Source organism: Falsiroseomonas sp. (assembly GCF_051860665.1).
GTDB lineage: Bacteria > Pseudomonadota > Alphaproteobacteria > Acetobacterales > Acetobacteraceae > Falsiroseomonas.
In genome coordinates this window covers 1-107,869 of the sequence record NZ_JBHYDM010000012.1, presented here as the reverse complement: position 1 = coordinate 107,869, position 107,869 = coordinate 1, and the positions used below count along the sequence as shown (strand labels likewise).

114 protein-coding genes and 1 tRNA gene (1 of these 115 cut by a window edge) are annotated in these 107,869 nt (G+C 70.6%); 51 read left to right on the top strand and 64 right to left on the bottom strand.

The window, feature by feature from the left end; translation table 11 throughout:
- Positions 1–522, top strand: partial view of an ABC transporter permease gene (locus ACTIF1_RS14330; protein ID WP_439597116.1) — the 3' portion only. It extends 357 nt beyond the left edge of the window; only the last 522 of its 879 coding nucleotides appear in the window; its start codon lies beyond the left edge, outside the window; it ends in the stop codon at positions 520–522.
- Positions 515–1,489 carry an ABC transporter ATP-binding protein gene (locus tag ACTIF1_RS14325; protein WP_439597115.1) on the top strand — a complete coding sequence of 325 codons (975 nt, stop codon included), beginning with the start codon at positions 515–517 and terminating at the stop codon, positions 1,487–1,489. The genes ACTIF1_RS14330 and ACTIF1_RS14325 overlap by 8 nt, the downstream gene beginning before the upstream one ends.
- Here ACTIF1_RS14325 and ACTIF1_RS14320 read toward each other — a convergent pair whose 3' ends face one another.
- Positions 1,490–2,512, bottom strand: a complete 1,023-nt coding sequence (locus tag ACTIF1_RS14320) for a zinc-binding alcohol dehydrogenase family protein (RefSeq protein WP_439597114.1) — start codon at positions 2,510–2,512, stop codon at positions 1,490–1,492.
- 60 nt (positions 2,513–2,572) lie between these two features.
- On the bottom strand, positions 2,573–3,532 hold the full coding sequence (locus tag ACTIF1_RS14315) for a Bug family tripartite tricarboxylate transporter substrate binding protein (protein WP_439597113.1): 960 nt from the start codon (positions 3,530–3,532) through the stop codon (positions 2,573–2,575).
- Positions 3,533–3,635: 103 nt separating this feature from the next.
- Between ACTIF1_RS14315 and ACTIF1_RS14310 the strand changes: the two genes are divergently transcribed.
- Genes ACTIF1_RS14310 through ACTIF1_RS14300 form a run of 3 tightly spaced genes read left to right on the top strand, consistent with a single transcriptional unit; the run spans position 3,636 to position 5,922 of the window.
- Positions 3,636–4,940 (top strand): FAD-dependent oxidoreductase, encoded by a 1,305-nt coding sequence (locus tag ACTIF1_RS14310; protein ID WP_439597112.1) that lies wholly within the window; start codon positions 3,636–3,638, stop codon positions 4,938–4,940.
- The gene (locus ACTIF1_RS14305) at positions 4,937–5,110 is read left to right on the top strand and encodes a DUF1289 domain-containing protein (protein WP_439597111.1); all 174 of its coding nucleotides are present in this window, start codon (positions 4,937–4,939) and stop codon (positions 5,108–5,110) included. Before ACTIF1_RS14310 ends, ACTIF1_RS14305 begins: the two co-directional genes overlap by 4 nt.
- A complete protein-coding gene (locus ACTIF1_RS14300; RefSeq protein WP_439597110.1) occupies positions 5,107–5,922 on the top strand; it encodes a phosphate/phosphite/phosphonate ABC transporter substrate-binding protein in 816 nt (271 codons plus the stop codon). The genes ACTIF1_RS14305 and ACTIF1_RS14300 overlap by 4 nt, the downstream gene beginning before the upstream one ends.
- A 3-nt stretch (positions 5,923–5,925) precedes the next feature.
- Here ACTIF1_RS14300 and ACTIF1_RS14295 read toward each other — a convergent pair whose 3' ends face one another.
- From ACTIF1_RS14295 to ACTIF1_RS14285, 3 genes are all read right to left on the bottom strand, one after another.
- Complete coding sequence (locus tag ACTIF1_RS14295) at positions 5,926–6,891, bottom strand: Bug family tripartite tricarboxylate transporter substrate binding protein (RefSeq protein ID WP_439597109.1); 966 nt, start codon at positions 6,889–6,891, stop codon at positions 5,926–5,928.
- Positions 6,892–6,988: 97 nt separating this feature from the next.
- Positions 6,989–8,338: an MmgE/PrpD family protein gene (locus ACTIF1_RS14290; RefSeq protein ID WP_439597108.1), complete on the bottom strand. Its 1,350-nt coding sequence runs from the start codon at positions 8,336–8,338 to the stop codon at positions 6,989–6,991.
- Between the two features lie 13 nt (positions 8,339–8,351).
- Positions 8,352–9,209 carry a peptidase gene (locus ACTIF1_RS14285; protein WP_439597107.1) on the bottom strand — a complete coding sequence of 286 codons (858 nt, stop codon included), beginning with the start codon at positions 9,207–9,209 and terminating at the stop codon, positions 8,352–8,354.
- Between the two features lie 137 nt (positions 9,210–9,346).
- Here ACTIF1_RS14285 and ACTIF1_RS14280 point away from each other — a divergent pair, with 137 nt between their 5' ends.
- Positions 9,347–10,300, top strand: a complete 954-nt coding sequence (locus tag ACTIF1_RS14280; protein WP_439597106.1) for a tripartite tricarboxylate transporter substrate binding protein — start codon at positions 9,347–9,349, stop codon at positions 10,298–10,300.
- A gap of 4 nt (positions 10,301–10,304) precedes the next feature.
- On the opposite strand, the gene ACTIF1_RS14275 is transcribed toward ACTIF1_RS14280, so the two are convergent.
- The 6 genes from ACTIF1_RS14275 to speB all read right to left on the bottom strand — a co-directional run bounded on the left by ACTIF1_RS14275 (position 10,305) and on the right by speB (position 17,819).
- Positions 10,305–11,045: a FadR/GntR family transcriptional regulator gene (locus tag ACTIF1_RS14275; protein ID WP_439597105.1), complete on the bottom strand. Its 741-nt coding sequence runs from the start codon at positions 11,043–11,045 to the stop codon at positions 10,305–10,307.
- A gap of 74 nt (positions 11,046–11,119) precedes the next feature.
- A complete protein-coding gene (locus tag ACTIF1_RS14270) occupies positions 11,120–12,004 on the bottom strand; it encodes an alpha/beta hydrolase (RefSeq protein WP_439597104.1) in 885 nt (294 codons plus the stop codon).
- Complete coding sequence (locus ACTIF1_RS14265) at positions 12,001–13,614, bottom strand: ABC transporter substrate-binding protein (RefSeq protein ID WP_439597103.1); 1,614 nt, start codon at positions 13,612–13,614, stop codon at positions 12,001–12,003. Before ACTIF1_RS14265 ends, ACTIF1_RS14270 begins: the two co-directional genes overlap by 4 nt.
- Positions 13,615–13,670: 56 nt before the next feature.
- Positions 13,671–15,089 (bottom strand): homospermidine synthase, encoded by a 1,419-nt coding sequence (locus tag ACTIF1_RS14260; protein ID WP_439597102.1) that lies wholly within the window; start codon positions 15,087–15,089, stop codon positions 13,671–13,673.
- A 60-nt stretch (positions 15,090–15,149) separates the two neighbouring features.
- A complete protein-coding gene (locus ACTIF1_RS14255; RefSeq protein ID WP_439597101.1) occupies positions 15,150–16,370 on the bottom strand; it encodes a type III PLP-dependent enzyme in 1,221 nt (406 codons plus the stop codon).
- A 564-nt stretch (positions 16,371–16,934) separates the two neighbouring features.
- Positions 16,935–17,819: an agmatinase gene (gene speB / locus ACTIF1_RS14250; protein ID WP_439597100.1), complete on the bottom strand. Its 885-nt coding sequence runs from the start codon at positions 17,817–17,819 to the stop codon at positions 16,935–16,937.
- A 53-nt stretch (positions 17,820–17,872) separates the two neighbouring features.
- Between speB and ACTIF1_RS14245 the strand changes: the two genes are divergently transcribed.
- The gene (locus ACTIF1_RS14245) at positions 17,873–18,712 is read left to right on the top strand and encodes an IclR family transcriptional regulator (protein ID WP_439597099.1); all 840 of its coding nucleotides are present in this window, start codon (positions 17,873–17,875) and stop codon (positions 18,710–18,712) included.
- On the opposite strand, the gene ACTIF1_RS14240 is transcribed toward ACTIF1_RS14245, so the two are convergent.
- The 12 genes from ACTIF1_RS14240 to ACTIF1_RS14185 form a co-directional block, all read right to left on the bottom strand.
- Positions 18,676–19,728: a dihydroorotate dehydrogenase gene (locus ACTIF1_RS14240; RefSeq protein WP_439597098.1), complete on the bottom strand. Its 1,053-nt coding sequence runs from the start codon at positions 19,726–19,728 to the stop codon at positions 18,676–18,678. The genes ACTIF1_RS14245 and ACTIF1_RS14240 overlap by 37 nt on opposite strands.
- Positions 19,721–20,056 (bottom strand): cupin domain-containing protein, encoded by a 336-nt coding sequence (locus ACTIF1_RS14235; RefSeq protein WP_439597097.1) that lies wholly within the window; start codon positions 20,054–20,056, stop codon positions 19,721–19,723. Before ACTIF1_RS14235 ends, ACTIF1_RS14240 begins: the two co-directional genes overlap by 8 nt.
- Positions 20,053–21,012: a Bug family tripartite tricarboxylate transporter substrate binding protein gene (locus ACTIF1_RS14230; RefSeq protein ID WP_439597096.1), complete on the bottom strand. Its 960-nt coding sequence runs from the start codon at positions 21,010–21,012 to the stop codon at positions 20,053–20,055. Before ACTIF1_RS14230 ends, ACTIF1_RS14235 begins: the two co-directional genes overlap by 4 nt.
- On the bottom strand, positions 21,009–21,722 hold the full coding sequence (locus tag ACTIF1_RS14225) for a class II aldolase/adducin family protein (RefSeq protein WP_439597095.1): 714 nt from the start codon (positions 21,720–21,722) through the stop codon (positions 21,009–21,011). The genes ACTIF1_RS14230 and ACTIF1_RS14225 overlap by 4 nt, the downstream gene beginning before the upstream one ends.
- Positions 21,719–22,684 carry a Bug family tripartite tricarboxylate transporter substrate binding protein gene (locus ACTIF1_RS14220; protein ID WP_439597094.1) on the bottom strand — a complete coding sequence of 322 codons (966 nt, stop codon included), beginning with the start codon at positions 22,682–22,684 and terminating at the stop codon, positions 21,719–21,721. The genes ACTIF1_RS14225 and ACTIF1_RS14220 overlap by 4 nt, the downstream gene beginning before the upstream one ends.
- A gap of 30 nt (positions 22,685–22,714) precedes the next feature.
- On the bottom strand, positions 22,715–24,274 hold the full coding sequence (locus ACTIF1_RS14215; protein ID WP_439597093.1) for a hydantoinase B/oxoprolinase family protein: 1,560 nt from the start codon (positions 24,272–24,274) through the stop codon (positions 22,715–22,717).
- Entirely contained in the window at positions 24,271–26,388 is a 2,118-nt protein-coding gene (locus tag ACTIF1_RS14210; RefSeq protein WP_439597092.1) for a hydantoinase/oxoprolinase family protein, read from the bottom strand. The genes ACTIF1_RS14215 and ACTIF1_RS14210 overlap by 4 nt, the downstream gene beginning before the upstream one ends.
- A gap of 90 nt (positions 26,389–26,478) precedes the next feature.
- A complete protein-coding gene (locus ACTIF1_RS14205; RefSeq protein ID WP_439597091.1) occupies positions 26,479–27,669 on the bottom strand; it encodes an RNA polymerase sigma factor in 1,191 nt (396 codons plus the stop codon).
- Positions 27,666–28,034, bottom strand: coding sequence for a YciI family protein (locus tag ACTIF1_RS14200; protein ID WP_439597090.1), 369 nt, complete (start codon positions 28,032–28,034; stop codon positions 27,666–27,668). Before ACTIF1_RS14200 ends, ACTIF1_RS14205 begins: the two co-directional genes overlap by 4 nt.
- 100 nt (positions 28,035–28,134) lie before the next feature.
- Positions 28,135–29,838 carry an ABC transporter permease subunit gene (locus ACTIF1_RS14195; protein WP_439597089.1) on the bottom strand — a complete coding sequence of 568 codons (1,704 nt, stop codon included), beginning with the start codon at positions 29,836–29,838 and terminating at the stop codon, positions 28,135–28,137.
- A gap of 22 nt (positions 29,839–29,860) precedes the next feature.
- Complete coding sequence (locus tag ACTIF1_RS14190) at positions 29,861–30,904, bottom strand: extracellular solute-binding protein (RefSeq protein ID WP_439597088.1); 1,044 nt, start codon at positions 30,902–30,904, stop codon at positions 29,861–29,863.
- Entirely contained in the window at positions 30,901–31,947 is a 1,047-nt protein-coding gene (locus ACTIF1_RS14185) for an ABC transporter ATP-binding protein (protein WP_439597087.1), read from the bottom strand. The genes ACTIF1_RS14190 and ACTIF1_RS14185 overlap by 4 nt, the downstream gene beginning before the upstream one ends.
- Positions 31,948–32,247: 300 nt before the next feature.
- Here ACTIF1_RS14185 and ACTIF1_RS14180 point away from each other — a divergent pair, with 300 nt between their 5' ends.
- From ACTIF1_RS14180 to ACTIF1_RS14165, 4 genes are read left to right on the top strand one after another with little or no spacing between them, the layout of a single operon-like run.
- Positions 32,248–33,267 carry an ABC transporter substrate-binding protein gene (locus ACTIF1_RS14180; protein WP_439597086.1) on the top strand — a complete coding sequence of 340 codons (1,020 nt, stop codon included), beginning with the start codon at positions 32,248–32,250 and terminating at the stop codon, positions 33,265–33,267.
- Entirely contained in the window at positions 33,260–34,054 is a 795-nt protein-coding gene (locus tag ACTIF1_RS14175; RefSeq protein WP_439597085.1) for an ABC transporter ATP-binding protein, read from the top strand. The genes ACTIF1_RS14180 and ACTIF1_RS14175 overlap by 8 nt, the downstream gene beginning before the upstream one ends.
- On the top strand, positions 34,051–34,911 hold the full coding sequence (locus tag ACTIF1_RS14170) for an ABC transporter permease (protein WP_439597084.1): 861 nt from the start codon (positions 34,051–34,053) through the stop codon (positions 34,909–34,911). Before ACTIF1_RS14175 ends, ACTIF1_RS14170 begins: the two co-directional genes overlap by 4 nt.
- Entirely contained in the window at positions 34,908–36,239 is a 1,332-nt protein-coding gene (locus ACTIF1_RS14165) for a cytosine deaminase (RefSeq protein ID WP_439597083.1), read from the top strand. Before ACTIF1_RS14170 ends, ACTIF1_RS14165 begins: the two co-directional genes overlap by 4 nt.
- 6 nt (positions 36,240–36,245) lie before the next feature.
- Here the strand turns inward: ACTIF1_RS14165 and ACTIF1_RS14160 are convergent, their stop codons facing one another.
- Both ACTIF1_RS14160 and ACTIF1_RS14155 read right to left on the bottom strand, forming a co-directional pair.
- Positions 36,246–37,307, bottom strand: coding sequence for an alpha/beta fold hydrolase (locus ACTIF1_RS14160; RefSeq protein WP_439597082.1), 1,062 nt, complete (start codon positions 37,305–37,307; stop codon positions 36,246–36,248).
- A gap of 60 nt (positions 37,308–37,367) precedes the next feature.
- A complete protein-coding gene (locus ACTIF1_RS14155; RefSeq protein ID WP_439597081.1) occupies positions 37,368–37,949 on the bottom strand; it encodes an NAD(P)H-dependent oxidoreductase in 582 nt (193 codons plus the stop codon).
- A gap of 74 nt (positions 37,950–38,023) precedes the next feature.
- Here ACTIF1_RS14155 and ACTIF1_RS14150 point away from each other — a divergent pair, with 74 nt between their 5' ends.
- From ACTIF1_RS14150 to ACTIF1_RS14120, 7 genes are all read left to right on the top strand, one after another.
- Positions 38,024–38,455 carry a cupin domain-containing protein gene (locus ACTIF1_RS14150; RefSeq protein ID WP_439597080.1) on the top strand — a complete coding sequence of 144 codons (432 nt, stop codon included), beginning with the start codon at positions 38,024–38,026 and terminating at the stop codon, positions 38,453–38,455.
- Positions 38,455–39,036, top strand: a complete 582-nt coding sequence (locus ACTIF1_RS14145; protein WP_439597079.1) for an NAD(P)H-dependent oxidoreductase — start codon at positions 38,455–38,457, stop codon at positions 39,034–39,036. Before ACTIF1_RS14150 ends, ACTIF1_RS14145 begins: the two co-directional genes overlap by 1 nt.
- A gap of 68 nt (positions 39,037–39,104) precedes the next feature.
- Positions 39,105–40,073, top strand: a complete 969-nt coding sequence (locus ACTIF1_RS14140) for a tripartite tricarboxylate transporter substrate binding protein (RefSeq protein ID WP_439597078.1) — start codon at positions 39,105–39,107, stop codon at positions 40,071–40,073.
- A complete protein-coding gene (locus tag ACTIF1_RS14135; protein WP_439597077.1) occupies positions 40,070–40,534 on the top strand; it encodes a (2Fe-2S)-binding protein in 465 nt (154 codons plus the stop codon). The genes ACTIF1_RS14140 and ACTIF1_RS14135 overlap by 4 nt, the downstream gene beginning before the upstream one ends.
- On the top strand, positions 40,531–42,666 hold the full coding sequence (locus tag ACTIF1_RS14130; RefSeq protein ID WP_439597076.1) for a molybdopterin cofactor-binding domain-containing protein: 2,136 nt from the start codon (positions 40,531–40,533) through the stop codon (positions 42,664–42,666). The genes ACTIF1_RS14135 and ACTIF1_RS14130 overlap by 4 nt, the downstream gene beginning before the upstream one ends.
- Positions 42,666–43,622 carry an ABC transporter substrate-binding protein gene (locus ACTIF1_RS14125; RefSeq protein WP_439597075.1) on the top strand — a complete coding sequence of 319 codons (957 nt, stop codon included), beginning with the start codon at positions 42,666–42,668 and terminating at the stop codon, positions 43,620–43,622. The genes ACTIF1_RS14130 and ACTIF1_RS14125 overlap by 1 nt, the downstream gene beginning before the upstream one ends.
- A gap of 59 nt (positions 43,623–43,681) precedes the next feature.
- The gene (locus ACTIF1_RS14120) at positions 43,682–44,644 is read left to right on the top strand and encodes a Bug family tripartite tricarboxylate transporter substrate binding protein (RefSeq protein ID WP_439597074.1); all 963 of its coding nucleotides are present in this window, start codon (positions 43,682–43,684) and stop codon (positions 44,642–44,644) included.
- A gap of 7 nt (positions 44,645–44,651) precedes the next feature.
- On the opposite strand, the gene ACTIF1_RS14115 is transcribed toward ACTIF1_RS14120, so the two are convergent.
- From ACTIF1_RS14115 to ACTIF1_RS14080, 8 genes are all read right to left on the bottom strand, one after another.
- Positions 44,652–45,152 carry a GNAT family N-acetyltransferase gene (locus ACTIF1_RS14115; protein WP_439597073.1) on the bottom strand — a complete coding sequence of 167 codons (501 nt, stop codon included), beginning with the start codon at positions 45,150–45,152 and terminating at the stop codon, positions 44,652–44,654.
- Positions 45,149–45,802: a type 1 glutamine amidotransferase gene (locus ACTIF1_RS14110; protein ID WP_439597072.1), complete on the bottom strand. Its 654-nt coding sequence runs from the start codon at positions 45,800–45,802 to the stop codon at positions 45,149–45,151. Before ACTIF1_RS14110 ends, ACTIF1_RS14115 begins: the two co-directional genes overlap by 4 nt.
- The gene (locus ACTIF1_RS14105) at positions 45,799–46,350 is read right to left on the bottom strand and encodes a VUT family protein (RefSeq protein ID WP_439597071.1); all 552 of its coding nucleotides are present in this window, start codon (positions 46,348–46,350) and stop codon (positions 45,799–45,801) included. Before ACTIF1_RS14105 ends, ACTIF1_RS14110 begins: the two co-directional genes overlap by 4 nt.
- Positions 46,341–47,033: a 7-cyano-7-deazaguanine synthase QueC gene (queC, locus tag ACTIF1_RS14100; RefSeq protein WP_439597070.1), complete on the bottom strand. Its 693-nt coding sequence runs from the start codon at positions 47,031–47,033 to the stop codon at positions 46,341–46,343. Before queC ends, ACTIF1_RS14105 begins: the two co-directional genes overlap by 10 nt.
- Positions 47,030–48,061, bottom strand: coding sequence for a tRNA epoxyqueuosine(34) reductase QueG (gene queG / locus ACTIF1_RS14095; RefSeq protein WP_439597069.1), 1,032 nt, complete (start codon positions 48,059–48,061; stop codon positions 47,030–47,032). The genes queC and queG overlap by 4 nt, the downstream gene beginning before the upstream one ends.
- On the bottom strand, positions 48,048–48,524 hold the full coding sequence (queF, locus tag ACTIF1_RS14090; protein ID WP_439597068.1) for a preQ(1) synthase: 477 nt from the start codon (positions 48,522–48,524) through the stop codon (positions 48,048–48,050). The genes queG and queF overlap by 14 nt, the downstream gene beginning before the upstream one ends.
- A gap of 71 nt (positions 48,525–48,595) precedes the next feature.
- Positions 48,596–49,573 (bottom strand): alpha-ketoacid dehydrogenase subunit beta, encoded by a 978-nt coding sequence (locus ACTIF1_RS14085; protein ID WP_439597067.1) that lies wholly within the window; start codon positions 49,571–49,573, stop codon positions 48,596–48,598.
- 1 nt (position 49,574) lies between these two features.
- Positions 49,575–50,564 carry a thiamine pyrophosphate-dependent dehydrogenase E1 component subunit alpha gene (locus tag ACTIF1_RS14080; protein ID WP_439597066.1) on the bottom strand — a complete coding sequence of 330 codons (990 nt, stop codon included), beginning with the start codon at positions 50,562–50,564 and terminating at the stop codon, positions 49,575–49,577.
- Between the two features lie 90 nt (positions 50,565–50,654).
- Here ACTIF1_RS14080 and ACTIF1_RS14075 point away from each other — a divergent pair, with 90 nt between their 5' ends.
- The 4 genes from ACTIF1_RS14075 (at position 50,655) to ACTIF1_RS14060 (ending at position 56,559) form a co-directional block, all read left to right on the top strand.
- Entirely contained in the window at positions 50,655–51,491 is an 837-nt protein-coding gene (locus ACTIF1_RS14075) for a hypothetical protein (protein WP_439597065.1), read from the top strand.
- 2 nt (positions 51,492–51,493) lie between these two features.
- Positions 51,494–53,224, top strand: coding sequence for a thiamine pyrophosphate-binding protein (locus ACTIF1_RS14070; RefSeq protein WP_439597172.1), 1,731 nt, complete (start codon positions 51,494–51,496; stop codon positions 53,222–53,224).
- A gap of 83 nt (positions 53,225–53,307) precedes the next feature.
- Positions 53,308–54,960, top strand: a complete 1,653-nt coding sequence (locus ACTIF1_RS14065) for an FMN-binding glutamate synthase family protein (RefSeq protein WP_439597064.1) — start codon at positions 53,308–53,310, stop codon at positions 54,958–54,960.
- A 36-nt stretch (positions 54,961–54,996) separates the two neighbouring features.
- On the top strand, positions 54,997–56,559 hold the full coding sequence (locus ACTIF1_RS14060; protein WP_439597063.1) for an acyl-CoA synthetase: 1,563 nt from the start codon (positions 54,997–54,999) through the stop codon (positions 56,557–56,559).
- A gap of 12 nt (positions 56,560–56,571) precedes the next feature.
- Here ACTIF1_RS14060 and ACTIF1_RS14055 read toward each other — a convergent pair whose 3' ends face one another.
- Together ACTIF1_RS14055 and ACTIF1_RS14050 are read right to left on the bottom strand one after the other, a co-directional pair.
- A complete protein-coding gene (locus ACTIF1_RS14055) occupies positions 56,572–56,805 on the bottom strand; it encodes a hypothetical protein (protein ID WP_439597062.1) in 234 nt (77 codons plus the stop codon).
- Positions 56,806–56,822: 17 nt separating this feature from the next.
- Positions 56,823–57,065: a hypothetical protein gene (locus tag ACTIF1_RS14050; protein WP_439597061.1), complete on the bottom strand. Its 243-nt coding sequence runs from the start codon at positions 57,063–57,065 to the stop codon at positions 56,823–56,825.
- A gap of 226 nt (positions 57,066–57,291) precedes the next feature.
- On the opposite strand from ACTIF1_RS14050, the gene ACTIF1_RS14045 reads away from it, so the two are divergent.
- From ACTIF1_RS14045 to ACTIF1_RS14030, 4 genes are read left to right on the top strand one after another with little or no spacing between them, the layout of a single operon-like run.
- On the top strand, positions 57,292–57,927 hold the full coding sequence (locus tag ACTIF1_RS14045) for a hypothetical protein (RefSeq protein WP_439597060.1): 636 nt from the start codon (positions 57,292–57,294) through the stop codon (positions 57,925–57,927).
- A 3-nt stretch (positions 57,928–57,930) separates the two neighbouring features.
- A complete protein-coding gene (locus ACTIF1_RS14040; protein ID WP_439597059.1) occupies positions 57,931–59,166 on the top strand; it encodes an amidohydrolase family protein in 1,236 nt (411 codons plus the stop codon).
- Positions 59,163–60,059, top strand: coding sequence for a polysaccharide deacetylase family protein (locus ACTIF1_RS14035; protein WP_439597058.1), 897 nt, complete (start codon positions 59,163–59,165; stop codon positions 60,057–60,059). The genes ACTIF1_RS14040 and ACTIF1_RS14035 overlap by 4 nt, the downstream gene beginning before the upstream one ends.
- A gap of 11 nt (positions 60,060–60,070) precedes the next feature.
- Positions 60,071–60,940, top strand: coding sequence for a polysaccharide deacetylase family protein (locus tag ACTIF1_RS14030; protein WP_439597057.1), 870 nt, complete (start codon positions 60,071–60,073; stop codon positions 60,938–60,940).
- On the opposite strand, the gene ACTIF1_RS14025 is transcribed toward ACTIF1_RS14030, so the two are convergent.
- Positions 60,933–61,238, bottom strand: coding sequence for a hypothetical protein (locus ACTIF1_RS14025; RefSeq protein ID WP_216839793.1), 306 nt, complete (start codon positions 61,236–61,238; stop codon positions 60,933–60,935). The two genes, ACTIF1_RS14030 and ACTIF1_RS14025, sit on opposite strands and share 8 nt — an antisense overlap.
- A 112-nt stretch (positions 61,239–61,350) precedes the next feature.
- Between ACTIF1_RS14025 and ACTIF1_RS14020 the strand changes: the two genes are divergently transcribed.
- Together ACTIF1_RS14020 and ACTIF1_RS14015 are read left to right on the top strand one after the other, a co-directional pair.
- On the top strand, positions 61,351–61,980 hold the full coding sequence (locus ACTIF1_RS14020; RefSeq protein ID WP_439597056.1) for a glutathione S-transferase family protein: 630 nt from the start codon (positions 61,351–61,353) through the stop codon (positions 61,978–61,980).
- Positions 61,981–62,071: 91 nt separating this feature from the next.
- Positions 62,072–62,160: transfer RNA gene (locus tag ACTIF1_RS14015), tRNA-Ser, on the top strand.
- 65 nt (positions 62,161–62,225) lie between these two features.
- Here ACTIF1_RS14015 and ACTIF1_RS14010 read toward each other — a convergent pair.
- The 3 genes from ACTIF1_RS14010 to ACTIF1_RS14000 form a co-directional block, all read right to left on the bottom strand.
- Positions 62,226–63,290, bottom strand: a complete 1,065-nt coding sequence (locus ACTIF1_RS14010) for an NAD/NADP octopine/nopaline dehydrogenase family protein (protein WP_439597055.1) — start codon at positions 63,288–63,290, stop codon at positions 62,226–62,228.
- Between the two features lie 2 nt (positions 63,291–63,292).
- Positions 63,293–64,261, bottom strand: a complete 969-nt coding sequence (locus ACTIF1_RS14005) for a Bug family tripartite tricarboxylate transporter substrate binding protein (protein ID WP_439597054.1) — start codon at positions 64,259–64,261, stop codon at positions 63,293–63,295.
- A gap of 114 nt (positions 64,262–64,375) precedes the next feature.
- On the bottom strand, positions 64,376–65,446 hold the full coding sequence (locus ACTIF1_RS14000) for a ketopantoate reductase family protein (RefSeq protein ID WP_439597053.1): 1,071 nt from the start codon (positions 65,444–65,446) through the stop codon (positions 64,376–64,378).
- Between the two features lie 249 nt (positions 65,447–65,695).
- Here ACTIF1_RS14000 and ACTIF1_RS13995 point away from each other — a divergent pair, with 249 nt between their 5' ends.
- The gene (locus tag ACTIF1_RS13995; RefSeq protein ID WP_439597052.1) at positions 65,696–68,344 is read left to right on the top strand and encodes a PAS domain-containing protein; all 2,649 of its coding nucleotides are present in this window, start codon (positions 65,696–65,698) and stop codon (positions 68,342–68,344) included.
- A gap of 123 nt (positions 68,345–68,467) precedes the next feature.
- Positions 68,468–68,806: a hypothetical protein gene (locus ACTIF1_RS13990; protein ID WP_439597051.1), complete on the top strand. Its 339-nt coding sequence runs from the start codon at positions 68,468–68,470 to the stop codon at positions 68,804–68,806.
- Positions 68,807–68,812: 6 nt separating this feature from the next.
- Here the strand turns inward: ACTIF1_RS13990 and ACTIF1_RS13985 are convergent, their stop codons facing one another.
- From ACTIF1_RS13985 to ACTIF1_RS13965, 5 genes are read right to left on the bottom strand one after another with little or no spacing between them, the layout of a single operon-like run.
- Positions 68,813–70,144, bottom strand: coding sequence for an LLM class flavin-dependent oxidoreductase (locus ACTIF1_RS13985; RefSeq protein WP_439597050.1), 1,332 nt, complete (start codon positions 70,142–70,144; stop codon positions 68,813–68,815).
- Positions 70,137–70,937 (bottom strand): MetQ/NlpA family ABC transporter substrate-binding protein, encoded by an 801-nt coding sequence (locus ACTIF1_RS13980; RefSeq protein WP_439597049.1) that lies wholly within the window; start codon positions 70,935–70,937, stop codon positions 70,137–70,139. The genes ACTIF1_RS13985 and ACTIF1_RS13980 overlap by 8 nt, the downstream gene beginning before the upstream one ends.
- Before the next feature lie 13 nt (positions 70,938–70,950).
- Positions 70,951–71,754, bottom strand: a complete 804-nt coding sequence (locus tag ACTIF1_RS13975) for a MetQ/NlpA family ABC transporter substrate-binding protein (protein WP_439597048.1) — start codon at positions 71,752–71,754, stop codon at positions 70,951–70,953.
- A gap of 13 nt (positions 71,755–71,767) precedes the next feature.
- The gene (locus ACTIF1_RS13970; RefSeq protein ID WP_439597047.1) at positions 71,768–72,430 is read right to left on the bottom strand and encodes a methionine ABC transporter permease; all 663 of its coding nucleotides are present in this window, start codon (positions 72,428–72,430) and stop codon (positions 71,768–71,770) included.
- Positions 72,427–73,467, bottom strand: coding sequence for a methionine ABC transporter ATP-binding protein (locus tag ACTIF1_RS13965; protein ID WP_439597046.1), 1,041 nt, complete (start codon positions 73,465–73,467; stop codon positions 72,427–72,429). The genes ACTIF1_RS13970 and ACTIF1_RS13965 overlap by 4 nt, the downstream gene beginning before the upstream one ends.
- A gap of 186 nt (positions 73,468–73,653) precedes the next feature.
- Here ACTIF1_RS13965 and ACTIF1_RS13960 point away from each other — a divergent pair, with 186 nt between their 5' ends.
- Positions 73,654–73,893, top strand: coding sequence for a hypothetical protein (locus ACTIF1_RS13960; protein WP_439597045.1), 240 nt, complete (start codon positions 73,654–73,656; stop codon positions 73,891–73,893).
- Between the two features lie 3 nt (positions 73,894–73,896).
- On the opposite strand, the gene ACTIF1_RS13955 is transcribed toward ACTIF1_RS13960, so the two are convergent.
- Both ACTIF1_RS13955 and ACTIF1_RS13950 read right to left on the bottom strand, forming a co-directional pair.
- Positions 73,897–75,108: a Coenzyme F420 hydrogenase/dehydrogenase, beta subunit C-terminal domain gene (locus tag ACTIF1_RS13955; RefSeq protein WP_439597044.1), complete on the bottom strand. Its 1,212-nt coding sequence runs from the start codon at positions 75,106–75,108 to the stop codon at positions 73,897–73,899.
- A gap of 2 nt (positions 75,109–75,110) precedes the next feature.
- Positions 75,111–75,785 (bottom strand): RraA family protein, encoded by a 675-nt coding sequence (locus tag ACTIF1_RS13950; RefSeq protein WP_439597043.1) that lies wholly within the window; start codon positions 75,783–75,785, stop codon positions 75,111–75,113.
- A gap of 136 nt (positions 75,786–75,921) precedes the next feature.
- Here ACTIF1_RS13950 and ACTIF1_RS13945 point away from each other — a divergent pair, with 136 nt between their 5' ends.
- Positions 75,922–76,356 (top strand): OsmC family protein, encoded by a 435-nt coding sequence (locus tag ACTIF1_RS13945; RefSeq protein WP_439597042.1) that lies wholly within the window; start codon positions 75,922–75,924, stop codon positions 76,354–76,356.
- 42 nt (positions 76,357–76,398) lie between these two features.
- Here ACTIF1_RS13945 and ACTIF1_RS13940 read toward each other — a convergent pair whose 3' ends face one another.
- Positions 76,399–77,346, bottom strand: a complete 948-nt coding sequence (locus ACTIF1_RS13940; protein ID WP_439597041.1) for a 2-hydroxyacid dehydrogenase — start codon at positions 77,344–77,346, stop codon at positions 76,399–76,401.
- A 48-nt stretch (positions 77,347–77,394) separates the two neighbouring features.
- Here ACTIF1_RS13940 and ACTIF1_RS13935 point away from each other — a divergent pair, with 48 nt between their 5' ends.
- The 3 genes from ACTIF1_RS13935 to ACTIF1_RS13925 are packed head-to-tail and all read left to right on the top strand — an operon-like array spanning position 77,395 to position 79,771.
- The gene (locus ACTIF1_RS13935; RefSeq protein WP_439597040.1) at positions 77,395–78,162 is read left to right on the top strand and encodes an SDR family oxidoreductase; all 768 of its coding nucleotides are present in this window, start codon (positions 77,395–77,397) and stop codon (positions 78,160–78,162) included.
- A gap of 4 nt (positions 78,163–78,166) precedes the next feature.
- Positions 78,167–78,964: a fumarylacetoacetate hydrolase family protein gene (locus ACTIF1_RS13930; protein ID WP_439597039.1), complete on the top strand. Its 798-nt coding sequence runs from the start codon at positions 78,167–78,169 to the stop codon at positions 78,962–78,964.
- Positions 78,965–78,985: 21 nt separating this feature from the next.
- The gene (locus ACTIF1_RS13925) at positions 78,986–79,771 is read left to right on the top strand and encodes a class II aldolase/adducin family protein (protein WP_439597038.1); all 786 of its coding nucleotides are present in this window, start codon (positions 78,986–78,988) and stop codon (positions 79,769–79,771) included.
- A gap of 3 nt (positions 79,772–79,774) precedes the next feature.
- Here the strand turns inward: ACTIF1_RS13925 and zigA are convergent, their stop codons facing one another.
- Both zigA and ACTIF1_RS13915 read right to left on the bottom strand, forming a co-directional pair.
- Complete coding sequence (zigA, locus tag ACTIF1_RS13920; RefSeq protein WP_439597037.1) at positions 79,775–80,971, bottom strand: zinc metallochaperone GTPase ZigA; 1,197 nt, start codon at positions 80,969–80,971, stop codon at positions 79,775–79,777.
- Positions 80,968–81,609, bottom strand: coding sequence for a DUF1826 domain-containing protein (locus ACTIF1_RS13915; protein ID WP_439597036.1), 642 nt, complete (start codon positions 81,607–81,609; stop codon positions 80,968–80,970). The genes zigA and ACTIF1_RS13915 overlap by 4 nt, the downstream gene beginning before the upstream one ends.
- A 125-nt stretch (positions 81,610–81,734) precedes the next feature.
- Here ACTIF1_RS13915 and ACTIF1_RS13910 point away from each other — a divergent pair, with 125 nt between their 5' ends.
- Positions 81,735–82,079, top strand: a complete 345-nt coding sequence (locus ACTIF1_RS13910; RefSeq protein WP_439597035.1) for an ArsR/SmtB family transcription factor — start codon at positions 81,735–81,737, stop codon at positions 82,077–82,079.
- Positions 82,069–82,548, top strand: coding sequence for an SRPBCC family protein (locus tag ACTIF1_RS13905; protein WP_439597034.1), 480 nt, complete (start codon positions 82,069–82,071; stop codon positions 82,546–82,548). Before ACTIF1_RS13910 ends, ACTIF1_RS13905 begins: the two co-directional genes overlap by 11 nt.
- A 1-nt stretch (position 82,549) precedes the next feature.
- On the opposite strand, the gene ACTIF1_RS13900 is transcribed toward ACTIF1_RS13905, so the two are convergent.
- Positions 82,550–83,554: a hypothetical protein gene (locus ACTIF1_RS13900; RefSeq protein WP_439597033.1), complete on the bottom strand. Its 1,005-nt coding sequence runs from the start codon at positions 83,552–83,554 to the stop codon at positions 82,550–82,552.
- A gap of 126 nt (positions 83,555–83,680) precedes the next feature.
- Between ACTIF1_RS13900 and ACTIF1_RS13895 the strand changes: the two genes are divergently transcribed.
- Both ACTIF1_RS13895 and recQ read left to right on the top strand, forming a co-directional pair.
- On the top strand, positions 83,681–84,085 hold the full coding sequence (locus ACTIF1_RS13895; protein ID WP_439597032.1) for an OmpA family protein: 405 nt from the start codon (positions 83,681–83,683) through the stop codon (positions 84,083–84,085).
- Positions 84,086–84,189: 104 nt separating this feature from the next.
- Entirely contained in the window at positions 84,190–86,013 is a 1,824-nt protein-coding gene (gene recQ / locus ACTIF1_RS13890; protein WP_439597031.1) for a DNA helicase RecQ, read from the top strand.
- Between the two features lie 6 nt (positions 86,014–86,019).
- On the opposite strand, the gene ACTIF1_RS13885 is transcribed toward recQ, so the two are convergent.
- Complete coding sequence (locus ACTIF1_RS13885; protein ID WP_439597030.1) at positions 86,020–86,394, bottom strand: hypothetical protein; 375 nt, start codon at positions 86,392–86,394, stop codon at positions 86,020–86,022.
- A gap of 163 nt (positions 86,395–86,557) precedes the next feature.
- On the opposite strand from ACTIF1_RS13885, the gene ACTIF1_RS13880 reads away from it, so the two are divergent.
- Positions 86,558–86,806, top strand: a complete 249-nt coding sequence (locus tag ACTIF1_RS13880) for a DUF3072 domain-containing protein (RefSeq protein WP_439597029.1) — start codon at positions 86,558–86,560, stop codon at positions 86,804–86,806.
- 16 nt (positions 86,807–86,822) lie between these two features.
- Here ACTIF1_RS13880 and ACTIF1_RS13875 read toward each other — a convergent pair whose 3' ends face one another.
- From ACTIF1_RS13875 to ACTIF1_RS13850, 6 genes are all read right to left on the bottom strand, one after another.
- Positions 86,823–87,575, bottom strand: coding sequence for a DUF1194 domain-containing protein (locus ACTIF1_RS13875; protein WP_439597028.1), 753 nt, complete (start codon positions 87,573–87,575; stop codon positions 86,823–86,825).
- A gap of 270 nt (positions 87,576–87,845) precedes the next feature.
- Positions 87,846–88,454, bottom strand: a complete 609-nt coding sequence (locus ACTIF1_RS13870; RefSeq protein ID WP_439597027.1) for a glutathione S-transferase family protein — start codon at positions 88,452–88,454, stop codon at positions 87,846–87,848.
- Positions 88,455–88,560: 106 nt separating this feature from the next.
- Positions 88,561–89,652 carry an OmpA family protein gene (locus ACTIF1_RS13865; RefSeq protein WP_439597026.1) on the bottom strand — a complete coding sequence of 364 codons (1,092 nt, stop codon included), beginning with the start codon at positions 89,650–89,652 and terminating at the stop codon, positions 88,561–88,563.
- 180 nt (positions 89,653–89,832) lie between these two features.
- Positions 89,833–90,957 carry a 5-(carboxyamino)imidazole ribonucleotide synthase gene (locus ACTIF1_RS13860; RefSeq protein WP_439597025.1) on the bottom strand — a complete coding sequence of 375 codons (1,125 nt, stop codon included), beginning with the start codon at positions 90,955–90,957 and terminating at the stop codon, positions 89,833–89,835.
- A gap of 5 nt (positions 90,958–90,962) precedes the next feature.
- Positions 90,963–91,460, bottom strand: a complete 498-nt coding sequence (gene purE / locus ACTIF1_RS13855; protein ID WP_439597024.1) for a 5-(carboxyamino)imidazole ribonucleotide mutase — start codon at positions 91,458–91,460, stop codon at positions 90,963–90,965.
- A 37-nt stretch (positions 91,461–91,497) separates the two neighbouring features.
- Positions 91,498–91,698 carry a DUF465 domain-containing protein gene (locus ACTIF1_RS13850; protein ID WP_439597023.1) on the bottom strand — a complete coding sequence of 67 codons (201 nt, stop codon included), beginning with the start codon at positions 91,696–91,698 and terminating at the stop codon, positions 91,498–91,500.
- A 202-nt stretch (positions 91,699–91,900) separates the two neighbouring features.
- Here ACTIF1_RS13850 and ACTIF1_RS13845 point away from each other — a divergent pair, with 202 nt between their 5' ends.
- A complete protein-coding gene (locus ACTIF1_RS13845) occupies positions 91,901–92,071 on the top strand; it encodes a YdcH family protein (protein WP_216840107.1) in 171 nt (56 codons plus the stop codon).
- Between the two features lie 99 nt (positions 92,072–92,170).
- On the opposite strand, the gene ACTIF1_RS13840 is transcribed toward ACTIF1_RS13845, so the two are convergent.
- Complete coding sequence (locus ACTIF1_RS13840) at positions 92,171–92,740, bottom strand: cell cycle transcriptional regulator TrcR (protein ID WP_439597022.1); 570 nt, start codon at positions 92,738–92,740, stop codon at positions 92,171–92,173.
- Between the two features lie 139 nt (positions 92,741–92,879).
- Between ACTIF1_RS13840 and ACTIF1_RS13835 the strand changes: the two genes are divergently transcribed.
- Positions 92,880–93,077, top strand: coding sequence for a DUF1192 family protein (locus ACTIF1_RS13835; protein ID WP_439597171.1), 198 nt, complete (start codon positions 92,880–92,882; stop codon positions 93,075–93,077).
- A 47-nt stretch (positions 93,078–93,124) separates the two neighbouring features.
- Here the strand turns inward: ACTIF1_RS13835 and ACTIF1_RS13830 are convergent, their stop codons facing one another.
- A complete protein-coding gene (locus ACTIF1_RS13830) occupies positions 93,125–93,607 on the bottom strand; it encodes an Hsp20 family protein (protein ID WP_439597021.1) in 483 nt (160 codons plus the stop codon).
- Between the two features lie 226 nt (positions 93,608–93,833).
- Complete coding sequence (rpmE, locus tag ACTIF1_RS13825; protein ID WP_439597020.1) at positions 93,834–94,064, bottom strand: 50S ribosomal protein L31; 231 nt, start codon at positions 94,062–94,064, stop codon at positions 93,834–93,836.
- A 248-nt stretch (positions 94,065–94,312) separates the two neighbouring features.
- On the opposite strand from rpmE, the gene ACTIF1_RS13820 reads away from it, so the two are divergent.
- The 5 genes from ACTIF1_RS13820 to ACTIF1_RS13800 all read left to right on the top strand — a co-directional run bounded on the left by ACTIF1_RS13820 (position 94,313) and on the right by ACTIF1_RS13800 (position 97,030).
- Complete coding sequence (locus ACTIF1_RS13820) at positions 94,313–94,954, top strand: cation transporter (RefSeq protein ID WP_439597019.1); 642 nt, start codon at positions 94,313–94,315, stop codon at positions 94,952–94,954.
- Between the two features lie 121 nt (positions 94,955–95,075).
- Positions 95,076–95,963 (top strand): pyridoxal kinase PdxY, encoded by an 888-nt coding sequence (gene pdxY, locus ACTIF1_RS13815; protein ID WP_439597018.1) that lies wholly within the window; start codon positions 95,076–95,078, stop codon positions 95,961–95,963.
- A gap of 58 nt (positions 95,964–96,021) precedes the next feature.
- Entirely contained in the window at positions 96,022–96,402 is a 381-nt protein-coding gene (locus ACTIF1_RS13810) for a hypothetical protein (RefSeq protein WP_439597017.1), read from the top strand.
- Positions 96,403–96,461: 59 nt separating this feature from the next.
- Complete coding sequence (locus tag ACTIF1_RS13805; RefSeq protein WP_439597016.1) at positions 96,462–96,725, top strand: hypothetical protein; 264 nt, start codon at positions 96,462–96,464, stop codon at positions 96,723–96,725.
- Positions 96,726–96,826: 101 nt separating this feature from the next.
- A complete protein-coding gene (locus ACTIF1_RS13800) occupies positions 96,827–97,030 on the top strand; it encodes a hypothetical protein (protein WP_439597015.1) in 204 nt (67 codons plus the stop codon).
- A 323-nt stretch (positions 97,031–97,353) separates the two neighbouring features.
- Here ACTIF1_RS13800 and ACTIF1_RS13795 read toward each other — a convergent pair whose 3' ends face one another.
- Genes ACTIF1_RS13795 through ACTIF1_RS13785 form a run of 3 tightly spaced genes read right to left on the bottom strand, consistent with a single transcriptional unit; the run spans position 97,354 to position 101,736 of the window.
- A complete protein-coding gene (locus ACTIF1_RS13795) occupies positions 97,354–99,075 on the bottom strand; it encodes an ABC transporter ATP-binding protein (protein WP_439597014.1) in 1,722 nt (573 codons plus the stop codon).
- A gap of 47 nt (positions 99,076–99,122) precedes the next feature.
- Entirely contained in the window at positions 99,123–100,088 is a 966-nt protein-coding gene (locus ACTIF1_RS13790) for a Bug family tripartite tricarboxylate transporter substrate binding protein (protein WP_439597013.1), read from the bottom strand.
- 49 nt (positions 100,089–100,137) lie between these two features.
- A complete protein-coding gene (locus ACTIF1_RS13785; RefSeq protein WP_439597012.1) occupies positions 100,138–101,736 on the bottom strand; it encodes an ABC transporter substrate-binding protein in 1,599 nt (532 codons plus the stop codon).
- A 129-nt stretch (positions 101,737–101,865) separates the two neighbouring features.
- Between ACTIF1_RS13785 and ACTIF1_RS13780 the strand changes: the two genes are divergently transcribed.
- The 4 genes from ACTIF1_RS13780 to ACTIF1_RS13765 all read left to right on the top strand — a co-directional run bounded on the left by ACTIF1_RS13780 (position 101,866) and on the right by ACTIF1_RS13765 (position 106,297).
- A complete protein-coding gene (locus tag ACTIF1_RS13780) occupies positions 101,866–102,231 on the top strand; it encodes a hypothetical protein (protein WP_439597011.1) in 366 nt (121 codons plus the stop codon).
- A gap of 103 nt (positions 102,232–102,334) precedes the next feature.
- A complete protein-coding gene (locus ACTIF1_RS13775) occupies positions 102,335–103,330 on the top strand; it encodes a TAXI family TRAP transporter solute-binding subunit (protein WP_439597010.1) in 996 nt (331 codons plus the stop codon).
- A 25-nt stretch (positions 103,331–103,355) separates the two neighbouring features.
- Entirely contained in the window at positions 103,356–105,269 is a 1,914-nt protein-coding gene (locus ACTIF1_RS13770) for a TRAP transporter permease (RefSeq protein WP_439597009.1), read from the top strand.
- Positions 105,266–106,297 (top strand): amino acid ABC transporter substrate-binding protein, encoded by a 1,032-nt coding sequence (locus ACTIF1_RS13765; RefSeq protein ID WP_439597008.1) that lies wholly within the window; start codon positions 105,266–105,268, stop codon positions 106,295–106,297. The genes ACTIF1_RS13770 and ACTIF1_RS13765 overlap by 4 nt, the downstream gene beginning before the upstream one ends.
- On the opposite strand, the gene ACTIF1_RS13760 is transcribed toward ACTIF1_RS13765, so the two are convergent.
- On the bottom strand, positions 106,294–107,718 hold the full coding sequence (locus ACTIF1_RS13760) for an alkaline phosphatase family protein (protein ID WP_439597007.1): 1,425 nt from the start codon (positions 107,716–107,718) through the stop codon (positions 106,294–106,296). The two genes, ACTIF1_RS13765 and ACTIF1_RS13760, sit on opposite strands and share 4 nt — an antisense overlap.
- Positions 107,719–107,869 lie beyond the last annotated feature (151 nt).

Sequence of the window (107,869 nt, the reverse complement as noted above, 5' to 3'; positions counted from 1 at the left end):
AAGTTCGACCTCTTCGTGATGCAGGTGATGGACGTGCTGCTGTCCTTCCCCTCGCTGATCCTTGGATTGATCGTCGTGGCGCTGCTGGGGCCGGAGCTGATCAACCTCGTGGTGGCCATCGCGCTGACGGCGGTCGCGCCCTTCGCCCGCGTCGCCCGCGCGCCGACCATGGCGCTGAAGGAACGCGCCTTTGTCGAGGCCGGCCGGGCGCTGGGCTTCAGCCATTCGCGCGTGCTGTTCCGCCACATCCTGCCGAACATTCTGTCGGAGGTGATGGTGATGGGCACGCTGTGGCTCGCCACCGCCGTGCGTGTCGAGGCCTCGCTCTCCTTCATCGGCCTCGGCGTGAAGCCGCCGACGGCGACCTGGGGCGGCATGACCCGCGACGGCTTCGAGAACATCCTGGATGCGCCCTGGCTCGCCGTGTTTCCGGGCCTCGCCATCCTGCTATTGGTATTGGGGCTGAACATGGTGGGCGACGGCCTGCGCGACGCGACCGACCCGAAGCTGCGCAATGAGTGAGCCCGTCCTCGTTGTTGATGGGCTGCGAAAACACTTCGTGGCGAAGAAGGGTTTCCCGAAGCCGCGCACGGTGCGCGTGCGCGCGGTGGAGGACATCTCCTTCACCATCAGGGCCGGCGAGGCTTTCGGCCTGGTCGGCGAATCCGGCTGCGGCAAGTCCACGGCGGCGCGCGCGCTGCTGCGGCTGATCGAGCCGGATGCCGGCACCGTCACCTGGAAGGGGGAGAATGTCCTCGCCGCCAAGGGTGCAGCGCTCAAGGCGCTGCGGCGGCGCATGCAGATCGTCTTCCAGGACCCCTATTCCTCGCTCGATCCGCGCCAGTCCATCGGCGATGCGCTGATGGAGCCGATGCGCGTGCATGGCCTGGCCGAGGGCCGGGAGGCGCGCCGTCGCGCCGCCGCGCTTCTGGAGGAGGTGGGCCTGCCGCCCGCGGCGCTGGATCGCTTCCCGCATGAATTCAGCGGCGGCCAGCGCCAGCGCATCGGCATCGCGCGTGCGCTGACGGTGGAGCCGGAGCTGATCGTGGCGGATGAGCCCGTCTCCGCGCTCGATGTCTCCGTGCAGGCGCAGGTGCTTCTGCTGATGCAGGACCTGCGCAAGCGCCGCGGCCTGTCCTTCCTCTTCGTCAGCCATGATCTTTCCGTCGTGCGCTGGTTCTGCGACCGCGTCGCCGTGATGTATCTCGGCCGCATCGTCGAGGAGGGGCCGGCCGGCCGCGTTCTGGCCGAGCCGCTGCACCCCTATGCGCAGATGCTGCGCGACGCCTCGCCGATTCCGGATCCGTCACGCCGCGGCGTGCTGCCGCGCATCATCGGCGAAATCCCCTCCGCCGCGAATCCGCCGCCCGGCTGCCCCTTCCACCCGCGCTGCATCCACGCCATGCCGCAATGCTCCACGCAGATGCCGGCCTGGACGCCGGCGGCAGGCGACAACCAGGGCGGTGTCGCCTGCCACCTGCACGGCTGATCAGGCCTCCAGAAAACCCTCCAGCACGATCTTGCCGCGAGAGGTCGTGCTCTCGATCGCCGCATGGGCGCGGCGCAGGTTGGCGGCGGTGATCGCCCCAAAGTGCTCGCCGAGGGTGGTGCGCAGCGTGCCGGCCTCCAGCATGCGGCTGACCTCCACCAGCAGGTCGTGCTGGGCCTGCATGTCCGGCGTCTTGTGCATCGGGCGGGCGAACATCAGCTCCCAGTGCAGCGAGGCCGCCTTGGTCTTCAGCATGCGGATATCGGGCGGCGACTTCGGGTCGTCGATCAGGCAGATGGCGCCCTGCGGCGCGATGATCTCGCAGATCGCGGCCCAATGCGCCTCGGTATGCGTGGTGACGAAGATGGCGGAGACGGGCACGCCCAGCGCCTTGGCCTGCGCCACCAGGTCGCCCGAATGGTCCAGCACGTCCTGCGCGCCCATCTGCCGCGCCCAGTCCATTGTCTCCTTCCGGCTGGCGGTGGCGACCACGCGCAGGCCCGTCAGCTGGCGTGCGAGCTGCACGGCGATGGAGCCGACGCCACCGGCGCCGCCGATGATCAGCACCGCCTCCTCCCGCGGCGTGGTGCCGCGCGGGATGCGCAGGCGGTCGAACAGCGCCTCCCAGGCCGTGATGGCCGTCAGCGGCACGGCGGCGGCCTCAGCGAAAGAGAGTTTTCCCGGTTTTGGGCCGACGATGCGCTCGTCCACCAGATGCAGTTCCGCGTTGGTGCCGGGGCGGGTGATGTCGCCGGCGTAGAAGACCGCGTCGCCGGGGCGGAACAGCGTGACGTCGGGCCCCACGGCGCGCACCACGCCGGCGGCGTCGTAGCCCAGCAGCTTGGGCGTGCCGCCGGGGTCGGCGCGCATCCGCACCTTCGCATCCACCGGATTCACGGAGATGGCGCGCACCTCCACCAGCAGGTCACGGCCGGTGGGCGGCGCCGGGTCGGGCAGGGTGACGTCGACCAGGCAGTCCGGGTCGCTGGAGGGCAGGCTTTTCGTATAGGCCACGGCGCGCATCTTGAGGTCTCCTGTGCTGGCGCGGGAGATGGCGCCGATGGCCGCCTCTGACGAGTCCCCTCAGTCCACGCTGGCGCCGGAAAGCTGCACCGCGCGCTGCCACTTGCGCAGCTCCGCCGCATGGAAGGCCGTGGTCGCTGCCGCATCCGTGCCGATGACGGTGGCGCCCAGCTCCTGCAGCCGCTCCCGCACCTGCGGCCGGGCGAGGGAGGTCTGCATCTCCGCCGACAGCTTCTGCACAATGGGCGCCGGCGTGCCGGTGGGGGCGAAGACGATCACCCAGGCCGCGGCATCGAAGCCCGGCACCGTCTCCGCCACCGAGGGCACGTCGGGCAGCTTCGCCGCCCGTTCGCCGGAGGTCACGGCGATGGCGCGCAGCTGGCCGGCGGAGAGGAAGCCGGGCAGGGAGGGCAGGCCCTCGATCGCCACCTGCACCTCGCCCTGCATCACCGCCTGGATGGCGGGCGAGCCGCCGCGGAAGGGGATATGCGTCATCTCGATGCCGGTCGCCGCGCGCACCAGCTCGAAGGCCAGGTGGCTGGTCGATCCGGCGCCGGAGGTCGCGTAGTTCAGCGCGCCGGGCCGCGCCTTCGCCGCCTGCACCAGGTCCGCCAGGCTGCGGATCGGGCTGGCGGGGTTCACCACCATCACCTGGGGGAAGGAGACGAGGTGGCTGACCGCCACGAAGTCCTCGACCTTGTAGGGCAGGGTGCGGAACAGGAAGGGGTTGATGCCCATGGTGCCGGGCGAGCCGACCAGCAGCGTATAGCCATCGGCGCGGGACCGGGCGACGACCTCCGTGCCGATATTGCCGGAGGCGCCGGTGCGGTTCTCGACGATGAACTGGGTGCCGATCCGCTCCGACAGATCCTGCGCCACCAGGCGGATCACCACATCCACGGCGGAGCCGGCGGCGAAGGGGTTCACGCAGCGCACCGGGCGGTCCGGATAGGTCTGCGCCCGCGCGGAGAGCGCCGGCAGGGCGAGACCGGCGGCGAGCAGGCTGCGGCGTGCGAGCATCGAGAGCACCTTTTGTGACCACTGGGATACAACGACAAGCCGAGTGGACCCTCCTGTCAAGCCGCGGATTGGCAGGCGGCGCCCTGCGCGCCATACCGATGGCATGCAAAGCTTCGATGTGGTGGTGGCCGGCGCCGGGGCGGCCGGCATGGTGGCGGCGCTGGCGGCGGCGAATCAGGGCGCGCGCGTGGCGCTGCTGGAACGCGATCTGGCGGCGCCGACCACACTCTCCGTCTCCGGCGGGTTGATCTCGGCGGCGGGCACGCGCTGGCAGGCGGAAGCGGGGGAGCAGGATTCGCCGCAACAATTCGCCGCCGATGTACGGGCGAAAAGCGGCTCGGCGGTGGATGCGGTGCTGCTGGCCGCGGTGACTCAGGGCGCGGCGGAGGCGGTGGATTTCCTGGCCGATGTGGCGGGGCTGCCGATCCATCTGCACACGGCGTCGCGCTGGCCCGGCCATTCGGCGACGCGGCTGCATGCGACGCCGGCCGAGAGCGGCGCGGAATTGCAGGCGCTGCTGCGTCAGGCCGTCGCACGCCAGCCCCGCATTCTTGTTCGTGACGGCGTGGTGGTGACGGGGCTGCGGGCGGCGGGCGTTTCGACCAGCGCGGGCGAGATCGGCGCCGGCGCCATCGTGCTGGCCACCGGCGGCTTCGGCGGGGCGCCGGAGCTGGTGGCGCGCCATTGCCCCGAAGCGGCGCGCGCGGTGCATGTCGGCGGCAGCCATGCCGATGGCGCCGGCATCGGCTGGGCGGCGGCGCTGGGGGCGGAGCTGCTCTGCATGGATGCCTATCAGGGCCAGCCGCATGTCTCGCCGCATGTGATCGCGGGCGTGCGGCCGCGCTTCGGCGCCGCGCTGCCCGCGCTGGGGGCCGTGCTGGTGAACCGGCTGGGGCAGCGTTTCGTGGCGGAGGATATCGGCCCCTCCGAACTCACGGCGCATCTGCTGGCACAGTCCGAGGGAAGGGCGGTGGAGATCTGGGGGGAGGCGGCGCAGCAGGCGGCGCTGGCGGGCGGCCCCTTCCGGCGCGCGGTGGAACTCGGCGCTGTCGCGCGCTGCGCCGATCTTGCCGAACTTGCCGCGCGCTTCGGCCTGCCGGAGGTGGCGCTGGCCGCAAGCCTGGCGGGGCCGGATGGCTTCGGCCGGCGCCGCTGGGACCCGCTGGTCGCCCCCTTCTACGCGGCCGAGGTCACCGGTGCCCTGGCGCATACCCAGGGCGGCGTGCGGGTGGATGCGGATGCGCGGGTGCTGCGCGCCGATGGCAGCGCGATTCCAAACCTTTTTGCCGCCGGCGGCGTGGCCTGCGGCATTTCGGGCCGGGGTGCGGCCGGCTATGTGCCGGGCAATGGGCTGGCGCAGTCCTTCGCGCTCGGCCTGCGCGCCGGCCGCGCGGCGGCGCGCGGATGATCGAGAGCCCCTGCAACAAGGTCTGCGAGATCGACACGGCCACCGGCCTGTGCCGCGGCTGCGGCCGCACGACGCTCGAGATCGCCGTCTGGACGCAGCTTTCCCCTGCCGCCCGCCGCGCCCTGATGCAGCAGCTGCCGGTGCGCCTCAAGCTGCTGGACAAGGCATGACGCGCTTCATCGCCAATGCCCGCATGTATGCCGTGGCGCCGGAGGCCGAGGCCGCCTGGCAGGCGCTGATCGCCCATGTGGCGGCGGAAGCCGAGGTGCCGCTGGACTACGAGCCCTATCCCGCGCCGCAGCCGCTGGAGGTGCTGTGGCGCCGCCCGGACCTCGGCCTGGTGCAGATGTGCGGCTATCCGATCGCGCTGCGGATCGCCGATGTGGTGCCGATCGCGGCCCCCATCCCGGCGCTGGACTGGGCGCAGGGCCGCGCCGCCTATCGCTCCGACCTGATCGTGCGGGCCGACAGCCCCTTCACCTGCCTGGCCGATACCTTCGGGCACCGCATCGGCTGGACCGTGGCGCATTCCCATTCCGGCTTCAACGCGCTGCGCCACCACCTGCTGCCGCATCGCCGGGCGGATGGCGCGCCGCTGTATCGCGAAAGTGTCGGCGAGCTGGTTACGGCGCGCGCCGTGCTGGATGCGGTGCTGGCGGGGCGGATTGAGGTGGGACCGCTCGATGCCTATTGGCACGCGCTGATCGCGCGCTACCGGCCGGAGATGACCGCCGGCATCCGGGTGCTGGAGAGCACGGCGCTGGCGCCCATGCCGGCCTTCGTCGCCGCCCCCGCCCTGCCGGCCGAGGCCGTGGCGCGGCTGCGGCAGGCTTTCGCCACCGCGGCCACGCGCCCCTGGTTCGCGGAACACGCGGCGGCGTTGCGCCTCGCCGGCTTCGCGCCGGTGACGCAGGCGGATTTTGCCAGGACGCTGGAATGGGACCGGGCGGCGGTGGCCGCGGGCTATCCCATCCCGGGGTGAGGCTCAGGCGGCGCTGATGTTGAAGCGGCGGATGATCTCGGCGTAGCGCGCCGCATCCTCCCGGATCGCGGCCTGCAGCACCTCCGGCGCCTCATCCGTCGGCTCGACGCCGAGGGCGGCCAGGCGGGCGGCCAGGTCCGGCCGCTTCACCGCCTCCCGGCTTGCGGCATTCAGCCGGGCGATGATCGCGGGATCCGTGCCCGCGGGGGCGAGCAGCCCGTGCCAGCCCACGGCGGTCAACTCGGGAAAGCCCAGTTCGCGCAGCGTGGGCACATCGGGCAGGGCGGCGGCGCGGGCCTCGGGGCTGACCATCAGGGCCTTCAGGCGGCCGCCGCGCACATGGTCCGTCACCGCGCCGATATTGATCATCACGCCCTGCAACTGGCCGGCCATCAGGTCGTTCACCGCCAGCGCGCCGCCGCGATAGGGCACATGGGTCCAGGCGCCGCCGGAGGCCCGTGACAGCTGCTCCACCAGCAGATGCGCCAGCTGGCCGTGGCCCGGCGTGCCGATGGCGGGCGGCCGGCGCCGGCTGGCGGCGAACCAGGTGGCGAAATCCGGCGCCGGGTCATCCGCCCGCACCACCAGGATCTGCGGCACGCGCACCGTGCGGTGGATGGCCGCGAAATCCAGTGGATCGAAGCCCAGCCGCGGCGTCAGCGCGCCGGTGATGGACAGGGTATCGGCGCCGGCCAGCAAGGTGTTGCCATCCGCCGCCGCGCGTGCCGCCGCCGCATAGCCGATATTGGACCCGCCACCGGCCAGGTTCTCCACCTGCACCGGCTGGCCAAGGATTTCGGTCAGGGCGCGGGCGGAATGGCGGGCGACGATGTCCTGGCTGCCGCCGGGCGCGACCGGGACGATCAGCCGGATCGGCCGGTCCGGCCAGGCGCTGGCGCGGGCGAGGCGGGGCGCGGCGAGCAGGCCGGCGGCGAGTGCGAGAAGCGGACGGCGCGCGATCTGCGGCATGACGGGATCCCCAGCCGGCAACCCACGCCGGCTGGCGGTAAATACGTGGTGGAATTGCGGATTGCAACATCTCACAATTCACGATTGTATTTCGTGTTTAATTCACTAGGAGCGGCACCGTCCCCGGCAGCGCCCGGCCCTGCCGCAGCTGCGCCAGCAGCGCCGAAGCCGCGTCGGGGCCCACCATGGGCTGGGCTAGCTCCTGGAACTTCGCATCCAGCTCCGCCTCGCTCAGCGGCGCGTCGGGGTCTCCCTTGCGGGTCGGCTGGTGGTGTCGCAGCAGGCGGCCATCCGTCAGCCTCACCTCCAGGTTGGCGGCGCGGCGGGCGGGGTAATCCGCGGCGAGTGCCGGGTCGAGGCTGACGGTGACCTTCGGCATCACGGCGCGGATGCGTGGATTGGTCAGGTTCTCCTGCGTGAAGGCCGCGATCCGCACGCCGCCGAGCACCAGCAGCGCGGCCAGGCAGTATTGCGCGGAGAAGCGCGCCTGCTGCTCTGTCTCCACCACCGGCCGGTCGCAGACATCCTTGGTCGCCGAGTAGCCGCCGAGATGGATGGCCGCCACATCCTCGGCCGTGAAGCCATGGGCCGCCTGCAGGGTGGCGAGACCATCGAGCCCGGCAAAGATATGGCCGCAGCAGCCATGGTTCTTGAAGGTCATGGCGGTGATGGCGAAGGTCTCGTCCAGCCCCGCCAGCGCCTTGTCCCATTTGCCGCTGTCCTCGCTGGTGGCCGCGGCGAATCCGACCGGCCCGTGCAGCACGTCCAGCGCGCCGGTGACGCCGGCGGAGGCCGCGAGAGCCGCCAGCGCGCCGGCCTCCGCCGCATGGCCCGGATGCAGCGGCTTGCTCATGCCCTCGCCGCGAAAAGCCTGTTGCAGGCCGCCGGCCATGGTGGCGGCGGTGGCCAGCGCATGCGCCATGCGCGTCTCATCCAGGCCCAGCACCACGCCCACCGCGGCGGCCGCGCCAAAGGTGCCGACAGTGCCGGTGGTGTGCCAGTAGCGGTAATGGCTCGGCTGCACCGCGACGCCGATGCGGCAGCCCACCTCGTAGCCCGCGGTGATGGCGCGCAGCAGCAGGTCCATGTCGCCGCCCCTGGCCTGCGCCGCGGCCAGTGCGGCGGGAATGGTCGGGCAGGCCGGGTGGTAGCCGGCATCCCGAAAGATGTCGTCGAATTCGACGGTGTGGCTGGCCGTCGCGTTCAGCAGCGCCGCGTGGCGCAGCGCGCCCGGCTGGCCGTCCACGTAGCAGATCGCGCGGCCGGTGCCGCGCTGGTCCGCCAGCACGCCGGCCAGCAGAGTCGCCGGCGGCTGGGCGCAGCCGGGCAGCAGGGCGGCGAACCAGTCGACCAGGGCGCGGCGGGCATGGTGTTCGACCTCCGCCGTCAGGGGGCGGTCGCGCCAGCTTGCGGCATGCGCGGCCAGGCGGATCAGCGGATTGTCCATGAGCGGTCCCAATTCAGCGCGGCTGCAGCCGCGTCACCCAGTTCTCGGCGATTTCCGCCAGCAGGATGCATCCCCCCGCGCCCAGCGCCAGCCCATGCCCGCCATTCAGCACCGGGCGGCAGCGGCCGATCAGGCGCCCCTCGGGCGAGAAGAGGGACAGGCGCGGAATCTGGTCCGTCACCAGGATGCGGCCCTCGGCATCCACGGCGATGCCCATGGGGTGGTAGAGGTCGCCGGCCTGCCAGAGGAATCGGCCCTCGGTGTCGAAGGCCTGGATGCGGTTGTTCTCCCGGTCGCAGACGATGACCTCGCCCTGGCGGCCGAAGGCGAGGTCGTGCGGCGTGGTGAACTGGCCGGGCCCTTCGCCCGGCTCGCCCCAGCGCAGCAGCGGCCTTCCCTCGGCACTGAAGCGATGCACCAGGGAATGGCCGTAGCCATCGGCCACGAAGATGTCGCCGGATGGGTGGATGGCGGCGCCGGCCGGGTGGCTGAAGGGCTCGCCCGGCCCGTTGCGGCGGCCGAGGCAGAGCAGGGTGCGGCCCGCGGCGTCCAGGACGCGGATCTCGTGCCGGTCGCGGTCGGTCACCAGGATCTCGTCGCGCGGACCGATGGCGATGCCATGGCCGTCGCTCACCTCCGGCAGCGGCATCTCGCGCAGCAGCGCGCCATCGGGGGCGATGACGACGATGCCCGGCGTCGCGTCCTGCCGCGCATAGGGCTCGTAGCGCAGCAGCACATGGGCGTTGCCCTGGCTGTCCACCGCCACGTCGCTGACTACGGCGCCCGCGAAACGCGTGCCGCGGACGCCCCAGGGGCGCTCCACGTCATAGGTCGTGCCGGCAAGGGCGACGACGAGTTTTTCCTGGGTCATGGATGCGGGTCCCTTCGGCGATGGGCAGAATGAAATGCAAGTGGTATGCGGCCACGGCGCCCAGCACACCTGCCACAGAGCGGGAGGCGGCGCGAGGAAGACCCGCACGGCTGGACCCGATGAGACAGGACCGCCGCATGATCCTCACCCGTCGCCTTGCCCTGGGCGCCAGCCTGCTGGCCATGCCGCGCCTGGCGCGCGCCGCCTGGCCCGACCGGCCGCTGACCGTCATCGTGCCCTTCGCCGCCGGCGGCGGCACGGATATCTCCGCCCGCGTCATGGCCCAGTACCTGGAGACGGAGATGGGCCAGCCCGTGGTGGTGCAGAACCGGGGCGGGGCGGGCGGCGAGATCGGGCTGAACGCCATCGCCGATGCGCGGCCGGATGGCTATACGCTCGGCATCATCAATACGCCCGGCATCGTCACCATCCCGATCGAGCGCCGCCCGCGCTGGTCGCTGGACAGTTTCACCTTCATCGCCGGCGTGGTGGACGACCCGGCGACCATCGCCGTGCATCCCGAGAGCCCGATCCGCAGCATCGCGGAGCTGGTGGAGGCGGCGCGGCGCGAGCCCGGGCGGATCACGGTCGGCGACCAGGGGCCGGGCTCCGCCGGCAGCATCAGTGTCATGCTGCTGGAACAGGCGGCCGGGGTGCGGTTCGAGCCGGTGGCCTATGCCGGCACGGCGCCCGGCGCGCAGGCGCTGATGACGCGGGAGATCACGGCGGCCACCGCCAATCTCGGCGAGAGCCTGACCTTCGCGCAGCGCCAGCCCTGGCGGACGCTCGGCGTGATGTCGGATGCGCGCCACCCGATGGCACCCGATGTGCCCACCTTCAAGGAAGCCGGCTACGACATCCGCGGCGGGTCGCTGCGCGGCCTGGGTGGGCCGAAGGGCATCCCGGCCGAGGTGGTGGCGCGGATTTCCGTGGCCCTCGACAAGGTGCTGGCCAACCCGGCCTTCCGCGCCAGCAGCGAGCGCGCCTTCCAGCCGCTGCGCTATCTGAACTCGGCCGAATATGTCGCCTTCCTGCAGCAGGCGGATGCGACGCATCGCGCGCTGTGGCGGGAGCGGCCCTGGGGGCGGTGAGGCGCTACCCCGCCGCCTGCGCCGCCAGCTTCCGATACCGCTCCCGCGCCGCCTCCAGGTGCCGGCGCATGGCGGCGCGGGCGGCTTCCGGGTCGCTGGCGGCGATCGCCTCGGCCACCGCGCGGTGCTCGCCGCGCACCTGCGCCAGGTACTGCTTCCGCTCCGCCTCGCTGCGCTCCACCAGGCCGAGCGCGCGACGCGGAATGGCGTGGCGGCCGAGCACTTCCAGGAAGCGCAGGAAATGGGGGTTTCCCGTGGCGAGGAAGATGGCGCGGTGCAGGGCGAAATCCGCCTCCGCCGCATCGCCGCCGGCGGCCACCGCGGCGTCGAAGGTGGCCTCGGCCTCATCGATCAGGGCCAGCGCGGCCGGGCTGCGGCGCTCGGCGGCGAGGCCGGCGGCCTCCACCTCCAGCGCCAGGCGCAGCTCCAGCACCTGGATGACCTGTTGCAGCCCCTCGGCCTCGCTCGGCGTCAGCCGGAAGATGCCCTCGCCGGGGCGTTCGGTGACGAAGGCGCCGACGCCCTGACGGGTCACCACCAGCCCCTCCGCCCGCAGCGCCGCCACCGCCTCCCGCACCACCGTGCGGCTGACGCCGGCCTCCCGCATCAGATCCTGCTCGGTGGGCAGGCGGGCACCGGGGGCGAGGCGGCCGGAGCGGATCTCCTCCGCCAGGCGATGCACCAGCGCGCCGGTAAGATTGGCGGCAGGGCGCAGCGGCGCCATGCCGATGTCGCGGCGCATCATGGGTGAAGGGTCCGGCGGGGCAAGGTCATCGTATGATATGACAAGCTGCGCCGCCGGACGTCAACGTGACCGGATCAGGCCACCTTCTCCGACGAGACCCCGGCTTCCGCCGCCGAGATCAGCCGCCCCTCGAACCACAGTGCGGCGCAGACGGCGGACATCGCCCGCCCGTCATGGCCGACGCCGGCCACCGGCACCAGCTTCCAGTTGCAGGCCACGCCGCGCCGCGCCGCCTCCGCCTGGCCGGCCGCCAGGTAGGTGTGCGCGCGCGCAAAACGATGCGGCCCCTGGGCCAGCGCCGCGGGCTGCGAGGGGAGGGAGGCGCCGTCGGTCTCGATATCCTGGTCGCCGGCCAGGATGGTCATGGGGAAGGCGAGCAGCGCCTCCACCTCCGCGTCCCCCAGCCCGATGCCGCCCATCCCTTCGGGAAAGGGCTTTTCCAGAGTCGGCAGGGTGTACCAGCCGGGATTGCCGATGGTCGCTTCCTCCAGCCAGTCATGCGGCTGCGTCGACATCAGGCGGTGGCCGAACTGGCCGCCGGCGGAATGGCCGAACAAATGCGCCTTGTCCCGCGTCGTGACGCCGGCCGCGCGCAGGGCCGCGAAGACGCGCTGCGGAATGGCGTAGCCCCAGCTTTCGCGCGGTCGCGGCTGGCCGAGATCGTCCAGCACCAGGCCGTTATTGTAGTGCTCGGCCTCCGGCCAGGCCTGCTTGCCGTAGGTGGGGGCGACGATCAGCAGGCCGTGCCTGTCGGCCGCGGGGATCCAGAAATCCCGGTAGTCGTCGCCGTTCCGCATCATGCCGTGCTGCACGATCACCACCGGGTTTTCCGGGCGATGATTGGCGGGGCGATAGCCATGCAGGGTCAGCGGCCGGGCCAGGTCGCATTCCGCATCGGCCCAGGGAATGGCGCTGCGGCCGGTGGCGGCAAACGCCCGGGCAAGTGGCGAAAGAGTCATTCGGGGTGGACCTCCTGGGCCAGGGTCTGCTGGTCCATCCGCCCGGCATAGGTCAGGCCGCGGCGAAAGGCCCAGACGGCGCTTTCGAAGTGGATCGGCAGGATCGGCACTTCCTCCAGCGCGATGCGGCTGGCCTCCCGCAGCAGCCGGCCGCGCTCGGCATCCTCCATGGTGGTCACGGCGGTGACGGCGGCGGCGTCGAAGGCGGCGTTGGACCAGTTGCCGTAGTTGCTGCCGCCGAGGCCGCGGTCCCGGTCCGTGGTGGTCATCCAGGTGCGGAAGAACAGCAGCGTCTCCTCCGCGCTCGCGGCCCAGCCGCCCATGGGGACGGAGAATTCGCGTCGCGCGCGGCGGCCGAAGAAGACGTTCGATGGCATGGCATCCACCTCCGCCCGCACGCCGATCCGGGTCAGGTACTGGCCGATCGCCTGGATGACGCGCGCATCGTTGACGTAGCGGTTGTTGGTGGCGTGCAGCGTCAGGGCGAAGCCGTTGGCGTAGCCGGCCTCCGCCAGCAGGGCGCGGGCGCGGGTGGGGTCGTAGGGCAGCACGGGCAGGCCGGGGATAGTGCCGAACATGCCCTCCGGCAGGAATTGCGCGGCGGGCACGGCGAGGCCGTCCATCACCCGGCTGGCGATGGCATTCCGGTCGATGGCGAGCGACAGCGCCTGGCGCACCCGCGCATCCCGCAGCGGATTGGGCGGCGTGCCGCCATTCACGAAGGGCGCCGGCTCGCGCTGGTCGAACTGCAGGAAGATCAGCCGCGTTGTGGGCGCGATGGCCAGGCGCATGGCGGCATTGGCGCGCAGGCGCGGCAGGTCGCCGGTGGCCGGCGCCTCCACCACGTCATGATCGCCGGCGAGCAGGCCGGCCAGCCGCGGGCCGGCGGCGGTGACGGGTTGCAGCCGCACCTCGCGCCAATGCGGCTTCTCGCCCCAATAGCCGTCGAAGCGGGTGAGTTCGGTCACGCCACTGCGGCCGAATGTGCGCATCCGGAAGGGGCCGGTGCCGATGGCGGCGGAGCCGTCGTTGAACTGCGCGAGCGTCGGCCAGGGCTGCCCGGCGCCGGCGCAATTATCCGCCACGCTGAAGGCGATGGGCCGCGCCGGCACCAGGCTGGCCGGGATGATGCGCAGGCTGGCGAGGTCCGCCGGCAGCAGCGGCTCCGGCTCCCGCGTGCCGATCACCACGCGATGCGGCCCCTCCGCCTCCACCCGCGTGAAGCGGCGCACGGTGGAGGAGTAGGAGACGGCCAGCTCGCTTTCGTTGTTCAGGATGCGGCACATCGAGAACACCACATCGGCCGCGGTGAAATCCTGGCCGTTGTGGAATTTCACGCCCTGGCGGAGGTCGAAGACCCAGGTGAGGTCGTCGCGGCGGGACCAGCCGATGGCGAGGCCGGGGCCGGCCTTCAGCCGCGCATCCACCTCCACCAGGGATTCGAAGATGTGGTTGTGGAGCGTCGAGTTGGGCGCCGCCGCATATTGCTGCGGATCGGCGGAAGTGGGCTCCGCCGCCATGGCGATGCGCAAGGTTTGCGCTTGGGCCTCGTCCGGGGCCGCCCCGCCGAGGGCAAGGCAGGCCGCGCCCGCCAAAAGAAACCGCTTCATGCCGCAAGATCCTCCATCGGCGGGCATCATGCCGCCGATGAAGGGGCCGCGCCAATTCAGGTGACGCGAAAGTTCCGGAACTGCCACGGATCCTGGCTATCCACTTCCTCCGGAAACAGCACGCCTCGGCCGGCGAGCGGGGTCCAGTCGGAATATTCGCCCACCACATCGCCGAGATAGGGCGCGCAGATTTCCAGCACCCGGGCATGGTCGATCTCATCCGATTCGACCACGCCCCGGCGCGGATTCTCGATGGCCCAGATCACGCCGGCCAGCACCGCCGCAGTCACCTGCAGCGAGGTGGCGTTGTTGTGCGGCGCGACGCGGCGGGCTTCCTCGATGGTCAGGCGGGAGCCGTACCAATAGGCGCCCTTGGCATGGCCCATCAGCAGCACGCCGAGCTCATCCATGCCCTTCGTGATCTCATCCGTCATCAGCCGCTTCTCCGGCTGCATTTCCCAGTTCTTGCCGGCGAGTTCATGGACCGAGAGCACCGCATCGTCGCAGGGGTGGTAGGCGTAGTGCGCGGTGGGGCGGTAGAGCACGGCGCCGGAGTCGTCGCGCAGCGTATAGTAGTCGGCCAGCGAGATGCTCTCGTTGTGGGTGATGAGGAAGCCATGCATCGGCCCCTCCAGCGGCGTCCATGTGCGCACGCGGGTGGAGGCGCCGGGGCGCATCAGGTAGATCGCGGCATCGCAGCCAAAGCCGTGGCGATGGCCATCCGGCGGCAGCGCCTTCTCATGGCTGCCCCAGCCGAGTTCCGCCGGCTGGCAACCCTCGCCCACGAAACCGTCGACGGACCAGGTATTGACGAATTCGCCCGGCTTCTTCGGGCGGTCGGCCACCTGCGTGTCACGCTCCGCGATATGGATCACCTTCACGCCCAGATCGTGGGCGATCTTCGCCCAGGCGGTGCGATCGCTGGCCGGTGGCGGCGTGGCGATGGGCGCGCCCGTGTCGCGCGCGATGTCGAGCAGCGCCTGCTTGACGAAATGGCTGACCAGGCCGGGGTTCGCGCCATGCGCCGTGATGCTGGTCGGCCCGCCCAGGAATTGCGGGCGCAGCGCGATCGCCGCCTCCCGCATCGCGTAGTTCGACCGCTGCGAGGGCGTCAGCGACGGGTCGGTGTAGCCGCCGGCCCAGGGTTCCACGACGGTGTCGAGATAGAGCACGTCCAGCTTCTGGCACAGCTTCATCAGCTCGACCGAGGAGACGTCGACGGAGAGATTCAGCAGGAAGTCGCCCGGCGCCAGCAGCGGCGACAGCAGTTCGGAAAAATTCTCCTGCGTCGCGGCCTGCAGGATGAAGCGGATGCCGTATTCGGCCGCCACCTCCTCACCACGGGTCTCGGCCGTGACGATGGTGATGCGCTCGGCCGGGATGTCGATGTGCCGCAGGATCAGGGGCAGCACGCCCTGGCCGATCGAGCCGAAGCCCAGCATGACCAGGCGGCCCGAAAATTCTGCATGCTTCATCGTCCAGGCACTCCGTTCAGGTTTTTTCAAATGGGAGGCGGCGATGCCGCCCCCCGGTCATCAGGCCGCTTGCACGGCCTGCACATAGCCCGGCGTTTCGAGCAGCGGCAGGTCCGCCACCTCTACCACGCCGGCGCGGTCCATGCCGTTGAAGCCGGTGCGCAGGCAGGCACCATAGGCCCCGAGCTGGCCGATCTCGATCCAGTCGCCTTCTGCCACATCCGCCGGCAGCAGGAAGGGGCCTTCCATGCGGTCCGCGGTGTCGCAGGTAGGGCCGAAGAAGCTGAAGGGCACCGTCTCGGCCTCACTGGTCGAACCGGGGCGGATCAGCTTCACGGGGAACCGAAAACCCGGCACGCCGGCATCGGACAGCGCGCCATAGACGCCGTCATTGATGAACAGCATCCCGTCCCGCCGCGCCTGCACCTGCACGACGATGGAAGCCCCGCCCGCCACCAGTGCCCGGCCCGGCTCCGCCCAGAGCTCCACCCCCGGCAGCGCCGCCTCGGCGAAGGCCGTGGCGATGCTGTCCATGAAGGCGGAGAGCGGCGGCGGCACGACATCCGGATAGGCCACCGGGAAGCCGCCGCCGACATCCAGAACCTCCACCGCCACGCCGGCTTCCCGGATCACGGAAGCCGCCAGCGCGATGGCGCGGGCATAGGCGGCGGGCTCCAGGCATTGCGAGCCGACATGGAAGGACACTCCGAGCTTGCCGGCATGTGGGCGTGCCGCGCGCAGCAGCGCCACCGCCTCCGCCGGCTCCGCGCCGAATTTCCCGGAAAGGTCATAGACCGCGCTGCCCTTCGGCAGGCCGAGGCGGATGATGAGGTTCAGCCCCTCACCCCCCGTCTCCTCCAGGATCTTTGTCAGTTCCGCCGCGGAATCCAGGACGAAGTCGCGGACGCCATGCTGGCCGAAAGCCTCACGGATGGCGCCGCGGGCCTTCACCGGATGCATGAAGTGGATGACCGCGTCCGGGAACAGGCTGCGCACCAGGCGCACTTCGCCGGCGGAGGCGCAGTCGAAGTGCCGCAGGCCACCGGCCCAGAGGGCGCGCAGCACCGTGGGGTCCGGGTTGCACTTCACCGCATACATGGTGGTGCCCGGGAAAGCCGCCGCGAAGGTGGCGCCGGCCGCGCTGATGGTCGCCGGCCGCAGGCAGTGCAGGGGGTCCTCCGGCCGCAGCGCCGCGACCACGCCGGCCACATCGCGCGGCAGGGCAGGGGTGGCGGGGCGGCGGAGCGGTGCGGTGGCGCCGCGGAAGCGAAGGACGGTCATGGCAGGCTCCCTGAGGCCGGAGTGTGCGCGACTGCACGGGCATTTGGCCCGCCGCCGCGCTCATCCCGTGAAGGGGGCGCGGCGGCGGGAAGGAGGGAACCCGGGCATGATCGGCGCGCGCCCTTGGTTCACCGCGCACGGCACGCCCGCCACCTCAGCGGTGGGGAACGGGACGCGGGCGGCGGAAGCGGCGCGATCCGGCGCTTCAGACCCTCGGGCCTGGACGTGCGGAATGCGGCGCTTCGGGCGCGGTCACGCGGAAAGACGCGGGGAGATCCCGGCTTCGCGCGGCGGCGATCAGGCGACACAGGCGGTTCCCTCGAACCTTCCGGCCCTTCCGGGCCGGCTGAACAAAGGACGCGTCCCGTCGTTGCTGTGCCCCGGAAAGACGGGGGCTCGCGGCACGTGCGATGGCGTCGGGTCTTCGTGGCGAGGCAACGGCGCCTCATCACGGCCGGATAAATAGCGGCGGCGTCCTCGGGATGCAAGGTTTTTTTCTGGCCGTTCTGAAAAATGTCAGGTGGGAAAGCCGGTGACTGTCATAATTGGCCGGAAGGCTTTCAGTCACGCGCGGCACAGATACTCCCAGACCACGCTCGCCGCGGCCAGCGCGGTGATCTCGCCATGGTCATAGGCGGGCGCCACCTCCACCACGTCCATGCCCCGGAAATCCACGCCACCGAGGCGCCGCAGCACCGCCTGGGCCTGCCAGCTGGCCAGGCCGCCGATCTCCGGCGTGCCGGTGCCGGGGGCGAAGGCGGGGTCCAGCGCATCGATGTCGAAGGAGAGGTAGGCGGGCGCCGTGCCCAGCACCTGGCGCGCCTGCTCGGCGACCGCCTGCGGCCCGCCCTCGTGGAAGGCCTGCGCGGTCACCACGGTGACGCCCTGCGCCAGCGTCCAGTCCCAGACCTCGCGCTGTACCGGGGACCGGATGCCGAGCTGGATCATCCGGCGCGGGTCCACCAGACCCTCATTGATCGCGTGGTAGAAGACGGAACCATGCGCATAGGCCTGGCCGAAGTTATCCGCCCAGGTGTCGACATGCGCATCGAAGACCAGCAGCCCGAGCGGCGCGCCCAGCCGCTTCCGCAGCGCCCGCAGCAGCGGCAGGGTCACGCCATGCTCGCCGCCCAGCGCCACCAGATGGTCGAGGCCCGCCGCCTGCTGCTCGATCAGCACCAGGCTGCCCTGGATATCGCCCAGCGCCAGTTCGAAATCGCCGAGATCGGCCAGCGGCAGCCTGGCGGGGTCCACCCAGCTGCCGGGATGCGCCCCATCCACCAGCATGCGGGAGGCCTGCCGGATCGCCCGCGGCCCGTCCCGCGTGCCGGCGCGGTTGGTGGTGCCGATATCCATCGGGATGCCGGCGATGCCGATCCCGCCTGTCGCATCCTGTCGCGTGACGCCCAGGAAGCCGGGCGGGGTGGCATAGGTGGGCGTTCCGGCCATGGCGATTCCTCCGGGGATGGACAGCGCCCCCCTTGGGCCGCAGGCTGGCCGGAATGACAAGCCAAACAAAAGCGACATCCGGGGAGGATGCGACGGAAGAGGGCACCACCGCCGTCCGTTCCGTGCTGATGGCGGTGCGGGTGCTGGAGGCGATGGCGCTGGCCGGCGGGCCGCTGCGCGTCTCCGACCTGGCCCGCCACCTGGGCGAGCCGAAGGGCCGCGTGCATCGCCACCTCGTCACGCTGCGCCTCGCCGGGCTGGTGGCGCAGGAGGAGACGACGGAGCGCTACCACCTGACCTGGCGCATGTTCCAGATCGGCCAGGCAGCCGGCGAGCAATTCGACCTGAAGCGCGTGGCGGAACCCGCCATGCACCGGCTGCGCGACGCGGTCGGGCAATCCGTGCTGCTGGCGGTGCCGACCGGCGGCGACCCGCTGGTGGTCCATGCGCTGGAGGCGCCGAACAAGGTGCTGATCAGCGTGCAGCCCGGCAACCGCCCGCCGGCGCATTGCTCCGCGCAGGGGCGAATCATGCTGGCCTTCGGCCCCGCCGAGGCCCGCGCCCGCAGCCTGGCCGGCCCGCTGGAGAAGCTGACGCCGCATTCCCTGACCGACCCCGCGAAACTGCAGGCGCGGCTGGAGGCGGTGCGCGCGCGCGGCTGGGAGACGGCGCCGCAGGAGGCGCTGCTGGGCATCAATGTGCTCGCCGCGCCGATCTTCGCGGCCGGCCAGGTGCTGGTGGGCTCGCTTGGCCTGGTGGGGTCCGTGCAATTCGTGCAGGACCCGCCGGATGCGGCGATGCTGGCGGCGCTGCAGGAGGCCGCCGGCGAGATCAGCGCGCGGCTGGGCGCGGAACCTCAGCGCGCCTCGGGCGGCACGAAGTCGCGCCAATAGCCGGGGCGATCGGGCTGCACGCCGTAGCCCAGCTGCCGCTCCGCCGCGAGGCCGATGAGGTCCTCCACGCGGCCGCCGGTGCGGGCGAGATACAGCGCGATCTCGGAGACCGCATCCCGCGCGACCGCAAAACCGCCCGCCATCACCGCGCTGGTCATCTCCACCGCCCGCGCGCCGGCCAGCAGGAAGCGCACCACGTCCAGCCCATCCCGCGCGCCATTGGTGCCGAGCAACGGGAAATCCGGGCCGAGCTTCTTGCGCGCCTGCGCCAGCCAGCGGCAGGTCAGCGCGAGCGACCAGGGCCCGCCGATGGCGCCCGCCGTGCCGAGCATCGGCGCGCGCGTCTCCACATCCGGCACCAGCGCCATGAAGCGGCCCATGACGATGACGGCATCCGCGCCACCGTCCCGCGCGGCGGCGGCGAGGCCCGCCACATCCTCGCTCTGCCCGGTCAGCTTGATCCAGAGCGGGATGGTGATGGCGGCGCGCAGCCGCGCCGTGATCTCCCGCACCCGGCTCGCCGCGCGTTCCTGGATGATGGCGCCGGGCACCGCCTCGTCGCCATGCGGCGCGCCGATGTTCAGTTCCAGGATGCGGATGCCGGCCGCCTGGTACTGCCGCGCCAGGTCGCAGGCGACGTCGAGATTTGCGAGGATGATCGAGCCGATGACGTATTGCCCGGTCTCCGCCGCGATCCGGTCCTGTGCCGCGACTTCCGCGATCCAGTCGGCGCTGGCCGCCTGCTGCAGGCCGGAGCGGCCGAAGAGCATGGCATCGGCGGGCGGGGCGAAATCCCAGGGCAGGGGGCGCCAGCGGCTGTCGAGCAGCACATGGTCGCTGCCATCCAGCTGGCGCTTCGCCGCCTCGCTCTCGTTGATGGATTTCGCCACCACCGCGCCGGCGCCGGTGGCCCGCGCGGCGGCGAGGCCGCCGGCGGTCATGACATGATCGCCCGAGCCGATGATGACCGGATTGTTCAGCGTGACGCCGCCGATGCGGATCGAGAGATCAGGCATATTCGGGCCGCGCCGGCGTGAAGACATCGAGGTTCAGTACCGGCTCGTCGCCCACCACCACGCCGTGATGCAGCGCATTCGGCGGCACCACCAGCAGCCCGCCGGCAGACAGCCGATGCACCGTGCCCTCGATATGGAAGTCGATGGTGCCGGCCAGGATATAAACGATCTGCTCGAAGTGGTGGCTATGGGGCTTCGGCTCATGTCCCGGCATCAGCCGGTGAAGGGCCAGCGTCGCGCCTTTGCCAGTAAAACCCTTGCGTTCGACGCCCTCGCGCACGGGTGTCCAGGGGATGGCGTTCCAGTCGATGGTCGGGATCTGCATCATTGCCTCTCGATATTCGCGGCGCGGATCACGCGGCCCCAGAGCGCCGTTTCCTCCACCAGCATCTGCCGCATCGCCTCCGGCGTGGTCGGCGTGAGTTCCACCGCCAGGGGCAGCAGACGGTCGCGCACCTCCTGCAGGGCCAGCACGCGGTGCACCTCCGCATTCAGCCGGTCGATGATCGGGCGCGGCGTGCCGCGCGGCGCGGCCATCGCGTTCCAGGTGACGACGTTGTAGTCCGGCAGCCCGCTTTCGGCGATCGTCGGCACATCCGGCAGCACCGAAGTGCGACGTGGGGAGGTGACGGCCAGCGCGCGCAGCCGGCCGCCGGAGATCTGCCCGAGCGTCGTTGCCGCCACCTCCATCGCGCCGGCGATATCGCCGGTGGCGGTCGCGTTCAGCAGTTCGCCCGTGGTGCGATATGTGACGATCTCCACCGGCAATTGCCCCATGGACTGGAACAGCGCGAGCGAGAGGTGCAGCGCGGTACCGACGCTGACCGAGCCGAGGTTCACGCGGCCGGGCTGCGCGCGCGCCGCCGTCATCAGGTCCTGCAGGCTGCGATAGGGCGAATTCGCACTGGTGACGATGATCTGCGGGAAGGAGGCGATCTGGCTGACGAATTCGAATTCGTCGATGGGGTGATAGGGCAGGGTCCGGAACAGATGCGGCGCCGTCGCGGCGGTCGCCGTCACCAGCAGCAGCGTATGCCCATCCGGCGCCGCGCGCGCCACCGTCTCCGTCGCCAGGATGCCCCCGGCGGAGGGGCGGTTCTCGATCACCACCGGCTGGCCCAGGCCCTCCGACAGTTTCTGGCCGACCAGCCGCGCCGTCATGTCGCCGACGCCGCCGGCGCCAAAACCCACCACCCAGCGCAGCGGGCGGTTCGGGAAGTTGTCCTGCGCGAGGGCGGGCAGCGTCGCCAAGGCCATCAGGCTGGCGAGCAGCAGGCGTTTCATGTGGCGTCTCCCAGGAAGGGTCGGCTGCGGCCGATCTTGCGTTTCAGGAAGTCCCAGCGGAGTCCGAGGTTCTTTGCATCCAGCAGGAAGCGCTTTGATTGCGCGGCGGCCGCCGGGTCCAGGTGCTGCAAGGGGCCCGCGGCCGCGGCGCGCAGCTGCACGTCCGCCGCCCATTCCAGCACCGTCATGCCGATGCAGGCCTCTGCCACATTGGCACCCACCACCAGCGCGCCGTGGTTCTTGAGCAGCAAGCCGCGCTTGCCGCCGAGCGCTGCGGCGATGGCATCGCCCTCATTCGTGTCCAGCACAATGCCGTGGAATTCGTCGAACAGCGCGATGTCGTCATGGAACACCGCGCCGGTCTGGGTGATGGTCTCCAGCGTCATCCCGGCGCAGCCGAGCGCCACGCCCGCCTTGCCATGGGTGTGGATGATGCAGGCGACATCCGGCCGCGCGCGATAGATGCGCGTGTGGATATGCAGCGTGGGATTCACCTGGCCTTCGCCACGGATGGTGCGCAGGTCGAAATCCGCCTCGATCAGCCCCTCCGCCCGCACCTCGTCGAAGCCGATGCCCCAGCGATGCGACCAGAAGCGATCGGCGCCCGGCAGCCGCGCCGTCAGATGGCCGGCGATGCCGCTCGCCTGACCATCGGCATCGAGGATGTGGTAGGCGTGCAGCAGGTCCTGCTTGAGTGCGGCCTCGCTCATTGCTTCTCGACACCCGCGAGCTGCGCCATGCGGCCCCAGGCGGCGACCTCGGCGGGGATCATGGCGCCGAGCTCCTCCGGGCTGCTCGCCTCCGGCAGGCCGCCGAGCTCGATCAGCCGGTTGCGGATTTCCGGCACGTCGAGCGCGCGGCGGATCGCGCGGTTCATCGCCTCCACCAGCGGCCGTGGCGTATTGGCGGGGAAGACCACGGCGTTCCAGGACCGCACGATATAGTCCGGCAGGCCGCTTTCAGCGCTGGTCGGCACATCGGGCAGCGTCGGGAAGCGGCGCGGCGCCGTCACCGCCAGCAGTTTTACGGCCCCCGACCGCACATGCGGGATCAGCGGCGCGAGCAGTTCGCCGGCGACCTGCACGTCGCCATTGGTCAGCGACAGGATCAACTCCGGCGAGGAGCGGAAGGTGACGGTGGTCATCTCCGCCTGCGCCATGGCGCGGAACAGCTCGACGCCGAGATGCTGCGCATTGCCCACCGCGATGGAGCCGATGTTCAGCGCGCCCGGCCGCGCCTTCGCATAGGCGATCAGCTCCGCCAGGCTGTTGACGGGCAGGCGCGGATTCACGGCGATGACGTGATCGTACCAGACCATGCGGCCGACCGGCGTGAAATCCTTCGTCACGTCGAAGGGCATGCTGCGGTAGAAGGCCGGGGCGGCCATGTTGCTGGTGGTCAGCAGGTACATGGTGTGGCCATCGGGTGCGGCGCGCGCCACCGCCTCGCCGCTGATCAACCCGCCGGCGCCGGGGCGGTTGTCCACCACGATGGGCTGGCCGATCTCGGCCTGCATATGCGGCGTCAGCATCCGCACCGTGATGTCGCCGGCGCCGCCCGCGGCGAAGCCGAGCACGAAGCGCACGGGCCGCGTGAACAGCGGCTGTGCGGTGGCAATGGCCGGCATGGCCAGCGCCGAGGCGCCGCCGAGCAGCGCGCGTCGTCCGAACATTTTTGTCTGTTTCCTCCCTGACTCTGTCGCTCAGGTGGGGGGACCGTAGCCCCCGCCGCCCGGCGTTTCCATCATCACGTCGTCATCAGCTGCCATCGCCATCTTCTGCGACTTGTTCACGGGCTGGCCGTTCACCAGGAAGCGACCGGGCTGGCCGCCCTCGCCACCTTCCAGCCCCTCCGGCCCGAGATCCGTGCGGCTGGCCACCACGTTCAGCAGCCAGGGTTCCCTGGTGCGCATGCGAAAACCGATGAACTGGCCATCGCCGCCGCGCTGCCGTCCGGCGCCGCCCGATCCGTGGCGCAGCTCCTTGCGCGTGAAGACGATGGGCATGGCGGCTTCCAGCACTTCCACCGGCACGGCGGCGACTCCGGTGGGGTAGCAGGTGGCGTCCAGCCCCGGCTTGTCCCGCCGCGCGCCCATGCCGCCGGAGTAGTTGAACATGGAGGAGGTGAAGTTGGCGCCGTCCTCCGTCTTGCCCTGGATCTGGATGGTCCAGACCGCGCCGGAGCCCTCCGCCAGCACGCGATCCGGCATCACCTGGTGCAGCGCCTTCAGCACGGGCATCGGCACATACATGCCAACGACGTGCCGTGCATTCACCGGGGCCGGGTAGCGGCAGTTCACGATGCAGCCTTCCGGCGCCACGACCTTGACGGGAAGCAGGCTGCCGAAATTGTTGGGCAGGTCGGGGTCGAGGCAGGCGCGCACGGCGAAATTGGCATAGGCGGCGGTGTAGTTCAGCACCACGTTGATGCCGATCGGCGCCTCCGGGCTGCTGCCGGTGAAGTCGATGATGAGGTCGCCGGCTTCCACATCCACCGTGACCGCCGCCTTCAGCGTGATCTTCGCGCCGCCGGGCACATCGAAGATGCTCTCGCCGTGATAGGTGCCGGCGGCGAGCTTGCGGATGCTGTCCCGCGTTGCCTGTTCCGACCGGTCGAGGATCGCTTCCGCGAGGTCCTGGATGTCGTCCATCCCCGTGCGGTCGCAGAGCGCATTCAGCCGCTCCGCGCCGACGCGTCCCGCGGCGACCTGCGCGGCGAGATCGCCCGAGACGTGTTCCGGCGTGCGTACATTGCGGCGGATGATGCTGTGCAGCAGCGCGTTCGGCACGCCCTTCTCGTACAGCTTGGCCAGTGGAATCCACAGGCCCTCCTCATGCACGTCGCGCGCCCCGGCGCCGACGCCATAGCCGCCGATATCCGTGTGGTGGATGGTGCTGCCGAAGAAGCCGATGCAGCGATCCCGCCGGAAGACCGGCGTCATCACCGTGATGTCGAAGAAATGCCCCGCGCTGAGCCAGGGGTCGTTGGTGATGAGAACGTCGCCGGGATGCAGCGTATCCGGCGGAAACTCGCGGACAAAATGCTGGCCGGCGGCGGCGAGGCTGTTGATATGGCCGGGCGTGCCGGTGACGGCCTGCGCCACCATCCGCCCCTGCCGGTCAAACAGCGCGGTGGCGAGGTCGCCGGCCTCGCGCACGATCGGGCTGAAGGCGATGCGCTGCAGCGCGCGGGCCTGTTCGGTGACGGTGGCGATCAGGTTCGACCACTGGATTTCCAGGGCGATGCCATCCAGCTTGCTCATGCCTCGCGCTCCGCGACCAGGGCGCCGGTGGGGTGCACGCTGGCCACCCAGCCGCGCAGCACCACCAGCGTGGTTTCCCGTTCCTCGATGATGACAGGCCCGGCGATGCGCTGGCCCACGGCGAGCGCCGCGCGGTCATAGACCGGCACCAGCGGCACGCCGGGCTCCACCGCCACGCGGCGCTGCGTGCGCGGGCTGGCGGTGCTGCCACCGGCGGCGGGCGCGCGGCTCGCCTGCGGGATGGGGCCGCGCGCGGCGAGGCGCCAGGTGACGACTTCCACCGGCACATCGGGCAGGGTGATGCCGTAGAGCGCCTGGTAGGCGACCTCGAAAGCCTGGCGCAGCGCGGCGGCATCGCCGGCCTCCAGCACCGAGAGCGGCAGGTCGGCCGTCACCTCGTTCTGCTGGCCGCGATAACGGCAATCGACGGCGAGCTCCAGTGTGGCATCGGTGGCTTTCACGCCCGCCTCGGCCAGCGCGGCGCGGCCTTCCTCGGCCATGGACTCGACCAGCGCCCGCGTCGCGTCCCAGTCCAGCGTCGCCAGTGGCGAGAGCGCGGAGCGCACCAGGTCCAGCCGCACCGGGGAGACCAGCGTGCCGAAGGCCGAAAGCACGCTCGCCATCGGCGGGAAGACCACCTGCGAGCATTCCAAAAGCTCCGCAACGCGGCATGCATGCACCGGGCCGGCGCCGCCGAAGGCCAGCATCGGCAGGCCGCGCCAATCCAGGCCGCGATCCGTGGCATGGGCGCGGGCGGCGCCGGCCATCTGCTCGCAGACCACTTCGAAGACACCGCGCGCCGCGGCCACCGCATCGACGCCCAGCCTTTCGCCCAAGGCGCCCAGCGCGGCTTCCGCGCCCGCGCGGTCCAGCTTCATGTCCCCGCCCAGGAAGCGTTCCGTATCCAGCAGGCCTAGCACCACATCCGCATCCGTCACCGTCGGCTGCGTGCCGCCGCGGCCGTAGCAGACGGGGCCTGGTTCCGACCCCGCGCTGCGCGGCCCGACCTTCAGCAGGCCGAGATTGTCGATGCGCGCGATGGAGCCGCCGCCGGCGCCGATCTCGATCATGTCGACGGCCGGGATGGTGATGGGAAAGCCGCTTCCGGGCTTGAAGCGATAGCGGCGATCCACCTCGAACTCGCCCGCCACCAGCGGGCGCCGGTCCAGGATCAGGCAGGCCTTGGCCGTGGTGCCGCCCATGTCGAAGGACAGCAGTTTTTCGAAGCTCATCACCTCGGCGAAATGCGCCGCGGCCAGCGCGCCCGCGGCGGGGCCGCTTTCGATCATGCGCACGGGAAAGCCGCCGGCCACGGTCGTGCCGACCACGCCGCCATTCGACAGCATGATCAGCGGCCGATTGCGAAAACCGCGGCGGCGCAGTTCGGCCGACAGCGCCTCCAGATAGGGCGCCACGATCGGCTGGGTATAGGCATTCATGACCGTGGTGGAGGCGCGGGGATATTCGCGGATCTGCGGCGAGACCTCGGAGGAGAGGGTCACCGCCATGCCCGGCGCGGCGCGCTGGATGGCCTCCCGCGCCGCCCGCTCATGCGCGCCGTTTCGGTAGGCATTCAGCAGGCAGATGCCCACCGCCTGCACGCCGGCGGCCTGCATGTCGCGCGCCACCGCCTCGGCCTCGGCGGCGTCCACCGGCTTCGCCACGCTGCCATCGGCCAGCATGCGCTCATCCAGCGTGAAGACCAGCGTATCCGGCACCAGCGGATCGGGGAATTCGATCTGCGGGTCGAACATGTCGTAGCGATGCTCGTTGCGGATGCGCAGGACATCGCGAAAGCCCCCGGTCGCGAGCAGGGCCGTGGGTGGGCCGCGGCGCTCGATGACGGCGTTGGTGACGAGGGTGGTGGCATGCACCGTCACCTCCGTCACCGCCTCCGCGCCAACGCCGGCGCGGGACAGCGCCAGGTCCACCGCGCGGAAGAATCCCTCCAGCAGGTTCTGGTGGGTGGTCAGGGTCTTGTCGGTGAAGGCGAGGCCATTGCCATGGCGCAGCACCACATCGGTGAAGGTGCCGCCGATATCGACCGCCAGGGCATAGCCCGTCCTCGCCGTCACGGGCCGCAGGCCCGCGCTCTGCACATCATCCGGCACCACGCTTCCTTCCCTCGTCCTGCGAGATGGGTGTCTCGCATTGCAGGACGTCGTCCTTCTTGAGGAAAGCATGCGCCGCCGCGCGGCTTGGCGTCAACCGTCCCTGAGAAAATCGCGGATGGCGGGATCCTCGGTCAGCCCGATGGCCCGCTGCCGCGCCGCCGCTTCCTCCGCGTCACGACCCTGGCAGCGCAGCAGCGCGGCCCGCGTCGCCCAATAGGGCTGGTAGGCGGCGACGCGTTCCGCCGGCAGCGCCGCCAGCGCCGCTTCCGCGGCCCGGATGTCGCCCGCCTCCAGCAGCGCCGCCGCGCGTGCCGTCAGCACGCCGAGGCTCGGCGCCTGTTCCGCCAGAAGGTCATACAGCAGCCGCAGTGCCGCATGGTCCGTGCGGCCCGTCGCGGCGCGCTGCGCATGCACGGATTGGATCGCGGCCTCGCAGAGGAAGCGGCCGAAGCGGCCGGCGCGGGCGCCTTCCACCAGCAGCCGCTCCGCCTCCGCCATCAGGTCGCGCGACCACCGGCGCGGATCCTGCCGGGCCAGCGGCACGAAGCGCCCCTCGGCATCGCGCCGCGCACCGCGACGCGCCTCGCAATGGAGCATCAGGGCGAGCAGGCCCTTGGCCTCCGGCTCCCCCGGCAGTGCCTCGACCAGCAGCCGGCCGAGCGCCATTGCCTCCTCCGCCAGGCCGCGCGGGCCGGCGCCCTCCCAGCCGGTGCCATAGGCGGCGTAGACGGCCTCCACCACCGCACCCAGGCGGCCGGGCATCTCCTCGCGCTCCGGCAATTCGAAGCGCAGGCCGGCGTCACGGATCTTGGCCTTGGCCCGCACCAGCCGCTGGCTCATGGCGGCGGGGGCCAGCAGCAGCGCGCTGGCGATGCGCGCGGCGTCCAGCCCCAGCACCACCTGCAGCATCAGCGGCGTGCGGATGCCGGGATCGATGGCGGGATGTGCGCAGACGAAGAGCAGCTTCAGGCGCTCATCCGGCCAGTCCGCGCCAGGCGCCGCCAGCTCCGCCTGGCGCAGCTCCAGCTCAGGCACCGCGGCCTCCCGCACGCGCCGATGCCGGCCCGCATTGCGCTGGGCATTGCGTGCCACGGTCAGCAGCCAGGCCTCGGGCGAGGCCGGCACGCCGCGCTGCGGCCAGTGGCGCAGCGCGGCAGCAAAGGCCTCGGCCAGCGCATCCTCGGCGCCGGCGATGTCGCGGGACCGGGCGGCGAGGCGCGCGACCAGGCGGCCATAGGCGGCGCGGGCCGCCTGCTCGGCCGCCTGCTGCGCCGGCGTCACCCGCTGACGCTGGGCATCGGCGGCAGCAGGGGCCGGATCTCCACGGCCGCATAGGTGGCGGAGGGGGCGCGGGCGGCCCAGGACAGCGCGGTGTCGAGGTCCGGCACCTCGATGATGAAATAGCCGCCGAGCTGTTCCTTGCTGTCGGCGAAGGGCCCGTCCTGCACCACGGGCTTGCCGTCGCGGATGCGCAGCGTGGTGCCGGTGGCGGGCGGCAGCAGCCCGTCGCCCCGGACGATGATGCCGGCCTGGGCCATGGCACCGATGAAGGCGGTCCAGCCCGCCCAATAGGCCGGGGCCTTGGCCGGGTCGTCGCGATGGGCGAATTCGGTGGCGGTCTCGGTCAGCAGCATCATGAACTGCATCGGGGTCTCTCCTTCGCGCCGGGCCGGAAATGGCCTGGCTGTGACGAAGACACCCGGACCTCAGTCATTTCGACAGGAGGCGCAATCTTTTTTCGGGGCGCTAACGCTTCCAGACGCGGTCGAGCGGCATCAGCCGGTTCACCAGGATCAGCAGCGCCACCGTCACCAGGATGAAGATGGTGGAGATGGCGTTCACCGTATTCTCCAGGCTGAAGGTCGCCTCGGCATAGATGCGCACCGGCAGGGTCTGCAGCCGCGCGGTGGTGAGGAAGGCGGTGACGGTGACCTCGCCGAAGGACAGCAGGAAGCCGATGACGCAGGAGACGGCGATGCCCGGCGCGAGTTGCGGAAGGATGACGCGGCGGAAGACCCGCGATGGCGTCGCGCCGAGCCCGCCGGCGGCTTCCTCCAGCCCGCGATCCAACTGCGCCACGGAGGCGCGCAGCAGCGCCAGCATGAAGGGCGTGACCAGCACCACATGCACCGCCAGCACGCCGAGGAAGGGCGGCACCTGGTTGAACCATTGCAGCAGCCGCAGCATGCCGAGGCCGATGGCGATGCCGGGCAGGGCCAGCGGCAGCATCAGGAAGGCGCCCACCGCTTCCTTCCCCGCGAAGCCGGCGCGCACCAGCGCGAAGGCGGCGGGCAAGGCGAGGGCGAGGGAGATGACGACGCAGCAGATCGCGATCTGCAGGCTGGTCCAGGCATCCGAGAGATAGCGCTCGTTCTGCAGCACCGCCGCATACCACTTCCAGGTGAAGCCCGCGAATTGCGCGACGGTCGCCTGCGGCGTGTCGTTGACGGAGGCGACAGCCACCAGCAGCAGCGGGAAGAGCAGGATGGCGATCGCCGCCAGCAGCAGGAAGCGCGAGACGAAGGGCGCCAGCGCCTCCGCCACCGACACCAGGCCGCGACGCAGCCTCGGCGGAAGGCCTGGCCAGCGTCTCGGCGGCCGCGCATCCACCCAGGGTGTCAGCCGGCCGATGCCGCGGGCGAAGAGGAAGGTGACGAGGACTGAGGTGGCCAGCATCAGCATGGCCAGCGCGGAGGCGAGCGGGTAGTTCAGGATCTCCATCCCCTCCCGCAGCACCACCATGCCGGTGACCTGCACCTTGCGCCCGCCGACGAGCGTCGCGGAGACATAGGCGGTGGAGGCCATCAGGAAGACCAGCGTCAGCCCGCCGCGCAGCCCGGGCAGGGAGAGGGGAAAGATCACCCGCCAGAAGCGCAGCGCCGGCCCGGCGCCGAGGCCGGCCGCCGCCTCCTCCAGCCGCTTCTCCTGCCCGTCCAGAACATCGTACAGCGCGAGGACCATATAGGGCAGGAAAACCTGCACCAGCGAAAGCCCCACGGCGAACCAGCCGAAGAGCAGGTTCAGCGGCGGAAAGCCCAGGGCCTGCACGGCATTGGATACGACGCCGCGCGGCGCCAATAGAAGGATGATGCCGAGCGAACGCACCACCACATTGGTCAGCAGCGGCACCAGGATGATGGCAAACCCGAAGGGTTTCGCGCGCGGCGAAAGCCGCGTCAGCCAGAGCGCCAGGGGATAGGCGAGCAGGGCGGAGGCGCCCGCCACCGCGAAGCCCAGCAGCGCGGTGTTCAGCAGCAGCCGCAGGAAGAAGGGGTCGCCCAGTACCTCCTGATACTGGGTGGCGGAGGGCCAGAGCGAGATGGGCGCGAAGATCTCGCTGCTCTCCTGCACGGAAAGCAGCGCGACCGCACCCAGCGGCGCCGCGAAGGCCGCCAGCAACCACAGCACATAGGGCGCGGCCAACCAGCCCGCGCGGGGGGAATCCTGCATCAGCCAAGCGCCCTGGGAAAATTCAGCCCGCGATCTCGCGGGTGAAGCGGCTGGACCAGCGGGCCTGGTTGCGGATCACCACATCCCAGTCGAAGTCGATCAGCTTGGAGACCGCCTCCTCCCCCATCACCAGCTTGGCGGCGAGCTCCGGCGGCAGGGTGATGTTGCGGATGGTGGGGCTGTAGTAGGTCTGCTCCGCATAGGCCTTCTGGCATTCCGGGCTGAGGTGCAGATTGACGAAGGCCTCCGCCAGCGCCTGGTTGCGCGTGCCCGCGGTGATGCAGGCGTAGTTCGCGGCGACCGCCTGGCCCTCGCTGGGTTCGGCGATGACGATGTTCGGGTTGCGGCTTTCCGCATAGGTGCGCGTGAAGCTGCCGAATTCGACGCTGGCGGCGCCGACCTGCTGGTCGAACATGCCATAGAGCTGGTCCTGGCTGCCCTGGATCGCGGCGAAGGGTTTCAGCTCCGCGATCTTGCGGAAGGCGGGGTCGATGTCGTTCTCCGACCCGCCCCAGACCTTGGCCGCCATCAGCAGGCCGGCGGTGCCCTGCGCGCCCGGATAGGTCGGCCAGATCACCTTGCCCTTCAGGTCGTCGCGCCAGAAATCCTTCCAGGAAGTCATCGGCGCGGAAACCCGCCGGCGGTCATAGACGATGGTGACGGGGTTGAAGGCCACGCCATAGCCGCCGATGCGCGCGAGCGGGTACAGATGCTCGAAATTCGGCACATTGGCGGAAGGCGCGAGCGTCACGCCGTCCTTCACCGCCTGGCGGCTTTCGAAGATGTTCAGATAGAGCAGGTCGAAGGAGGGCCGGCCCCGCTCCGCATAGGCGCGCGCGCGGCGTTCCGGCGTGCCGCCCAGGATATAGTTGATCTTCACGCCGTGCTGCCGCTCCAGCGGCTCCACGCAATACTGCCGCGTGATGCGTTCCTGCACGCCGCCCCAGATGCCCACCGTCAGCTCATCGCCGCGGCGGATCTGCGCGACGGCATCGCGGCCCCAGATGGCGGGCGCGGCGAGGGCGGCTGTGGCCAGCAGGCCACGGCGGGTGAGGGCGGTCGTCATGGCAGGGCTCCGGTCGTGGCGTTGAAGTCTTCGATCCAGGCGATCGCCTCGGGCGGCGCGGCAAGTGTCACGACGGCACCGGGCGGGAAGGCAGGCTCATGGCTCGGCCGGTGCACGCGCAGGCGATGCGGCCCGACCGAGACCTCGTAATGGATGCTGTCATCGAGGCGCGTCGCCGCCTCCACCACCGCGGGCAGCGCCAGATAGGCGTCGGTGCTCTCAGCTGGCCGCAGCGCGAGGCGCGCGGCGCGCAGCACCAGGTGGCTGGGCCGGGCGGGGGCATCCGCCGGCAGCGGCAGGGTGACGCCACCCTCCGTCCGGAAGGCGCCATCCTCCGCGCGGCCAGCCAGCACGCTGCGCGCGCCCAGGAAGCCCGCGGTGAAGAGGTGCCGCGGGCGTTCCGTCAGCTCCGTCGGCGCGGCGCATTCCACGATGCGGCCGCGATCCATCACGGCCACGCGGTCGGCCAGCGCCAGCGCCTCCTCCTGGTCATGCGTCACGAACAGCGTGGTGATGCCGGCGGCGTCGCGCAGGCGCGCGATCTCCTCCCGCATTTCCACGCGCAGCCCGGCATCGAGGTTGGAGAGCGGCTCGTCCAGCAGCAGCAGTTCCGGGCGGATCACCAGGGCGCGCGCGAGGGCGACGCGCTGCTGCTGGCCACCGGACATGCGCGCGGGGTAGCGATCCGCCAGATGCGCCAGGCCCACCATGGCCAGCGCCTCCGTCACGCGGCGGTCGCGCTCGGCGCGGTTCACGTTGCGCATCTCCAGGCCGAAGGCGACATTGCCGGCGGCGGTCAGGTGCGGGAACAGCGCGTAGTTCTGGAAGACCATGCCGATCTGCCGGCGATGCGGTGGCGCGCGCTCGATCGCCTTGCCGTCCAGCAGGATATGCCCCTCATCCGGCAGGATGAAGCCGGCCACCAGCCGCAGCGTGGTGGTCTTGCCGCAGCCGGAGGGGCCGAGGAGAGCGATGCATTCGCCGCGCGCGACGGAAAGCGAGACGCCATCGACCGCGGCATGGGCGCCGTAGCGCTTGGTCAACCGGTCGAGGCGAAGATGGGGCTGAGGGTCTGTCACCCGCCCAGTCTGGCAAACCCGGTGCCACGGCGCCAGGGCGGGGGAGGGCCCTGAAGCTGGGCGTCGGGGCCAGGCAGGGCGGCAAGATTGCACTTGAAATAGGCATCAGGCGCCGGAAGGGGCAGGATTTGGGCGGATGAGCGTCTCGCAGGTCTCATCTCCCGCGGGCCGGCGGCCCTTGCCCCCTTGCCGCTGCGACCTGCCGCACTTGATACAATATCGGTTGCGGCACGGGGCCGCCGCGAGGGCTAGGAGGGATCGACGATGCGGACACGGTATCGGATGGAACGGCGCGCCCTGCTGACGGGCGGCATCGGCCTGGCACTGGCCGCGGTGCCCGGCGCGCGGGTGCCGCTGGCGCAGACGCTGGACAAGGTCTCCTTCCAGACCAACTGGCGGGCCCAGGCCGAGCATGGCGGCTACTACCAGGCGGTCGCCGCCGGCATCTATCGCCGCCACGGCATCGACTGCGAAATCCGCATGGGCGGGCCGCAGCAGAACCCGGCGCAGCTGCTGCTCGCGGGCCGCGTGGACTTCATCATGTCCAACGGCTTCCAGGCGCTGAACTATGTGCGGGAAAACCTGCCCTTCCTGACCATCGGCGCCATCATGCAGAAGGACCCGCAGGTGCTGATGACGCATGCGGGCAATGGCATCAATTCCTTCGAGGATATGAAGGGCCGCCCGATCCTGATCGGCGCCTCCGGCCGCGTCACCTACTGGCCCTTCCTGCAGGCGAAGTTCGGCTTCACCGATGAGCAGATCCGGCCCTATACCTTCAATGTCGGCCCCTTCATGGCGGATCGCATGGCGATCCAGCAGGGCTTCATCAGCTCCGAGCCCTTCGCCGCGCAGCAGGCCGGCGCGACGCCCAAGGTCTTCCTGATCGCCGATGCCGGCTACCAGAACTACCAGACCACCATCGACGTCTCCCGCCGCATGGTGGCGGAGAAGAAGGACCTGGTGCAGCGCTTCGTCAATGCGACGATCGAGGGCTGGGCCGCCTATATGAAGGCCGAGGACATCGGCGCCGCGAACGCCGCCATCAAGCGCGACAATCCCGAGATGGACGACGCCAAGATCGCCTATGCGATCCGCGTGATGAACGAGGCCGGCATCGTGCATTCCGGCGATTCGCTGCAGCTCGGCATCGGCGCCATGACGGATGCGCGGTGGAAGTCCTTCTACGAGGGCATGCGCGATGTCGGCCGCTATCCGCAGGGGCTCGACTATGCGCGCGCCTATAGTCTGGAATTCGTGAACAAGCGCGTCGGCCTTGCCTGAGGCCCTGCCCATCGCGCCGGTGACGGAGCCGAAGGGGCCGGCCTCCGTCATCTCGCTGGAAGGCGTCACCAAGCGCTATGCCAATGGCACGCTGGCTGTGCGCGGCGTGGATCTTTCGGTGACGCGAGGGGATTTCGTCTCGCTGCTCGGCCCCTCCGGCTGCGGCAAGTCCACCGTGCTGCGGATGATGGCGGGGCTGATCCCGCCTTCCTCCGGCCGGGTGGAGATGGCGGGCGGCGGCGAGACCGGCGATATCGGCTTCGTCTTCCAGGAGCCGACGCTGATGCCCTGGGCGACCGCCCTGCGCAACGTGATGCTGCCGATGCGGCTGTCCGGCATGGCGCGCTACCTGGCGGAACGCCGCGCGCGCGAGGCCCTGGCCGCGGTCGGGCTGGCGGGGTTCGAGAACAGCTATCCGCGCGCGCTCTCGGGCGGGATGAAGATGCGCGTCTCCATCGCCCGCGCGCTGGCCACCAAGCCGCGGCTGCTGCTGATGGACGAGCCCTTCGCCGCCCTCGACGAGATCACTCGCCACAAGCTGAACAACGATTTGCTGACCTTGTGGCAGCAGGAGCGCTTCACCGCCGTCTTCGTCACGCATTCGGTCTTCGAGAGCGTCTACCTCTCCCGCCGCGTGGTGGTGATGGCGGCACGGCCCGGGCGGGTGGTGGAGGATCTCTGCGTCGATGCGCCGCATCCGCGCGGCGAGGCCTTCCGGACCTCTGCCGATTACGCGGCGCATTGCCGTCATATCTCCGAAGCACTGCACAGGGCCATGGAAGAATGAGCGTCGTCCTGTCGTCCAACGAGGCCGCCGACGCACCCTTGCAGGACCGCGCCCCGCGCCATTTCGGACTGACCACCGAGGCCTGGCTGCGCATCCTGGCGCCGACGCTGATCGGGCTGCTGGCGCTGGCCGGCTGGGAAGCCCTGGTGCGGATCAACGAGATTCCGCCCTATCTGCTGCCCGGGCCCGTCGCGGTGTTCCAGACGCTGATCCGCGAATGGCCCTCGCTCTCCGTCTCGCTGCTCATCACGCTGCAGATCACCTTCGCCGCCCTGGCGGTGGCCGCGGTGCTGGGGCTGGCGCTGGCGGTGCTCTTCGCGCAGTCGCGGATCATCGAGCTGTCGCTGTTTCCCTATGCGGTGATCCTGCAGGTCACGCCGGTGGTGGCGATCGCGCCGCTGATCATCATCTGGGTGGACGATATCCGCATCGCGCTGCTGATCTGCGCCTGGATCGTCGCCTTCTTCCCGATCCTGTCGAACACCACGCTGGGCCTGAACAGTGCGGACCAGAACCTGACGGATCTGTTCCGCCTGTACCGCGCCAGCCGCTGGCAGGTGCTGCGGCATCTGCGGCTGCCGACGGCCATGCCCTATTTCCTCGCGGGGTTGCGCATTTCGGGCGGGCTGGCGCTGATCGGCGCGATCGTCGCGGAATTTGTCGCCGGCACCGGCGGCCGCGCCTCCGGCCTCGCCTACCGCATCCTGGAGGCGGGCTACCAGCTGCAGATCCCGAAGATGTTTGCGGCGCTGGTGCTGGTGTCGCTGACCGGCATCGCGATTTTCCTGGCGATGAGCCTGATCTCCCACCTGGCGCTGCGCCACTGGCATGAGAGCGCGATGAAGGAACGCCGATGAGGGCCGAGTTTTCGTCCATTGGTCCCAGCTACTGGCTGCGCAACGCGCGTGCGCATGCGGCCTTCACGCAAGGGTTCGACGCGCCGCAGGATGTGGATGGGCTGCTGCGCCTCGATATCCAGGTCGCGCACGGGCGCATCGCGGCGCTGGCCCCGCCCGGCACCGCGCCGGCGGGCATCGACCTGCGCGGCGGTCAGGTCTGGCCCGGCTTCGTCGATGCGCATACGCATCTCGACAAGGGCCATATCTGGCCGCGCACGCGCAACCTGACCGGCGACTTCGCCGGCGCGATTACCGCCGTGATGGGCGACCGCGGCGCCGCCTGGTCCGAGGCCGATATCGAGGCCCGCGCGGATTTCGCGCTGCGCTGCGCCTACGCGCACGGCACCGTCGCCATCCGCACCCATCTCGACACCTACCTGCCGCATGGCCTGACCACCTGGCGCGTTTTTCGAAAACTGCGCGAGGCCTGGGCCGGGCGCATCGCCCTGCAGATGTCCTCCATCTGCCCGCTCGACCGCTTTGCCGGACCGGATGGCGAGACGCTGGCCGATACCGTGGCGGAAGCCGGCGGCGTGCTCGGCATGGTCACCCGCCACACCGGCGGCATCCACGACGCACTGCCCGAATCCTTCCAGGCTGAGCTGGACCACTTCTTCTTACTCGCCGAGGCGCGCGGCCTCGATCTCGACCTGCATGTCGATGAATCCGGCGAATCCGGCGCGCGCGCCCTGCGCGAGATCGCGCTGACCGCCCTGAAGCGCGGCTTTCGCGGAAAGATCCAGTGCGGCCATTGCTGCTCGCTCTCGATCCAGCCGGAGGATTTTGCGCGGGAGACGATCGCCCGCGTGGCGGAGGCCGGCATCGACATCGTCGTGCTGCCGATGTGCAACATGTACCTGCAGGACCGCGTCGCGAACCGCACGCCGCGCTGGCGTGGCGTGACTCTGGTGCATGAGATGCAGGCGGCCGGCATCCGCGTCTCCGTCGCCTCCGACAATACGCGCGACCCCTTCTACGCCTATGGCGACCTCGACATGACCGAGGTGTTCCGGGAATCCGCCCGCATCCTCCACCTCGACCATCCCTTTGCGAGCTGGCCCGCCGCCGCCACGGCGCGGCCGGCGGAGGCGATGGGCATCGCGGCGGAGCATGGCACGATCCGCGCGGGCGCCAGCGCCGACCTTGTGCTCTACGGCGCGCGCTTCATGACAGAGCTGCTCTCCCGCCCGCAGTCGGACCGCGTGGTGCTGCGGGCCGGCCGCGTGCTCGACGCGACCGCGCCCGATTGGCGGGAGCTGGACGCCACGCTGGGCGTCGCGGAATAGGGCGGGCTATTCCAGGCTGCGCAGGAAGGCACGCAGATCCTCCGCCCAGAAGCGGGCCTGGCTGGTGGTGCCATGGCCCAGCGTCTCGGCGCTGGCCGGGATCAGGAGCAGCCGGCCATGCGCCACGCGCTGCATCGCTGCCTGCATCAGCCCGGTCTCCGGCGGATTGCGCTCGTCATCCGCGGCATTGATCGCCAGCACCTGCGCGCGGATGCGCTCCAGCCGCGGCGCCGGGTTGTAGTCACGCGAGGAATCCCACTGATAGACGAAATCATTGGCATCCGCCGGCGGCGGCGCGGCCAGGCGCTGCTCCACCAGCCGGTCCGCCGCCTCCCGCGTCGGCGCGATCTTCTGCAGGTTCAGCGTGCCGCCATTGGTGGCGGTGGCGTAGACGACATTCGCCAGGCCGAGCGAGGCCGGCTGCTGCGTGTAGAAGCCATTGGCATAGCCGGGGTCGCGCCGCACGCTTTCCACCAGCAGCCGCCGCATCATCCAGTTGCGCGACGACATCTCGGTGGGCTGGGAGGCCATGGGCACGATGGCGTCCATCGCCTCGGGGTAGTTGGTGCCCCAGAGCCAGGCATGCATGCCGCCCATGGAATTGCCGATCACCAGCCGCAGACGGGGAATGCCGAGCCCCTCCGTCACCAGCCGGTGCTGGGCGTCCACCATGTCGTCGTAGTTGTAGCGCGGAAAGGCGCCGCGCAGCCCGTCAGAGGGCTTGCTGCTTCGCCCTGTGCCGATGGCGTCCGGAATGATGATGAAGTGCCGCCGCGCATCCAGCGGCTGACCCTCGCCGAACAGCTGGCCCGCAAAACTCTGCACCAGCATGTTGCGGGCATTGCCGGCGGTGCCGTGCAGCACCAGCACGGGGATGCCGCCGGGGTCGCCGACGGTGGTATAGCCGATGCGGAGTTCCGGCATCACCTCCCCGGTATGGAACCGGAAATCCCGCGCGACCCAGCTATGGTCGCGTGGCGCCGGGAAATCGGCGGCCAGGGCGGGTGCCGCGGCCAGCGCCAGTCCGATCATCAGCGCGGCGCGCCGCGCGAAGGCAAGGGTTCTCATGGTGGCTCCTCCTGCCCGGCCGCTTGTGGGGCCGGTTGTTGCCGGAGCCTAACGGAGTGCCTACCAGCGCGCCATCTCCCGCTCGACCCGTGCCAGGAAGGCGGCGCATTCGTCGCGCGACCGGTGGTCCATGCGGGTCAGCGTGTACCAATCCGTGCGGCAATCCTTGGCGCAGAGGCGGCGGATGCCGCGGTTCACCAGCTTGCGGTCCGGGTGGCCGATATACCAGAGCAGCCAGCGCGGGGACCCATAGGTGGTGATCACGCCGATGCGGCGGATATGGGTCAGCAGCGGCGTGATCGCGCCGTCGCCCAGCCTGAAGGCGACGCCCGGCGCCCAGACGCGATCGAACCAGCCTTTCAGCATGGCGGGCATGCCGTACCACCAGGTGGGATGCACCAGCAGCAGCGCATCGGCCCGCTGCAGGCTGGCGACGTGGTCCTCCACGCCGGCCAGGTTGTCCGTCACCGCATGGTAGCGGCCGCGCTCCTCGGCGGTCAGCGCGGGGTTGAAGCCTTCCGCATAAAGGTCGCGCAGTTCCACCTCATGCCCCTTCGCCTCCAGCGCCCGCCGCGCCGCATCGCGCAGCGCGGCCGCAAAACTGTCGGGGCGGGGATGGCAGTAGATCATCAGCACGCGCATGGGGGCCTACCCGTGTGGTCCTGGCACGCGTCATGCAATGATCGCCCGCAGCGTCGCAATGGAGAATCGCGCCCATGATGTCCGTCCCCGTCCTGGCCCGGCGCGCCGCCGATCTGCGTGGCTTCCGCATCTCCCCCGATGACACGAACTACTTCGCCTGCCTCTTCGACCCCGTGGCGGATGGCGTCTCCTTCACCATGGTGGTGGAGATTTTTGCGCCCGGCGGCCGCACGCCGCCCAATACCCACCAGGTGGCGGAGGAGTGCTTCTTCGTCCTCAAGGGCTCGGGCAAGGCTTTTGCGGACGGCGTCGAGATGCCGGTGGGTCCTGGCGATGCCTTCGTGCTGCGGCCCGGCGTCGAGCATGTCGTGGTCAACGACACGGCGGAGAAGCTGTACTGCCTGACCTTCATGGCGCCGAACGAAGGCTTCGCGGAGCTGATCCGCAACGGCACGCCGATCGAGCTGCCGGCCGAGGATATCGCCGTGCTCACGGGCGCCGGCTGATGCGCGTGCTCTACCTCTATGCCCATCCGCTGGCGGAAAGTTTTCACGCCGCCATCCGCGATGCGGCGCGGGAGGGGCTTCGGCAGGCCGGGCACAGCGTCGACCTGTGCGACCTCTACGCGGAGGGCTTCAACCCCGTGCTCTCCGCCGCCGAGCGCCGCGGCTACCACGAGATCCCCGGCAACCGCGCGCCGGTCGAGGATTACGTCCGCCGGCTGGAGCAGGCGGAGGCGCTGGTCCTGTCCTTCCCCACCTGGTGCTTCGGCCTGCCCGCCATCCTGAAGGGCTGGATGGACCGCGTGCTGCTGCCCGGCGTGTCCTTCCGGCTGGAGGACGGCGTGGCCAGGCCGAACCTGCTGCATATCCGCAAGATCGCCGGCATCAGCACCTATGGCCGCCCGCGATGGACCGCCATCCTGGCGGGCGACCCGCCGCGCAAGGCCGTCACGCGCTATTTCCGGCTGATCACCGCCGGCCGGGCGGCGATCGACTACCACGCGCTCTATGACATGAACCGTGCGGATGACGCCCGGCGGGCCGCCTTCCTGGCCCGGGTGCGGGGGCGCATGGCGCGGTTCTGAAGCAGGCCCTTGCCCTGGCGGCGCCCAGGGGCAATCTTCCCTCCAAACGATTGCACGGGAGGGAAGACATGATCGGACGCAGGCTGTTGCTGGCTGCCGGCGGCGCGGCGCTGGCCGCACCAAACCTCGCGCGGGCCCAGGCCGCCTGGCCCTCGCGGCCTGTGCGGATCGTGGTGCCCTTCGGACTCGGCGGGTCCGCCGATGTGGCGGCGCGCTTCCTGGCGGAGCCGCTCGCCCAGGCCTTCGGACAGCCCTTCGTGATCGAGAACCGCCCGGGCGCCGGCGCCACCATCGGCACCGATGCCGTGGCCAAGTCCGCCCCGGACGGCCACACGCTGCTGCTGATGTCGAATACCCATACGGCGAACGAGACGCTGCTGCCGAACCGCCCCTATGTGCTGATGCGGGACCTGGCGCCGGTCGCCCCCATCAATATCGCGCATCACGTGCTGGCGGTGCATCCCTCCATCCCCGCCAATACCCTGCCGGAGCTGATCGCGCTGCTGCGCGCCAATCCCGGCAAGTACGACTATGCCTCCTCCGGCCCCGGCACGCCCTATCACGTGGCCGGTGAGGTCTTCCTGGCCATGGCCGGCGCCACGGCGACGCATGTGCCCTTCCGCGGCTCCAACGAGGCGCGCACGGCCGTCATCTCCGGCACCGTGCCCATCATGTTCGACGCCATCCCCACCATGCGCCCGCAGATCGAGGGTGGCCGCGTGCGGGGCCTGGCCACCACGGGCCCCTCGCGCAGCCCGCTGATGCCGGAACTGCCGGCGGTGGCGGAGACGCTGGCAGGCTACGAGGCCTCCATCTGGCTCGGCCTGATGGCGCCGGCGGCGACGCCCGTGGAACTGCGGCAGCGCATCAATACCGAGGTCAACCGCATCCTGGCCCTGCCGGCGACGGCGGAGGCGCAGGCCCGGCTCGGCGCGCAGCCCATGGCCATGTCCATCACGGAGTTCGACGCCTATCTGCGGGCCGATATCACGCGGCAGGCGGAATTCATCCGCATGGCGAAGATGACGCCCGCTTGAGCACGACCTTCCAGCTGAACGGCACGGCGGTGGCCGTGCCGATCGAGCCGGAGGCGCCGTTGCTGGCGGCGCTGCGCGGGCCGCTCGGCCTGTCCGGCACCCGCTTCGGCTGCGGCGCGGAGCAATGCGGCGCCTGCCTGGTGCTGGTCGACGATCTTCCTCGATACGCCTGCACGCTGCCGGTGGCTGACGTGGCCGGGCGGCGCGTCACCACGGTCGAGGGGCTGGGCACGGCCGAGGCGCCGCATCCGCTGCAGCGGGCGCTGCTGGAGTTGCAGGCGGGGCAATGCGGCTTCTGCCTCTCGGGCATCCAGATCCGCGCCTTGGCGCTGCTGCGCGAAACGCCGCGGCCCAGCGAGGATCAGCTCCGCGCCGCGCTCGACCCGCATCTCTGCCGCTGCGGCAGCCACAACCGCATCATCCGGGCCATCCTGCGTGCGGCGGAGGAGATGGCGGCATGAACCTCGCCTTCCACGGGCCGCGCCCCGATGACGGCCGGCCGAAGCTGCCGGGCAGCCTGATGGTGAACCGGCGCCTCGACCAATGGCTGCGCCTGCTGCCGGAAGGCGCGGTGCTGCTGACTCCGGGCAAGGTGGAGCTGGGGCAGGGGATCCTGACCGCGCTCGCCCAGATCGCGGCGGAGGAGCTGGATGTGGCGCTGCCGCGCATCCGCGTGCAGGCGGCGGCCACGCCCACCAGCCCGGATGAGGCGGTGACCAGCGGCAGCCTCTCGGTCCAGGAATCCGGCATGGCGATCCGCCAGGCCTGCGCCGAGGCGCGCCGGATCTTTGTCAGCGTCATCGCCCAGCGCAGCGGCGTATCCCGCGAGGACATCGCGGTCCGCGACGGCGACTTCGTGGCGCCCGATGGGCGGGTGCTCGGCAGCTACTGGTCGCTGGCCGGGGCCGATCTGCTGGCGGTGGAGGCGACGCCGGAGGCCACGCCGAAGCGCGCGGATCAGCGCCGCATCGCCGGCACCTCCGCGCCCAGGCTCGACCTGCCCGAGAAGGTTTTTGGCGCGCCGCGCTTCCTTCAGGACCTGCGCCTGCCGGGCATGCTGCATGCGCGCGTGGTGCGGCCGGCGGCGCGCGGGGCGAAGCTGGTTGCGGTCCGCGAAGGTCCGCTGCCCGGCGGCGCCAGGCTCCATCGCGACGGCAGCTTCCTGGCCGTTCTGGCGACGCAGGAACATCACGCCGAGGCGGCCGCGCTGCGCGTCGCCGCACGCGCCGAATGGGCGGCGCAGGACACGCTGCCGGCGAATGTCGAGACCTGGCTGGCCGATGCGCCCGGCGAGACCAGCACCGTGCTGGAGCGCGCCGCCGAGACGTCGGAGCCGGTGCATCGCGTGGCGGCCAGGTTCTTCCGCCCCTTCGTCACCCACGCCTCCATCGGCACCTGCTGCGCCGTGGCGCTGTGGGATGGCGAAGTCGCCAAAATCTGGAGCCACAGCCAGGGCATCTACAATCTGCGCGCCGACCTGGTGAAGGCGATGCGCCTGCCGGCCGAGGTTTTTCATATCCAGCATGTCGAGGCGGCCGGCTGCTACGGCCATAACGGCGCGGATGACGTGGCGCTGGAAGCCGCGCTGCTCGCGCGGGCGCATCCCGGCGTGCCGGTACGCGTGCTCTGGACACGGGCGGAGGAGCTCGGCTGGGGTCCGGCCTCGCCGGCGATGCTGGTGGATGTGACGGCCGAGGCCGATGCGGAGGGCTCGCTGCTGCGCTGGACGCAGCACGTCACCTCCAACGGCCATTCCGGCCGACCCGGCCGCGGCGCGCTGCCGACGCTGCTCGCCGCCTCGATGCTCGCCGAGCCGTTTGCCGTGCCGAACGCCATCAACCCGCCGCTGGCCGGTGGCGGTGGGGCGCAGCGCAATGCGGTGCCCGCCTATGCGATTCCGGCGCTGCATATCCGCATGACCCACCTGGCGGAAATGCCGCTGCGCACCAGCGCCCTGCGCGGCCTCGGCGCGCTGGCCAATGTCTGGGCGATCGAAAGCGTGATGGATGAGATGGCGGCCAAGGTCGGGGCTGATTCGCTCGCCTATCGCCTGCGCCAGATGGAGGATGCGCGGGCGCGGGACGTGCTGAGCCGCGCCGCGGAAATGGCGAACTGGTCCGGCCGCGTGCAGCGCGAGGGCTTCGGCATGGGCCTCGCCGTCGCGCGCTACAAGGGCAGCGGCGCCTGGTGCGCGGCGGTGGCGGAGATCGAGGCGGCGGAGCGCGTCTTCTGCCGCCGCCTCTGGCTCGCCGCCGATGTGGGGGAGGTGATCAACCCCGACGGCACGCTGAACCAGATCGAGGGCGGCGCCATCCAGGCAACGTCCCTCTGCCTGCTGGAGGCGGTGCGCCACGATGCGCGCAACGTCACCTCCACCGGCTGGGAGGACTACCCGATCCTGCGCTTCTCCGAGGTGCCACGCGTGGAAGCCGCATTGATCGCGCGGCCCGAGGCGCCGCCGCTGGGCGCCGGCGAATGCAGCATGGGGCCCGTGATCGGCGCCATCGCCAATGCCATCGCCGATGCGCTGGACGTCCGCCCGCGGCACTGGCCCTTCACGCCCGAAAACATCGCCCGAGCCATGGAACACTGATGCCCTTCCTGACCCTTGCCTGCACCCGCAGCGACCGCACCCAGCCCATCCTGGACGGCCGCATCAAGATCGCGGGCCATGACGTGACGCCGACGGCGGGGGAGCCGGAGGAGCTGTTCCGCATCGCGATGCGCGAGGCGCGCTACGACATCACCGAACTCTCGATGGCGAGCCACATCCTCTCCGTCGCGCGCGGCGACAGCCGCTATATCGGCGTGCCGGTCTTTCCCTCCCGCGCCTTCCGGCATTCCGCCATCTATATCCGCACCGACCGCGGCATCACGGGGCCGAAGGACCTGGCGGGGCGCGTCATCGGCGTGCCGGAATACCAGCAGACGGCGGCCATGTGGGTGCGCGGCATGCTGCGCAGCTACTACGGCGTAGAGGTGTCCTCCATCGCCTGGCGGTCCTCCGGCGAGCGCACGCCACTGTCGCTGCCGCCGGAGATCGACATGCAGGTGATCCCGGAAGGGGAGACGCTGGAGGCGATGCTGGCGGAAGGCCGGATCGACGCCTTCATCGGCCCGCGCCCGCCCGCCTGCTTCACGCAAGGCACCGCGCCCGTCGCGCGCCTTTTCCCGGACAGCCGGCGGGAGGAGGAAGCCTATGCCGCCGCCACCGGCTTCTTCCCCATCATGCATTGCATCGCCATCCGCCGAGACCTGGTGGAGGCGCGGCCCGACCTGCCGCGCGCGGTCTTCGAGGCCTTCAACGCCGCCAAGAACCACGCGGTGGCGGAGCTTTCCATGGTGAATGTGCTGCGCGTGTCGCTGCCCTGGATCGCCGCCGAGGCCGCGGCGCAGACGGCGCAGATGGGCGGCGACCCCTGGCCCTACGGTTTCGTTCGCAACAAGGCGGAGCTGGAGGCCATGTGCCGCTACGCCTTCACCGATGGCTTGACCGCCCATGCGGTTCCGGTGGAGGAGTTGTTCGAGGCCAGCACGCGCGAGGACTGAGCGGGCGCGGCCTTGGCACAACGGCGGTCGCGCGCGGCTGCCGAAGGGAGGAAAAACCGATGAACATGACCCGCCGCGCCGGGCTCGGCGCCATGGCCGGGCTGCTGGCCGCGCCCGGCCTGCTGCGCGCCCAGACCCCCACCATCCGCATCGTCGTGCCCTTCGGCCCGGGCGGGTCGACGGATGCGGTGGCGCGGCTGGTCTCGCCAGGGCTGCAGCAGCGGCTCGGCGCCAATGTGGTGGTGGAGAACCGCTCCGGCGCCGCGGGCTCGATCGGCGCCGATATCGTGGCGAAGGCGCGGCCGGATGGGCAGACCTGGCTGCTGACCTTCGACAGCCACGCCACCATCCCGGCCCTGTTGCGCAACCCGCCCTTCGACGTGCTGAAGGACCTCGATCCGGTCATGCTGATCGGCGGCTCGCCCTATGCGGTGGCGACGCGGCCGGACAAGCCGTATCGCAGCATCGCGGATGTGGTCGCGGCGGCCAAGGCGCGGCCGGGCGTGACCTATGGCTCCACCGGCAATGGCACGCTGGGGCATCTCTCGATGATCCGGGTGGGCGAGCATGCGGGCGTGCAGCTGACGCATGTGCCCTATCGCAGCGGCGGCCTCGCGGTGAATGACGCGGTGGCCGGCCATGTGGAGATGATGATCGGCAGCGCCGCCCTGCTGCTGCCGCACATCACCGGCGGATCCCTGCGCCCCATCCTGCAATTCGGCCCGCAGCGCCTGACCCGCCTGGCGGAGACCCAGACCGCCGCCGAGGCCGGTTTTGCGAATATGGAGGCCGAGGCCTGGTGGGCCGTCTTCGCGCCGCATGGCACGCCGGCGGACCAGGTGGCGCGGATGAACACGGCGCTGAAGGAAACGCTGTCCGAGGAACGGGCGCGCACGGTGATGACGGAAACGCAGCAGGCGCGGCTGGTGCTGTCTTCGCCTGCCGAACTTGGCACCTTCTTCAAGGGCCAGGTGGAGACCTGGGGCGGGCTGGTGCGGGCGGCGAATATCCAGCCGGATTGAGCGGGGCTCAGCCCTTCCGCATCAGCACCATCACCTGGTCGTCGCGATAGGCGGCCAGGCCCTGTTCGGCAAAACCGAGCTTGGCGGCGACGCGTAGCGACCCTGTATTGGCCGGCGCGATGATGCAGAAGCAGGGGCGGCCGAGCCAGGCCAGCGCCGCTGTCGCGGCCTCCGTCGCCACGCCGCGGCCATGGGCCGCGGGGGCCAGAACCCAGCCGATCTCGGGCATGTCCGGCAGCTGGGGGGCGGTCGCGCGCCGAAAATCCGCGAAGCCGACATCGCCGAGATAGGTGCCCGTTTCGCGATCCTCGACGGCCCAGTAGCCGAAGCCACACAGCCGCCAGAGCCCGGCATAGCGCAGCATCCGGGCCCAGCTTTCCTCCGCCGTGGAGGGGCGGCCGATATGGCGCGTCACCTCCGGATTGGCCCAGAGGGCGGCCAGCGCCGGGAAATCCGCCGCGACATGCGGCCGCAGCCGCAGGCGGACGGTCTCCAGAACCGGGATCACACGCCCGCTTCCCGCAGCAGGGCGGCGAAAAGCGCTTCCCGCGCTTCGGTCCGGGCGGGGAAGAGGCGGGCGCTGTCCTCGGCCAGGGCAGCCTCATCCACGGCGCCGGGCGGCGACAGGCTGGCCCAGTTCTGCATGATCTCGGGCGTCGCCTCGGGGTGGAACTGCACGGCGATGGCCTTGGGCAGCCGGAAGGCCTGCACGGTGCCGGCATCGCGGGCGATCACCTCGGCCTGCGGCGGCGGGGTGATGACATCGCCGTGCCAGCGCGGCCAGGGGCCGGCGAAGGCGGGCTCCGCCGTGTCATCGATGCCGCGCCAGCCGCGGTAGAAGCTGCCGTCCGGATGGCGCTGCACGCTGCCGCCGGCGGCGGCCGCCATCATCTGCGCGCCGAAGCAGATCCCGATGGTGGGCCTTTGGGCCACCAGCCGCGCCGCGACCATGGGGCGCTGGGCGGCGATCCAGGGGATTTCCGTCTGATAGACGGCGCGGGGGGAGCCGAACATCACCACCAGCTCTGCCGCCATCATCTGTTCGGGCGTCACATCCTCGCCGCGCACCACCTCCAGCGCATGGCCCTGGGCGGCCAGCCATTCGCCGAAGGCGCCTTCCGGCGCGGTCTCGGAATTGCGGATGAGGAGGATCTTCATGCCAGGCCCATCGCCGTGTCCCGGCGCCGCAGCCAATGCACCAGCGGCAGCGCGGCCAGCACCATCCACAGCTTGCCGAGCACCTGCCCCGGCAGCAGGTCCAGATTGCCGAAGGCGAGGAACAGGAAGAAGGCGCTGTCGATCACCAGCCCCACCAGGCTGCTCGCCAGCACCGCCCGCACCAGCCCGCGTCGCTGCAGCGGCGTATAGACGGCCAGGTCCGCCATTTCCGAGATCAGGAAGGCGACGGCCGAGGCCAGCACCAGCGCCGGCGGCGCCAGCAGCGCGGAGAGCGCCGTGCCCGCCAGGATGGCCCCAAAGGCCCAGCCAAGGCCGAGCCGCCGCTGCACCAGGTCCCGCAGCACCAGCCCCAGGCCGATCATCAGCACGCCGGAGGGGGCCATGACGCCCGGCGCCACCGGGATCAGGCAGGGGCCGTTCGGCACGCAGAAGGTGCCGACATTGCCGATCAGCCAATTGGCAACGGGAATGCACAAGGCGAAGCCGGCAAGAAACAAAAAGCCCTGCTGGCGAAGGGTCAGTTGCATCGGTATTTTCTCCAACCCGCCGCGCGCAATTCGCAGGCGGGACAGGTGCCGCAGCCGGCACCCCAATCATGCGGCGTGCGGTCGCCGAGGTAGCAGGAATGCGTCTCCAGGCGGATCGCCTCCACCAGCGCCGGGCCACCGAGTTTTTCGGCCAATTCCCAGGTCGCCGCCTTGTCGCGCCACATCAGCGGCGTGTGCAGCACGAAGCGGCGCTCCATGCCGAGGTTGATGGCGACCTGCAGCGCCTTGATGGTGTCGTCGCGGCAATCGGGATAGCCGGAATAGTCGGTCTCGCAGACGCCGGTGACGATGTTCTTGATGCCGCGCCGATAGGCGAGCGCCGCGGCAAAGGTCAGAAAGATCAGGTTGCGGCCGGGCACGAAGGTATTGGGCAGGCCGCCGGTTTCCATCTCGATGGCGACGTCGCGGGTCAGCGAGGTCTCGCTGATGCCGCCCAGCGCGCGCAGGTCCAGCACATGATCCTCGCCCAGTTTCTGCGCCCAGCCGGCGTCGCGGCACAGCGCGTCGCGCATCGCCTGGCGGGTCTCCAGCTCGATCACATGGCGCTGGCCGTAGTCGAAGCCGAGCGTCTCGACATGGCCGAAGCGGTCCAGTGCCCAGGCCAGGCAGGTGGCGCTGTCCTGCCCGCCGCTGAACAGCACCAGCGCGGAATCATCCCTCATGCAGCAAGCCTCTGTGTTGCCCAGCGGGCGCAATCCGCCACGGTCTCATCCGCATCCTCGCACAGCTTTTGGGCCACGGGATGCAGCGCGGCATCGCCCGAATTGCCGATGGCGACCAGCACGTTGCGCACGAAGCGGTCGCGCCCGATGCGCTTGATCGGGCTGCCGCTGAATTTTTGACGGAACGCGGCATCGTCCAGCGCGGCGAGTTCCACGAGCCGCGGCGCGTTCAGCTCCGCGCGTGGCAGGAAGCCGGGCTCCGCATGGCTGCGGGCAAATTTGTTCCAGGGGCAGACGGCGAGGCAGTCGTCGCAGCCATAGATGCGGTTGCCCATCAGCGGGCGCAGATCCTCGGGGATCGGCCCGCGATGCTCGATGGTGAGGTAGGAAATGCAGCGCCGTGCATCCAGCCGATAGGGGGCCGGGAAGGCATTTGTGGGACAGACATCGAGGCAGGCCCGGCAGGACCCGCAGTGATCCCGTTCCGGTGCATCCAGTTCGAGGTCGAGCGTCGTAAAAATCTCGCCCAAAAACAGCCAGGAGCCGTGGCTGCGGCTGACCAGGTTCGTGTGCTTGCCCTGCCAGCCCAGCCCCGCCTGCTGCGCCAGCGGTTTCTCCATCACCGGCGCGGTATCCACAAAGACCTTCAGCGGCTGGTGCTTGAAGCGCTGGGCCATGAACTGGCCGAGCGCCTTCAGTCGCTTCTTGACGATGTCGTGGTAGTCCCGGTTGCGGGCATAGACACTGATGGTGCCGCGGTCGCGCCAGGCGAGGCTTTCCATCGGGTCGCGCTCCGGCCCGTAGTTCAGGCCGAGCGAGATCACGCTGACCGCCTCCGGCCACAGCGCCTGGGGGTGGGCGCGCTGCTCGGCGCGGGCTTCCATCCAGCCCATGTCGCCATGCAGCCCCTCCGCCAGGAAGCGGCCCAGCCGCTCCCGCGCTTCCGGCGCCAGATGGGCGCGGGCGAAACCCACCGCGTCGAAGCCGAGGCGCAGCGCCTCCGCCCGGATGTCGTCAGCCGCGGCCACGATATCCCGGAACGTCCTGCTGCGGGATCCAGACGCCGGAGGGCGCTTCGCCGGTCTGGAAAAAGACATCAATGGGAATGCCGCCGCGCGGATACCAATAGCCGCCGATCCGCAGCCATTCCGGCGCCAGCTCGTCGATCAGCCGCTTGGCGATTCCCACTGTGCAGGATTCATGGAAGGCGCCGTGGTTGCGGAAGGCCGTCAGGTAGAGCTTCAGCGACTTGCTCTCCACCAACCAGTCGCCGGGGATATAGTCGATCACCAGGTGGGCGAAATCCGGCTGGCCGGTCATGGGACACAGCGAGGTGAATTCCGGCGCCGTGAAGCGCACGCAGTAGCGGGTCCCGGGATGCGGATTGGGCACCCGCTCCAGCACCGCCGCATCCGGAGTTTCGGGCGCGCCGGCCTGGCGGCCGAGCAGGGTCAGCCCGCTGGTATCGGTCGAGATGGAGGGTGTGGTCACCGCCTGGGTTCCGCTGGTCCTGTCTGGCCGGCGCTATAGCAGCGGGGCGCCCCAGGTGCGAGGCGGAGCGGCTATGCGCCCCGGACCAGCGCCTCCGCCGCCGCCACCACCTTGGCCGTGTCCACCTTCAGCGCATCCTCCAGCGGCGGCGCGAAGGGCACCGGGACCCGGGGCTGGCCGAGCCGCGCCACCGCCTTCACCCGGGCCGGGCCGAGCCGCTCGATCACCCGGGCGACCACCTCCGCCCCGAAACCGCCGGTGGTCACCGCCTCATGCACCACCAGCAGCCGCCCCGTGCGGGCGACGGAGGCGACCACCGCCTCCTCGTCCCAGGGCCAGAGGGTGCGCAGGTCCAGCACATCGGCCGAGATTCCGCGCGCCGCCAGCATCCCGGCCGCCTCCTCCACCTGCGGCACGATGGCGGACCAGGTGACGATGGTGAGGTCATCCCCCATCCGCGCCCGCCGCGCCTGGCCGAAGGGGATCGGCGCGATCACCTCCGGCACTTCCCCCACCAGCGGAAACAGGTTCTTCGGGTCGAAGAACAGCACCGGATCGTCGCTGCGCAGCGCCGTCACCAGCAGCCCCGCGGTATCCGCCGGCGTCGAGGGCACCACCACCACCAGGCCGGGGATATGGGTGAACCAGCTCTCCAGCATCTGCGAATGCTGCGCGGCGGAGTTGCGCCAGATGCCGTGCGGCATGCGGATCACCACGGCCGGCCGCGCCTGGCCGCCGAACATGTAGCGGACCTTGGCGACCTGGTTCACCAGCTCGTCCATCGCGCACATGACGAAGTCGAAGATCCGCATCTCGATGATCGGTCGCGTGCCGACCAGCGCGGCGCCGAGGCCCGCGCCCATGATCACGCTCTCGCTGATCGGGGTGGAGACGATGCGGCTTTCGCCGAATTCCTCCAGGAAGCCGCGATACTGGCCGAAGAGGCCACCGCGGGCGACATCCTCGCCCAGCACCCAGATGCTGGGGTCGCGGCGCATTTCCTGCTGCGCGGCGCGGCGGGCGGCTTCCACCAGGGTGATCTCGACCATCTCAGGCGGCTCCCTGCACGGCGCCAACGTCCTGGACGTCTTCCCAGGCCACGGCCGGGTCCGGCCAGGGCGCGGTCAGCGCCGCTTCGCGGGCGGCGGACATTTCCGCCATGGCCTCGCCACGGATGCTATCGAGCTCGGCGAGCGAAACACCCTCCTCCGTCAGCCGCGCGCGCAGCCGGCCGATCGGCTCCGCGGCGCGCGCGGCCTCGACATCCGCCGGGTCGCGCCAGGCGGCGGGGTCGCTGCTGGTATGGCCGGTGATGCGATAGGTGGTGGCATGCAGCAGCTGCGGCCCGGCGCCGCCGCGGATTTCCGCCACCAGGCGCGAGGCCGCGGCATCCACCGCCGCCGCATTGTTGCCGTCCACGCTGAGGCAGGGCACGCCGAGCGACTCTGCCCGCGCCGCGACGCCCGGGCCGGCGGTGACGCTGGCCGTCGCGGTGAAGGCGGCCACGCCATTGTCCTCACACACGAAAAGCACCGGCAGGCGGTACAGCGCCGCCCAGTTCAGCCCCTCCAGGAAGGGCCCGCGATTGATCGCGCCATCACCGAAGAAGCAGGCGACGATGGCATCCGAGCCCAGCATCTTCAGCCCCTGCGCCGCTCCCACCGCGATGGGGATGCCGCCCGCCACCACCCCGTTCGCGCCCAGCATGCCGACGCTGAAATCCGCGATATGCATGGACCCGCCCTTGCCGCGGCAATGCCCGCCGGCGCGGCCGAACAGCTCCTCCATCATGCCGGAAACGCCTGCCCCCTTGGCCAGCGCATGGCCATGACCGCGATGGTTCGAGGTGATGCGGTCGTCGCGCCGCAGGTTCAGGCAGATGCCAGCGGCCACCGCTTCCTGGCCGATGGAGACATGCAGCGGACCCGGGATCTCGCCGGCCTTGTGGGCGGCCAGCGCCGTCTCCTCGAAGGCGCGGATGCGGCACATGGTGGTATAGAGCGCGATCAGCCGCGCGCGATTGTCGCCGGTCCTCGTCATCCGCCTGTCCCCGTTTCCCCGCCCCCCTTCTTGTGCCGCGTGGGCCGGGGGGCTTGCGGAGCATGCGGCAGCGCGCGAAGGAATCAAGCCATGGGGGGACAATCGATGCCGGAGGGGATGTCGGGCGCGGGGCCCTTGGTTCTGGACAGCGTGACGCAGCTGGACGGCGCGGCGCGGGGCCGGGTGGCCTGCTGCGCCAGCCATGGCGGCATCTATGCGGCCTGGTATGCGGCGCGGAAGGGCGTCGGCGGGCTGGTGCTGCATGATGCCGGCATCGGGCGGGAAAGGGCCGGCGTCGGCGGCATTTTCTGGCTGGAATCCCGCTTCGTGCCCGCCGCCGCCGTGGCGCATGAAACCGCCCGCATCGGCGATGGCGCCGACATGCTGGCGCGCGGCCGGCTGTCCACCGTGAATGCCCCCGCCGCGGCGCTGGGCCTGGCGGAGGGGATGCCGGTGGCGGAGGCGCTGGACCGGCTGCTGGCCGCCCGGCTGCCGCCCGCCGAGGCGCCCGGCCAGCTGGAGGAGGCCCGGCGGCTGATTTCCGCCGATGGGCCAGTGCGCGTCATCGCGCTCGATTCGAACGGGCTGGTCGGGCCGGAGGATGCGGGGCAGGTGGTGGTCACCGGCTCGCATGGCGGGCTGCTCGGCGGGCGCGCGGCCAGCGCGGTGAAGGCGGATGTGCTCTGCGCCATCTACAACGACGCGGCCATCGGCATCGACCAGGCTGGCGTCTCGCGCCTGCCGGCCCTGGCCGCGCGCGGCATCGCGGCGGCCACCGTCTCGGCTTTCTCGGCCCGCATCGGCGATGCGACCAGCAGCTGGGAGGATGGCTATATCTCCGCCCTCAATGCGCCCGCCGAGGCGCGCGGCGGCTGCATCGGCCTGTCGACCCGCGACTTCGTCGCCAAGATCCTGGAGAGTCTGTGACCATGTCCGCTAATGCCACCCGCCGCATGACCGGCGGCGCCGCGCTTGCCGAGATGCTGAAGCTGCATGAATCGGGGCCGATGTTCGGCATGGGCGGCTTCCAGCTGCTGCCCTTCTACGAGGCCTGCCGGGTGCTGGGCGTGCAGCACTACCTGATCAACGACGAGCGCTGCGGCGCCTTTGCGGCGGATGCCTATGCCCGCGTCACCAACCGGCCCGGGCTGGTGGACGGCACGCTCGGGCCGGGGGCCACGAACCTGGCCACCGGCCTGGCCGAGGCCTTCAATGCCGGCATGCCGATGGTCGCCATCATCGGCGACGCGAACCGCCAGCACGCCTGGAAGAACATGACGCAGGAGGCGCGGCAATTCGACGTTCTGCGGCCCCTGGTGAAGGAGGCGATCCGCGTCGAGATCATCTCCCGCATTCCCGAACACATCCGGCGCGCCTTCGCGGTGGCCACCAGCGGCCGCCCCGGCCCGGTGCTGATCGCGGTGCCGGAGGATGTGGCGCATGCCGAGCATGATTTCGATGCCGGCGATTTCTGGTTCGATCCGGGCACGCTGCGCGCCCAGGCTCGCCGGTCCCGCCCGGCGCGGGATGATCTTTCGCGCGCCGCGGCGCTGCTGGCCAAGGCGGAGCGGCCGCTGATCCTGGCCGGCGGCGGCGTGCATATCAGCGAGGCCCATGACGCCCTGCTGGCGCTGGCGGAAGCCCAGGGCATCCCGGTGGCCCATACCATGTCCGGGAAGGGCGCCATCGGCTGCAACCACGCCCTCTCGGCCGGCGTCTTCGGCCGCTATTCGCGCATCGCCAACGACCTGATCGGCCTGAGCGACTGTCTGCTCGTTGTGGGCTGCAAGCTCGGCGAGATCGCCACGAAGCGATTCTCGCTGATGCCCTCCGGCGTGCCGCTGATCCATCTGGATATCGTGGCGGAGGAGATCGGCCGCACCACGCGGCAGGATGTGGCGCTGGTCGGCGATGCGCGCTGCGGGCTGGAGGATCTGCTGGCCGAACTCGGCCCGCGCAAGGGCGCGCGCGCCGAGTGGTGCGCGGAGGTGCCGAAGCGCATGGCGGCCTGGCTGGAGTCTGCGAAGGACCGGCTGGAATCGGTGGAATCGCCGATCAATGTCGGCCGCCTGATGGGCGAGCTGAACAAGATCCTGCCGGCCGATGCCGTGCTGGTCGCAGATGGCGGTTTCGCGGGGCATTGGGGCGGGCTGCTCTTCGATACCAAGCGGGCCGGGCGCGGCTTCGTCGCGGATCGTGGCTTTGCCTCCATCGGCTATGGCGTGCCGGGCGGCATCGGGGCGCAGATCGGGGTGGGGAAGGGGCGGCGCGTCGTCTCCCTGACCGGCGATGGCGGCTTCAACATGTCGATGGGCGATCTCGAGACCGCGCGGCGCGTCGGCGCGCCGATCGTCGCCTGCATCTTCAACAACGCGGCCTCCGGCTATGTGAAGGCGCTGCAGCACGCCGTCTTCGGCCCCGGCAGCTACCAGTCCAGCGACCTGGTCGAGATGAATTATGCGAACATTGCGAACGCCATGGGCTGCCAGGGCATCCGCGTGGAGGACCCGGAAAAGCTGGCGGGCGCCATCCGGGCGGGCCTGGAGAACACGGATACGCCGACGGTGCTCGACATCGTGGTGACGCGTGATCCGGCGAAAATGTTGCCGGCGGCGGACAACCGGACGCTGAAGGTGAACAAGGGCGACCGGCCGGTCTGACCCCACCCTGCAGGATGTCACGGCAGCATGGTAACGCTTCCGCGAGGCCTGCCGAATACTCTGGCAGACCTCGGAGGCCCCCCATGCTGCGCAACCGCGTCCTGATCCTGTCGCCCCGCTATATCCTGCTGACCCTGATGGTGCTGGCGACCTTGGCCTGCGGGCTGGGCCTGCTGCTGGCCCCCGGCGCCTGGCCCTGGCTGCTGCCGGGGCTGCTGCTGGCCGGCGGGCTTTCGGCGCTGGGCTTCCGGGATCTCTTCGACCCCACCCATGCCATCCTGCGCAGCTACCCGATCGCCGCGCATCTCCGCTTCCTCATGGAGGAGATCCGGCCGGAGATGCGGCAGTACTTCTTCGAGGATGAGAAGCACGGCACGCCCTTCTCCCGCGACAAGCGCGCCGTGGTCTACCAGCGCGCCAAGGGGCAGCTCGACAAGCGACCCTTCGGCACGCAGTACGAGGTCTATGACGAGGGCCATGAATGGATGCACCATTCCATGGCGCCCCGGCCCGTCGCGCAGTCCGCGCCGCGCGTGACGGTGGGCGGGCCGGATTGCACGCAGCCCTATGGCGCCTCGCTGTTCAATATCTCCGCCATGAGTTTCGGGTCGCTCTCCGCCAATGCCATCCGCGCGCTGAACCAGGGCGCCAAGGCTGGCGGCTTCGCGCATGATACGGGGGAGGGCGGGCTCAGCCCCTATCACGCGGAGGCCGGCGGCGACCTGATCTGGGAGATCGGCTCCGGCTATTTTTCCGCGCGCGACGCGCAGGGGCGCTTCGATCCCGATCGCTTCGCGAAGAATGCCGCAGCGCCGCAGGTGCGTATGGTGGAGCTGAAGCTCAGCCAGGGCGCCAAGCCCGGCCATGGCGGCGTGCTGCCGGCGGCCAAGGTCAGCGCCGAGATCGCGGCGACGCGCGGCGTGCCGATGGGGCAGGACTGCATCTCCCCCTCCGCCCACAGCGCCTTTGCCACGCCGGTGGAGCTGCTGCGCTTCGTGGCGGAGATGCGCCGCCTCTCGGGCGGCAAGCCCGCCGGCTTCAAGCTCTGCATCGGCCATCGCTGGGAGTTCCTGGCCATCTGCAAGGCGATGCTGGAGACTGGCATCACGCCCGACTTCATCGTGGTGGATGGCACGGAGGGCGGCACCGGCGCCGCGCCGCTGGAATTCATGGACCATGTCGGCATGCCGCTGCGCGAAGGGCTGAACTTCGTGCACAATGCGCTGGTCGGCATCGGCCTGCGTGACCGCATCCGCATCGGCGCCAGCGGCAAGATCGCCAGCGCCTTCGATATCGCCCGCGCCTTGGCGCTGGGTGCCGATTGGTGCAATTCCGCGCGCGGCTTCATGTTCGCGCTCGGCTGCATCCAGTCGCTCTCCTGCCACACGGATCGCTGCCCGACGGGGGTGGCCACGCAGGACCCCACCCGGTCCCGCGCCCTGGTGGTGCCGGACAAGGCGCAGCGTGTGGCACAATTCCACGCCGCGACGCTGGAGGCTTTGGGCGAGCTGGTGGCGGCCGCCGGCCTCGACCATCCCGGGCAGTTCCGCCCGCACCATTTCTACCGGCGCATCTCCGCCCATGAGGTGCAGAGTTTTGCCCAGCTCTTTCCGGAATTGGCGCCGGGCGAGCTGCTGCGCGGCACCCAGGACCCGCGCTTCCGGGAGGCCTGGGCGATGGCGCAGGCCCACAGCTTCGCCCCGCGCGCCCGCGCGCTGGAGGTCGCGGCCGATTGAGCCCTATCCTGTCGCCAAGACGACAGGAGGGGCGGAATGGGACAGGCGAGCGCGATGAATCTCGGGCGGCTGCTGACGCAGACCGCGCGGCGCCTGCCCGAAGCCCCCGCCCTGGTCTGGCGCGACCGCAGCTGGTCCTTCGCCGAGCTGGATGCGCGGGTGGACCGGCTGGGCGAGGCGCTGCGCGGCCTCGGCGTGGCCAAGGGAGACCGGGTGCTGGTGCATTCGCGAAATTCCAACGCGATGTTCGAGAGCCTGTTTGCCTGCTTCAAGATCGGCGCGGTCTGGGTGCCCACGAACTACCGGCTGACCCCGGCCGAGGTCGCCTATCTCGGGGCCTCCTCCCGGGCCGTGGTGATGCTGCGCGATGCGGGGTTTGCCGGCCACGCGGCCGCGGTGCGCGACGAAAACCCGCATCTGCGGCAGGTGATCGCGGTGGGCGATGCGGGCGAGGGCGAGCTGGACTACGAAACGCTGCTCGCCGCCGCCACACCGCCCGCCCCGGACCATGAGGCAGACGTGGAGGCCGGCGATCCCTGCTGGTTCTTCTACACCTCCGGCACCACTGGCCGGCCCAAGGCCGCGGTGCTGACGCATGGCCAGATGGGCTTTGTCGTCACCAACCATCTGGCGGACCTGGTGCCCGGCACCACCGAGCGCGATGCCTCCCTGGTGGTGGCGCCGCTGTCGCATGGCGCCGGCATCCACCAGCTCGGCCAGGTCGCGCGCGGCGCGGCGACGGTGCTGCTGGGTGGTGAGAAGCTGGACCCCGCGGAGGCCTGGGCGCTGGTGGAACGCCATCGCGTCTCCAACATGTTCACCGTGCCCACCATCCTGACGGCGCTGGTGCGCCATCCCGCGGTGGATGCGCACGACCACGCCAGCCTCCGCCACGTGATCTATGCCGGCGCGCCGATGTACGAGGCGGACCAGCAGGAAGCGCTGGCGAAACTCGGGCCCTGCCTGGTGCAGTATTTCGGCCTGGGCGAGGTCACCGGCGCCATCACCGTGCTGCGCCCGGACCAGCACAGGCCCGAAAACGCCGGCAGCTGCGGCGTGGCCCGCACGGCGATGGATATCGCGATCCTCGACGAGCGCGGCGCGCGGCTGCCACCCGGCGAGATCGGTGAGATCTGCGTACGCGGCCCCGCCGTCTTCGCCGGCTATTTCGAGAATGCGGAGGCGAACCGCAAGGCTTTTGCGGGCGGCTGGTTCCACACCGGCGACCTCGGGATGCTCGATGCGCGCGGCTTTCTCTTCATCACCGGCCGGGCGTCGGACATGTATATCTCCGGCGGCTCCAACGTGTATCCCCGCGAGGCGGAGGAGGCGCTGCTGACCCACCCCGCGGTGGCGGAGGCCGCGGTGGTCGGCCTGCCGCACCCCAAATGGGGCGAGGCCGGCATCGCCTGCATCGTCTGCCATGAGGGGATGGAGGTGGAGGAGGCGGCGCTGATGGCCCACCTCGCCCCGCGCCTCGCCCGCTACAAGCAGCCGCTGCGCATCGTGCTCTGGGATGCGCTGCCGAAGTCCGGCTATGGCAAGGTGCCGAAGGCGCTGATCCGCGCCAAGCTGGCGGAGGAGGGGATCGGCTTCTGACGCTCCACCGCCTCAGCCGGCGGGCCGCGGCGCCAGGATGGAATGGATGCCGGGGAAGGGCGGAGGGCCCAGGATCATCGAGCCGCCCGCCTCGTTCGAGGCCGCGATGGCGGCGAAGTCCTGGCCCTGCATGGTGCCGATCTGCCGGAAGGTCTCCTCGATCTGCCCGGGCGAGAAGATGACGAGCATCCGCACATCGCCCTCCGAGAGATTGCCCCAGGCATGCGGCGTGCCGCGCGGGACCATGGCGGTCTCGCCCGCATTCAGCGCCAGTTCCCGCGCGCCGATCCTGAGCTGGAGGCTTCCAGGACCAGGAAGTGCTCCTCCTCCTGCCCATGCAGGTGTATGGGCACGCCGTTGCGCGGCGCGGCGACGATTTCCAGCATGGTGTAGCGGCCGCCGGTCTTGGCGATGGAGGTGCGGATGGTGAAGCGCTCGCCTGGCGTCACCTCCCACCAGCCATCCTCATCGCCCGCATCGGGCAGGTTCCGGGCCGGGATATCCATGGCGTTATGTCCTCCGTGCTGCGGCGCGGGGTCGCGCCCCGCCCTTCCTGGCGCATGCGCGCGACCGTCGTGTTTCCGGGCGCGCCTGGCCTGTTGCAGCGGAAGCCGGGGCGCAGGGGTGCGGCGGTGGCAGGCTGATGCCGTGCCCGGCCGGGATGGCACGGCGGCTGGACCAGCAACCCGCTCTCCCCTACCTCCGCCGCCAGGCAGGGGAGGCGGCGGGGCCATGGTGCAGACGATCTTGCAGGGCCGCCGCATCGCCATCCTCGGCAATTCCGGATCGGGCAAGTCCACCCTGGCCTGCACGCTGTCTCAGCGCCTTGGCCTGCCGCATATCGAGCTGGATGCGCTGAACTGGCAGCCGGGCTGGCGCGCCCTCTGCGAGGAGGAGCCGGAGGCCTGGTCGCGGCGTGTCGCTCAGGCGGTGGCAGGCGAGGCCTGGATCACCGACGGCAATTATTCCCGCGGCGCCCAGCCGCATATCCTGCCGCGCGCCACGGATGTGATCTGGCTCGATTTCCCGCGGCGCGTGATCATGGCGCGCGTGCTGCGCCGGTCCTTCCTGCGGGCGATCTCGGGCCGCGAATTGTGGCCCGGCACCGGGAATCGCGAGGAGTTCCGCCGCTGGCTGCGGAAGGACCACCCGATCCGCTGGAGCTGGGACACCTATCGCGACGCCAATGAACGCCGCGCCGCGATCTTCGCCAGCCCCGCCCTGGACCATGCCCGGAAGCACAGGCTGCAAAGCCCGGCGGCGGCACGGCGCTGGCTGGGGCAGCTGGGCGCGGCGGGGAATGCCGCCCCCGTCTCCCCGGCCGGGGCGAACCGGTCTAGCCTGGGTGGATCGACCCGACCGGAGTGACCCATGACCGCCACCCTCTTCGCCAATGCCCGCATCCTCGACGGCCGAGTCGATGGCGGGATCGAGGGCCATGTCCTGGTGGAGGATGGGCGGATCAAGGAGGTCTCGGACAAGCCGATCATCGCCACCGCCGCCCGCCAGGTGGACCTCGCCGGCCGCACGCTGATGCCGGGGCTGATCGATGCGCATGTGCATGTCATCTCCACCACGGTGAATTTCGGGCTGAACGCGCTGCTGCCGGATGCGGTGATCGCCTTCCGCTCCGCCCGCATCATGAACGCCATGCTGATGCGCGGCTTCACCACCATCCGCGACCTCGGCGGCGCGACGCAGGGGCTGCGGGTCGCCTGGGAGGAGGGTGGCTTCGACGGGCCGCGCATGGTGCTCTGCGGCAAGGCCATCTCCTCCACCGGCGGACATTCGGATGGTCGCGGGCGCTACGATTCGCGGGACATGGCCTATCTGGAGCAGCGGCTGGGCTGCCTCGGCCGGCTGGCCGATGGCGTGGATGCCGTGCGCCGCGCCTGCCGGGAGGAGATCAAGGCCGGCGCCGACTATATCAAGATCATGGCCAATGGCGGCGTCGCCAGCCCCACCGACCCGATCGCCTTCCTCGGCTATTCCATGGACGAGATGTGCGCGGCGGTGGAGGAGGCGGCCATGGCGCAGACCTATGTCGCCGCCCACCTCTATACCGATGAGGCGATCAGCCGCGCCGTCGATGCCGGGGTGCGCAGCCTGGAGCATTGCAACCTCATCGAGGAGGCCACCGCCCGCAAGGCCGCCAAGGCCGGCGCCATCGCCTGCCCGACGCTGGTGACCTATGAGGCGCTGAAGAACGAGGGCGCCTCCTACGGCCTCGGCCCGGAAAGCGTGGCGAAGATCGACACGGTGCGGCTGGCGGGCCTGGCGAGCCTGGAGAAGATGCAGCGCGCCGGCCTGACCATGGCCTACGGCAGTGATCTGCTGGCCGAGATGCACCGCCACCAGTCGGACGAATTCGTCATCCGCGGCCGTGTGCTGCCGGCGATGGAGGTCATCCGCTCCACCACCGTCCACGCCGCCAAGCTGCTGCGCATGGAAGGCCGGATCGGCACGGTGGAACCCGGCGCCTTCGGCGACCTGGTGGTGGTGGAGGGCGATCCGCTGAAGGACCTTTCCCTCCTCACGGGCCAGGGGAAGCATCTGTCCGTCATCATGCAGGGCGGGCGCTTCATCAAGGACCAGCTGGCGGCGTGATCCCGCCGGAGGACCGCTATCCGCACGCGCCGCTGCCGCGCCGAGCCAGGCTCACCTGGCCCGGCGGGGCGCGGCTGGCGGTCTGGGTCTGTCCGAATATCGAGCATTACGAATTCCTGCCGGCGCAGGCCGGCAGCCCGCGCGACCCCTGGCCGCGCACGCCGCATCCCGATGTGCTGTCCTATTCGCTGAAGGACTACGGCAATCGCGCCGGCGTCTGGCGGATGATGGAGTGCCTGGATGCGCACGGCATCCGCGGCAGCGTGTCCTTCTCCATGTCTGTGGGCGACATGTTCCCCGAGATCCTGGACGGGATACTGAAGCGCGACTGGGACGTGTTCAGCCACGGCCTGTTCAACACGCGCTACCACTGGAACCTGCCCGAGGACGCGGAACGCGCCGAGATCGAGGCCAGCGTCGCCGCCTGGAAGCGCCTGACGGGCAGGCAGCTGCGCGGCTGGTTCTCGCCGGCGGCGTCGAACACGCTGGTCACGCCGGACCTGGTGGCGGAGGCCGGCATTTCCTACCTCTGCGACTTCTACCATGACGACCAGCCGACCCCGATCCGCGTCCGCAGCGGCAAGCTGTGTTCCATCCCCTATACGATGGACCTGAACGACGCGGTGATGATCGGCGCCGGCGCGGCGGAGGGTGCCGACTTCCTGCGCGCCGGGATCGACATGTTCGAGACGCTCTATGCTGAAGGTGCGACGCAGCCGCGGGTCATGTGCATCGCGCTGCACCCCTATATCATGGGCCGCCCGCACCGGATCCGCTTCCTGGACGCGCTGCTCGCGCATATTCGCCGGCATGAGGGGGTGTGGTTCACCACCGGCGCCGAGATGGCCGACTGGTATTTTGCAAACCACCACGACGCGGCGCTGCGCACATGATCCCGCGCGGCATGGACCACGAGATCCATGGGTTCTCGGCGCAGCCGACGCGGCCCGATTTCCGCTGGCCCGGCGGCAAGCGGGTGGCCGTCTATCTGCTGCTGCATCTGGAGCACACGGAGATCCAGCCACCGGAGGGGACACATCGCGACCCGCGCTTTCGCGGCGCCTTCTTCAGCGGGAACCCCGACTGGACCACCTATACCCAGCGCGACTACGGCAACCGCATCGGCGCCTGGCGCATCCTGGAGCTGCTGGACCGCCTGCGTCTGCCGGCCAGCGTGGCCGTGAACCTGCTGGCCGCGCAGCGGCACCCGGAGCTGGTCGCGGCCTATCGGGAGCGGGGCTACGAGCCGGTGGCGCATGGAGTCTCGGCCAGCCGGATGACCACCAGCCGGATGAGCGAGGCCGAGGAAGCCGCCCAGATCGCGGCGGTGCGGGACGGGCTTTCCGCCCTCTGGCCCGGTGCCACCGGCTGGCTCGGCCAGGACCATGGCGCGACGGAAGCGACCACCCGCCTGCTGGCCGAGGCCGGATTTGCCTACGGCCTCGACTGGGCCAATGACGACGAGCCCTATCGCCACGCCTCCGGCCTGCTGGCCCTGCCGCCGCCCGGCGAATGGGACGATGTGCAGACCCTGTGGCTCCGCCGCCTGCCGGTAAACCGCTGGCCGGAGCTGGTGGCGGAGGCGCTGGACCGGCTGCTGGCGGAACCCCGCGGCGGCCGGGTGCTGGGGCTGGGCATCCACCCCTGGATGCTCGGCGCGCCGCATCGGGTGCGCTACCTGGGAGAGGCACTTTCCGACATTGCCCGGCGGACCGACCTGCACATCGCCACCGCCGGCGCGCTGGCGGCACAGGCCGGCGCCGCCCTCAGATGAACTGCCCCCGCAAAAACCCCAGCGCCGGCAGCGGGCTCCAGGCCTTCGGCAGGTCCGCCCGCCGGATCGGCGCCACCGAGTAATGCGGCACTGGCTGCTTCGACCGCCGCAGAAAATCCTCATAGGCGGAGACCTGCTGCGCCCGCCAGGCCCGGTCCTCCAGCGCCGCCATGCGGTTGCGGTAGACATTGGCGACGCGGGACAGACGCCCGGCGGTGGCGATCACCGCCCAGAGCGTGTCGTCATCCCGGCCGCCGGATGAGGGCGCGCCGACAGGGGCGAGGTGCTGCACGGCCATCAGAATCGCAAACCCCGCGCGGCCCGGTCAAGCATGGACTGTGTCACGGCCGCGGGTCTTTTCGCCGAAGCGGGAGCGTGGGATCAAACGTTCCAGCAAGGAGACGCCTCGCATGATCGACCTCTACACCTGGAACACCCCGAACGGCCGCAAGATCTCCGTCGCGCTGGAGGAGATGGGGCTGCCCTATGCCGTGCATACGGTGAACATCTCGAAGAACGAGCAGTTCGAGCCCGCCTTCCTGAAGATCTCGCCCAACAACCGGATCCCCGCGATCATCGACCAGGAAGGCCCGGGCGGGCAGCCGATCAGCGTCTTCGAATCCGGTGCCATCCTGCTCTATCTGGCGGAAAAGACCGGAAAGTTCCTGCCGAAGGATGCGCGGGGCAAGGTCGCCGTCACCGAATGGCTGATGTGGCAGATGGGCGGCTTCGGGCCGATGCCGGGTCAGGTGCACCATTTCCTGATGCAGCCCGAGGGCCCGGCGCGGGACTACGGCTTCGCCCGCTACCATGCCGAGACCAAGCGCCTCTATGGCGTGCTGGACCGCCGCCTGGCTGGCCGGGATTACGTCGCGACCGAAGGCGAGCCCAGCATCGCGGATTTTGCCATTTTGGGCTGGGCCTGGCGGCATGAGCGGCACCAGGTGCCCTTCGACGACCTGCCCAACGTCGCCGCCTGGTATGCGCGCATGATGGCCCGGCCGGCCGTGCAGCGCGGCATGGAGATCCCGCTCTCCTGACCTGTGACGGAACCGGGGTCGGGCCGCTTGCCCCCCCGGGCCTGCCCCGCTAAGAACGCGCTGCATACGTCGTGCAACTTCACACCCTTGCGGAGGGGTGGCCGAGTGGCTGAAGGCGACGGTTTGCTAAACCGTTATAGGGGTAAAACCCTATCGAGGGTTCGAATCCCTTCCCCTCCTCCGTATGCAGGAACCCTGCCGGCGCCGCCCCTGGCGCGCCGGCAGGCCTTCCCCAACTCCCGACCTCAGCGGCAGCGCGCCACCAGCTCGGCGGGCGTCATGCCCTCCAGTCCCAGCCAGTCGATCAGCGGATTGCTGCCGCGCAGCGCCTTGCCGCTGGCGCAGGCCAGCACCGTCAGCGCCGCCGAAAGCTGCGGCGTCGGCACGCCGGCGATGCGGCCCAGCACCTCATAGACCGCCAGGCCATAGGGCATGTCCTCGTCCAGGTAGCGATGGTCGAGGCTGGCCGGGCCGCGCGGGGCGCGCCCCGCCGCCTCGATCGCCGCCGCGATCCCGGCCACCGGCCCCTCCGGCACGTGGTAGGACAGGTGGTAGTGCCGGGCCAGGCTGCGCACGGCGATGCCATAGGCCGCGGCCACCGCCAGCCGCTCCGCATCGATCGCCTCCGCGATCCGCGCCCCGGTGGCCCGGAAATGGTCGAAGAGCTGCCAGGGCTCGCCGCGCTCGATGCGCGACAGGTTCGGGATCACCTGTCCCGCATGCGCCACCGGGTTGATGTTCGACAGCAGCGGCACCAGCAGCGACTCGGCCGGGGTCAGTTGCAGCCCGAACAGCGCCTCGCAGAGCGCCAGCATCGCCGGCAGCCCGGCCGAGGGCAGCGCCGCCATCTCGAAGGCGCCGCGCACCGTGCCCACCTGGATGCGCCGGTCCGGCAGGATGCGGGCGGTGCCGAGCGTGGTGCCCCAGGCCGCGACCTGCACCGGCACGCCGCGTGCTGCCGCCTGTTCCGCCAGCCAGAGCGGGGCGAGGGACAGCGCGCCGCCGCAGATCACCACCTGCCCGGGCCGCAGCACCTCCAGCAGCGCCGGCAGCAGTGCGGGATAGGCATCGCCCGGCACCGCCAGCAGCAGTACCGGCCAATCCGCCAACGCCTCGATCCCCGGCAGCAGCCGAATCGGCAGCGTCGCTTCCAGCGCGCCGGTGCAGCGCAGCTCCAGGCTCTCGCCCGAAACCTCCCCATGGCGCAAAGGCCCGCGCGGCGACCACAGCGCCACCTCATGCCCGCGTTGCGCGGCCAGCGCGGCGGAGAGGCCGCCGATCGGGCCGGCGCCGATAATGGCAAGGCGCATGGTCAGTTCATCCTGATATTGCGGCTGCGGATGATGGCCGACCACTTGGCCGCCTCATCCCGCACATGCTCGGCCAGAAGCTGCGGCCCGCCGGCCACCACCTCGAAATCCTCCGCCGCCAGCTTCGCCTGCAATTGCGGGTCGGCCAGGCTTTCGGCGGCGGCCGCATGCAGGCTGGCGATCACCTCGGCCGGCGTCGCCTTCGGTACGAAAAGGGCATAGGCGGTGCTGGCCTCGAATTGGGGCAGGCCGGTCTCGGCGATCGGCGCCACCTCGGGGAAGGTGGGGGACCGGCTGGTGCCGGTGGTGCCCAGCACGCGCGCCAGCCCGGCCTCGACCAGCGGGCGGACGGTGGTGGCCGAGAGGAAGGCGACATCGACCTCGCCGCTGCCCACCGCCTGCACCGTCTGGCCGCTGCCGCGATAGCTCACCAGGGTGAAGCGCGTCTCCGAATGCGCCATGAACAGTTCGGAGGCGAGGTGGCTGGTCGCCCCGGTGCCGCCGATGCCCATATTCAGCTCGGTCGGCCGCGCCTTGGCCAGGGCCACCAGCTCCATCACGCTGCGCGCGGGCACGCGGGCATTCACGCAGAGCACCAGCGGGCTGCGCGCCATCAGCGTGACCGGCGCGAAGGCCTGGTCATGCACATAGGGGATATTGTCGTAGAGCGAGGGGGCGATGGCATAGGTGCTGTTGGTCGCCATCAGCACGGTGCGGCCATCCGCCGCGCTGCCGGCGACATAGGCATGGCCGATGGTGCCGCTGGCGCCGGAGCGGTTTTCCACCACGACGGTGCGGGCGAGCCGCGGCTGCCAGCTGTTGGCGAATTGCCGCCCGATGACATCGGTGGACCCACCCGGGGCCCAGGGGACCACCAGGCGGATGGTGCCGGTCGGCACGGCGGCGCGGCTGCGCGCGGGCAGGGCCGCGGCGGCGAGCCCGCCGAGCAGCAGGCGACGATGGAGACGCATCTTTGCGGGAATCCTCAGCTCTGGGCCGCGCAAGTCGGGCGCGGCCGGTGGGGACGTTTCCTTTGCTTTGTCAGGAAGGATAGAAGCGGCGCGCCGCTGCGTCACCCGGGCGCGCTACAGCCCCAGCACCAGGTCGCGGCTCGGCAGCAGCGTGCCACGCTCGATCCGGCGCATGATCTCGTTCACACGCGCATGCAGGCTGGCATCCACGCCCACCTCCGCGCCGCGCCGCGCCACCAGGCCGCTGATCGCCTCCGTCTCCGTCCGCCGTCCCTTGCGCACATCCTGGCCCATGGAGGGCCGCTGGTCGGCGCTGCGGGCGGCGGAATGGGCCAGGATCTGCTGCGTCACCGTGGCCAGTGCGGCCGGATCCTCCTCCGCCCGCGCCAGCAGATCGAGGTCGAGGCCGCTGATCGGCTCCAGCGCCAGGCCCATGGCGCGGCCGACCCGCACGCATTGGCTGCCGAGCCGGATGCTCAGCGCGCGCACCGCCTCATCCCGGTCACGCTCCTGCCCGCTCAGCCCGGTCATGGCGGAGACCGGGTTGCGCATGGCGTTGATGGTCAGCTTGGACCAGCGCTCCCCCCAGAGGTTTGTCGTCACCCGCACGCTGTCGGCATGCGCCAGCAGGGCGCCGATCGCCTCCGCCCGCGGCGTGATCCGCCCATGCACCTCGCCGATCCGCATGCCGATGGCGGTTGCACTGCCGCGGCGGGAGGTGCGCAGCACCTGGCCGGGGCCGGTCAGCTCCGCCGCCAGCAGGCCGATGGCGCAGCCCAGCGTGCGGCCCCAGCCGGCGATGGCCGCGATTGCTTCCTCATTGATGCCGTTCTGCAGGGAGACGATGCAGCCCTGGGGCGAGAGGTGGGGCAGCACCAGCGCCGTGGCCCAGTCCGTGTCGTAGGACTTCACCGCCAGGAAGGCGACATCGAAGGGCGCCTCGCGCACCAGCTGCGGCACGTCGCTGACATGCAGGGCGCGGACGGGGGTGGTGAAGCTGCCCTCTTCCTCCATGGCCTGCACCGTCAGCCCGTCCCGGCGCATCGCCTCCACATGCGGGGCCCAGGCATCCACCAGGGTCACGTCGCAGCCGGCGCGGGTCAGGCTGGCGCCGAAATAGCCGCCAACGGCGCCGGCGCCCATGATGAGGATTCGCGAGGGTCGGTCCGGCGCGGTCATGTCCATCTTTTCTCCAGCAGGGGCCTGAGCTTGCGCCGCCCGCCGCGGCCTGGCCACCCGGGGCGCCTTCGCACGGGTCAGGCTTTGTGACGCGCCAGACCGCCTGCCCGCATTATCTTGACGTTGCGGAGAGCGTGACCGCCCGGCTGGCCTGGGCTACAGCGCCCAGGCCGGTGCCGGAGCCATCAGGAGATCATGCGTCGCAGCGCGCCTTTGCCCGACGGGCCCGATCTTCCCGATCCGCCGGAGAGTCCGATGTCGGCGGCCGAGTTGGGCGACCCGGCGGAGGACTGGCCCCTGGCCCTGCGCTGCCTCGCCGCCCTGGTGCGGGATGCGGCCGCGCCGCAGGCGCTGCTCTGGGGACCGCGGCTGATCTGCCTGCACAATGCCGCCTTCATTGCCCTGCTGCCGGGCGCCGCGGCTGCCCAGGGCCGCGCCTTCGACGGCCTCTGGCCTGCGGATGACGCGATCGGCCCGCTGGTCCGCGCCGCGCTGGCCGGCCAGGCCGGACAGATCGAGACCCTGCCGCGGGAACGGCCCGCCACGGCGGAGGCGGCGGCCGCGCCCGCCTTCTTCGACCTGCGCGCCAGCCCGGCGCGGGACGAGTCGGGCGCCATCGCCGGCGTGCTGCTGACGGCCTTCGAGACCACCCGCGCGGTGCTGACGGAACGGCGCGACGCCTTCCTGCTGGAGCTCGATACCGCGCTGCGCGACCTCGATTCGCCCGAGGGCGTGCTGGCCGCCGCCGCCTTCCGGCTCGGGGCGCATCTGGGCGTGGCGCATTGTGCCCTGGGCGAGGTGGATGCCGCCGGTGCCTCCTGCACCGTCCTCGCGGACTGGACCGATGGCCGGCTGCCGAGCGCCATCGGCCGGCATGCGCTGGAGCGCTGCGGCCAGGAGGCGATGGTGGCGCTGCGGCAGGGGCAGTGCCTCGGGCTCGACGCGCCCCCGGCCGGGGGGCAGCAGGGAAGCCTGACGGTGCCGCTGCTCAAGCAGGGGCGGCTGGCCGCACTGCTGCAGCTGCACCACCCGGGCCCACGCCGCTGGACGGTGGCGGAAGCCGAGCTGGCGCGGGATGTGGCGGAACGGGTCTGGTCGGCGCTGAAGCGCCGCCAGGCGGAAGCCGGGCTGCGGCTCAGCGAGGCCAGGCTGCGCCGGGTGCAGCAGATCGGCCGCGTCGGCGGCTTCGAGATCGACCTCCGCACCGGCGAGAACAAGCGCTCCGCCGAATACATGGACCTGCAGGGCCTTGGCCCGACGCCGGCGGATGAGCAGCATGCGGACTGGGTCCGCCGGCTGCATCCGGAGGACCGGGTGCGCGCCGAGCGCCGCTTCCTCGATGCGATCTCGGATGAATCCGGCGCCACCGACTATGCGCAGGAATACCGCATCGTCACCCCGGCGGAGGGCCTGCGCTGGATCGCGGCGCGGGCGGAGATCGAGCGCGATGCGGCGACGGGCCGGGCGCTGCGCATGCTGGGCGCGCATGTCGATGTGACGGAGCTGAAGCTGGCCGAGGCGGCGCTGGCGGAATCGGTGCAGCGGGCGCGGGAGGTGCTGGAGAGCCTGGGCGACATGCTCTACGCGCTCGACGCCAGCGGCCGCATCCGCTTCGCCAGCCGCCGGGCGCTGGAGATGTGGGGCATGCGGGCGGAGGAGGTGCTGGGCCAGCCCTTCCTGGAGCTGTTTCCCGCGGTGCGCGGCAGCATCAGCTGGCAGGTGATCGAGGCGGCGATGACCGGCGGGAAGGAAGTGCATTTCTGCGCCAGCTCGCCGCTCGCCGGCCGCTGGTTCGAGCTGAACGTCCATCCGGCGCAGGGCGGCGGCGTGACCGTCGCGGCGCGGGATGTGGAGGGGCGCCGCCAGGGGGAGATCCAGCGCCGCAGCACCGAGGCCGCGCTGCGCGCCAGCGAGGAAAGGCTGCGCCTGGCGCAGGATGCGGGGCAGGTCGGCACCTGGGAGTGGGATGTGCGCAGCGGCGCCGTGCACTGGTCCGCCAGCTGCCACCGCCTCTATGGCACGGATCCGACGGCCGCGGCCTCCATCGACGTCTGGCGCGACGGCATCGATGCGCAGGACCGGCCGACGGTGGATGCGCAGCTGCGGCAGGTGCTGACGGGTGAGGTCGGGCGCTGGGCGGCGGAATTCCGTTTCCGCAGGATCTCGGATGGCGCGCTGCGCTGGATGTCCGAACGCGGCGAGCTGGTGCGTGACCCCCGCACCGGCCTGCCGCTGCGCCTGCTCGGCATCTCGCAGGACGTGACGGAGCGGCGCGAGGCGGATGAGCGGCAGACGCTGCTGATGCGGGAGCTGGACCATCGCGCCAAGAATGCGCTGGCGGTGGTGCAGGCCGCGGTGCGGATGACGCCGAAGGAGGATCCGGAGGCCTTTGCCACTGCCGTGCTCGGCCGCATCGGCGCGCTGGCGCGGGCGCATACCCTGCTGGCGCAGGGCAAGTGGGACGGGGTCGGCCTGCGCGAGCTGGTGCAGGGGGAGATGGCGCCCTTCCTCTCGCCCGATGGCACGCCACGGGTGCGGCTGGAAGGCCCGGCCGTGGTGCTGGCGCCGACCGCTGCCCAGGCCATTTCGATGGCGCTGCACGAATTGGCGACCAATGCCACCAAGCATGGCGCGCTCTCGACCCCCGAGGGCCGGGTGGCGCTGGACTGGGCGACGGAGCCGGGCCAGAGCCAGCTGCGGCTGAACTGGTCGGAAAGCGGCGGCCCGGCCATCCAGGCCGCCCCCGCCCGGCAGGGTTTCGGGTCCCGCGTGCTGGAGGCCACCATCGCCGGCCAGCTCGGCGGGCGCATCCTGCTGCACTGGCGCAGCACCGGGCTGGTCTGCGAGATGACCATCCCGCTGTCCCGTGCCGCGATCCCGGAATTCGACCAGGAACTCGGTTGAGGGTTCGTCTCAAATACCGAACAAATCCCGAGAATAACAAGGAATTGTTCGTCTAGGGAACGAATTCCATTGACTCCGGCCTCGCCGATCGGTTGTTTGCGCCTCGCGAGGATCTTCCGGGAGATGCGGGTGCGGCGCCAGAATCTGTTCTACGGGCTTGGGACGCTCTTCGTCATTGCCGTGGTCGCGCTCGTCATCATCATCGCGCGCCGCCCGCCGGAGCCCGGCACCGCGGCGGCCTTCCGCGCCATGTCCGCCGCCTCCGGCACCCTGCCGCCGCATGCGGTGCCGATGGAGGCGCGCCGCGCCGCCGCGGATACCTGCCAGGGCTTCAACCTGGAGCTGGAGGAAGGCGCCGGCATCCAGCGGCGCATCGGCAATGAGATGGAGGCGCAGCGGCTGCTGGCCATGCGGCAGAATTGCAGCGCAGGCGCGCCGGCGGTCATCCGCTCCGCCCGCTGAAGGCGCTCAGCCCGGCGGGAAGAAGCGGTTCGCCAGGCGCGGCAGGCCCAGGTGGTCGCGCAGCGTGGTGCCTTCATAGTCCAGCCGGAACAGGCCGCGGCGCTGCAACTCCGGCACCACCTTGTCGACGAAATCCTCCAGCCCCGCGGGCACATGCGGGAACATGATGTTGAAGCCGTCGCAGCCGCGGCCATCGAGCCACTGCTCCATCTCGTCGGCGATGGTGGCGGGCGTGCCGACCAGGGCGAGGCCGGCATAGCCGCCGAGGCGCTGCGCCAATTGCCGCACTGTCAGCCCCTCCCGCCGCGCCAGGTTGATGGCGCGCTCGCGGCCGGACTTGCTGGCCTCGGTCTCGGGGATCTCGGGCAGGGGGCCGTCGGGGTCGAAGGCACGGGCATCGACGCCCAGCGCGATGGAGAGCGAGCCGATGGCGCTGTCGTAATGCACCAGGCTGTCCAGGTGGTCGCGCGCCGCGCGCGCCTCCGCCACCGTATCGCCCACCACCACCAGCGCGCCCGGCAGGATCTTGATCAGTTCGGGATCTCGGCCGTAGCGGGCGGCGCGGCCCTTCACATCCGCATAGAAGGCCTGGGCGTCGGCCAGCGTGCCGCCTGCGGCAAAAACCATTTCGGCGGTCTCTGCTGCGATCTGCCGGCCGGCGTCGGAGGCGCCGGCCTGCACGATCACCGGCCAGCCCTGCACGGGCCGTGCCACGTTCAGCGGGCCGCGCACGGACAATTCGGCGCCCTTGTGGTCCAGCACATGCATCCGCGCCGGGTCCCAGAAGATGCCGCTCGCCTGGTCGCGGATGAAGGCATCGTCGGCAAAGCTGTCCCAGAGTCCCGTGACCACGTCATAGAACTCGCGCGCCCGCTTGTAGCGCTCGCCATGCGCCATGTGCGCGTCCTGGCCGAAGTTCAGCGCGGCGTCGGGATTGGCCGTGGTCACCAGATTCCAGCCGGCGCGACCATTCGAGATATGGTCGAGCGAGGCGAATTTGCGGGCGACGTGATAGGCGTCGTTATAGGTGGTGCTGGCCGTCGCGATCAGCCCGATCCGCTCCGTCACCGCGGCCAGCGCCGGCAGAAGGGTCAGGGGATCGAAGCTGGTGACGGTGTGGCTGCGGCGCAGCGCCTCGATCGGCATGTTCAGCAGGGCCAGGTGGTCGGCCATGAAGAAGGCGTCGAATTTTCCGAATTCCAGCTTCTGGATCAGGTACTTCAGGCGCCCGAAATTGAAGTTCGCATCGGCCCAGGCGCCGGGGTAGCGCCAGGCGCCGGTGTGGATGCTGACCGGGCGCATGAAGGCGCCCAGGTGCAGCCGCCGGCGCTCAGCCACCGGAGATCACCGCGCCGCCAAAAGTCTGCTCGACGAAGGCGCGGACATCCGGGTGGCGGTAGCCTTCGGCCAGGCGCTTGGCCCAGGGCTTCTCCGCATCGGCGCGGCGCACCACGACCAGCACGGTATAGACGCTCTGTTCGGTTTCCCGCGCCAGGGCGTCGCGCAGCGGGTTCAGGCCGGCGGGCACGGCGTAGTTGCCGGTGATGGCGCCGGCATCGACATCCTGCAGCGACCGCGCGATGGAGGCGGCCTCCAGCTCCACGATGCGGATGCGCTTCGGGTTGGCGGTGATATCGGCGACCGTCGCCGTGTGGTCCGCGCCCGGGCGCAGGGTGAAGGCGCCGGCCTGCGCCAGCAGCAGCAATGCACGGCCGCCATTGGTCGGGTCGTTCGGGATGGCGACGCGCGCGCCGTTCGGCAGCGCATCCAGGCTGCGATGGGTGCGGGAGAAGACGCCCATCAGCGTCAGCACCGTCTTGCCCACGGGAACAAAATCGTAGCCGCGCTGGGCGCGCTGCGCCTCCAGGAAGGGCAGGTGCTGATAGGCATTGGCGTCGAGGTCGCCGGCGGCGAGTGCCGCATTCGGCTGGATGAAGTCGCCGAATTCGACGCCGCGGGTGATGAAGCCGTCGCGCGCCAGCACGTCCCGCACCTTCTCGAAGGTCTGGCCATGCACGCCCTGCGTCACGCCGACGCGCAGCGGCCGGGCAGCGGTGCCGAATTCAGCGGTTTGCGCCCGTGCGGCCAGGGGCAGCAGGGCGGGCAGGGCGAGAAGCGAACGACGGAGCATTTGAAAAAGATCCTCAGAAGGCGGGGACGACGGCGCCGGCAAAGGTGGTGGCCACGAAATCCTTCACGGCCTGGGTCTGATAGGCGGCGACCAGGCGGCGCACCCAGGGGGCCTGGGCATCCTGCTGGCGCACCGCGATCAGATTGGCATAGGGGCTGTCGGCGCTTTCGATCGCCAGGCTGTCGCGCACCGGGTTCAGGCCGGCGGGCATGGCGAAGTTGGTGTTGATGGCGGCGAGGTCCACCTCCTCCAGCACCCGCGGCAGCTGGGCTGCCTCCAGCTCCACCACGCGCAGGCGGCGGGGGTTTTCAGTGATGTCGGCCACGGTGGCGCGGAAATCGGCGCCCTCGCGCAGCTTGAAGGCGCCGTGGGCCGCCAGCAGCACCAAAGCGCGGCCGCCATTGGTCGGGTCGTTCGGCACGGCGACGCGGCCGCCGCTCGGGATCGCGTCCAGGCTGCGATGGCGCTTGGAATAGAGGCCCATCGGGAAGACCAGCGTCTTGCCGGCGGCGACCAGCGCCAGGCGGCGGTCGCGCACCTGCTGGTCGAGGAAGGGCTGGTGCTGGTAGCTGTTGGCGTCGAGGTCGCCGGCGGCCAGCGCCACGTTGGGCTGGATGTAGTCCTGGAACTCCGTGATGCGGATCACGAGGTTTTCCCGAGCTGCCTGGTCGCGCACGAATTCCATCACCTGGGCATGCGGCCCGGCGGTGACGCCGATGCGGAGCGGGCGCGCGGCGGTGCCGATCTCGGCCGTCTGGGCCTGTGCCGCGAATGGCAGCGCGAGGCCGGCGAGCAGCAGGGGGCGACGTGCGATCATGGCCAAAAATTCCTCAGCGATGTGACAGGCGGCGGGTCAGCCAATCGCCGAGCGATTGCAGGCCCTGGACCAAAAGAATGAGGATGACGACGACGGTCGCCATCACCTCCGGCATGAAGCGCTGGTAGCCGAAGCGGATGCCGAGGTCACCGAGACCGCCGCCCCCCACCGCGCCGGCCATGGCGGAGAAGCCGACCAGCGAGACCAGCGACACGGTGGTGGCGGCCACCAGCCCCGGCAGCGCCTCCGGCACCAGAACCTTCCACACGATCTGCAGCCGCGTGGCCCCCATGGCGCGCGCCGCCTCGATCACGCCCTTGTCCACCTCCCGCAGCGCATTCTCGAAGAGGCGCGCGAGGAAGGCGGTGGCGGCGAGGGCCAGCGGCACGATGGCCGCCCCCGTGCCGATGGAGGTGCCGGCGACCAGCCGCGTGAAGGGCACGATGGCGACCATCAGGATGATGAAGGGCGTCGAGCGCGCCGCATTCACCAGCAGCCCCAGCGGCCGGTTCAGCCAGGGTTTGGGCGTCAGCCCCTCCGGCGAGGTCACATGCAGCAACAGCGCGATCGGCAGGCCGAGCAGGGTGGCGATGGCGGCGGAGGCGCCGACCATGGCCAGCGTCTGCCACAGCGCCTCGATCAGCAGGTCCTGGATGGCGGGGGCGAGCCAGGTCATTCTTCAACTTCCGTAACGGTCAGGCCCAGGCCGCGCATCCAGGCGAAGGCAGCGTCCAGCTGGGCCGGGATGCCATAGGCGGCCAGCGCCATGACGCCGAAGGGTTCGCCCGCGATCTCATCGACGCGGCCGGAGACGATGTTGATGTCGATGCCGAAGTCGCGGCTGGCCTCGCTGACCACGGCGCGGGTGCTGGCGGGACCGGCGAAGACCACCTGCACCAGGCGCCGCGCCTCGCCGGCGCCGGGTTCGGGCAGCCGGGCGAGGGTGGACGGCGGCACGGAATGGCCGATCACCTCCGCCACGAAGCGGCGCGTGGTGGGGTGGGCGGGCTGGGTGAAGACCTCGAAGACGCGGCCGGCTTCAATGATCCGGCCGGCCTCCATCACCGCCACGCGGTCGCAGATCGCCTTCACCACGCCCATCTCATGCGTGATCAGCAGCACGGTCAGGTCCAGCCGGGCGCGCAGGTCGCGGATCAGCGCCAGGATCTCCTGCGTCGTCTCCGGATCCAGCGCGCTGGTCGCCTCGTCGCAGAGCAGGATCTGCGGATCCGAGGCCAGCGCCCGGGCGATGCCGACGCGCTGCTTCTGGCCGCCCGAGAGCTGCGCCGGATAGGCGTCCCGCTTCGCCTCCAGCCCGACCAGCGGCAGGATTTTCTCGAGCTTTTGGCGTTGCTCGGCGCGCGGCATGCCGGCGATCTCGAGCGGGAAGGCGATGTTCTCGGCCACCGTGCGCCGGGTATGCAGGTTGAAGTGCTGGAAGACCATGCCGATGCGGCGGCGCGCCGCGCGCAGGCCGGCCTCGTCCAGGGCGAGCATGTCCTGGCCCAGCACCCGCACCACGCCCGCATCCGGCCGCTCCAGCAGGTTCACGCAACGGATCAGCGTGGACTTGCCGGCGCCGGAGCGGCCGACGATGCCGAAGATCTCGCCGGGCGCGACCTCCAGCGTCACATCGTCCAGCGCCAGGGTACCACCGGCGGCGAAGCGCTTGCGCAGGCCGGAGAGTGCGATGCTGGGGGAGGGGCTTTGCATGGCGGTGGCGGTATGGCCCGGGGAAGGTTGCTGCAACAGGCCCATCGAACAGATCACGCGCGGTTGTGTCGGGAGGGGTGATACGCGCAGCCTGCGCGCTATGTCAATTTCAACAAACATTCGACGTGAAATAGGCGCCGCCTGTGTGGCGGGCGAACGGCGAGGCCGGTTGCGCGTTCAGGCCGCATGACCCAGCACCGCATGTCCGACACCCCGCCGCCCGAGCTTCCCGGCCTGCCGCCGGTCAACCCGCCCACACCGGATCGGGAGATGCCGCCGCCGAGCCCGGATATCATGCCCGGCGGCCCGGCGGAGGCCCCGCCCGCCGCGCCGGTGCCGGGCGAGGACCTGCCCTATCCGGGCCAGTTCCCCGAAGTGCCGGGCATCAGCCCGCCCGGCCCGCAGATGCCGCCCGCGGTCGCCTGACCCCTACCGCCTTTCGTCGTCCTTCGGCGCCAGGCCATAGGGCGCGACCAGGGCCCAGAGATGCGGCGGCACCATGTTCTTCACCCGCGCCGGCAGCGACCGGCGCAGGTGCAGCACCGATTCCACCGCCTTCATCTCCACCCGCGCCCGGGCGAATTCCAGCCCGCGCGGGCCGATCCGCCGCATCAGCCAGCCGACGATTCCGCGCAGGAAATCGGGCATGCGCCGCAGCGGCAGGCCGCCGGCGGCGCGTTCGGTATTGGCCAGGAAACCGCGCACCGCGCCGGCCCGCTTGCCGGCGCTGCCGGGGGTGCTGGTCACCACCTCATCCCCCAGCAGCGCCAGCAGCTCCGCCCCGCGCGCATTGCGCACCAGCAGCCACTGCTCCCCCTGGCCGCCCATGTAGCCCACGGTGATATCGGCCAGCACATTGGTGTAGTCGACGCAGGTCCGGCAGGTGAGGGGGAAGAAATCCCCAGGCAACTGGCTGATCGGCAGCTTCAGGAAGGGAATCTCCCTTACCCTTCCATCGGTGAAGCGCAGCTCCACCATGAAATCGGCGCGGAATTCCAGGTAGGTGATGCTGTCGGGGTCGGCGTCCAGCAGCGCCAGGAACTGATGAAAATTTTCCGTCGTGGTGTTGTCGGAGCAGGGCGTACCGATGACGTAGAGCCGCTCCAGCCCCAGCTCCGCCTCCAGCACCCGCAGCGCATGCACCTGGCAGGGGATGCCGATGATCGCGAGGCGCCTGTATCCGGCGGCGCGGGCCGGCTCCAGCAGCGCCAGCAGCGGCGCGTAGCCCATGCGCATGCCGCGGCACTGCGCCATGCCCTCCGGCTTCGTCACCAGCACCGGCACCGGGCGCCACTTGTCCTCGGGGTCCGGTGCCATGGTCAGCACGGCATCGACGGCGCCGGCTTTCAGCAGCTTTTCCGCGAGCCGCGTGGTGATGCCGGTCCATTGCGCGCCGGGCAGGGGCTGCGCCAGGCGGGCCCGCAGCATCTGGCGGAAGGGGCCGAAATGCAGTTCGTCCGGGCGGGCGGGGTCACGGGCCCTGCCGTGCACCCGGGCCTCCAGCACGGCATAGTCGGGCGCGATGAACTGGCAGGCGCGCCCGCAGGCCTTGGCGTCCACCATGCGGGAGACGCCGCAATCCGTGCAAAGGCCGCGCGGCGCTGCAGGGCCGAGAACCGGCACCTGCACCGCCGTGGACACGATCAGACTCCCTCGCAGCCCAGCTTGCGGAGCGTGGCGTCCACCCAGGAGCGGTCGACGGTGCCCGCCTCGATCTCCGCCATCTGCTTGCCTTCCGCGGCGTGCTTCGCCTCGGTCGCCTTGCAGACCACCTCTGCATCGGCAAAGGGAATGGACACGAAGCCGTCCTCATCGCCCAGGATCATGTCGCCGGGCTCGATCACCATGCCGTCCAGGCTGATCGGCACATTGATCTCGCCGGGGCCGTCCTTGTAGGGGCCGCGATGCGTCACCCCGGCGGCATAGACCGGGAAGGGCTGCTGCGACAGCGCGCCGAGGTCGCGGATGGCGCCGTTGATCACGATGCCGCCCAGCTTGCGGCGCACCATCTGCGCCAGCATCAGCTCGCCGATGATCGCATTGGTCAGGTCGCCGCCGGCATCCACCACCACCACATCGCCGGCCTCGGCCATGTCGATGGCCTTGTGCACCATCAGATTGTCGCCCGGGCGGGTCCGCACGGTGAAGGCAGGGCCGGCCATGACGCCGCCCTTGTGCATCGGCCGCAGGCGCGGGCCGGCGGCGAAGAGGCGGGACATGCTGTCGGAGACATTGGCCACGGGCAGCTTGCGGAAGCGCTCGATCAGCGCGGGGGCGACGGCGCGGGTGCGCGGCAGGATGCGGAAGCCGACAGGCATTGGGCGTTCTCCAGGCGGGTCTTTCACCTCGCCTACAGGTGGCAGGGGGAGGCGGCAAGAGAGGGCCACGCGGGAATGTCATGGCAATCCCCCTCCGCGCGCCCCATCTCCGCCGGACCACAAGACGGAGAGAACCATGGCGAGCATCTCGCGCAGCGCATCGGCCCATTGGGAAGGCGGCGGCAAGGACGGGGTGGGGCAGATCTCGACCCAGTCCGGCGTGCTGAAGGACGCGCCCTACGGCTTCACCGCCCGCTTCGAGGGCGGCCGCGGCACGAATCCGGAGGAGCTGATCGCCGCCGCCCATGCCGGCTGCTTCACCATGGCGCTGGCCTTCCAGCTGGCCGGCGCGAACCTGAAGGCCACCAGCATGGATACCTCGGCCAAGGTCGGCATGGACCAGGTGGAGGGCGGCTGGAAGATCTCCCGCGTGGCGCTGACGCTGAAGGCCAAGGTGCCGGGCTGCGACGACGCCACCTTCCAGAAGCTGGCGGCGACCGCCAAGGCGAATTGCCCGGTCAGCAAGGTGCTGAACGCGGAGATCACGCTGGAGGCGGTGCTGGAGGGCTGAATTTCCCCCACCCAACCCTCCCCCCTAAGCAGGGGGGAGGGCTTAGACGAGCGGGGTCAGGAGGGGGCGGCCGTCGAGCTGGGCTTCCAGGTTCTCGCGCATCAGCCGGCCCATGTCCTTGCGCGTCTCCACCGTGCCGCTGGCCGCATGCGGCTGCAGCACGACCTGGGGGAAGGTGAGGAATTCGGGGTCGATCGCCGGCTCGTTCAGGAAGACGTCGAGGCCGGCGGCGCCGATCCGGCCCTCCCGCAGCGCCGCCAGCAGCGCCGCCTCATCCACCACGGTGCCGCGGGAGACGTTCACGAAGATCGCGCCAGGGTTCAGCGCCTCGATCGCCGCGCGATCCACCAGGCCGCGCGTCGCCGCCCCGCCGGCGGCGGAGACGCAGAGCACATCGACATGCGGGGCGAGCGCCGCGGGCGTCGGGTAATGCGCATAGGGAAGGCCGGGCTGCGGCGCCCGGCCGGAATAGGCGATGGACATGCCGAAGGCGGCCGCCCGCGTCGCGATGGCCTTGCCGATGCGCCCGAGCCCCACGATGCCCAACCGCTTGCCCCAGATGCGCGTGGTCAGCGGCATCGGGCCCCTGGCCTGCCAGGATCCGTCCCGCACCCAGGCCTCGCCGAGGCGCAGGTTCCGCGCGGCGGCCAGCATCAGCATCATGGCCATGTCGGCCACCTCCTCGGTCAGCACATCCGGCGTATTGGTGACGCGGATGCCCCGCGCGCGGGCGGCCTCAAGGTCGATGGCATCCACCCCCACGCCATAGCAGGCGATGATCCTTGTCAGCGGCAGCGCGTCCATCAGGGCGGCATCGGCGCCGATCTCGCCCTTGGTGCAGATGGCGACGATGCTCTCCCGCCCCGCCGCCAGCATCGCGGCCTTGTCCGGGGCGCTCCAGTAGTGGTGCAGGGTGAAGCGCCGTGCGAGCGCCGCAAAATCCCAGTCGGGCAGCTCGCCCACCACCAGCAGCCCCGGCTTGTCCGACATTCCGTTTCCCCCCACCCTCGGCGCGGAATGAAGGACAGGGAGGCGGGAATGACGCAAGGGCTCTTCGACCTGAAGGGGCGGCGGGTGCTGATCACCGGCTCCAGCCGCGGCATCGGTTTTGCGCTCGCCCGCGGCCTGGGCCAGGCGGGCGCCAGCGTGGTGCTGAACGGGCGCGACCCGAAGGTGCTGGCGGAGGCGACGCGCACGCTTGCCGCCGAGGGCCTGGACGTCACCGAGGCCGGCTTTGACGTGACCGATCCGCATGCGCTGGATGCCGCGGTGGCGGAGATCGAGACGCGCCTCGGCCCGATCGAGGTGCTGGTGAACAATGCCGGCATCAACCGCCGCTTCCCCGCCACCGCCGTGACGCCCGAGACCTTCCGGGAGGTGATGTCCACCAATGTCGAGGCGGTGTTCTTCATGGCCCAGGCCTGCGCGCGGCGGATGCTGGAACGGGGCCATGGCAAGATCATCAATATCGCCAGCGTGCAGTCGGAGCTCGGCCGCGCCACCATCTCACCCTATGCCACCAGCAAGGGCGCGGTGCGGATGATGACGCGCACGCTCTGCGCCGAATGGGCCAAGGGCGGCATCCAGGTGAATGCCGTGGCACCGGGCTACTTTGCCACCGACCTGACCAAGCCGCTGGTGGATGATCCGAAGTTTACCGACTGGCTCTGCCAGCGCGTGCCGGCCGGGCGCTGGGGCAAGGTGGAGGAGCTGGTGGGGGCGACGGTCTTCCTGGCCTCCCGCGCCTCGGATTTCGTCAATGGGCATCTGCTGTATGTGGATGGCGGCATGACGGCGGTGGTGTGAGGCGATGAAGCTCCTCGCCTTCACCGCCGATGGCCTCGCCCGCACCGGACGCCTGGAGGGCCAGCAGGTTGTGGGTTTCGCCGGCAGCCCGGACCTCGCCACCGTGCTGGCCGAGGGCCCTCCAGCCGAGGAGGGGCGCTGGCCGCTCTCCGCCGTGACGATTGCCGCGCCCCTGCCGGCCGCGCGCCTGTTCTGCATCGGCCTGAACTACCCGAAGCCGCATCCGCTGGGGGGCGAGGTGAAGGGGCCGGCCGAGATCTCCTACTTCCTGAAGCACCAGGAGGCGCTCGTCCCGCATGGCGCAGCGCTGCGGCCGCCCGGGGTCTCGGCGCAATTCGACTATGAGTGCGAGCTGGCGGTCGTCATCGGCGAGCCCGGCCACCGCATCGCCGAGAGCGAAGCCCTGGCGCATATCGGCGGCTATACCATCCTGAACGACGGCTCCGTGCGCGACTGGCAGGCCCATAGCGTCACCGCCGGCAAGAATTTTTGGCAGTCCGGCAGCTGGGGCCCCTTCGTCACCTCCGCCGATGAGGTCGCGGATTGGCGCAAGCTGCGCCTGCAGACCCGGCTGAACGGCACCACGGTGCAGGACAGCCCCGCCGGCGCGATGTTCTTCGGGCTCGAAAAGATCATCGCCTATCTCTCGACCATCACCCCCCTGCAGCCCGGCGACGTCATCGCCACCGGCTCGCCGGAGGGCACCGGCGCGACCCAGAAGCCGCCGCGCTTCCTGGTCTCCGGCGATCGGCTGGAGTTCGAGGTTTCCGGCCTCGGCATCCTGGCCAATACTGTCGCCTGAACCGCCCCAGGATCTGCCGCCATGGACATCAACGCCCCCTCCCGCATCCCCGCCGGCATCGACGAGGCCGAGTGGAAGATCCGCTGCGACCTCGCGGCACTCTATCGCCTGGTCGCGCATCACAAGATGACGGACCTGATCTACACGCACATCAGCGCCCGCATCCCCGGCCCCGAGCACCACTTCCTCATCAACCGCTACGGCGTGATGTTCCACGAGATGCGCGCCAGCGACCTGGTGAAGATCGACCTGGACGGCAATGTGGTGGACCCGCACCACCCGGACGACCCCGCCACGGTGAACAAGGCGGGCTTCGTCATCCATTCCGCCATCCATGCGGCGCGGGAGGATGCGACCTGCGTGGTGCATACCCATACCGCGGCCGGCATCGCCGTCTCCGCCCAGGAGCACGGGCTGCTGCCGATCAGCCAGCATGCGCTGAAATTCTACGGCCACCTCGCCTATCACGGCTACGAGGGCATCGCGCTGGACCTCGAGGAGCGGGACCGGCTGGTGGCCGATCTCGGCCCGCATTCGGCGATGATCCTGCGCAACCACGGGCTGCTGGTCACCGGCGGCACCGTCTCCGAGGCCTGGAACCGGATCTACTACCTGGAGCGCGCCTGCCAGGCACAGGTCGCGGCACTCGCCGGCGGCGCCAAGCTGGTGCTGCCGCCGGAGGAGGTGCGCCTGCGCACCGCCGGGCAGTTCAACCGCAACCCGGACCCGAACAGCCCGCACCTGGCGCTGGCCTGGCAGGCCAGCCTGCGGCTGATCGAGGGTGATCGCAACGACTGGCGCTGCTGAAGTTCAGGCCTGGCGCCAGGCGGGGAAGGGGTCGGGCAGCCTGGCCCAGGCCCTGGGGCCGCCCTGCATCTCGGCTTCGGTGAGCAGGCAGGCCTCCAGCCCGCGCCGAAGCGCGGCCTGATCCATGCCGATGCCGATGAAGACGATCTCCTGGCGGCGGTCGCCGAAGGGCTCCTGCCAGTGCGCCTTCACGCCCTCGCGCCAGCTCGGCTCGGCGGGCCATTCCGCGGGGTCCATCGCGGCCCACCAGAAGCCCGCCGCCTCATGCCGGCCGATCGCCCCGGCCAATTGCCAGGACCCGGCCCAGGGCATGCGCGTCGCCAGCCAGAAGAAGCCCTTGGCCCGCACGACACCGGGCAGCGGCCCCTCGATCAGCCGCTTGAAGCGCGCGGGATGCAGCGGGCGGCGCGCCTTCCAGACGAAGCTGGTGATGCCGAATTCCTCCGATTCCGGCAGGTGTTCGCCGGCCAGCGCCTGCGCCCAGCCCGCCGCCTGGCTCGCCGCGCCGAAGTCGAATTTCTGGGTATCCACCAGGTGGCGCAGCGGCACGCGGCCCTCGGTGCTGGCCAGAATCTCGGCGCGTGGGTTGAAGGTGGCCAGCAAAGCGGAGAGGCGGCCGAGATCCTCCAGGCTCACCAGGTCGGCCTTGTTCAGCACCAGCACATCGGCGAATTCCACCTGCTCCACCAGCAGGTCCACCAGCAGCCGCGTATCTCCCTCGCCCGTGGTCTGGCCGCGGCGGGCCAGGCTGTCGGCGGAGGCATAGTCGCGCAGCCAGGCCTGGGCATCGACCACCGTCACCATGGTGTCGAGCCGCGCGATGTCGGAGAGCGAGAAGCCGTCCTCCGTCCGGAAGTCGAAGGTGGCGGCCACCGGCATGGGCTCGCCGATGCCGGTGCTCTCGATCAGCAGCGCATCAAAGCGGCCCTCGGCGGCCAGCTTCGCCACCTCCTGCATCAGGTCCTCCCGCAGGGTGCAGCAGATGCAGCCATTGGACATCTCCACCAGCCGCTCCTCGGTGCGGGACAGCGCGCCGGATTGGCCCACCAGCGCGCCGTCGATATTCACCTCCGACATGTCGTTGACGATGACGGCGACGCGCCGGCCCTCGCGGTTCGCCAGGATGTGGTTCAGCAGCGTGGTCTTGCCGGCGCCGAGGAAGCCGGACAGCACGGTGACGGGAAGGCGCGTATCGGTCATTCGAGGGGGATCCGTCCGGCTTCGTCGAGGCAGAGCAGCAGGCGCGCCGGGGCGCGCGGCCGCAGGGGTGGGGCGCGATGGATGCAGCCGGCGCCGCGATTGCCCGGGAATCCCTCGCCCTTGAGCAGCGCGACATCGCCGGTGGCGAGCCGCTGCGGCGGCAGGCTCGGCGCGCCATCCTGCAATTGCCGCGCGGCCGCGGCGCCGCCGGGCAGGGGCAGCCATTCGGTGCCGGCGCCGCGATAGGTGCAGAGCAGACGCAGGCCCACCGCATCCGCATGCCAGCGATGGCAGCCCGGCCCGTCCAGCACCTCCAGCCGCATCCGCAGGCGGGGATCGCCGATGAGATGGGTGAAGATGCGCGCCAGCCGCAGCAGGTCGAGCAGGAAATCCGCGGTGGTGGCGGTGGGCAGGGCGGCCGCGATGCGGTCCACCACGGCATCCGCCGCATCCTCCGCCGTCAGGCTGAAGGGCGCCCGGACGGCCAGGCCGGTGGCGCCCCGCAGCACGCCGCGCGGCAGGCGCCGGGTCCAGATGGCGATATTGGCGCTGGGCCGCAGGATGGCGCTGAGCACCTGGGGCGTCGGGCTGGCGAGGTTGGCGGGGCCATCCGGCGGGGAGAAGCCTTCGATCAGCATGGCGGGCTCAGGATGTTATAGTATAACATTGCATCTTGAGGCAGCGACCACAAGGCCACGATCAACAGATAGTCATTCGACTAACTGTTCTTGCGCCGGCGTCCTGCCGCTGTATGGTTAGTCACATGACTAACCAATCCGCCGCCCTCGACCGCGCCTTCCAGGCCCTCGCCGATCCCACCCGCCGCGCCATCCTGGCCCGGCTCGGCGCCGGGCCGGCCTCCGTCAGCCGCCTGGCTGAGCCCTTCACCATGGCCATGCCCACCCTGCTGCAGCACATCCGCGTGCTGGAACAGGGCGGGCTGATCGGCACGGAAAAGCGCGGCCGCCGGCGCATCTGCGCGCTGCGGCCCGAGGCGCTGCGCGAGACGGAGGATTGGCTGGCGCGGCAGCGCGCCGCCTGGGAGGGCCGGCTGGACCGGCTGGATGCCTATCTGCTCAGCATGAAGGACGAAACCGATGGCTGCTGACTTCGACCCCGCGCTCGACCTGCACTTCACCCGCATCGTGCCGGTGCCGCCGCGCCTGGTCTGGATGGCCTGGACCCGGCCGGAACACCTGGTGAAGTGGTTCACGCCTGCCCCCTGGCGCACGCTGGAGGCGGAGATCGACCTGCGGCCGGGCGGCATCTTCCGCACCGTGATGCAGGGGCCGGAGGGGCCGCCGATGGACAATGCCGGCTGCTACCTGGAGGTGGTGGAGGAGCGGCGCCTGGTCTTCACCGATGCGCTGCAGCCCGGCTGGCGCCCTTCCGCCAGCGCCTTCTTCACCGGCATCATCACGCTGGAGGCCGCCGATGGCGGCACCCGCTACACGGCTGCCGCCCTGCACAAGGACCCGGCCGATTGCGAGCGCCATGCCGCCATGGGCTTCGCCCAGGGTTGGGGCACGGCGCTGGACCAGCTGGTGGCCCATGTGCAGGGGCTTGCCCCCGCCTAGTCTAGTCCGGCAGGCGGTACAGCGGCTCCAGCGCCAGGCGGCGCAGGGCGTTGCGGGCCAGGGCCTCGATCTCCCGCCGGTCCGTCGTATCCGGGTCCACCGCCAGCCAGGCGGCGGAAAGCCGGTGCCAGAAGACCGACAGGTCCAGCAGCTGGTCGCGCAGGACCAGCTGTTCGCGGATCAGCCGGGTCGGCGCCTCCAGCGGCAAGGGCCGGCGCATCGCCGCCTCGGCGCTGGCCAGCAGGGCGGCGCTGGTGCGGCGGGGCCGGCCGATGATGGGCAGCAGCCCCTCCATGGCGCGGGTCAGCAGGTCGCCGGCCCAGCGCCGGTCGCTGCCCAGCGCATCCCGTGTCCGCCGCACCATGCGCTCCATCGCCTCGTAGTCCGGCTGGCTGGCGGCCGCCGCCAGCACGCGCGCATGGGCATTGGCCAGCAGCTGCAGCCGGCGGCCGAGCGGCGCCATGGTGCCCATCGGGAAGCCGCCCTTGGTGATGCAATGGGCGATCGCCGCCTCGAACATGGCCGGCCCCGGCGGGGTGCGGCGCATCGCCTCGGCCAGCGCCTCGCCCTCCTCCCCCGCCGTGGCGGCGAGGCGGGCGACCAGTTCGGAGGTGGCGGCATAGAGGTGATGCTCCGCCACCGGCTCCGGATCCTCGTCCAGCAGGGGTCCGGGCACCGGATCGCCGGGGCGGATTCGCTCGACGCAGCGCAGCGCCGCCGGCACCAGCCGCAGCAGGCGGAAGTCATGCGTGCCGGGCGCGATATCCAGCAGCAGATGCGCATTCTCCAGATCGGCCAGCATCCGCATATGCGCATAGGGCCGCACCAGGCCGATGCCGCCGGAGGGATCGCGCTCGAAGGCCATGCCCGGCTCGCGCAGCCAGCTCGCCTGGAAGTCGAAGCGCGGCGGCGGCCAGGTCTCGCCCTCCGCCGTGCCGGGAAACCGCACCGGGTCGAAGCCGCGCGGCTCCGGCAGGCTTGTGAGGGAGGCTTCGGAGACTGGCACGGCGGAAGGATGCGGCAACGGGGTTAACGGCGGCTGAGCGGCGCCCCCGCGCGGCCTGCCTGGCGGGTCATTGACGCCGAGTGCTCCGGCGCGCGACCTATGGGCAAACTGCACCTGGAGTCTCGCATGCGTCGCCGCGCCTTCGCCCTGGCCGGGCTGCTTCCGGCCGTCATCCTGGCGGCCTGTGCCGCGGACCCGCGGGAACTCGTGGGCCAGCCGCCCCGCGTCGTCTTCTTCGAAGTGGACAGCGTCGATCTCGACGAGCCGGCGCTGGCCGTCCTGGCCGATGCCGCCCGCCTGGCCCGCCGCCATCCGGAAGTGCCGGTGCAGGTGCGCGGCTATGCCGGCCCGGCCGGCGGCGCCGCCTTCAACCGCGAGCTGTCGCAGCGCCGCGCCCAGCAGGTGGCGGATGAGCTGATCAAGCGCGGCGTCGCCGCCAGCCGGATCCAGGTCATCGGCCGCGGCCCCGTGCCCTTCGACTCGGTGCCGATCGAGAGCCGCCGGGTCGAGGTCATCATCGGCTATCCGTGATGCCGGATGGGGCAGGGCGACCTGCCCCATCGCATGACCCTGGGCGCGCAGGTCAGGCCGTGGCAGAGAGGGCCATGCCCGATGACGGCCGATTCCCTGCCGCGATGTCCGACCATCCCGACGAGAGCACCGATCCGCTCGATGTTCTGAGCCGCGTCTTCGGCCACCCCGGCTTCCGCGGGCGGCAGGAGGAGGTGGTGCGGCATGTGGCCGGCGGGGGCTCCGGCCTGGTGCTGATGCCGACCGGTGGCGGCAAGTCGCTCTGCTTCCAGGTGCCTGCGCTGTGCCGTCCCGGGGTTGGCATCGTCGTCTCCCCGCTCATTGCGCTGATGGAGGACCAGGTCGCCGCACTCCGCCAGCAGGGCGTGGCGGCGGCCGCGCTGCATTCGGACCTGCCGGAGGGCGAGTCCCGCACCGTGCTGCGCGACCTGCACAATGGCGACCTGAAGCTGCTCTATGTCTCGCCGGAACGCCTGGCGCTGGAGGGCATGCTCTCCCGGCTCGAGACGCTGCCGGTCGCGCTGTTTGCGGTGGATGAGGCGCATTGCGTCTCCCAATGGGGGCATCACTTCCGGCCGGAATACCGCGGCCTCGGCGTGCTGGCGGAACGCTTCTCCCGCGTGCCGCGGCTGGCGCTGACGGCCACCGCCGATCCCCGCACCGTCGAGGATATCCGCCGCCAGCTCGGTCTCTCCGAGGACCCGGTCTTCCGCGGCGGCTTCGACCGCCCGAACATCCGCATCGAGGCGGCGCCGCGCGAGAGCGAGCGCACCCAGCTACGCGCCTTCCTGCGCGAGGAGGCCGGCAAGGGTGGCGCCGGCATCGTCTATTGCGGCACGCGCAACAAGACCGACCAGACCGCCGAATGGCTGCGCGCGGAGGGGCATGATGCCCTGGCCTTCCATGCCGGCATGGAATCGGATGCGAAGCGGGAGGCGCATCGCCGCTTCGCCCGTGGCGATTCCGTGGTGATGTGCGCGACCATCGCCTTCGGCATGGGCATCGACCGCCCCGATGTACGCTGGGTGGTCCACCTGGATCTGCCGAAATCGCCGGAGAGCTGGTACCAGGAGATCGGCCGCGCCGGGCGCGACGGCCTGCCGGCCCGGGCCCTGCTGCTCTATGGCGCCGGCGATATCGCGCTCGGCCGCCACCGGATCGAGGAAAGCCCCGCGGCGCTGGAGCAGAAGCGGATCGAACGGCAGCGGCTGGATGCCATGGTGGCGATCGCCGAGGCCGCCACCTGCCGCCGCCAGATCCTGCTGCGCTGCTTCGGGGAGCCGGAGCCGCCGCCCTGCGGCAATTGCGATGTCTGCCGCAGCCCGCCCAAGGTCTTTGACGGCACGGTCGCGGCCCAGAAGATGCTCTCGGCCGTGCTGCGCACCGGGCGGCGCTTCGGCGTGGCGCATGTGGTGGACGTGCTGCGCGGCAAGCTGACCGACAAGGTCGCGCAATTCGCCCATGACAAGCTGCCGACCTTCGGTGTCGGCCGCGATTTTTCCGAATTCGCCTGGCGGGGCGTCGCACGCCAGCTGGTGGCGCGCGGCATCCTGGATGTCGCCGTGGAGAACCATGGCGAATTGGTGCCGACGGATGCCGCCAAGCCGATCCTGAAGGGGGAGGAGAAGGTGATGCTGCGGGAGGATCTCGTGCAGGCCTCCGCCGCCCCCGCCCGCAACGGCCGCAGCGCCGGCGGCAGCGCCGCGCCGGTGGGTGATGCGGCCTTCGAGGCGCTGCGCGACTGGCGCCGTGGCGAGGCGCAGGCGCAATCCGTGCCCGCCTATGTCATCTTCCAGGACCGCACCCTGGCCGAGATCGCCGCCCAGCGGCCGCGCAGCCTGGACCAGCTCGGCGAGATCGCCGGCGTCGGCCGCACCAAGCTGGACCGCTATGGCGAGGCCGTGCTGCGCGTGCTGGCGGAGCTCTGAGCGGCGCTACTCCGCCACGAAGCGCGTGGCGTTGCGCTGGCGGTCCCAGAACAGGGTGATGGTGCTGACGCGGCAGAGGTTCACCTGGCGCAGCTCCGACTGGTCGCGATCCTCATAGACCACCTTGATGTCCCACATGCATTCGCTGGAGCGGCCGGGGAAGGTGACGTTGAAGCTGCGGCCATTGGCCAGCACGTTCTGGCCCAGGATGTCGCGGCCCCAGTTCGGGCTGCTGGAGGGGCCGACATAGACCTCGTTGATCTGGTAGCCGGTGCGATTGACCATGGTGAAGTCCTGCCGGCCCTGGGCCTGCGCCGGCGCGGCGGGGCCCATGGCGGCAAGGCAGGTGGCGGCGAGGCTGGCGAACAGAAGGCGGCGCATCGGGATCTTCCCTGGAGTGGCAACACCGCGAGCCTCGGCCGCGATGGTGAACTTCCGAAGGGTGTTCCGTGTCCGGAATGTGTCATTTCGTGGTTGAACGCGGCCGGTCGGAAACCTTCGGACGACCGTGAACGTTCTGGCAACTCCAGAGGGAGAGACCAGCATGGCCGACCGCAAACCGACCTCCGATGACGCGGAAAATCCCAAGACGGTGCCCGATCCCGCCTCCAATACCATCAAGGACCCGGATGACTGGACCACGGGGGATGAGGCGATGACCGGGGCCCAAGCCTCCTACCTGAAGACGCTGAGCGAGGAGGCGAAGGAGGAATTCGACCCCTCCCTCTCCAAGGCCGATGCCTCGAAGCGCATCGATGAGCTGCAGGCGAAGACCGGCCGGGGCCGGTCCTGAAGCCTGTGTCGTGGGCTCAGGCGTAGGCGCGCTCCACCAGCGGACCGGGCGGCGGGGCGGAGGCGATCTCGCGGATGATCTTCCGCTTCACCGCCGTCTCGAAGGCCTCGAAACCCTCGGCGACCATCAGGAAGGCGCCGGGGCCGCCGATCACCTCGTCGCGGTAGTAGTCATCCAGCGGCGGCATGCCGGCGGCCCAGGGCTGCGGGGATTTGTCGATCACCGCCAGGCCGTTCATGACGATGCCCTTGGCCAGGGCATCGGCCCGCGCATCGGCCACCGGGCGGCCGGAATTGCTGATGCCATCGCCGGAGATATCCACCACCTTCCGCGTGCCCTCGAAGCCCTGGCCGAAGAGGCCGGCGGCATAATCCATGGCGCCGGAGATGGAGGTATAGAGCCAGGTGCGGCGCGGCGCGGCATCCAGCGCCTGCGCCAGCCCCTCGGCGGAGGCCGCGCCATCCACCCGGGTCCAGGGCACCAGCAGTTCCTGGATATGCCAGTCCGACCAGGTGAAAAGGGTGACGGCGATCTGCCCCAGCGGGCCGCCGGCGATGCCCTCGATCAGGCGCGGGTCGCGGAAGGCGGCGGCATAGCCCTTGAACTGCAGCTCCTGCTCCTGCTCGTCGACGGAACGGCTGACATCGACGGCGAGCACCAGCTCGATATCCACCGGCTCCTGGGCACGCGCCGCGCGGGGGCGGAGGATGAAGGGGGCGGCAAGGGCCCCGGTGATGATCCCACGGCGGGTGAGTGATCCGATCCGCATCGCACGCGCTCCTGTTCAGCCTGCTGGCCGTGCCCTGCGCGAGTGCTCCCGCGGGCTAGGTAGAGCGCATCATGCTGCACCGCAACATAAGAAATCCTTAAAATCGGGCAGTTCATCTTCTGAATTGACCGGATCGGGGCAGTTTTTTTCTGGTTGCCGACTTCTAAGGCAATCCTAACGCCCGCCGCCAGGCGCGCAGCGTCGCCATGCCACATTCCGGGCAGATATCAACGACCTGGCGCGGTGGCCTCAGAAAGCCGGCGAGGGCGCTCAGCCCTGCCAGCGGGTGCTGCCGATGGCCGGAATCGCATTGGCGCGGTCGCGCAGGGCGGAGAGGGCGGGGAAGCGCCCGGCAGTGAGCTCGGGCAGCACCCGATCGGCGAAATCCAGCCCCGCCACCGCCGTCACATCGGCCAGCGTCGGCGCCTCTCCGCAGAGCCAACCGCCGGAGTCCGCCAGCGCGTCCAGCGCCGCGAAACCGGCCTGCGCCTGGCTGGTCTGCTTGGCCAGGTTGTCGGCCCAGCGCATCGCCTCCGGCCGCCGGGCCTCGTAATAGGCGGCCACCACCTTCTCCGTGGCGCCGACGCCGAGCGCCGTGGCGCGCAGCACCGCCCGACGCGCGGCGCCGGTGCGCGGCACCAGGGCGCGGTCGGGGCCGGCCAGCTCATCCAGCGCATCGAGGATCGCGACGCTGTCCAGCAGCACCTCCCCATCCTCCATCACCAGCGCCGGCACCCGGCCGAGCGGGTTGAAACCGCGGATCTCCGCGCCGTTCTCCGCCGTGCTGAAGGGGCGCTGCGCATAGCGCAGGCCGAGCAGGTTGAGCGCGGCCGCGGTGCGGCGGACGAAGGGGGAGAGGTTGCGGCCGATGAGGATCATGGCCGCCAGGGTCCCAGCCCGCGGGGCGGAAGGGAAGGGACCCGCGCAAAAGAAAAGGGGGCGCCTTGCGGCGCCCCCTTCCCAAGGCTTCGCGAGAGGCCTGCGATCAGCGCAGGACGATCTCGACGCGGCGGTTCTGCGGCTCGCGCACGCCGTCGGCGGTCGGGACCAGCGGGCGGCTCTCGCCGAAGGCCTGGATGGCCATGGCGGAGCGCGCCACGCCACGGCGCTCCAGCTCGGCGGCAACGGCCGCCGCGCGGCGCTCGGACAGGCGCTGGTTGTACTGCGGCGTGCCCGAACGGTCGGCGTGGCCGGAGACCTCGATGCGGGTCGTGCCGGCGCGCTGGCTGTTCGTCGCGGCCTCGGCGATGATCTGGCGGGCGCGGTCCGTCAGGTCGGCGCGGTCGAAGTCGAAGAACACCAGGTAGGTGCGGGCGATGGTCTGCGGCGGCTGCGTCGGAGTAACCGGCGCCACGACCGGCGGCGGCGGCGTCACGCCGAAGGCGTAGCGCAGGCCGATCAGCAGGCTGTGGTTGTAGTTGTCCATCTCCGCATTGCCGCGGCCCGAATTGTCACGGCGCGCGTCGACTTCGTTGTCGATCGTGCCGAGGAAGCGGTATTCGGTGGTGATGGCCAGGCCCGGCACCTGCGCGATCGGGAAGGCCGCGCCGACGATCGCCTGGTAGGCGAACTGGCCGTCGGTGCCGTCGATGCGCACGGTCGCGCCGCTGTTCACGCCGCCACGGATGTCGTTGTCCACCCACTGGTAGCCGGCGCCGACGCCGACATAGGGGGTGATGAAGCTGCCCGGGCCGAGGTCGAAGTCGTACAGGGCATTCGCCATCACGCCATAGGTCGTGGCGCGGCCGGAGGAGCGGCCGTTGCGCGGCACGCCCATGCCGGAGACGTCGTCCACGTCATTGGTGCGGTAGGAACCCTCGATCTCGGCGCGGACGCCGTTGCCGAAGCCGTAGCCCAGGCTGATCACGCCGACATAGCCGTAGTTGAACTCGGCGGTGCCGGTGCGCGGCACGCCGGGAATGACGCTCGCCATGCTCGGGGACAGGGTGATGTCGGATTCCTGCCGCAGGTTCACACCCGCGCCACCACCGATGTAGAGGCCGCTGATCGGCTGCGCGTTCGCGGCGACCGGCAGAGCCAGCACCGTGGCGGCCAGAAGGATCTTCCTCAGGCTCATTGATTTTCTCCTCAAGAACAAACGCGGCACCGGGCGGCGTGGCCCTTCCACAGTGGCGGTCCATGCCGCCGCACCAGATGCATGACCGCTATCTACACCGCTTTTCGCGCTTCTCCATCGCTGATGCAGCACAATCCCCGCACTGTGATAATGCGGCCACAGCCCACCATGGCAAATTGGTCACAGCGGCGAGAGCAGGTCCGGTTCGGTCGTTTCTGCCAGGGTACCCGGCGGCAGAAGGCGGGTCGCATGGCCCAGTTTGCGGCCCTCGCGCGCTTCCGCCTTGCCATAGAGGTGCAGTGCGACATCGGGCGCGGCGGCCAGGCGTGGCCAGGCGGCGAAGCTCTCGGGCCCCACCAGGTTCTTCATGACCGAATCGGCGTGCCGGCCCGGCTCCGGCAGCGGCAGGCCGGCCACCGCGCGCATATGCAGCTCGAACTGCCCGTGCCGGCAGGCATCCATGCTCCAATGGCCGGAATTGTGCGGCCGGGGCGCCATTTCATTGGCCAGCAGGCTGCCGTCCGGCAGCAGGAACATCTCCAGCGCCAGCACGCCCACCAGTTCCAGCGCCGTGGCCAGGGCCGCGACATGCGCCCGGGCCTGGGCGGCCACCGAATCCGCCACCATCGCGGGGGCGAAGGTCAGGTCCAGGATGTGGTGTGCATGGCGGTTCTCCACCGCATCGAAGGTCACGACCTGGCCGTCCAGGCCGCGCGCGGCGATGGCGGAGACCTCCTTCGCGAAGGGGATGAAGGCTTCCATGATCAGCGGATGCGGGGCCAGCCGGGCGAAGGCCTCGGCCGCCTCCTCCGCCCGCCGCAGCACGGCCTGGCCGCGGCCGTCATAGCCCATGCGGGTGGTCTTCAGCACCGCCGGCAGGCCGAGTTCGGCGATGCCGGCCTGGAGGTCCTCCAGGCTGTGAACGGCGCGCCAGGGGCCGACGGGAATGCCCGCCGATTCGAAAAAGCGCTTTTCCGCGATGCGGTCCTGGCCGATGCGCAGCGCGGCGACGCCGGGGCGGCAGGGCACCAGGGGCGCCAGCGCATCCAGCGTTTCGGCCGGCACATTCTCGAATTCGAAGGTCACCACATCCACGGCGGCGGCGAAGCGGGCCAGCGCCGCGGCGTCCGTATAGGGTGCGACGGTGCGGGCGGCGGCCACCTGCATGCCGGGGCTGTCCTCCTCCGGCGCATAAATGTGGCAGCGATAGCCCAGCGCGGCCGCGGCCAGGGCCGACATGCGGCCGAGCTGGCCGCCGCCCAGGATGCCGATGGTGGAGCCGGGCGGGAGCATCGCGGTGTTCATCGCCGTCAAATCGGGGACTCCGCCACGGCATCGGTCTGGGCCTGGCGGAACTCGGCCAGCCGCGTGGCCAGGGCCGGATCCTCCAGCGCCAGGATGGCGGCTGCCAGCAGCCCGGCATTGATGGCGCCGGCCTTGCCGATGGCCAGCGTGCCCACCGGGATGCCGCCCGGCATCTGGACGATGGACATCAGGCTGTCCATGCCCTTCAGCGCATGGCTTTCCACCGGCACGCCGAGGACCGGGAGCGGCGTGAGGGAGGCGACCATGCCCGGCAGGGCGGCCGCGCCGCCGGCGCCGGCGATCAGCACCTTGAGCCCCCGGCCGGCCGCGGCCTGGGCGTAGTCGTACATGCGGGTCGGCGTGCGATGGGCGGAGACCACCCGTGTCTCATGTGCCACACCCAGCCTGGCCAGGACCTCCGATGCATGGCGCATCGTCTCCCAGTCCGAGGTGCTGCCCATGATGACGCCCACGCGGGGTTGCGCGGCGTTTGGCTCGGTCATCGCTGCCTCGGCATGCTTGCGGTCAGGGTAAATCGGTTCAGGCGCTGATATCGGGGACCAGCTGGCTTTCCAGCCAGGCGATCTCGTCCTTCAGCTTCAGCTTGCGCTTCTTCAGGCGCTGCAGCTGCAGGGCATCCGTCGCGGCCTCGGCCAGCCGCGCGGTCACGGTGTCGAGGTCCCGGTGCTCGCTGCGCAATTCGTGCAGCCGGCGGAGGAGGCTATCGCGATCGGCCTGCATGCGCCCCCAATGTTTCAGTTGGGTGTCTCAAACTTGGCGCTGGAAAGCGCCGATCAGCGGCATAACATGACAGGCGCGGGCGCAGAAGGGACGGTTGCGCGCCCGGGGCCGGTTATGCCGCCTGTCACTTCCTGCGGCGCCCGCCTCCGGCGTGGATCGTGCCGCCGCTGCCCCGCAAGGCAACGGACAAGGATGATTGCGCATGGCCGAGGCTGCCCGTATCCGCACCCTTGAGGCGCGGCACGCGACGCTCGAGACGCGAATCGCGGAGGAGGGGGGACGACCCCGCCCCGATGACCTGGCGCTGATGCGCCTGAAGCGCGAAAAACTGCGCCTCAAGGAAGAGATGGAAAAGCTGAAGCTGCGCCACTGAGTGGCGCCGGGACGGGGCCCGCCCCGTCCCGCATCCGCGGCCAGGAAGGCCGCGGGGCCCGGCGGCCAGGAGGGCCGCCAGGGGCCTTTCTCCCGAAAATCAGGCGGCGGCGTCGTCCATCGGCAGCGGTGCGGGGATCGGCCCGCCATGCCGGTCATTCGCCGTGCCCACCGCCTCGTTCAGCGCCGTCTGCGTGCAGAGGCCCAGCGTCACCGGGTCCCGCGGCTTGATGTTCGGCGTGTTCGGATGCGTCTTGTCGCGCACCTTGGCGATGGTTTCCTTGGTGGTGGCCAGCAGCTTCACGATCTGCGGGTCCGACAGCTGCGGGTAGTTGCGCAGCAGCCAGGCGATGGCATCCGGCCGCTCCGTGCGCTTCGCCACCGGAATATAGCGCGCGCCCTTGCTGCGCTGCTTGGGCAGCGGGGTGGCGCGTTCCGTCAGCACCAGGCGCGCGGCCGGGCTCGCCTCGCAGCGGGCGATCTCCTCCCGCGTCAGCTGGTCATTGGCCACCGGGTCGTAGCCGACGATCCCCTGCGCCACCTCGCCATCCGCGATGGCCTGGACTTCCAGCGGGTGCATGCCCACGAAATCGGCGATCTGTTCGAAGGACAGCGAGGTCTTCTCGATCAGCCACACGGCGGTGGCCTTCGGCATCAGGGGCGTCTTCATGATGGGACCCTTTGGTGGTTCGGCCCGCGACCCGGGCAGGCAACCGCTCCGCCGGGGCGCCCGCGCCTCGTCGTATCGGATATAGAGAGCGGTCGGGGCTGGGTCAAAGCCTCGCGGCAGGATGTGAGAGGGTTTGGCGATGATGATGGAGGAGGAGGCCCCGCGGCCGAAGGGACGTTTTGCGCGGCCGGTGATGGATCGCTGGGATGTGGACGAGCTGCGCGCCTATATAGAGGAGCTGCGCGTCGAGATCGCCCGCGCCGAGGCGGAGATCGGCAAGCGGCAGGCGGGCCGTGCCGCGGCGGATCTGTTCTTCAAGCCGCCGCCCCAAGGCTGAGAAGGGCCGGCGGATCGCGCCGCCGGCCCCCCCCTTTCACTTCGACCTCAGGCGGCCTGGGCCTGGGGCGCCGGATTCTCCAGCACCCGCTGCGGCGCGCGAGCGGCCTGGATCTCGATGCGACGCGGCTTCAGCGCCTCCGGCACCTGACGCTTGAGCGCCACATGCAGCAGGCCGTGCTCGAGCTGCGCACCCTCGATGACGATATGGTCGGCGAGGACGAAGCGACGCTCGAAGGCGCGGCCGGCGATGCCGCGGTACAGCACCCGGCCATTCTCCTGGTTCGCCGCGGCCGGCGCGGCCTTGCCGGCAACTGTCAGGGTATTGTCGTGCCCCGTGACCTCGATGTCGTCGGGGCCGAAGCCGGCGACGGCCATGGTCAGGACATAGCTGTCCTCACCGGTCTTCTCGATGTTGTAGGGGGGGTAGCTGGGCCCCTCGGCCGCCGCGCGGGCGTTTTCCACCAAGCGGGCCATGCGGTCGAAGCCGATGGCGGAGCGGAACAGGGGGGAGAAATCGAAAGCGTTCACGGAAGACCTCCTGCGATAGCAAGGTCGGTTGTGCCGCGGTCCACCGGAACCCTGCCCCCGCGAACGGGCGGCTTCTCCGGTCACCGCGCCTTCGGCCCCGATCGGGCACCGTCGGCAGCGCAGGAATTGGTCAGCGCCCAGCCCCGCTTCAAGGGGGCCGAAGACGCGAAAAGCGCGCCCCGGAGACCGGCGGCGCGCTTCGGAACCAGCGGAACCCCGCGCCGGATCAGGCCGGCTTGCGGATGCCCAGGCCGGCGAACTTCTTGTTGAACTTGGCGATCTGGCCGCCCGTGTCCATCACGCGCTGCTGGCCGGTCCAGGCCGGGTGCGACTTCGGGTCGATGTCGAGGCGCAGGGTGTCGCCTTCCTTGCCGTAGCAGGACCGGGTCGTGAAGGTCGTGCCATCCGTCATGATGACGTTGATGGTGTGATATTCGGGGTGGATATCGGGCTTCATCGCAGGGTGCTCGTGCAAATGGGCCCGCCGACAGCGACCGGCAGGCGCGGGAAGGCGCGCTATAGAGGAGGCCCTGCGCCCGCGCAACCTGCGGCTTGCGGCGGGCAGGCCGGGCCGCCCTTCCTGCTCCGGCCAGTCAAGAACCGGATAAGAAGGTTATAATATTGCCGGGCGCTATGTTGTAACCAAATACAAGAAAGACGCGGATTGGCCTTGTTAAGTCACGGCCGCCGTACCAGAAAATCCGCATGCCCCATGACGGTCACGACCACGTCTTCACCGGCCAGGATCCCGCCTTCCGACGGGTTCTCTGGATCATCATCCTGCTGAACGGCGGGATGTTTTTCGTCGAATTCATCGCCGGCGCCCTTTCCGGGTCCCTGGCGCTGCAGGCGGACAGCCTGGACTTCGCCATGGATGCCGCGACCTACGGGGTTTCGCTGGCCGTCATCGGCATGGCGGCGGCAACGCGGGCGCGGGCCGCGCTGCTGAAGGCCGTCTCGCTCGGCCTGATGGCGGCCTGGGTGCTGGGGGCGGCGGTGTGGCGGACGCTGGGGGGCGGGGTGCCGGAGGCCTTCACCATGGGCGGCATCGCCATCGCCGCCTTCTCCGCCAACCTCCTCTCGGTCCTGCTGCTGTGGAAGTGGCGGGAGGGGGATGCGAATATCCGCTCCGTCTGGCTGTGCAGCCGCAACGACGCCTATGGCAACCTGCTGGTGCTGGCCGCCGCCGCCGGCGTCTTCGGCACCGGCACCCGCTGGCCGGACCTGGCGGTGGCCGCGGTGATGTCGGGCCTGTTCCTGCAGACCAGCATCCTGACCATCCGCACGGCCCTGGCCGAGCTGCGCCAGGTCGATACGCATGGCGACCATGCGGGGCATGCCCATTGAGGCGCCGCGCCGATTGAGGGACCCTTCCGGCGCAGCTTCCAGGGGATGATCGCATGCGCCTGCAGGGGAAATCCGCCATCTTCGCCGGCGCCGGCCTGCCGGTGGCGGGGGCGCGCTGCGCATGAACCAGGCCGTCTCGCCCGCCGATGCCGGCCGGCCGCTGAACATCCTCTCGATCCAGTCCTGGGTCGCCTATGGCCATGTCGGCAATGCCTCCGCCGTCTTCCCGCTGCAGAGGCTGGGGGCGGAGGTCTGGGCGCTGAACACGGTGCAGTTCTCCAACCACACCGGCTATGGCGCCTGGCGCGGCCAGGTTTTTTCGAGTGAGCTGATCGAGGAGCTGGTGCTGGGCATCGCCGAGCGTGGCGCGCTGTCGCGCTGCGACGCCGTGCTCTCGGGCTACATGGGCGATGCCGGGATTGGGGAGGCGATCCTCTCGGCCGTGGATCGCGTGAAGGCGGCCAACCCCGCGGCCATGTACTGCTGCGACCCGGTGATCGGCGATGTCGGGCGCGGGATCTTCGTCCGCCCCGGCATTCCGGAGTTCATGCGCGACCGCGCCCTGCCGGCCGCCGATATCCTGACACCGAACCAGTTCGAGCTGGAATGGCTGACCGGCCAGGCCATTGCCGGCCTGGACAGCGCCAAGGCCGCCATCTCCGCCTTGCAGGCCAAGGGGCCGCGCTGCGTGCTGGTCACCTCGCTGCGGGTGGAAGACACGCCGGCCGAGGCCATGGACATGCTGGTGGGGGAGGGCGGGCGCTTCCACCGCATCCGCACGCCGCTGCTGCCGATCTCCGTCAATGGCGCGGGGGATGCGATCGCGGCGCTGTTCCTGTTCCACCGGCTTCGCTGGGGCGAGCCCTCCGTCGCGCTCTCGGCCGCGGCCTCCTCCATCTACGGGCTGCTGCGGCGCACGGCGGAGGCTGGGTCGCGGGAGATCCTGACGGTGGCGGCGCAGGAGGAGTTCGTCACCCCCTCCCGCGTCTTCCGCGCCGAGGCCTGCTGAGGGGCAACGCGGGGCCCTGCTGGCGCGTTGTTCTCCCACAATCGGGAGAGCCGCCGCCATGCCGAGCCACATCCGCCACAGCCTTCTGGCCTGCGGCGCCCTCCTCGCCACCAGCCTCATGGCCACGCCGGCGCCGGCGCAGGACCTCGGCCAGCTGGGCGACGTGCTGCGCCAGTTCCAGGGCGGCGACCCGAACGAGGCACGGCGCCAGCAGGATGAGCAGATGCGCGAGCAGCGCGAGCGCGAGGCCTATGAGCGCGGCCGCGAGCGGGAGCGGGAGCGCCAGGTGCGGCGCGAGAGCGAGGGGCGGGAGCAGCTGCGCCACCGCCAGACGCGGCAGCAGGATCTGCGCGAGCGCGACCGCCAGCTGGCGGAACAGCAGCGCCAGCTTCAGGAACAGCAACGCCGGATCGAGGAGGAGCGCCGGCGGCTGCGCTGAGGCGCTGGACGCTCCGGTCCACCCATGCAACGGTTGGGGTTCCATTCCGGAATTCCGCCGTGAAGTCCTTTCTGCTGCTGGCCCTCACGCTCACCGCCGCCTGCTCCGCAACGGCCAGCTCCTCCTCGGCCGATGACCGGCGCTGGATCAACCAGTGTCTGCGCGACAATCGCGAGGCGCGGGTCTCGCAGAGCGTGGTGCGCGCCTATTGCAGCTGCATGAACGACCGCATGTCGAACAACGAGACGCGCTCCATCACCCAGTGGGAGCGCGCCAATCCCCGCGCCCGCGAGGCCTGCGAGCGCCGGTCCGGCTGGACCTAGAGCAATTCCAAGCCTTGCCGCTTCGCAAGGCGACTCGCAGGAGCCTACTCGTGAAGCCCATTCTTCTCCTGGTCGTCGCGCTCTGCGCAGGCTGCTCCGCGATGCGGTCCCCCGATGAGGCGCGCACGATCAACGAGTGCCAGCGCAGCCATCGGCAGGGACAGGTGCCGGACAGCGTCGTCCGCAGCTACTGCGCCTGCATGGCCGAAAGCCGGGCGACCAGAGGCTCCGTCCACCTGGCGCCCGGCGGGGTGGCCGATGGGCGCGACCACGCCGCCTGCGAGCGCCGCTCCGGAATGCGCTAAAGCAAGGACTTTCGGCGCCCGGGGGGCGAAGGCGATGGACCGCTGAAAACGGCAGTGCGACTGTTGCGGCGTCGCACCGGAGCCTTGCCGTGAAGCCTTTTCTGCTGCTGGCCGTCGCGCTCTGCGCGGGCTGTTCTGCGCCCATCAACCCTGTCTACAGTTACCTGTTGAACGATTGCGTGAACGACCATCGCCGGGCGCCGGTGTCGCAGAGCGTCGTCCACAGCTATTGCGCCTGCATGGCGGGCAGGAGGAGCAGGGATCCGTTACGCCCCGACCCTCGTGACCAGGAGTTCTGCCAGCGGCGGTCCGGCTGGACCTGATCAGGACGCCTCCGCGAACTGCGCCTCGTGCAGCCGGCGATAGGGGCCGTCGGCGGCCAGCAATTCCTGGTGCGAGCCCTGCTCCGCGATGCCCCGTTCGGTCACCACCAGGATGCGGTCCGCGTCGCGGATGGTGGCCAGGCGGTGTGCGATGACCAGCGTGGTGCGTCCCTGCGCCAGTTCGGCCAGGGCCTGCTGGATGGCGCGCTCCGTCTCCGTATCCAGGGCGCTGGTCGCCTCGTCCAGGATCAGGATGGGCGGGTTCATCAGGAAGATGCGCGCGATGGCCAGGCGCTGCTTCTGGCCGCCCGAGAGCTTCACGCCGCGCTCGCCGATCAGCGTGTCCAGCCCCTCCGGCAGCTCCGCGATCAGCGCATCCAGCCGGGCGCGGCGGGCGGCGTCGCGGATCTCGACCTCGCTGGCGCCGAGGCGGCCGTAGGCGATGTTCTGGCGGATGCTGCCGGCGAAGAGGAAGACATCCTGCTGCACCAGCCCGATCTGCCCGCGCAGGGAGGCCAGCGTCATGCGCCGGATGTCGATGCCATCGATGGTGATGCGCCCGGCCTGCACCTCGTAGAAGCGCGGCAGCAGGGAGCAGATGGTGGTCTTGCCGGCGCCTGAGGGGCCGACCAGGGCGATGGTCTCCCCCGGCGCCACCGCCAGCGAGAGGTCGCGCAGCACCGGGCGGTCCGAGGTGTAGCCGAAGGTTACCCCCTCGAAGCGCACGGCGCCGCGGAGTGGGGGTGCGGGGGTGGCATCCGGCGCATCGGCGATGTCGGGTTCGGTGGCCATCAGGTCCAGGTAGCTGCGGAAGCCGGCCAGGCCCTTGGGATAGGTCTCGATCACCGCGTTGATCTTCTCGAGCGGCCGGTAGAAGACATTCACCAGCAGCAGGAAGGCGACGAAATCGCCGATGGACAGGCGCCCCGCCACGATCAGCGCGGCACCGGCCAGCATCACCACCAGCTGCACCAGTCGCATGCCCAGGTAGTTCAGCGTCATGCCGATCGCCATGATGCGATAGGCCTCCAGCTTGGTGCGCTGGTAGTTCGCATTGTCCGCCGCAAACAGCTTGCGTTCATGCGCCTCGTTCGCAAAAGCCTTGACCACGCGGATGCCGCCGACCGCTTCCTCGATGCGGGCATTGAAGGCGCCGACGCGGCCGAACTGCGCCTGCCAGTTCAGCGTCATCCGCCCGCCGTAATGCGCGACGACCCAGCCCACCAGCGGCACGATCACGGCCGTCAGCAAAGCGAGCGTCGGGCTGACCAGCAGCATCAGCGCGAAGGCGCCCAGGAAGGTCAGCACCGCGACCAGCAGATCCTCCGGCCCGTGATGCGCGACCTCTCCGATATCCTCCAGGTTCTTCGTCACGCGGCCGACCAGGTGGCCGGTTTTCTGGTTGTCGTAGAAGCGGAAGGACAGCCGCATCAGCTGGTCGAAAGCGTTGCGGCGCAGCTCCGTCTCGATGGCGATGCCCAGCACATGGCCCCAATAGGTGACCACGGCCATCAGCGCCGCATTCAGCAGGTAGATCGCCAGCAGCGCGGCGACCGCCAGGCCGATGAGGCCCATATCCTGCTGCGGCAGCAGATGGTCGATGAAGCCGCGCACCGCCATGGGGAAGCCGAGCTCCAGCACGCCGGAGAGCGCGGCGCAGCCGAAGGCGATCAGCGCCAGGCGCAGATGCGGGCGGTAGAAGCCGAGGAATTTGCGGAGCATGGGGCGGCGATACACCACCCCATGCGGCGGCTGCAAACGCGGGTCGTTCAGCTGGGCTCGATGCCTGCGGCGCGGATCAGGCGCTGCCAGGTGGCGCTGTCGGCGGCGAGCTGGGCGGCGAAATCGGCCTCGCTGGTCGGGCGCGGGGTCAGGCCGCGGCGGCCGAATTCCGCCACCACCTCCGGATCCGCCAGCACCTCCCGCAGCGTATCGCCGAGGCGGGTGCGGATGGCCGCCGGCGTGGCCTTGGGCACCAGGATGCCGTCCCAGTTCAGCACCTCGAAATCCGCCAGCCCCGCCTCGATCATGGTCGGCACCTCCGGCAGTTCCGGCGCGCGGCCACGGGTGGCGACGGCAAGCGCCCGGATGGTGCCGGCGGCGACATGGGTCAGCACCGTGCCGATGGGCGAGAAGGAGAAATCATGCTCCGCCGCCACCAGCCCCAGCATCTGCGGCCCGCCGCCGCGATAGGGCACGGCCACCGTCTTCACCCCCGCGATGCTGTCCAGCAGGATGCCGCAGAGATGGCCGGGGGAGCCGACGCCGCCGGTGCCATAGGTCAGCGTCTCCGGCCGCGCCTTCGCCGCCGCCAGAATATCCGCCACGCTGCGAAAGGGCTTTGCGGCCGGCACCACCAGCACATTGGTGGCGTTGAACAGCATCGACAGCGGCGCGAGGTCCGCGATCGGGTCGAAGGGCATGGTCTTCAGCAAGGCGGGGTTCACCGCCAGCGTGCCGATATTGGCCGAGACCAGCGTCGTGCCATCCGGCGCCGCCCGCGCCGCCGCCTCCGCCGCCAGGTTGCCGCCGGCGCCGGTGCGGTTGTCGATCACCACATTCTGGCCGAGGCGTGCCGCAAGCCGGGGCTGGATGATGCGCAAGGCGGCATCGGAGGCACCGCCGGGCGGGAAGCCGATCAGCAGGCGGATCGGCCGGTCCGGCGACCAGCCCTGGGCGCGGGCCAGGGATGGCGCGGCGAGCGCCCCGAGGAGGAGAGAGCGGCGGGCGAGCATGGGGCGGGTCCTCCGTGGATTCGCCGCCGCCCATGCAACGATCACGCCATCATACGCGTCGCACGTTGATCGGCAGCGCCATGCCCTTCTGCGGCGTCGAAATGCTCTTCCGCCAGGCGCTGTCCACGAAATACTGGCCGAGGGGGATGTAGGGCACATCCTGCCAGAACTGCGCCTGCAAGCGGCGGGCGATGGCCTTCTGGGCGTCGAGGTCGGGCGCCTCCAGCCATTCGTCGCGCAGGCCTTCCAGCGCCGGGCTGGTGGGCCAGCCGAACCAGGCCTGGCGGCCATTGGCGCGCAGCAGCGGATGCACGCCGGGATTGCCGAGATCGACGCCGCCGAAGAGCACGATCAGCGCATTCCAGCCGCCCTCATTCGGCGGGGTCATCCGGCCGCGGCGCTGCAGCACCGTGCCCCAGTCGCTGGTGGCGCTTTCGGCATTGAGGCCGGAGCGCTTCAGCGCATCGGTCAGCACGGTGGTCAGCGTGTTGTTGTTCACCACGTCGGTCGGGTGCAGCACCGTCACCGGCTGGTTGGCATAGCCCGCCTCCCGCAGCGCGGCCCGCGCCCGGTCGAAGCTGCGCGGGCCGGTCAGGGCGGTCAGCCCCTCGTCATTCACCAGCGGGGAGGAGCGCGGGAAGACACCCATGCCATCCGACCACAGGGCCCGGTCGGTGCCCATGATCGAGGTCATGAAATCCGCCTGATTGATGGAATGCAGCAGCGCGCGGCGCACCCGCACATCGTCGAAGGGCGCATGCAGGTGGTTGAAGCGCAGATGCGCCATCAGCCCGCCGAAATCCACGCGCTCCACCGTGATGTCCCGGTTGCGCGCCAGCAGCGGGCGCAGGTCCGGCGCTACCTGCTCGTACCAGTCGATCTCGCCGGACTGGATGGCGGCGGCGGCGGTGCCGGCATCGGTGATGATGTTGAATTCCACCCGCTCGAAATGCGCGATCTTGGCGCCGCCGAGCAGGCTGGGCGGGTTCGGGTTCGGCACATAGTCGGCGAACTTCTGGTAGACCACGCGGGCGCCGGACAGCCGCTCATTCGCCACGAAGCGATAGGGGCCGCTGCCCACCACCTCGGTGAAGGGGGTGGTGGGGTCCACCGTGGCAAAGCGCTCGGGGAAGATGAAGCAGGGGTAGGAGGACGGCTTGCCGAGTGCCTCCAGCATCGGGCCGAACTTCTGGTTCAGGCGGATCTCGAAGCGGCGATCGTCCAGCGCGGTCATCGCCGCCGTTCGCGCCCGCAGCGTCTGGCCGAGAGTATCGCGCGCGGACCAGCGGGCGATGGAGGCGACGGCATCCTGGGCGCGGATCGGCGTGCCGTCGTGGAATTTCGTTCCGGCCCGCAGGGTGAAGACCCAGCGCAGCCCGTCCTCCTCCACCACATGGCCCTCGGCCAGCTGCGGACGCATGACGAAGTTGGTGTCGGGCCCGTAGAGCGTGTCCCAGCACATATGGCCGTGGTTGCGCACGCCGTAGCTCGTGGTGTTCAGCGGGTCGAGCGTGGTGACATCGGCCTGCGGGATGAAGCGCAGCGTATGCGCGGCCGCGCCCTGGGCCAGCGCCGGGGCGGCCAGGCGGGGCAGGGCGAAGGGCAGGGCGGCGGCGGCGGTTCCGGTCAGCAGGCTGCGGCGATGCATCGGGGTCTCCGGCAGGGGTTTTGCGGGCAGCATGGGGGAGTGTCCGGCTGCGACGCAACCGCCCTTGAAGCCGCCCGGCCGCAGCGCCAGATCCGCGGAGGATCCGGGCCCCTCTGGCGCAGCCGCGCGATGTCGGATTTTCCAACGGAGGGTTTTGGCCATGTCCCCTGCGCGCCTGAACGGGTCTGCCCGATGATCGGCGAGTTCATCGCCTGGCTGGTGGTGGCCTTCCTGGTGAACCCCCTGACCGCCGAGGTGCAGTCGCGCCTGGCGGAGGCCAATGCCCCGCCCGCCATCGTCGCACAGGTCGCCGCCTGCGGCGCCGCGGCCGCGCCCGTCTTGCTGCAGCGCGCGGCGGAGGATCCCTGGTGGGCGATCCGCACCGGCCTCGCCACCTGGATCGGCACGGTGCAGGCTGAGGTGGTGCTGGCCGAGGCCGCGCCCGGCTGCACGCCCGCGCTGCAGGCGGCCCGGCCCTACCTGCCGCAGGGCTGAGCAGCCGCGCGGCGGCGGCGGCCAGAAAGCGGCTTCCACCCCGGTTGCAAGCCGGGCGGACCGGCGCGCATGATCCCCCCGCAGACAAACGGGGAGGCCCTCGATGGCCATCATGATTCCGCGCCGCAGCGCGCTTCTGCTGGGCGCCGCCGCGCTCTCGGCGCCCTTCATCCGGACCGCCCAGGCGCAGACCACCTATGAATGGGTGGCGGGCTCGGTCGGCGGCGGCTGGTACACCATGGCCGCCGGACTTTCCTCCCTGATCGGGGAGGAGAACCCGAATATCCGCATCCGCGTCGTCCCCGGCGGCGGCCTGGCCAATTCCACCCGCGTGAACAACGGCCAGTCGCAGCTCGGCTGGGGCATCGATGCCTTCACCGCCGCCGCGGCCCGGGGCGAGGAGCCCTACACGGCCAAGCATGAGCGGCTGAAGAGCCTCGGCACCGGCTACAGCCCGACCGAGCACAACCTGGTCCGTGCCGTCGGCTCGGGGCCGGAGGGGATGCGGGAGATCCTGACCCAGCGCGGGCTGAAGATCGCCTGCCCGCAGCGCTCCTCCACCGACGAGATGACGCTGCAGCGCATCCTGCGCTTCCTCGGCACCAGCCCGGACCGCATCCGCAGCGAGGGCGGCCGCTACCTGAACGGCAGCTACGCCGATATCGCCGCCGCCTATGCCGATGGCCAGGTGGACTACCTGTATTGCGCGCTGGCCAAGCCGGCCGCGATCCTGACGGAGATCGGCCAGGGCCGCCGCGCCTCCCAGCTCGTCGGCTTCCCGGACGATGTGCGCAAGCACCTGGCCGATACCTACGCCTATGCGGAAGGCGTTCTGCCCGCGGCGACCTATCCGCAGCTGCAGTCGCGCGACCTGATGGTGACCACCATGGACAGCGTGATCCTGACGCATGAGACGCTGCCGGATGATGTCGCCTATGGCATCACCAGGACGCTGATCAAGAACCGCGGCCCGCGGCTGACGCAGATCCATGCCAGCATGGGCGCCTTCGACCCGGCGGTGGCCTGGAAGTACAATGGCGTGCCGCTGCACCCCGGCGCCGCGCGCGCCTTCCGCGAAGCCGGCGTGATGCCGGCCTGATCGACGGCAGGGCTGGCGCGGCAGGATGCGTGAACTCGCCGGCCCACTGAAGTGGGTCTGTTGGGGCTGGGCCGCGGCGGCTGCCGCGGTCCACCTCTATTTCGGCGGCACGGGATTTCCCGAGCCGATCCAGATGCGCGGCTTCCACCTGCTGGTGTTCACGCCGCTGCTGTTTCTTCTCTACCCGGCGTCCAAGACCCGGTCGCCGATGCACCGGCCCTCCGTGCTCGACTGGATCTGGGCGGTGGCGGCCGGGCTGCCGCATGCCTGGGTGATGTGGAACTGGATGGCGGTCGCCGACCGCATGGAATATGTCGACCCCTTCACCACGCCCATGATGGTGCTCGGCATCGTCGCCATCGTGACGCTGCTGGAGGCCACGCGCCGCGCGGTGGAGCCGGGCCTCGCCTGGATGGTGCTGGGCTGCCTGGCCTATATGCAATGGGGCTACCTGCTGCCCGGCGTGCTGAATGCGCGCCCCTTCACCCCGGCCGAGATCGTCGAATCCGCCTGGCTGGTGCCCACCGCCGGCGGCATCTACGGGCCGCTGACCGGCATCGTCGCCACCACCATCGCGGTCTTCATCCTGTTCGGCAGCTTCATGCAGGGCAGCGGTACGGGAAGGCTGTTCTCCAATCTCGGCGCCGCGCTGGCCGGGCGCTATACCGGCGGGCCGGCCAAGGTCGCCGTCATCACCTCCGGCCTGTTCGGCACGATGAGCGGGTCCTCCGTCTCCAACGTCATCACCACCGGCGCCATGACCATCCCGCTGATGACGCGCATCGGCTACAAGCCGGCGGTCGCCGGTGGGATCGAGAGCGCGGCCAGCGTCGGCGGCGCGCTGATGCCGCCGGTGATGGGGGCTGCGGCCTTCGTCATGGCCGAGATCACCAATATCCCCTATGGCGAGATCCTGATCGCCGCCGCCATCGGCGCGGTGCTCTACTACTTCGCCATCCTCGCCGCGGTGCATTTCGAGGCAAAGCGCGCCGGCATGACAGCGATGGCGGCGAAGGATATCCCGGCCTGGCGCGAGGTGCTGGCGGATGTCCACCTGGTGCTGCCGATCATCGTGCTGGTCTGGCTGATGACCGAGCGCTGGTCCGGCAATTTCGCCGCCTTCTGTGCCACCGTGGCGATGGTCTTCGTCGCCATGCTGCGCAAGCGGTCGCGGATGTCGCTGTGGCAGATCGTGGAGGCGCTGGCCCAGGCCGGGCTGACCATGGCGCCGCTGGCCGTCTCCATCGCCGGCGCCGGCATCGTCGTCTCGGCGCTGACCGCCACGGGCATGGTCGTGGCCTTCGGCGGCATCATCAAGGGTCTCGCCGGCGGCAACCTGGCGCTGCTGCTGATGCTGCTGGCGCTGACGGTGCTGGTGCTGGGCTTGGGCGTGCCGACGACGCCCAGCTACATCATCGCGGCTGCCATCGGCGTGCCGCAGGTGCTGGAACTCGGCGCCTCGATCGGCGTGGATCCGCTGGCCGCGCATCTCTTCACCTTCTACTTCGCGGTGATCGCGGATGCGACGCCACCCGTCGCGGCGGCGGCCTTCGCGGCGGCGGCCATCGCCAAGGCCAGCCCCACCATGACCAGCGTGCACGCCACGCGCTTCGGCATCGCCGGCTTCACCGTGGGCTTCGCCTTCATCTACGACCCCAGCATCATGATGCGTGGCTCGCTGCTGGACATCTTCATGGCGACCGCCATCCAGGTCGGCGCGCTGACGCTCATCACCTCCGCCTATGCCGGCTACCTGATGGCCCGCACCGGTCCGCTGCTGCGCATCGCCATGGCCGCGGCCGGGCTGGTGGCCGCCTTCGGCCATATGTTCAACGATACCAGCCGCTTCCTTCTGGCCTTCGGCCTGCTGGGCACGGTGGCGGCCTGGCAAATGGCGACGGCACGAACCGCGCGCCGCATCGAGGGAGAGAAGGCATGATCAGGACAACGCTCGCGGCCGCCGGGCTGTTGCTGGCGCTGGCGGCGCCGGCCATGGCGCAGACCATGGCGGCGCCGGGCCCCACGCTGCAGGCGGTGCGCGCCAAGGGCTCCGTCGATTGCGGCGCGCATCCCGGCGCGCCCGGCTTCGGCGTGATGGACAGCCGCGGCATCTATACGGGGCTCGACGGCGATACCTGCCGCGCCATCGCCGCCGCCGTCTTCGGCGATGCGGCCCGCGCGCGTTTCGTCGTCGTCACCTCCGCCGCCCGGCTGCCGGCGCTGCAATCCGGCCAGATCGACGTGCTGCCGCGCACCACCACCTGGACCCAGTCCCGCGATACGGCGAACGGGCTGAACTTCACCGCGGTGAACTTCTACGACGGCCAGGGCTTCCTGCTGCGCACCAGCCTGGGCGTGACGCGCGCATCGCAGCTGGATGGCGCGACCTTCTGCGTCACCTCCGGCACCACCAACGAGCTGAACCTGGCCGACTGGGCGCGCAGCAACCGGCTGAACATCCGCCCCGTGGTCTTCGAGCAGAATGACGAGACGCGCATCGCCTACCAGTCCGGCCGCTGCGATGTCTTCACCACCGATGCCTCCCAGCTCGCCGGCATCCGCTCCGCCCTGCAGAATCCGTCGGAGCATGTGGTGCTGCCGGACATCATCTCGAAGGAGCCGCTGGCGGTCGCGGTGCGGCATGGCGACGACCAGTGGTTCGACATCGTGCGCTGGACCATCTTCGCGCTGATCGAGGCGGAGGAGCTGGGCGTGACCCAGGCCAATGTCGATGAGATGCTGGCCAGCCCGCGGCCGGAAGTGCGCCGCCTGCTCGGCGTCTCCGGCGACCACGGCCCCTTCATGGGGCTGGATCGCCGCTGGGCCTATAACGCCATCAAGGCGGTCGGGAATTACGGCGAGATCTTCGAGCGCCACCTGGGCCGCAACACGCCGGTGGGCCTGGCCCGCGGCGTGAACGACCTCTGGACCCGGGGCGGGCTGATGTACGCGCCGCCCATTCGTTAGGCGCGCACCATTCCCGTCGGGTAGAGCCGGCCGCCCGGCTCCACCCGCATCGCCTCCAGCACGAAGCCGCGCGGCATCTCCACCACTTCGTGCAGCGGCGCGGCGTCCCGCGCCGCGTCCCAGGCGGCGGCGAGGGGCCGTCCCTCGCAGCCCTCCGTGCCGAGGCCCAGCAGGTGCAGCACGGTGGGCGCGATATCGGTGAGATCCGCCGGCGCCTGCGCCACCGCGCCACGGCGGAAGGGACCGCCCTGCATCACCAGCACCGTCGCCAGCTCCGCCCGGTGCAGCCCGCCATGCATGCCGCCGCCCTCCGGCACATCCGGCGCGTCGAAGGGGGCGTGGCCGGGAAGACCCCATTCATCCGCCTCCGCACTTCCCGCAAAGGTCGCCACCAGATCCGCGCTGCGCCGGTGCCCGCTGCCAAGCAGCGACAGCGCCATGGCCTGGCCCGCCGGCAGGATGGAGGGATCGCGCGCCAGCAGCGGCCCGGCCCAGGCCTGGGTCGCCAGGAACTCCGCCACCTGCGGCGCCAGCGCCTTGTCCCGGAACCACATCCCCGGCGCGGCGGCGGGCGCGACCACCACATCCACATCATCGGCCATGCCGGTGCCCGCGCGAAAACCCGCGCGCCGCAACTCCGCCGTCAGCGACAGCTTGCCGCGCCCCGTCACATGGCCATGGTCGGACAGGACGATGATGCCGATCTCCGCCGCATCCGGCTGCGCATCCCGCCAGACGACGATCTGCCCGACCACCGCATCCGCCGCTGCCAGCCCGGCGCGCGCCTCCGGCGACAACAGCCCACCCCAGTGGAAGGCGATATCCGGCTCCGACAGCCACAGCAGCGCCACATCGGGCCGCAGCTTCGGCAGCACATGATCGAGCAGCACCCGCCCCGCATGCGCCACGCGGCCGAGGTTGGGCACCGCATGCGGCGGGGTTTCGCCCAAGGCCGCGCGCACCTCCGCCGCCGTCGCCCCCTCACTGTCCTCGACATTCCAACGAAAACTGCCGAGCCGCTCCGCCGCCGGATGCAGCAGCCGCGCCGCGCCCGCCGTGCCGGCACTCACCAGCGCAAAACTGCGCCCGGCCCCGGCCAGGCGCTCACCCAGGCTGGGCCGCTCCAGCGGACTCTCACGGCCCTGCGCCATGGCCAGGACATCCGCCACCAGCTTCGTCCGCAACAGCCGGTCCGGCGCTACCGCCGCATCGAACAGCGTATTCGCCACCATGCCATGCCCACCCGGCCGGCACCCCGTGATCAGCGACGGCGTCGCCACCCGCGTCTCGCTCGGAAACACACTCCGCGCATTGGCAAACCGCGTCCCCGCAGCCACCAGGGCCGCCAGATTCGGCGTCGCCTCGACCGACACCATGTCCGGCCGCAACCCATCCAAGGCGACCAGCACGTAACGGGGCATGAACTCGGACTCCTGGGGGTGAGGGGGTGTGGTTCGGGTGGTTTGCAGGGAGGGCGCTGCCCTCCCCGCACCCCTCCCGCGAAGGGGCAGTGGCCCCTTCGAACCCGGGGATGAGGGGCGGGAAGGAGGAGGGGCCGGCGCGCGCGCCGAA

Coding starts and splice junctions, on each gene's coding strand:
- ACTIF1_RS14325 (WP_439597115.1), top strand. CDS start 515: ATGAGTGAGCCCGTCCTCGTTGTTGATGGGCTGCGAAAACACTTCGTG.
- ACTIF1_RS14320 (WP_439597114.1), bottom strand. CDS start 2,512: ATGCGCGCCGTGGCCTATACGAAAAGCCTGCCCTCCAGCGACCCGGAC.
- ACTIF1_RS14315 (WP_439597113.1), bottom strand. CDS start 3,532: ATGCTCGCACGCCGCAGCCTGCTCGCCGCCGGTCTCGCCCTGCCGGCG.
- ACTIF1_RS14310 (WP_439597112.1), top strand. CDS start 3,636: ATGCAAAGCTTCGATGTGGTGGTGGCCGGCGCCGGGGCGGCCGGCATG.
- ACTIF1_RS14305 (WP_439597111.1), top strand. CDS start 4,937: ATGATCGAGAGCCCCTGCAACAAGGTCTGCGAGATCGACACGGCCACC.
- ACTIF1_RS14300 (WP_439597110.1), top strand. CDS start 5,107: ATGACGCGCTTCATCGCCAATGCCCGCATGTATGCCGTGGCGCCGGAG.
- ACTIF1_RS14295 (WP_439597109.1), bottom strand. CDS start 6,891: ATGCCGCAGATCGCGCGCCGTCCGCTTCTCGCACTCGCCGCCGGCCTG.
- ACTIF1_RS14290 (WP_439597108.1), bottom strand. CDS start 8,338: ATGGACAATCCGCTGATCCGCCTGGCCGCGCATGCCGCAAGCTGGCGC.
- ACTIF1_RS14285 (WP_439597107.1), bottom strand. CDS start 9,209: ATGACCCAGGAAAAACTCGTCGTCGCCCTTGCCGGCACGACCTATGAC.
- ACTIF1_RS14280 (WP_439597106.1), top strand. CDS start 9,347: ATGATCCTCACCCGTCGCCTTGCCCTGGGCGCCAGCCTGCTGGCCATG.
- ACTIF1_RS14275 (WP_439597105.1), bottom strand. CDS start 11,045: ATGATGCGCCGCGACATCGGCATGGCGCCGCTGCGCCCTGCCGCCAAT.
- ACTIF1_RS14270 (WP_439597104.1), bottom strand. CDS start 12,004: ATGACTCTTTCGCCACTTGCCCGGGCGTTTGCCGCCACCGGCCGCAGC.
- ACTIF1_RS14265 (WP_439597103.1), bottom strand. CDS start 13,614: ATGAAGCGGTTTCTTTTGGCGGGCGCGGCCTGCCTTGCCCTCGGCGGG.
- ACTIF1_RS14260 (WP_439597102.1), bottom strand. CDS start 15,089: ATGAAGCATGCAGAATTTTCGGGCCGCCTGGTCATGCTGGGCTTCGGC.
- ACTIF1_RS14255 (WP_439597101.1), bottom strand. CDS start 16,370: ATGACCGTCCTTCGCTTCCGCGGCGCCACCGCACCGCTCCGCCGCCCC.
- speB (WP_439597100.1), bottom strand. CDS start 17,819: ATGGCCGGAACGCCCACCTATGCCACCCCGCCCGGCTTCCTGGGCGTC.
- ACTIF1_RS14245 (WP_439597099.1), top strand. CDS start 17,873: ATGACAAGCCAAACAAAAGCGACATCCGGGGAGGATGCGACGGAAGAG.
- ACTIF1_RS14240 (WP_439597098.1), bottom strand. CDS start 19,728: ATGCCTGATCTCTCGATCCGCATCGGCGGCGTCACGCTGAACAATCCG.
- ACTIF1_RS14235 (WP_439597097.1), bottom strand. CDS start 20,056: ATGATGCAGATCCCGACCATCGACTGGAACGCCATCCCCTGGACACCC.
- ACTIF1_RS14230 (WP_439597096.1), bottom strand. CDS start 21,012: ATGAAACGCCTGCTGCTCGCCAGCCTGATGGCCTTGGCGACGCTGCCC.
- ACTIF1_RS14225 (WP_439597095.1), bottom strand. CDS start 21,722: ATGAGCGAGGCCGCACTCAAGCAGGACCTGCTGCACGCCTACCACATC.
- ACTIF1_RS14220 (WP_439597094.1), bottom strand. CDS start 22,684: ATGTTCGGACGACGCGCGCTGCTCGGCGGCGCCTCGGCGCTGGCCATG.
- ACTIF1_RS14215 (WP_439597093.1), bottom strand. CDS start 24,274: ATGAGCAAGCTGGATGGCATCGCCCTGGAAATCCAGTGGTCGAACCTG.
- ACTIF1_RS14200 (WP_439597090.1), bottom strand. CDS start 28,034: ATGCAGTTCATGATGCTGCTGACCGAGACCGCCACCGAATTCGCCCAT.
- ACTIF1_RS14195 (WP_439597089.1), bottom strand. CDS start 29,838: ATGCAGGATTCCCCCCGCGCGGGCTGGTTGGCCGCGCCCTATGTGCTG.
- ACTIF1_RS14190 (WP_439597088.1), bottom strand. CDS start 30,904: ATGACGACCGCCCTCACCCGCCGTGGCCTGCTGGCCACAGCCGCCCTC.
- ACTIF1_RS14180 (WP_439597086.1), top strand. CDS start 32,248: ATGCGGACACGGTATCGGATGGAACGGCGCGCCCTGCTGACGGGCGGC.
- ACTIF1_RS14170 (WP_439597084.1), top strand. CDS start 34,051: ATGAGCGTCGTCCTGTCGTCCAACGAGGCCGCCGACGCACCCTTGCAG.
- ACTIF1_RS14165 (WP_439597083.1), top strand. CDS start 34,908: ATGAGGGCCGAGTTTTCGTCCATTGGTCCCAGCTACTGGCTGCGCAAC.
- ACTIF1_RS14160 (WP_439597082.1), bottom strand. CDS start 37,307: ATGAGAACCCTTGCCTTCGCGCGGCGCGCCGCGCTGATGATCGGACTG.
- ACTIF1_RS14155 (WP_439597081.1), bottom strand. CDS start 37,949: ATGCGCGTGCTGATGATCTACTGCCATCCCCGCCCCGACAGTTTTGCG.
- ACTIF1_RS14150 (WP_439597080.1), top strand. CDS start 38,024: ATGATGTCCGTCCCCGTCCTGGCCCGGCGCGCCGCCGATCTGCGTGGC.
- ACTIF1_RS14145 (WP_439597079.1), top strand. CDS start 38,455: ATGCGCGTGCTCTACCTCTATGCCCATCCGCTGGCGGAAAGTTTTCAC.
- ACTIF1_RS14140 (WP_439597078.1), top strand. CDS start 39,105: ATGATCGGACGCAGGCTGTTGCTGGCTGCCGGCGGCGCGGCGCTGGCC.
- ACTIF1_RS14130 (WP_439597076.1), top strand. CDS start 40,531: ATGAACCTCGCCTTCCACGGGCCGCGCCCCGATGACGGCCGGCCGAAG.
- ACTIF1_RS14125 (WP_439597075.1), top strand. CDS start 42,666: ATGCCCTTCCTGACCCTTGCCTGCACCCGCAGCGACCGCACCCAGCCC.
- ACTIF1_RS14120 (WP_439597074.1), top strand. CDS start 43,682: ATGAACATGACCCGCCGCGCCGGGCTCGGCGCCATGGCCGGGCTGCTG.
- ACTIF1_RS14110 (WP_439597072.1), bottom strand. CDS start 45,802: ATGAAGATCCTCCTCATCCGCAATTCCGAGACCGCGCCGGAAGGCGCC.
- ACTIF1_RS14105 (WP_439597071.1), bottom strand. CDS start 46,350: ATGCAACTGACCCTTCGCCAGCAGGGCTTTTTGTTTCTTGCCGGCTTC.
- queC (WP_439597070.1), bottom strand. CDS start 47,033: ATGAGGGATGATTCCGCGCTGGTGCTGTTCAGCGGCGGGCAGGACAGC.
- ACTIF1_RS14085 (WP_439597067.1), bottom strand. CDS start 49,573: ATGGTCGAGATCACCCTGGTGGAAGCCGCCCGCCGCGCCGCGCAGCAG.
- ACTIF1_RS14080 (WP_439597066.1), bottom strand. CDS start 50,564: ATGACGAGGACCGGCGACAATCGCGCGCGGCTGATCGCGCTCTATACC.
- ACTIF1_RS14075 (WP_439597065.1), top strand. CDS start 50,655: ATGGGGGGACAATCGATGCCGGAGGGGATGTCGGGCGCGGGGCCCTTG.
- ACTIF1_RS14070 (WP_439597172.1), top strand. CDS start 51,494: ATGTCCGCTAATGCCACCCGCCGCATGACCGGCGGCGCCGCGCTTGCC.
- ACTIF1_RS14065 (WP_439597064.1), top strand. CDS start 53,308: ATGCTGCGCAACCGCGTCCTGATCCTGTCGCCCCGCTATATCCTGCTG.
- ACTIF1_RS14060 (WP_439597063.1), top strand. CDS start 54,997: ATGGGACAGGCGAGCGCGATGAATCTCGGGCGGCTGCTGACGCAGACC.
- ACTIF1_RS14055 (WP_439597062.1), bottom strand. CDS start 56,805: ATGGTCCCGCGCGGCACGCCGCATGCCTGGGGCAATCTCTCGGAGGGC.
- ACTIF1_RS14050 (WP_439597061.1), bottom strand. CDS start 57,065: ATGGATATCCCGGCCCGGAACCTGCCCGATGCGGGCGATGAGGATGGC.
- ACTIF1_RS14045 (WP_439597060.1), top strand. CDS start 57,292: ATGGTGCAGACGATCTTGCAGGGCCGCCGCATCGCCATCCTCGGCAAT.
- ACTIF1_RS14040 (WP_439597059.1), top strand. CDS start 57,931: ATGACCGCCACCCTCTTCGCCAATGCCCGCATCCTCGACGGCCGAGTC.
- ACTIF1_RS14030 (WP_439597057.1), top strand. CDS start 60,071: ATGGACCACGAGATCCATGGGTTCTCGGCGCAGCCGACGCGGCCCGAT.
- ACTIF1_RS14025 (WP_216839793.1), bottom strand. CDS start 61,238: ATGGCCGTGCAGCACCTCGCCCCTGTCGGCGCGCCCTCATCCGGCGGC.
- ACTIF1_RS14020 (WP_439597056.1), top strand. CDS start 61,351: ATGATCGACCTCTACACCTGGAACACCCCGAACGGCCGCAAGATCTCC.
- ACTIF1_RS14010 (WP_439597055.1), bottom strand. CDS start 63,290: ATGCGCCTTGCCATTATCGGCGCCGGCCCGATCGGCGGCCTCTCCGCC.
- ACTIF1_RS14005 (WP_439597054.1), bottom strand. CDS start 64,261: ATGCGTCTCCATCGTCGCCTGCTGCTCGGCGGGCTCGCCGCCGCGGCC.
- ACTIF1_RS14000 (WP_439597053.1), bottom strand. CDS start 65,446: ATGGACATGACCGCGCCGGACCGACCCTCGCGAATCCTCATCATGGGC.
- ACTIF1_RS13995 (WP_439597052.1), top strand. CDS start 65,696: ATGTCGGCGGCCGAGTTGGGCGACCCGGCGGAGGACTGGCCCCTGGCC.
- ACTIF1_RS13990 (WP_439597051.1), top strand. CDS start 68,468: ATGCGGGTGCGGCGCCAGAATCTGTTCTACGGGCTTGGGACGCTCTTC.
- ACTIF1_RS13980 (WP_439597049.1), bottom strand. CDS start 70,937: ATGCTCCGTCGTTCGCTTCTCGCCCTGCCCGCCCTGCTGCCCCTGGCC.
- ACTIF1_RS13975 (WP_439597048.1), bottom strand. CDS start 71,754: ATGATCGCACGTCGCCCCCTGCTGCTCGCCGGCCTCGCGCTGCCATTC.
- ACTIF1_RS13970 (WP_439597047.1), bottom strand. CDS start 72,430: ATGACCTGGCTCGCCCCCGCCATCCAGGACCTGCTGATCGAGGCGCTG.
- ACTIF1_RS13965 (WP_439597046.1), bottom strand. CDS start 73,467: ATGCAAAGCCCCTCCCCCAGCATCGCACTCTCCGGCCTGCGCAAGCGC.
- ACTIF1_RS13960 (WP_439597045.1), top strand. CDS start 73,654: ATGACCCAGCACCGCATGTCCGACACCCCGCCGCCCGAGCTTCCCGGC.
- ACTIF1_RS13950 (WP_439597043.1), bottom strand. CDS start 75,785: ATGCCTGTCGGCTTCCGCATCCTGCCGCGCACCCGCGCCGTCGCCCCC.
- ACTIF1_RS13945 (WP_439597042.1), top strand. CDS start 75,922: ATGGCGAGCATCTCGCGCAGCGCATCGGCCCATTGGGAAGGCGGCGGC.
- ACTIF1_RS13940 (WP_439597041.1), bottom strand. CDS start 77,346: ATGTCGGACAAGCCGGGGCTGCTGGTGGTGGGCGAGCTGCCCGACTGG.
- ACTIF1_RS13935 (WP_439597040.1), top strand. CDS start 77,395: ATGACGCAAGGGCTCTTCGACCTGAAGGGGCGGCGGGTGCTGATCACC.
- ACTIF1_RS13930 (WP_439597039.1), top strand. CDS start 78,167: ATGAAGCTCCTCGCCTTCACCGCCGATGGCCTCGCCCGCACCGGACGC.
- ACTIF1_RS13925 (WP_439597038.1), top strand. CDS start 78,986: ATGGACATCAACGCCCCCTCCCGCATCCCCGCCGGCATCGACGAGGCC.
- zigA (WP_439597037.1), bottom strand. CDS start 80,971: ATGACCGATACGCGCCTTCCCGTCACCGTGCTGTCCGGCTTCCTCGGC.
- ACTIF1_RS13915 (WP_439597036.1), bottom strand. CDS start 81,609: ATGCTGATCGAAGGCTTCTCCCCGCCGGATGGCCCCGCCAACCTCGCC.
- ACTIF1_RS13910 (WP_439597035.1), top strand. CDS start 81,735: ATGACTAACCAATCCGCCGCCCTCGACCGCGCCTTCCAGGCCCTCGCC.
- ACTIF1_RS13905 (WP_439597034.1), top strand. CDS start 82,069: ATGGCTGCTGACTTCGACCCCGCGCTCGACCTGCACTTCACCCGCATC.
- ACTIF1_RS13895 (WP_439597032.1), top strand. CDS start 83,681: ATGCGTCGCCGCGCCTTCGCCCTGGCCGGGCTGCTTCCGGCCGTCATC.
- recQ (WP_439597031.1), top strand. CDS start 84,190: ATGTCCGACCATCCCGACGAGAGCACCGATCCGCTCGATGTTCTGAGC.
- ACTIF1_RS13885 (WP_439597030.1), bottom strand. CDS start 86,394: ATGCGCCGCCTTCTGTTCGCCAGCCTCGCCGCCACCTGCCTTGCCGCC.
- ACTIF1_RS13880 (WP_439597029.1), top strand. CDS start 86,558: ATGGCCGACCGCAAACCGACCTCCGATGACGCGGAAAATCCCAAGACG.
- ACTIF1_RS13875 (WP_439597028.1), bottom strand. CDS start 87,575: ATGCGGATCGGATCACTCACCCGCCGTGGGATCATCACCGGGGCCCTT.
- ACTIF1_RS13870 (WP_439597027.1), bottom strand. CDS start 88,454: ATGATCCTCATCGGCCGCAACCTCTCCCCCTTCGTCCGCCGCACCGCG.
- ACTIF1_RS13865 (WP_439597026.1), bottom strand. CDS start 89,652: ATGAGCCTGAGGAAGATCCTTCTGGCCGCCACGGTGCTGGCTCTGCCG.
- ACTIF1_RS13860 (WP_439597025.1), bottom strand. CDS start 90,957: ATGAACACCGCGATGCTCCCGCCCGGCTCCACCATCGGCATCCTGGGC.
- purE (WP_439597024.1), bottom strand. CDS start 91,460: ATGACCGAGCCAAACGCCGCGCAACCCCGCGTGGGCGTCATCATGGGC.
- ACTIF1_RS13850 (WP_439597023.1), bottom strand. CDS start 91,698: ATGCAGGCCGATCGCGATAGCCTCCTCCGCCGGCTGCACGAATTGCGC.
- ACTIF1_RS13845 (WP_216840107.1), top strand. CDS start 91,901: ATGGCCGAGGCTGCCCGTATCCGCACCCTTGAGGCGCGGCACGCGACG.
- ACTIF1_RS13840 (WP_439597022.1), bottom strand. CDS start 92,740: ATGAAGACGCCCCTGATGCCGAAGGCCACCGCCGTGTGGCTGATCGAG.
- ACTIF1_RS13835 (WP_439597171.1), top strand. CDS start 92,880: ATGATGATGGAGGAGGAGGCCCCGCGGCCGAAGGGACGTTTTGCGCGG.
- rpmE (WP_439597020.1), bottom strand. CDS start 94,064: ATGAAGCCCGATATCCACCCCGAATATCACACCATCAACGTCATCATG.
- ACTIF1_RS13820 (WP_439597019.1), top strand. CDS start 94,313: ATGCCCCATGACGGTCACGACCACGTCTTCACCGGCCAGGATCCCGCC.
- pdxY (WP_439597018.1), top strand. CDS start 95,076: ATGAACCAGGCCGTCTCGCCCGCCGATGCCGGCCGGCCGCTGAACATC.
- ACTIF1_RS13810 (WP_439597017.1), top strand. CDS start 96,022: ATGCCGAGCCACATCCGCCACAGCCTTCTGGCCTGCGGCGCCCTCCTC.
- ACTIF1_RS13800 (WP_439597015.1), top strand. CDS start 96,827: ATGCGGTCCCCCGATGAGGCGCGCACGATCAACGAGTGCCAGCGCAGC.
- ACTIF1_RS13795 (WP_439597014.1), bottom strand. CDS start 99,075: ATGCTCCGCAAATTCCTCGGCTTCTACCGCCCGCATCTGCGCCTGGCG.
- ACTIF1_RS13790 (WP_439597013.1), bottom strand. CDS start 100,088: ATGCTCGCCCGCCGCTCTCTCCTCCTCGGGGCGCTCGCCGCGCCATCC.
- ACTIF1_RS13785 (WP_439597012.1), bottom strand. CDS start 101,736: ATGCATCGCCGCAGCCTGCTGACCGGAACCGCCGCCGCCGCCCTGCCC.
- ACTIF1_RS13780 (WP_439597011.1), top strand. CDS start 101,866: ATGTCGGATTTTCCAACGGAGGGTTTTGGCCATGTCCCCTGCGCGCCT.
- ACTIF1_RS13775 (WP_439597010.1), top strand. CDS start 102,335: ATGGCCATCATGATTCCGCGCCGCAGCGCGCTTCTGCTGGGCGCCGCC.
- ACTIF1_RS13770 (WP_439597009.1), top strand. CDS start 103,356: ATGCGTGAACTCGCCGGCCCACTGAAGTGGGTCTGTTGGGGCTGGGCC.
- ACTIF1_RS13765 (WP_439597008.1), top strand. CDS start 105,266: ATGATCAGGACAACGCTCGCGGCCGCCGGGCTGTTGCTGGCGCTGGCG.
- ACTIF1_RS13760 (WP_439597007.1), bottom strand. CDS start 107,718: ATGCCCCGTTACGTGCTGGTCGCCTTGGATGGGTTGCGGCCGGACATG.